Raw genomic sequence first — 115,343 nt, 5'->3', positions numbered from 1 at the left:
GAAAATATAACTTTCACCGCTAGGAACAGTGAATCGCTCCACATATCTTCCGTTCATTCCTTTATACAATTGTTCGCGGCTTGTTATATATTGAACATTCAGCATTCCTTCGGGCGTCACCCAGCTGTATGCATCCAACTCTTCGTTCACGCTACCCACCATCCATTTCGTTCTCCCTGCTACTCCGATTATGATTTCTATTCATCATACGTTGCCGCTCACAAGCCTGCAAGCTTTGGTCGTAAGCGCTTATTCAGTGTCTCAATTCAGAGTTTCAAAATTGCTTGTTGCATTTTGGTTAGTAATCACTTACTATACAATCATGAAGAACAAATCTCATGTGGATAGCAAAAAGAAAGATATCCTACAAGCGGCGATGCGCTTGTTCGCAACCAAAGGCGTTGACGGCATATCCGTCAAAGAGATCGGTGACGCCGCCGGAGTAACCGATGCGGCGATCTACAAACATTTTAAAAACAAAGATGCCGTTGCCCTGGAAGCCTTCACCCAATACTGTGTCGACTATACTGCACTGATTGACGGGTATGTTCGACAGGAAGGTCCGGTGTTGGAACGCTTCAAGCAACTGGTTACCGAGGTTCTCCATCTGCATGATGAAGATCCCTACGGACTGCTGCTGATTTCACAGAATCATGAAATATTCATTGAAGCCGGAAGCAGCGAGGATTACCGTCAGCCATTGGATGCGTTAATGGATCTGATCGATCAGGGAATGATGCGGGGCGAACTGCCTCAGCAGGATTCACGGCTCACAGCCGTGCTGGTGATCGGTGCAATTACACGCATGGCGGTCTCCAGTATGCAAGGTGAGCTACCGGAGCTGTTGGTACCTTATACGGGGGAAACGGTTCACCGACTTGCATCAATGTTGGGGCAGGTACCCCAAGAGTAGCGAGGGAGAGTGGTAGCCATTTGACCTCGCAGAACACCAAGTAAGGTTTGGGGCTACACATTATAAAAAGAGAATCGTCAACATACCATCAGGATATACCAGATGGATTATCGGGTCATACGTGACCTTTTCTTTTTGCACATGAGGTTAGTGTTCATTAACTAAAATAGTCAGGACGTGTCATCTTCCATGAAAAAAATATTAATTATTCAAGGCAATCCCGTCTCACCCAGTTACAACGGTGCAATCGCCGAGGCTTACCGTAAAGGCGCTGTGCAGGCGGGTGCCGAGGTTCGCATAATCACCCTAAACGAGTTGGAATTTAACATGAATTTAGCAGGTGGATACCGAAATAAACTTCCACTCGAACCAGATTTGCTACAAGCCCAAGAAGCGATCAAGTGGGGCGAGCATCTCGTATGGGTATTCCCAATCTGGTGGGGAGGACCACCTGCCCTGCTGAAAGGTTTCGTTGACCGAATCTTTATGCCAGGTTACGCCTTCAAGTATCAAAAAGGAAAACCTTTCCCGGATCAACTGCTCAAAGGCCGCACCGCCCGCATGATCACCACGATGGATGGTCCGAGCTGGTACTTCAAATGGTTCCAAGGTGAGCCTGCACATAAAATGATGAAAATCTCCACATTTGCACTGACTGGCATCAAACCTGTGCGGATAACACCTGTAGATCAAGTTGGTAAAAAGTCAGATGAACAGAGAAAGAATTGGCTTGATAAGATTGAGCAGCTTGGGCGGAAGATGGGGTAAAGATTTCTGCAAGAAAGCCTCATGGGAAGTATATACTTCTCTCCAGATTTTCACGTTTTAAGTTAAATCAAAAATCTGTGGATACGCGCAATTTGAAGGTAGTCCTGTAATCCACGAGTGGTGCAATTGTAATTATAGTCTGACTTATAACAGAAAGCAGAAACGTGCCTATTCCCAGTTACAAAAAAAGGGTTGTCCCCTACGTCTTGAACAAGACGTAGGGGACAACCCTTTTAGTATTCATTATGATCTAACGAACCGTAAACACGCTATTAGCGCCATTTCCGATAAGTCTGAGGTTTAACGAATCGTAGACGCATTATTTCCTCGATCTGTGTATCATTTGGAGGTTTTAAACTAGTTTGCACCGGAATAACTTCACTGAGGTTCGTTACATTTTGCATTCCACGCTAAATCGCCATTTAACACTCACTCGGTTCGTTAGCGACCTGCACTTAGAGAGACAAGTCCACACTACAGGTCAGCTTGATACGCCAATCGCCCGCCTTTGGAAAGTCGACTTCGCATCAGTAATGCAATGGAAACGACCATGGTTAGCGCCCCAATGAACAGCCATCTACAAATACAAACAACGCATTACCTAAACGAAATACGACCTGATGGATGCTCAGGCAAAATAGCTGTAACCAACTGCTGTACAGCCGGATGATCCGACTGCATTACCGAATCCCCGGCATCACCGCTATATACCAGCTTTCCCTGATCCATCACGGCAATGCGGTCACAGATCGTCATGGCAGCTCGAATGTCATGTGTGATAAAAAGGTAAGACAACCCGTAGGATGCTCTTAACTCTCCCAATAAGGATAGAATTTGCGTCTGGTGCACCATGTCCAGGCTGCTGATCGATTCGTCCAGTACGATTAACTTTGGCTTGAGCGCAATGGCTCGTGCGATGTTAACTCGCTGTAATTGCCCACCGCTGAACTGGTGCGGAAGCTTGCTCCCATCCTCAGGTGTAAGCCCAACCTGCTCAAGCAGTTGTCCGACCATACGAAGTTGTTCTTTTGCCGAAAATCGCTCGTAATTATCCAGTGGCTCACCGATGATCTGCGCGGCAGTCATGAGTGGATTCACAGCCGAATAACAGTCCTGGAACACGACCTGCAGATCGCGCCGTAATCCCTTAAGCACGGGTTTGCTGGATCGATAGATATCCTGACCCTGAAATAAAACCTGACCCTGGCTGGGCTTCTCCAGACCAAGTATGATTTTACCCAAGGTACTTTTACCTGCCCCGCTCGTACCCAGGAGCCCCAGACACACACCCTTTTCTATCGTAAGTGAGATATCTGCCAGCACAGGAGGTCGTGCTCCCGAACGATCCAGCCAATTACGTTTGCCATAGCTATGGCTTACTCCACGTACCTGAAGCATCAGGTCATCCTCCTCTCTTGTACTTGGCAGAAACAATCTCTGAAGAAGCCGAAATTACACATTACCATGTTCATTCCACCCCTACGCCTACCCACTCAAAACACAGTGTATTCCCGCTCTACACATACACTCACTGAACAATTCAACTCATCTGTCATTCACTATCGTCCCAAAGACATACTGGGTCTGGCATTTAACAACATCCGGGTATACTCATGCTGCGGGTGATCGAACAGTTGGTACACATCTGCCTGCTCCACAATTCGCCCCTTCTGCATGACCGCGACTTCATCCGCCATTTGCGAGATCACGCCCAGATCGTGGGAGATGAGCAAGATGGATGTGCCATACTCCGTACGTAGCCGATCCAATTCCTGAAGCACCTTGAACTGATTCACGACATCCAGTGCCGTCGTTGGTTCATCAGCAATAACCAAAGCCGGTCGCAGGCACATCGATATGGCGATCATCACACGCTGCAACATACCGCCACTCAGTTGGAAGGGATATCGCTTCATCAGTTTAGCTGGTTCGGGTAAGTTCATATCTGCCAAGGCAGCAATGGCCCGCTCTCGGGCAGCTGCTTTGGACATTCCCGTATGCGTACGCAAGGTTTCAATGAATTGAGATCCAATCGTATATACGGGTGTAAAAGCATTCATCGGATTCTGCATAATAAATCCGATTTCCTTGCCGCGGATGCGCCGCATCTCCTCACCTGACAACGAGCCAAGCTCCCGTCCATTCAGGTGGATGCTACCCGACACTTCCATCCTGCGCGGATCAAGCAGATGGAGCAATGCGTTACATGTAACGGTCTTACCACTGCCACTCTCACCGACGAGACCGAAGACACGACCTTTTTTTAATTCAAAATCAATGGGCTCCAGTAACGGGACTGAACCCTCCGCTGTTCTTAGATTCACTTGCAGACCACGAACTTCGAGTACCTTCGCTGCATCATCCATCGTTACGTTCACCCCTCATATGCCTTCGATTCCGAACCACTACCTTTTTGCAATGCCATAACGCTCGGATAACGCTTCTCCCAAAATGTTGAACGTAATGACTACGAGCAGAATCAATGCCCCCGGGTAGATCATCAACTCCGGATGACTGCGAATATAACCTGTCCCCTCATGTATCATAGCGCCCCATTCTGCATTCGGTGGTTGAATACCGAGTCCCAGGAAAGACAGAGCAGATATATCCATAATCGCCCACCCCATCTCCAGAGTACCCAACACAACGATCGGACGCTGCACGTTGGGGATGATATGTTTCCGAATAATCGTCCACGAAGAGGAGCCACTAATCCGCGCCGCTGCGATGAAGTTCCGTTCTTTCAGACTAACGACCATGTTCCGGCAGATACGTGCATAATACACCCACTGTACCATCATGAGTGCTAGAAGCACCTGCATCAAACCTGGACCAAAGATCCCTACAATACCGAGCACCAGCACCAGATTCGGAAACGCCATAATGCCTTCACACAAGCGCATCAAGAGACTGTCCACCCAACCACCAAGGTAACCGGAGATTGAACCTACAATGACACCTATGAGCAAAGATGACAGGAAGATCAGGGTAGCAAATCCAAGCGACACTCTCGCTCCATACATCAGCCTAGTGAGATTGTCGCGTCCCAGATGATCCGTTCCGAGCCAATGCTCAAGCGATGGACTCGCCAGCTTCTGCAACAGATTCACCTTCACCGGGTCATGAGGAGCAATCCATGGGGCTAATAACGCGATCACGAAGAAAAGCAATATGATCACCGAGCAGATCTGGATGGCTCTCTGCCCTTTAAATACCGCACGCCATTTGTTTATCAATGTTCTGCCCGTCCTTTCGCTGAAATCCGTGGGTCCATAACGAGCTGCACCAGATCAACGAGCAGATTGCATACGATGAACAGGCAGGCCGCCAGGAAGACATAACATTGAATAACGGGAATATCCCGATTAAATATCGCATCGACAAAATAACGTCCGAACCCAGGCCAGGAAAACACCTGCTCTACAATAATGGTGCCTGTGAGCAGCTTGCCCATACTCATCCCCATTCCTGTAATAAGGGGCGATATGGCGATTTTCAGGACATGCTTGAGCATAATCACTCTTTCGCGAATCCCGCGTGTTCTCGCATACTGTACATATGTCTCCTGCAATTGCTCCAGTACACTGGAACGTAACAATCGGGTGTAGACCGCAATAAGAATCAAGGAGAGAGTAATCGTAGGCAGAACCAGATTCTCCCACGATCCACGCCCCTCCACAGGTAGCCAGTCCAGCTTCACCGAGAAAAAGAAGATCAGCAAGTAACCGAGCCAGAATTGCGGAATAGATGCTCCAAAATAGGAAATCGCACGACTGACCATGTCAATCCAGCTATTCTTATACACCGCCGCCAGTATTCCCAATGGAATACTCACCAAAGCGGATAACAATATACTCCAGAAGGCTAGTTCAGCCGTAGCGGGAATCCTTAGTTTCACTTCATCCCATACGGGTTTGTTGGTGAGATATGAGGTGCCAAAGTCGAGCTTGGCAATCTTCTGAATCGTATGCACATACTGGGTTAATAAAGGCTGATCCAGACCGAACTCATGCCGCTTTTGCGCAAGCAGCTCCGGTGTTGGATAGATATGAGCGGCTGTCAGATAAGCCTCGGCCGGATCAACTGGTGAAATATGAATAAGCGCAAAGGTAACGAGTGTAGCGATAAAAACGATAGGAATGATCGCGATCATTCGTTTCCCGATATAACTGATCAACAAACTTCCTCCCTTTTATCAAGCTACATGACCTTGCCAAGGCTTTACCACTCCGAGATTAAAGTAAATACAACTTATTGGTTGCCCAATTCAATGCCTACAAACGGATTCTCATCACGGTTCGCCGGGAAAATAAAGTTGGAAATTTTCTTCTGATATACCGCCGTTTTCTTAACATACGAGATGGGGACAATCGCCGATTGTTCCTGAAGTGTTGTCAGGATAGAGCCATACAGCTCCTGACGTTTCATCTCATCTGTTGATGATAGTGCGGCATGTACCTGCTCGTCCAGTTCCTTTTTCATCGGCAAGGCACTGAGCGTCTCAGAGATACCAAATCCGGGGCTCGCTACAACGTTAATGAAGGAATGTGGATCATACGGAGCACCATAGTTGTACCAGAAATACAGGTCAAAATCATTGGCTTTCAAACGTTTGATCTGTACCGTCAGTTCCAGCCCAGTGAGGTTTACCTTAACCCCAAGCTCGCTCCATTCCGCCTGAATGGTCTCAGCCATCGCTTTCTGAATCGGGTCCGTCTTGTCAAAAATCATTTCGAATTCAAGCTGTTGTCCGTCTTTCTCACGAACGCTACCATTCGCAGGCATCTTCCAACCCGCTTCATCCAATAAAGCTTTGGATTGTTCCACGTTATATTCGATCGGTTTCAGGTCAACATTGGTGTATGGGTAGTTTTTGGATAGTGCCGTATCTGCCGGTTCTTCCAGACCCAGAGTGATACCTTCCACCATCGCTTTTTTGTTAAATCCTTGCTGGAGCGCCATCCGTACTCTGAGATCAGACAGCTTCGGATTGGAGGAATTCAGCAGCAGATCTCGCGTACCTACCGGATCAGACAGCTGACTCACATATTTATCGTTGTCACGAAGCTGTTGGAACGCATCCAGACTGATCATACCTTCACCATAGATCAGGTCGAGATCACCTTTTTCAAAAGCAAGCACGCGGGTTTCTGCATCAGGGATGATCTTAACCGTAATCTGATCCACCTTCGGTGCGGTTCCCCAATAATTCGGGTTGCGTTTGAAAACAGCATATTCGTCCTGCTTGTAATCAGCCAGCATCCACGGGCCCGTTCCAACTGGCTCTTTGATGCCTTGGGATGTATCTCCGTCATCCGGGAATCCGGCTTCACCCAGGAAGCGGAAAGGACGAACCACAGACAAATCCTGAAGAACAGGATAGTACGGCTCTGTGAGTGTCATACGGAACGTATGGTCGTCCACAACCTCTGTCTTGTCGAGCACACCTACAATGCCCAGCCAGCTATGTGTAGCTTTATTTTTCATCACAGCGTCAAAATTCTTTTTCACAATCTCAGCATTAAATGGCGTACCATCTGAGAATTTCACACCTTGGCGAAGCTTAAATGTATATACTTTGCCGTCATCGGAGATGGTCCATGATTCTGCCAGAGCAGGTTCCAGTTTTCCGTCCTTCTGGTAACTGATCAGTGGCTCATAGAGCATCGATTGGGCAAATAATTGCGAAGGATTGTACGTGTGCGGATTCATTGTACCGATATCACGTGGCCATGACATCGTAATCGACTTCGTAGACGTTTGATCCGAAGCAGCAGATGAGGATTCATCTCCACTTCCTGTATTGCTGCAACCCACAATAACGAATAACAACAAGAACATAGTTGCCAACGTGAGGGCCGAAGATTTGCGATGTTGTACAGACATGAATGTTGAACCCCTTTTCTCTATTTTATGATAATGATTATCATATTCATCCATTAAGAATAGGCAGGAGCCCTCCTTTTGTCAACAAAATTCGACATGGTATGTGTTGTTACTAAAATAGCCAAAAAACCTTTCCTATGGGAGGAAAGGCTTCTTGACATGAATGTGAATTACGACTAAAAAAATAAACTCCACCATAATCTGCTATTCCTTGCTCACAGCATGGAAATCACGAAAGTACATATGCAGGTATATCACTGAGATTCATCATCACATACGCCTTCTTGTTTCTCGTTTAAACTTCTACAGCGATGCCCCATAGAACCGACGAATCACCTGCTCCGCTGGCTTGCCGTACACTCCATATCCGTCATCGGTCAGCGCCTCCTTCTCCGCATGCAGATGTGCGCTCCAATCCCATAGACCGAATCCGCGTACCCAGTCACGCTGACTAACATGCCGGAACATGGTCTCATAGAAATGCTCTTGTTCCTCCGCGCTCACTTCGCCTTCCAGTCCCCAATCGTTCGGTACCTGGGCCGATCCACTGCGGCTGGGACAACCTGCTTCCGCAAAGAAAAAGGGTTTGCCATAGGGAGCAATCACCTGTTCAATACGATCCAGTTGCGCCTCCCAATCTCCGATGGGATAATAACCACTGGAAGAGATGACGTCAACGGCATCCCACCATTTCACATGACCTTCCTGATATTTATCCGTGTTGTACGACACCAGTCCTGTGTACACTTCACGCACACCGGCGATCACCTCGCGCCACTCTTCATCCCGACGCTCGGATTGCACCATCTCACAGCCTACGATGAACATCTCACACTTTTCCTGCTCTGCAATCACTGCATAATGCTTCTGAAATGCCGTATAGCTGCGGAACCAATCCTTCCACTTCGGCTCACAAGGCACATCGATATCAAAAAAGTTAATATGTGCACGCCATGTGCCATCGATGCAGTTGACGGTGGGTTTCAGAATGACACGCAGCCCGAGTGTACGGGCATAACGAATCATGTCCACCAGTTCATCATCCTCCACCAGATGTGTGCCCCGATACTTGACCTCTACCGCCTGCGGATGATCCTGATGTGCCGCCAGTGCAAAAATAACATGAGAACTGCCTGTACGCTCAGCCATCAGGCGCAAGGATTCTTTGGCTTCCGGCTTGCGGAAGTCTCCCCTGCCACTCATCCAGCCAAATGTAAATCCCTTGATATAATCCATATGCATTACAGCTTGCCCTCTTCATGGTCTCCGGCGATGACTTCGTCCGTCTCGATTACATAGTTCACGATCTCATCAATGGTCGTGTAAGCCACGCCAACATACGTGTCGGCAGCACCGTAATAGATAGCGATACGCCCAGTTTCTGCATCATGCAACGTTGCGCATGGGAAGATGACGTTATCGACAAATCCTTGTTCTTCATACCATTTTTCCGGTGTCAGTACGAAGTTAGAAGAACGATATTTTACTTTGGACGGCTCATCCAGATCCAGAATGACTGCTCCCATGCTATATACCAAGCCGTTACAGGTTCCAGTTACGCCGTGGTAGAACATCAGCCAGCCTTCAGACGTTTCGATCGGAGCGGGCCCGCCGCCAATTTTGACCGATTGCCACCAGCCTTGGCCGCCTTTACTCATCACATGACGGTGCTTGCCCCAGTACACGAGATCCGGGCTTTCACTCAGGAAAATGTCTCCGAATGGGGTATGTCCACTGTCACTCGGTCTGGACAACATCACATAGTTGTCGTTGATTTTGCGTGGGAACAACACGCCATTCCGGTTGAACGGCAGCATTGGATTTTCGAGGCGGACAAATGTTTTGAAGTCATCCGTTTTGGCCAGACCCAGTGCTGCGCCGTAGAAGTCTGTACACCAGATGATGTAATACGTGTCCTCGACTTTGACCAAACGTGGATCGTACGCATAGTTCGGCATAAACGGATCGCCATTTTCATCTACAAATGCAATGCGTTCCTCTTCAATTGTCCACTCCAGACCATCTTCGCTTGCGCCCATGTGAAGGTGTGGACGTCCATTAACGGTTTCGGCGCGGAATACCCCAATGAATTTTCCTTCATACGGTACAACGGCACTGTTAAAAATGCGGGCAACACCTTTGACCGGGTTACGCGGAACCACCGGGTTGGCCGAATGTCTCCATACAGGGCCTTCCGTTCCCTCCGGTTTGTTCTCCCAAGGCATATTCGGCAAAGCATCCCCAACAACGTGTACGTTTTTCGTTTCAGCAACTGACATTTTTCATTTCTCCCTTCGGATTTTATTTAACGGAGCCTTGCGCGAAGCCGTTGTAGATGTACTTCTGTAACAGCAGGAAGATGATCATCGTTGGAATAATGGCGATCATGATGCCGGCGCTGATGACCTCCCACTGCGATCCGAACGGTCCCTTGAATTTGAACAAGGCGGTGGATATGACCTGTAGATCGGTCTTTGGCATGTAGAGGAACGGTGTGTAGAAGTCATTATAGATGTTCACACCCTTCACGATAATGACCGTTACAATGGCCGGTTTCAGCAGTGGCAGAATGATTTTCCAGTAGATCGTGAAGTACGACGCGCCGTCCAGCATGGCGGATTCATCCAGTGCACTTGAGATGGAGCCCAGGAATTGCAGGAAGATATAAACCGCGATGATATCTGTACCCAGGTACATCACGATGGCCGCCCAGCGCGTGTTGAACAGGTCGAGCGCGTTGATGATCTGGAATGTGGCGACCTGCGTTGTAACACTTGGAATCAGGGTAGCGAGCAGGAATGCCGCGACCATAATCTTCTTACCTTTGAATTTGAAACGATCCAGTACATACGCGATCATGGAGCCCGTTAAGGTCGCTCCTATAATAGAGATGATCAGAATAATAATTGTATTTTTGAAACCAACCAGCATGTTGCCATCCACAAAAGCCTTTGCATAGTTCGCGAAGTTCAGCCAGTTGGCTGGCGGGGCAAGCGGGCTGCTGGTAGCGTATTCCGCATTCGTTTTGAGAGATGCAAATAGGATGACCACGATGGGCAAAAGCGCGATAAACGCCGCAATAACCAGGGAAGCATATTTAACCACGCTCGCAAGGGTGTATTTGAGTTGTGTCACGTTTATTCCTCCCCTTTCATGGTGACGCGTTGCACAAGCGTAACGAGAATAACGATCAAGAGCAGCACCACAGCCATGGCGGATGCCAGTCCCAGCTTGCCATATTTAAACGCCAAATGAACCGTCTGGATTACAAATGTCATACTGCCGTTGGAACCATCGGTCATGATATATGGAATATCGAACGCACTAATTGCGCCGCTAATCGCCAAGATCAGGTTGAGCTGCAGGATGCGTGTAATGCTTGGCAGGATGATGTGGCGGAATTGCTGCCAGCGATTGGCACCATCAATATCGGATGCTTCATACACATCCTTTGGAATGGAGGAGATTGCACCCAGGAAAATGATAAAGTTGAAGCCCATGTATCTCCATACTGATGCACCTGCGAGTGACACGTTGATAATATTCGGATTACCGAGCCAGAGCTGCGTGTATTGTCCCAGCCCTACAGCATGCATGAGCATATCGAGTGTACCGTCCGGTTTGAAGAAAAAGAGGAAGATAAAACCGATGGCTACCCCATTCAGCAAATAAGGGAAAAACAATATGCCTTTGAAGAAGTTTTTGCCTCGGACTTTGAAACTCAAAATCGTGGCAAAGTAAAGCGCCAAGCCCATCTGTAAGAACGTGGCCACGAAGTAGTACAAGCTGACAATAAATACTTTGAAATATTCGGGATCACTGAATATACGCGTATAGTTCTCAAAGCCAACATAATCGAACCTTTTACTGTATCCGTTCCAATCGGTGAAACTGTATTTGAACATGTTGATGACAGGTAAGTATGCAAATGTAAACAGCAACGCCAGCGGAATAATTGAGAAGGCACAGATGATAAATATGCGTTGCGCTGAGTAGCCCCAATTCGAAAGTTTTAAGTACTTCATGCTCTCCACACCTCCAAGCGGTTTTCCCGCCTATATATCGAAAGACTCCAATGGAATTCCTGCGGAATAACTGCCGGAGAAGAGTATGGGTATCATGCTTTCAAATACCACATACTCCATGCTCCATTCATATATGGATTCCTATATCCCCGCAGTCCATTCATCACCTGATCCACTTACGTTAATCCAATTATTTCGTGAGTTCTGCTCTTGCTTTGACCCATTTGTCGTTCAGATCTTTCATGATGTCGTCATACGATTCCTTGCGGTTCCCAATACCTGCTTCGATAATGCGTTTCTTGAAGTCAGGCTGCCAGAGACCGATTTCGCCTTCATTATCAATCTTGTCGACCAGACCTTCCTGACCTTCTTTGGCAGGTGTAAGCGTGGAGAATTTAACGTCTTTATATTGATCCAAAATTGGTGGTAATTCAGCATTCTTGTCTGCATCCATACCGCCGCCTTGTTCAACTGCATAGTTCGATTTCGCCAGGAACCAGTCAATCCAGGCTTTGGCAGCAGGTTTGTTCTCACTGTTCACGTTCATGCCGATGTTATAGTCGGCGGAGAGCGGAACCACAACCTCGCTTGCATTCGTAGGAAAAGGAAGGAATCCAATGTCGTCTGGAGTATCTGTCATGCCTTGGATCTGTGTGATCGCCCAAGAGCCCAGTGCCATTGTGGCAATTTTGCCTTTGGCAAGATCTGCTTTGGAGCTTTCCCAGTCGGTTGTTGTTGGATCTTTCTCGATTAGACCGTTCTTGGCTGCATCATAGAGCACCTTATATAGTTCATAATGCGGCTGACCAGGCACAAAGTTCTCATCTGTGTTCGGTTGGTCCACGTTAACGTAATCCACACTGCCTGCAACGGTTGGCAGATCCGATTCCCATTGGGTGAGAGCCCAGCCGGATGCATAGTTGGTGTAAAGTGGAACCGCGTCTGTATTGTCTTTGACCAGTTGAAGCGCAGCCTGGAATTGCTCCGGTGTTTTTGGAACTTCCATAATGCCTGCGTCTTTGAAGACCTGTTTGTTATAAATGATTCCAGAGAACGTAATTACGGTAGGAATACCGTAGACCTGACCATCCACCATGCGTTCTTCAATAGCCGTGTATTTGTCTTTCAGTTCATCGTACGTGCCAAGCGGCTCGAAGAAGTCCGGGATATCTGCGATCGGAACACTGGTCGGGATCATCAGTACATCACCGTAATCCTTGGTGCTCATACGGATCTTCACTTGTCCTTCGTAGTCGGCCAGTGCCTGGAAATTTACTTTCACATCGGGATATTCCTTGTTGAACTCAGCCGCATAGTCTTTGAACACGGTATCCACAATATCTGTACGTTGTGTAAGGACGGTAATTTCACCCTTGATATCTGCCGGATCTGTGCTGATCTCCTCCCCTGCCTGCGAAGATCCACCTCCGGATGAACATGCAGCAAGTAGCGAAGTGATGAGCAACATCGTCAGCAACATCATCCAAACTTTGTTTTTTTTCAATTGTTTCGACCCCTCTCTTAAGTTAATTAAGTTATCGTTAAGGTTACAAAATGAATTCTATTATGGTAACGCTTACCTGTCAATTAAATTATTTATAACTTAACAAGAAAAATTGCGATGCATTTCGTTGACATCTGTTTTTCGGAGCACTAATATTGATTAATAAAGTTACCGTTAACTTAATTTAATTAGATTGATGCACTATTTTGAAGGAGCGCTCACTTATGAATACAAAAACAACCGAACTTCAATCTGAGATTAAGGAGCATTGGGAGAAGCAGATTTTACCCTTCTGGTCCAACCTTAAGGATACAACCCACGGTGGATTCTACGGTTGGGTTGGCAATGATCTTCAAGTGATTCAACAGGCGCCCAAAGGCGGGATCGCCACGGCACGGCAACTTTGGTCTTTTGCAGCAGCCTATCGGGTTACCGGAAACGAAAGATGGCGCGATCACGCTCAGCACGCCTATCGGTTTCTCGCTGATCATGTGATGGACACCGAATATGGCGGTATGTACTGGATGGTAGATTACACAGGGGAAGCGCTGGACACAAGCAAACATGTGTATACGCAATCATTCGGCGTGTATTCACTCAGTGAGTACTATCGAGCTACCGGGGATGCTTCTGCATTGGAACTTGCGAAAACGCTTTTTGCTCTAATCGAGGACAAAGGTCTGGATGCCGAACTACCTGCGTACAAGGAACAATTTGATCGCACATGGAAGGAACAGCCTAATGAAATGCTGAGCGAAAATGGGGTGATTGCGGATTACACAATGAATACGCATATCCATGTGCTGGAGGCCTACACCACGCTCTATCGCGTGTGGCCGGATCAACAAGTGAAGGCGGCGCTGGAACGCCTACTCGGGATTCTGTATGAACGGGTGTATGACCAAGACACCAAGTTTCTCGGGGTATTTTTCAACAAACAGTGGGAATCCATCATCGATCTGCGCTCGTTCGGACATGACATTGAAGCCAGCTGGCTGATCGACGAAGCACTGAAAGTTCTGGAGATAGAACAACATCCGCAGTATGCAGCGATGGTAACGGATATCGCCTATAACATCTCCAATGTGGCCGTGAATGCGGATGGTTCCCTGCTCAATGAACAAGAAGGTGAACATATCGATGATAAGCGAATCTGGTGGGTTCAGGCGGAGGCTATGGTCGGGTTCTATAACGCGTATCAGCGTACAGGTGATCCACTATTTCTGGAGAGAGTGGAGCGCTTATGGACCTATACCAAAGAAAACATCATTGATCAGCGGGCTGGTGGGGAATGGTACTGGTCGGTTGACGGCAACGGTACACCGGATCAGAGCGAAATTGCCGGACCGTGGAAATGCCCGTATCACAATAGCAGATTCTGTATTGAACTAATCGAGAGGATGGGATCAGAATGATACACCCGAAATACAAGGAGTTACTGGAGAAACAGGAGCAGTTGCTTAGTCGCCCTAATGAGATCAATTCTTCCTTCTACAACGGCATATACGATCGGTACCAATATCCGGTTATCACTCGTCATCATGTACCGCTGCATTGGAGATTCGATCTGGATGAGACGACGAACCCGCATTTTATGGAGCGTCTCGGTATCAACGCTACACTGAATCCGGGAGCCATCTATTTCAATGGCAAATACGTCATGGTCATTCGTACCGAAGGATTGGACCGCAAATCGATCTTTGCGCTCGCGGAGAGTGACAATGGTATCGACGGATTCCGTTTCACGGGTAAACCATTGGTCTGGGAAGATATCGATGCGGATGAAACCAATCAGTATGATATGCGCCTCGTTCAACATGAAGACGGCTGGATCTATGGCATCTATTGCTCGGAACGCAAAGACCCGGAGGCTCCTGCATTTGATACCTCCAGCGCAGTGGCACAGGCAGGACTGGTTCGGACACGCGATCTTACAAGCTGGGAACGGTTACCCAACATCTCAACCAATTCCCCTCAACAGCGTAATGTCGTATTGCACCCGGAATTCGTGGATGGAAAATATGCCTTCTACACCCGTCCACAGGACGGATTCATCTTAACAGGCAGCGGCGGCGGAATCGCCTTTGGTCTGTGTGAGGATATCTTGAACCCTGTCATTCATGAAGAGACGATTATCGACGAACGGCAATATCATACGGTATATGAGGTCAAAAATGGTCAAGGCCCTGCTCCCCTCAAAACGGATCGTGGCTGGATTCACATTGCTCACGGAGTTCGGAACACTGCGGCAGGCCTACGTTATGTGTTATACACCTTTGCCACCGATCTGAATGATCCGGCACGTATTATTGCCAAGCCGGGCGGCCACTTCATTGCTCCTTATGACGACGAGCGGGTAGGCGATGTATCCAATGTTATTTTCTGCAATGGAGCTGTGGTCAACGAAAATGACGAGGTCTTTATCTATTACGCATCCAGTGATACCCGCTGTCATGTGGCAACAACCACGTTGGAAAAACTAGTTGATTATACGTTCAATACACCGGCTGATCCATATCGTTCCTTGGACTGTGCTATCCAACGGGGTCAGCTGATTGAACAGAATGAGAAGCTTCTACAGAAACAATTGACATAACATCGGTAGAGCGTCCTCTCAGGGAAACCTGCAATGTGCTGAAAATTAGCGAAACAACAGCCAGAATGGCTTTATTCCAAGTGGGTAACGATGTATACTGATATGGATTGTTATTATGTTGGAGGAAAGCGCTCATCATAATGACAGCACATTGTGCCTATACCGGCTTGAAGGAGGCGACCATACTGAAGAACAATATCACCATGCGGGATATCGCCGACAGGCTCGGGGTCAGCAGTGTGACCGTCTCGAAAGCATTGAATGATAAAGATGGCGTGAGTGGCGAATTAAAGGAAAAAATTAAAGTGCTTGCTGTTGAAATGGGCTATCGGTATAATGCCGCTGCCCGTTCGATGAAGGAAGGCTTAACCCATAATATTGGCGTAATTATCCCGGAGCGTTTTACCGGGCCTACGCAGTCGTTCTATGTACGCGTGTTCCAGCGCATCACCAAACATCTGGAGGAACAGGGCTACTACGGCATTCTGCACATTCTGAATGTGGAGGACGAGGAAGAACTAACACTGCCCAAGCTGTACAGCGATAACAAAGTCGATGGTTTCATCGTGCTCGGACAGATCAGCAAAGAGTATATTGAACTGGTGCGATCGATGGAAGTTCCCAAAATGTTTCTCGACTTCTACGATGAACATTCGGACATCGATTCCGTCGTTACCGATAACTTCTACGCTGCCTATGAGCTGACGAACTATCTGGTTCAGCAAGGCCACCGTAACATTGCTTATGTAGGGAACTTGTATTCCACGAGCAGCATCCAGGACCGATTCCTCGGGTACTACAAATCCTTGCTGGAACATCGGTTGCCGATGAATCCAGATCTGGTTCTGAATGATCGGGATGAACGGGGTACGTTTATTGAGATTGATCTGCCGGAACAGCTGCCAACCGCCTTTGTATGCAACTGTGATCAGGTCGCTCATCTGCTCGTTCAGAAACTGACTTCCATGGATATTCAGGTGCCTGGCCAATGCTCTGTTGTTGGTTTTGATAATGATATCTATGCCACGCTCTCCGATCCCAAGCTCACAACCGTCGAAGTGGATGTGGAACAGATGGCACGCACGGCAGTTCAGTCCATGCTCAAAAAGGTCGACAACCCAAACCGCAGTTTCGGCCGTGTACATGTGAAAGGCAACATCATCTATCGTGAATCGGTAAGTGCTGCGTCTGCCTCATCAGATACTATGGATACTTGAACAAAAAAATGAAATAAACGAACACAGATGACTGGCCTTTATCTTACTGGCCAGTCTTTTCTGATGCATCGGAGCTTAACGAGGGCGACGATCTGTTGAATTCTTCAAAAATGTAGTCGTTCTCCAAATCGAGAGGATGAGGATTAACTCATACACATTGGTTAAAGTTCCGGTTTCCAATGGTAGGGAGATTAACTGCCCTACAAACAACAAGGCAGTTCCAACAAACAGCCATACCCATTTATGTCTGAAAAGAACGATCAGGCTAACAAATAAGAGTACAAGCCCCACGATGATCACCATCATCGGCGGACCTCCATGACCTTCTGCCATATATCTCAGTACTCCATACTCTTCTGTAACTTTGAGATTTTCAACCTCCGATAAAGTAAAGCCTACAACCTGATAGATAACCAGACCTAAAGTTATCAGCCATGCTACCACACTCGTTATACTTCTATTGGCAAACTTGGCACCTGAGCTGCGCAAGATATGGTAGCCAACAAGAATAAGGGTAGGGGTAGCAAAGGCATGTAGCCAAAATCGAAGGCTACTGAGAACCATTAACACTTCCCCTTCCCCTATCAAATTACCTACAGCAATAATTCCATTATCATATGCCAAGCTGAACGCTACAAATAGCTGAAAACTGGAATACCCTAACCATTGCTTCCTCTGGGTTAAATCGAAGGCCATCCAAACAACAAGTATCAAATAAACAAGAGTAAGTGCGGAGTATATCCATACATCCAAACTGCTTCACCATCCTTATGGGTCAATTCTAATAAATTATATTTACCGGTAAGTAAAATTACAAGATGAATTTTTAAAAATGGATAATTTGTCATAAATTACTCACTGATGTAATGAAGATGAATATCGATATATAACGTTTACCTGGGAGACCAACACATGCTGTAGCTGGAGATGTTCCACCCTAACAAGGAGTCACTTTTCAAGCGGCCCGCCGAACTGTATCTGGAGCTAAATTATATAAAAAGAGCACCCCCGGCTATCGTAGCTGCAGGAGCACTCTTTTCCTTATTTGAAGAACGTAAAAGCAACAGGTTACTCTGATATCAATAACTTGTCTTCAACCAATTATCCTTGGACCAGGTCAATTTACCCGAACCCGCGCCATTGGAAGCCGTGAGGCGTGCATTCAGCGTGGATGGATCATCCGTGGTATAGCTGTAAGGAAGTGTCGAGAAGCCGTTCCAGGAGAACGATTTTATCACCGCCGGGATTGGCGCCAGTGGACTGCCAGACGTATCACTGCTTCCACGGAATGAGCTGCCATCCAAAGAATACATGGTATCGGTCACTCTGATTTTGCCGGTATAGGTTGGGTCTGCCGGATCGGTCTGATTGTTGCGAACAGGATACAGCACGTCCTTGATGACTGATTTCTCAACTAATACGGCTCCGCTCTCTGTCGAGATTGCCCCATTGCCAATGATATCGAATTTATAACCTTTGGACGCAATCGCTGTTGCCATCGCCGTTGTAATTTTGGCTTTAGCGGCACGTGCCCCTGTCGAATCCATCACGATGTTGTATGCATGTGCGTTGCCGCCACGCAGGCGTGGCATCCGGTCCTGAATATCTTTGTAGAGATTATGGTGCAGTGTCATGGACAGGTTGGCGTTAGCTGATTCCAGGCTGGTCGAACCGACCAGATGTCCTTTCTTTTGTGGTCCCGAGATGGCGATAATATCGGCTTTGCTAAGACCTACAGCACTGCTGCGCAGGTAGTTATACATGGGATAGGAAGCCTTGTTTGCTTCCAATTCGTTAATCTGCTGGGTGACCCAGCTGTTCGAGCTGCCGTCATCCCCTTTGAAGAGGGACCAGGAGATGGTCACACCGCTGGTTCCTTTTTTCGAATCGACGAGTCCGTCATAGGCTTTATTAAATGTGCAGTGATCAATCCACACGTTGCTGTTCTCCTCCAGGGTGATGTAATCCCAATCGTTCTTGTCGTAATCACCTTTGGTGGATTCATCCCATTCCCATAACTCATCAAATTCCAGGTTGCGGATGATGACATTTGAGCTTCGTTTCACGCTGATCGCAGCGTGTTTGATCTTGGAACCATTGGCGGAGAAAATCGTGAGTCCATTGAAACCATCAATCGTGAGCTTGCTAACACCGGTCTGTTTTAATACGGGATGCGTCAGCGCATCATTATGCTTGGCAAAAGGAGAAGTCTGCGCTGCGCTCGGAATTTCATTCCATCCCAGATTCAGATCGTTCATGATCTCAACGACTTTGACACCGGAGTTCTTTTTCAGCGCCAATGCTAGATCGGTCGCATTATACACTTTCTTATACGTGGCTGTGTTTGATTCGCTAATGATGCCGCCGCCCGCGTTCCCTTGGGAGAAGCCTGTAAGATTGTAGTCTGCGTTACCAGCTGCCTGCACACTTGCCGGGCCGGACAATAAAGTTAACCCCAACGTTAGAGCCAGGGCTGTGCTGCAAAAACTTCGAAATTTAGTTTTCATCGATTCCATTCCTCCCAATATATGATGATGACATTCGTCCATCGTTGCCATGCCGTGTTACGAAGGACATGTTCTCAATGTAAATGTTGAAAGCGATTACAACAATAATCCCTATCTCACATGTGGTTAGGAAAGGCTGGTATGGTAAGGGTTTGTACTGTAAGCAACCTTGAATCGTACAGAGTTAACTTGGGGAGTAAGGTTTCAGGGATACATCGTGGTAACATGAAGGTGTCGGATAAAATGAAACCAAAAAAGCAGGACTGCATCTGCTGCAGACCTGCTCAATTTTACTTTTTGATGGAACGTGTCCAGAAGCCGCCATGGAACTGTTTGGGTTCCACTGTAATGACAAATGCTTTGGGGTCCAGATCGAGAATCGTCTGGTAGAGCAATTTCTGGTTTTTACGTTTTGCCAGAATCTCCATCACGAGCCGATCCCCGTCACGTCCACTACCCACCCATGCAGTAACACCGAACCCTTTATCCCGGAGGGCATTCGCGACATTGCTACCCATCTGGTTACAGATGACTTTAACGGTAACGTAACCGAGTGCAATCTTTTCTTCAATCCAGGCTCCGAGCAACACACCAAGTCCGTAACCCACCGCGTAGACGATTAAAGCAGAAGGCTGGGTCAGATACTTGAGTACCAGATTCAGACCGAGCACATAGATCACAATCTCACCCATGCTAATCAGTGCGGCGATGTATTTCTGTCCTTTGAGTGTCAGAATCATCCGGAGTGTATAAGCGGATACGTACACAATCTGGATCAAAAAGATAAATACCAATATTTTAAACAATCACAATCCCTCTTTCCTGGCCTTCGCAACGGAATTAGCCCTTTGCTGCATATCCTCGACGATTTCGTTTCATCTATGCTTCCTGTATGTTCGCTCTATCTCCATCATTGGACGTTATACCCTCATTCTAAACGGTTGGATGTAAATCCGTAGGCATTTTCTGCTCTCTGGCATGCCGGAACTGCCATTATAGAACCGTTTGTACCGATTATCAACCCGGCGGAGGTCCCAGGGTCGAAAACGGGGGTCTTTGAATATGCTGTATCATCATAAAGCCAAGCACGCTGGCACAGGATATCAGGTCAATACCAGGATGGATGGGTCAAAACAAAAAGGGGGTGCCGTCATGCAGCTATGGCAGGAGATGGAGCGGGAAGGCATGGAGGAACTCATTTTTTGCCATGATGCAGATAGTGGATTGAGGGCGGTCATTGCCATTCATAACACGGTCCTTGGACCTGCGCTCGGCGGATGTCGCTACTGGACGTATGCGTCCGAGGAAGAAGCTGTTCGGGATGCTGTGAAACTTGCCAAAGGCATGACGTACAAAAATGCAATCTCCGGACTGCCGTATGGTGGCGGAAAAGTGGTCATATGGGATGTACCTTTAGCGAAGAATACAAAACCGGATGAGGATGGTTGCGGGTCTCAAAGTGGTAAGCAGGTCGCTGGAGATCTAGGGGTAGAGCAACAAAAGGCCGCTGCCACGGAACGGGAAGTCGTCGCCGATCAGGGTGCTGATCGTATAGATAAAAGCCTGGATACGGACGTATCCAAGCGGGCGCAGCGCTTTCGAGCACTGGGTCGTTGTCTAGAGCGGCTAAATGGACGGTACGTGACCGGTCTTGATCTGGGTACCACGGCGACAGACATGGACCAGATCCGACTGGAGACCGCACATGTGACGGACACCACGGGTTCACTTGGGGCGCAGGATGACTTCACTGCCGAGATGACCGCCTACGGCGTACACATCGGCATTGTGACCTCGCTGCGCCAGCAAGGCATTGCATCTTTGCAGGGCATTCCCGTTGCCGTCCAGGGACTGGGCAAGGTCGGGTATGCCCTGTGCCGTTACCTGCATGCAGCCGGGGCACGGCTCATTGTGGCAGACGTTGTACCGGAGCGTGTACAACGTGCCCTTGTGCAGTTCAGCGGCGCCATCTCGGCCGATCCGGCCCATGTCCACGCCGCTGACTGCAAGGTCTTCGCCCCCTGTGCCCTGGGGGGCGTACTGACCCCGGCAACGGTGGAGGAGCTGCGCTGCTCCATCGTTGCCGGGGCGGCCAACAACCAGCTGAGTGAACGACAGCTGGTTGCAGGCCGCATGCAGGCGCGCGGCATCCTGTACGCGCCTGATTATGTGCTCAACGCAGGCGGAATCATCTCCACCGCCTACGAGCTGGAAGGCGCCGGGCCTGACCTGATCCGCCAAAAGGTGGCGGGGATTGCAGGCACGCTGAGCAAGGTATACGCAGAGGCTACGCAATCTGTGATCTCCACAGCCGATGCAGCCGATCGGCTAGCCGAATCCTTCCTCCAATCAGGCCATAAAAAATAAGGTGTCCCACCCTGCATCTAAGTATAATCATACAACCAACACATTCTCCGCCACTCTATAGGTTCTAAGTTTGAATGTACCAGGAACTCATTATGGGCTTCATTGGATTCCGACTTACCTCTGCAAGAGAGCCTCCACTGCTTTACCTCATTCTAACGAACCTGATACACGTTATTAGCCCCTTTTAGCATGAATCTAATATCTAACGAATCTTAGGCACGTTATTGTGCCTAGTTTGGTTCTTTTTCAAGCTAAATAGCTACTTTTCCGAAGGATAGCGTTCCTGAGGTTCGTTAGAATTTATATTTCAGATTTTCACCCTGAATAGGTTGTCTCAGGTTCGTTAGCGCTGCGGCGAAGGTTTCCTTGGGGTAGTATCACCTATCAAAAAGAGCTAACCTAGACGTAAGTGTCCCGGTTAGCTCTTTTTAGCTCTTTTTAGCTCTTTTTAGCCCTTCTTAGTTCTTCTTAGCACTCTTAACTCTTCTAGGCTCTTATCACTTCGTCCTTCTACTTTCTAATCCCTTATCGCTTTTGCTCTTGCTCTTGCTCTTGATTCCTTGATTCTTTGGCTCATTTTTTTCCAATCGCTCTCTGTACGGATTACATTAAGTTTTCTTGTAAACCGTCCCTCTCAACGTAATCCACCCTCTTTTCTTTCCTTCTTTTACTACTTTACTTCAGTCCTTCTTTTACTCTTTTATTCTGCTGTTCTGCTGCAACTTCTCAAACTGCAACCGACCTCTTCTTCGCTGTCTTCTTCTCCTGAAACAGTAGCGTCCACAGCAACACATTCGCCACGATCAGTAGCGCACCATAGATCCACACGCCCCCCGACACTGATCGGAAAAAGACATGGACTCCCCATAACATAGCAAGCACAGGAAGGGCGGCGAATACATACCAGCCATCACTTTGCTGTGCCATACTGAAGGATTGGGAGAACGGTGGCTTACGCAGCAACAACTTGCCTGCCAGTGGTACAAGCGCTGTAGCTGTCAGCATAATTACTGCAATATCCGGCAGTATCCGTGATCCAAATGTCCAGATGAACAAAATGGCATTTGCCAGAAATATAGGCAGGAACATGTTGCACAAGAATGCCTTCAGAGCGCCTTTATATAACGCGCTATCATTCGCCATCGGTGCAGCACGAAAAGTCCAGAACGCCTTGTATTGTCCCGAAAATTTCAGCATGACCACCACCGTTACAACCAACATCAGCACGATGTAAAAGGTGTATACAAACGAACTTTGTCTAAACTCCGCCCAACTAGAAGATTGCAATTCAGTAAACCAAAATATATAAGGTAAAACAAATGATAAACCAAGCGATGGATACACCTTCAGCTTGAATTCCCGTTCATTACGCATCATGCTGGCTGACAGACGGAAGCAAGCCTGCTCCTCTCTCGAACGACTGACCACCTTGGAGATCAACCGATCCCATCTTCCACGTCTGCGTCCGGAGGACTGACCCGAATGTGCCATTTTTTCCAAATACAATTCAAAGGAAGGCATAAGCTTCACATATACGAGCATACTCACCACAGGAACCAAGACTGCCAGTGCTGTGAACGTATAGATCCACACATTCCCGCCCCCTGCAAATAACCATTCATATGCAGCCGCATACCATAACGGAGGTAACAGCAACTGCCACCAAGCCGGGGTAAATACCATACCAAAGTCAATAATGCTGAACGAACGAATGACCAGCTGATAACCGATCGCAATCCCTACCGAAAGCAGAATCTGTACCATATTGATCATATCCTTCAGCTTCTCACCATCCAGAAACTTCATCATGAACAGATAGATCAGAGACGTTGTCACCAGAATCAGCATATTGATCAGAATCAGTTCCACGAGGAAAATCAGAAAGAATCCGATTCCATGCGTCACCAACGCGGCAATTAGCGGTATACCGGTTAATGAACCTGTCAGTAATAGCAGATAAACGCCTGCATGGATGGCTCGGGCCATCCCCACCGTTCGCCCATTAACGGGCTTCGTCATAATGATATTACGATCCCGAATATCCAGCAGCACAGAGGAAAAATCCGAGATCATGGACGTCATGATCATAAACATTAATATGCCAAACACAAGTCCCATCTGAAGCATGAAATGCCCCGTATCCCAGACGATGAAGGGAACCATCATCAGTCCCATTAATCCATACAACCATAAGGATCGAAGAAACTGATTACCTTCCTTGCGCTCCTTTTTTCCTGAATTGTTGGACAAGATGGTAGGTACTCTGCGTTGATCCATCTGGAACTTCACTCGCAAAATCAGGCGCAGCACATCATAATCCGCCCCTGTTTTGGCGATAAGCGGACGAAAGCGATCCAGAATCTTGAGCGTGCGGAAGTCAGAGGATTCCTCCATATCAGTACACCTCCTGCACAATCGATACAAATCGCTCAGCAATGGCTTTATGTTCATTGAAGCCTGTCAATTGATTGAATACTTCCTCCAGCGTACCTTCCATGGATTGCTGTTGGAGCTGCTTGAACGTACCGTCTGCCACTACGCGTCCTTCAGCAATCAGTACAATTCGACTGCTGATCTTCTCCACCACATCCATGATGTGTGACGAATAGAAGATCGTTGTGCCTTTGGCTGACAATTGTGACAAAATCTCTTTGACCACCATCACACTATTGGCATCCAATCCGCTGAGTGGTTCATCCAGGAACAACAGATCCGGGTCATGCAGCAGCGCAGAGATCAACAGCACTTTCTGACGCATACCTTTGGAAAAAGAGGCAATGCGGGAATGATATGATTTTTCCATTCCAAAACAATCCATCAATAGCTTGGCTTTGTAATCCGCATCCTCATAGGACATACCGTATAACTCTCCCGTAAAAGTCAGATACTCCGCAGGCGTTAATTGTTCGTACAATTCCGCCACCTCCGGAACATAGCCGATTCTGCGTTTATACTCTACATCGCCATCCGCAATATCTTTACCAAAGATTCGCACCGTGCCTACATACCCTTCAACCAGCCCGAGTAAAATCTTAACCGTCGTACTTTTGCCAGCCCCGTTTGGACCAATATATCCAATCATCTCACCGCGATTTACTTCCAGATCGATGCCGTTCAGCACATAACGTCCGTTGTATCTCATACGCAAGCTTTCAATTGATAGCACTTGTTGTTCACTCACTTCGTTATCCAGCTCCTGTCTCTATCTTTTTCTACAATTCTACTAGTTTACCACAGATTGGGATGGTAATGATCGGAAATAGGTCACGATATGAGCCATCAACTGGATATCCCTTTCGAGTAAGAGCATCACGTAACAAGCGCGAACACATCACAAAGCCCCTGTCCCACCTTATGGTAAGAGACAAGGGCTTCCACTTTATAGTGAACCTTATTTCTAATATCTAAAAAGTCTTATTGCACCTTAACAATCTGAAAATGTTGATTCGTGCCGCCATTATCCGTCCACTGGATGGCCGCAGCCCCATCTGCCAGGGATTGACTGGAGATATCCAATACTTTGCCTGTACTGCGATTCTTCAGTTTATAATAACCACCACCTACATGGACGAGCTGCCATTGCTGGCTGGCCCAGCCACCATCATTCCACTGTTCAATGACAGCCCCGTCGTTCGTGGCACCATTCTCCACACCAATTAGCTTGCCACTGGAACGGTTGATGATTTTGACATAACCGCCACCCGCATCGGTAATCTGCCACTGTTGACTTGTCGTCCCCCCATCTGCTCGCTGCTCCAGATCCGCACCGTTGGCGGAAGAACCCCCGATGACATTCAGTAATTTATTGCTTTTACGGCTAATCAGCTGATATGAAGCATTCGGGTCCCAGACATCCGGTGTACTCACTCCGGTCACAGTCCCTGTTACTGTATCAATCGTAATACTGCTGGCCCAGTTCATCGCCAGACTAGTTGCGCTAGGGAACGATAGGGGCAGCCAAACATACTTGGAATCCTGCACAGGTCCGCTCCATGCACCAGCCCAGCGATCACCCATGTAGAGATAGGATGTGGTCTGTGAACCTTCTACAGGAACGACATAGGTGGATTGGGAACCATACGTTGTGCTGTCTCCAAAATTGCTAAGCCCGCTCCATGTGCCTGTAATGCTGGAGGCTGTCGCATATTTGGCCTGATTTGGATTCCAGCCGGTCGCACCTGAGGTAATCAGGAAGTAGACGCCGTCTTTTTTGAATAGGGCTGGTGCTTCACGATATTGTCCAGGCCACAGCGTTGTGACTAGGGATTCCACACCCAGGAAATCCGGGGTCAGCTTATATATATTCAGATCCGCATTCACTCGGGTCGCAGAGATCAGATAAGCGGTTCCGTTATCGTTGTATACCGTCATGTCTCTGGAATCATACCCAAGTGGACGATAACTGCCCACATACGTGTAGTTGCCATCCACCGTATTCGAAGTAGCTACCGCCACTCGGGCCTCGCCATAATCCAGACCATTCTCCTTGTGCATCCACAGCACATATTTGCCGGTAGCACTGTTGTAGATGACCTTTGGGCGTTCAATGTTAGAGATATTTAGCTCGGCTGCCGAGCTGCTGGTCAGCACATCATTGCGATACTCCCAGCTCTTCAGATCCGATGAACGATACACCGATACCGCCTTGAACGTTCCATTCGTATTGCGGTTCTCTCCAAACCAGTAATAATACCCATTTGCCTTAATCATCCCGCCACCATGAGCATGAACGACATTGCCATTGGTATCCTTGAACTGTATCCCGTTCGTTACACTAAGTGGAGCAGCTGAAGCATTCGGTCCGGGTGCAAGCAGCATACCTATGGATTGCAGCGCCAAAACCAAAGCAAGCAGATAACTTAAGCGGCGGGTAAAGCGACGTGAATGTGTATTCTTTTTCAACCATCCATCGTTCATAGCCATATCGTAATGCACCTCCATGTTTTTTATGAAGCGCTTACATAAAATTAAAATCGATATGTCTCATCTGCCTCCGATCGATGATGCATTTCAGCATTAGAATTCCTGGCAATACTGGCTGGGCGTTCACCTCCCTGATTCCGATTGTATCCGCCACGTTCCTGCTCGAATAGTGAACAATCCGGCGGAAGATGTACAATTTTATACTCCGCTCTCTCGATCAACAACAAAAAGACGCTTCCCCCGAAGCGTCCTCTGCTATACCTGCCCTGCCCCTCCATGATGTAACGATCTCTAGCTGTGTGCGGCTGTTCATAGGCAGGTTTTTATATGATGTTTTATCGGCGTATACTCGCCCTTATTGCTTAATCTTGGTCGTCAAAATCCTGGTCAAACGATAACACTTTACCTGTGTTGGCATCGATATCTACATCTGCTTCACCTTGAGCAGTTCTCAGCTCGATCTCATACACATAGCGACCATCATCATGATCCAGCTCGACTTTGGTTACTTTACCACCCGTAACTTGTTTCAACGCAATGTTTGAAGCTTGGGATGCCGTCAATTTGACCTGCTTGGAAGTAGAGTTATTAGATGTGTTGCCTGTTACAGTACCTTTATAATCGTCGTCATCATCGTAGTCTTCATCATTCACGACCGCAAGAATTTTGCCTGTATAAGCATCCAGACGAACGACAACATCATTGGTTCCTTTTCTGTCGATCTCAACTTCATAGAACGTTTGGCCGTTTCTACGCTCCAGATCCACGTCATCCACTTTACCATCGGCTGCTTTTAACGCCAACGCTTTCGCTTGAGATGCATTCAGCATTTTACCTGTGCTGTTCTGATTCTGTGTTGCAGATTGTGTTGTTGACGTTGGTGTAGTTTGCACCGATTGTCCGTTCACATTCCCGCTAGCCGCTACGGCCGATCCACCAAGTAATACTGCTGCTGACAAGCTACCAATCCAAAGTTTATGTTTGTTCATCATCATCATTCATCTCCTCGTTGTTGTTGTTTCGTTCTCGTCTACATTTATAGAATAACCTGCAGGAATGAGAGATCAGCGAGAGTTAGATTAGAATTTGATGAGAAAATGAAGAGAATGCTCATTTAATGAGTGTTCATTATGTATGTAATCTAAAAGAAATGAAAAAGATGACCCCAACATTAGGAATCATCTATCCAACAAGGTGTAACTCTATATTCAATGGATTCCTGTACAAATGTTAATCATCGTCCTCATCCCAAGTCACCGAACGAATTGCTCCTGAGATGGCATTCACTTGCACAATAGCCTCCCGGCCATCCTCCAAATCAATTTCAACCAGATAATATGGATTCCCGCTGTTGGTTCCACGCAGTTCGATGTCGTCCACTTCCCCCGGAACCTCCGCAAGCGCCTTCTGCTTGGCTTGTTTCTCGCTCAGAAACTGAGGTTTGGGATCATCCTTGGTTGGTTCAGTTGTCGGGGCTGCTATTGTTTTGGAAGCTATCGTCTCTCCCGTGTATGGATCAATCGTGAGTTCTTCACGGCTGTTATCCTTTGCCTTCACTACCGCGGTGTATACCGGACTGCCTTGCTGCTCCACAAGTTCAAGCGAGACCAATTGGTTATCTGTTTGTTGTTTTAACAACGCCGTCTTGATCTGCTCGCGGCTCCATAACGTCTTCTCTTCCGCTTGCGGGTTCGACTCCAGCCGTTTAATGGAATTCACAGCAGCTGTAACGGCATCCACTTGCACATCATATAGGCCGGTCTCCGAACGGAGCTGCATGATATACGTCCCGTCCTTCAACGTCGAATTTACAATCTCTCCTGGATATTGATCAAGCACCGATTGTGCTGCCGCATCTGCCGTAAGTACCGCACCAGTCGATTGCCAAGGCTTCCACCACACCACAACTGCCACAATCAGCACAACGAGAAGCCCTGCACCCCACCAGAGTGACCTTCGCGATTTCGCCCATCCAATGTTCCCTTGTTCATGCCGTTTCATCTCCGGTGGTCGCTGCTCATGCTCTGTCATCACGTTTCCCCCTATGCACTCTCTTATCATCCCCAGTTGATCTGATGCTTATCAGTATATAAGAGAAGAATGAGAATTTCATGAGAGCGGCCCGTTCTGAACCGATAAAGGCAAAATAATCGAAGCCTCGGTGCCTTCACCCTCGGTGCTGGTCAGTTCGATCCGTGCTCCAACTGCTCCTGCAAGCTCTTTGGCAAGTGACAATCCCAGACCTGAACCACTTGCACCTAAGCTACGTGTTCTGGCCGGATCAACCCGGTAGAATCGGTCAAATACCTTCTCCAGTTCGTCCTCCCGCATACCAATCCCGGTATCCACGATTCGAATACGGCACTCTTGTCCCTTGGCTTCCAGCCTGACTTCAATGGCATCTTCACTATACTTCCGGGCATTATCCAGCAAAATAAACAAAAGCTGCTTCAGCTTGCTCTCATCGCTGATCGCCCAGATTGAACCTGGATCTTCACAACGGACTTCACGGTGATAGGCTTCGCGAAACGCACGTGTGGAGTCTGTAGCCAGTCTCGTGATATCCACACGCTCCAACTGTACATTCCACTGCTCTGGCTGCTTCGCGAGCAGTAACAGTTGCTCGGTCATCTCTCGCATGCGAACCGATTCGGACAGAATCGCTTCTACCGCTTCATCAAATACCTCGGGCCGCTCTTTTCCTCGTCGCTGTAGCAGACTGGCATAACTCTCAATAATAGTCAGTGGTGTTTTGAGCTCATGAGATGCATCGGATACAAATCGCTCCTGTCGTTCAAAGTTGGATTCGAGCAGATCCATCATCCGGTTGAACGTCTGTCCCATCGTTTTCAGTTCATCCTTAGACCCTTCCTCCAGTGGAAGACGCTTGAATTGGCCGCTGGACTGAATGTCACTCATTGTACGTGTCATCTGCTGAATCGGTCTGGTCATCCGATTCGCCAGAATCCGGCTGGAGATAATGGCTGGAATGAGAGCAATAATCGTGACCGCCACAAGCACAGTTCGAAGTACAGACAGACGATTCTCCGTCTCTGCAATGCTCTCGGTGACCTGTACATTCACCACCTCGCCATCAGGCCAGATGACCGGGACTGATACCCACACATAACCAATCTGCTCAACTTGGGTATACTCCGATTTCTTCTCACTTTCGTACTTATAGGGCAGCTTGCTCAGCTGCTCGGAAGCTGCTGTTGTTGTCACTGGGGAACTGGTGCCGTCTTCATTAACGATCCGAAGCATGCCGTTCACAGGTGCGTACGCCCGTAACAAGTCATCCGGCGGAATGGAGCCGGCAGACTGACGCACTCCTTTGACAATAGACTCCGCTTCCGCTTCCACCCGATTAACTTCGTTATCAATCGACATCCGTTCAAACACGATGTAGACCGACAGGTTCACCGCGATTAACAGCACAGCAAATAATACAGACGAATATCCGTAGATTTTACTGCGCAGGCTCATAACTGTTCCTTCAGGACGTATCCTACGCCCCGTACGGTATGTATTAAGGGTGGTGTGAATCCGTTATCCACCTTTTTGCGCACATAACGGATGTACACATCCACCACATTAGTATCTCCATAATAATCGTATCCCCACACGGCCTGCACAATCTGATCACGACTGAGCACCTGACGTTGATTCTGAAGCAGATACACGAGCAGATCGAACTCACGTGGAGTAAGCTCAATGGCCACACCATCTCGGGATACCTCTCGCGTTCCTTCATTTAGTTTCAACCCGGCAGCCGTCAACCAGCCCGCCTCAGCTTCATCCTGATGCCCAGAAGAGTCATTCCCCATATCAGCAGGTGTAGAAGAAGAAGCGGAAGAAACAACAGACGCCACTGCACTAAGCCGCAATGCAGCCCGAACTCGGGCAAGCAGCTCTTCAATCTGGAAGGGCTTGGTGATGTAGTCATTGGCTCCTAGATCCAGGCCGGATACTTTGTCTTCTACAGAATCTTTGGCAGTGAGCATAATGATCGGAACCGTAGCATCTTTGGCCCGAACTCGCCGCAACACTTCAATTCCACTCAGACCAGGCAACATCACATCCAGCAGAATCAGATCCCACTGTCCTTCAGCATACTTCTCCAGTCCTTCTGTTCCACTACCAGCCTTGCCCACCTGATATCCCTCATACTGTAGTTCCAGTTCCAGCAGACGTGCTATTTTGGGCTCATCCTCTATGACCAGCACGGCTTCGTTCATGCAGCGCTCCCCCTCATCCCCATCATTTCATTCTCCCGTTATCTTACAATAACATCTACAATTTGCCCAAGGCATCTTCAACCGGATGCTCCCCGGCAACCAGATCAAAGGCCATTCGGTACGTCTTCTCTTCCTGCAAAGAAGCCACAATGACACGGGCCACATCTTCACGCGGGATGCTTCCCGGCTCCAGATCGGTTCCAACTGCAATCTTGCCCGTGCCCGGTTCATTCTTCAGACCACCTGGACGTATAATCGTGTAATTGAGATCACTTGCAAACAACACACGATCCGCGTAATGTTTCGCCACGTAATAAGGCTTGATGGACTCTGACCATTTCTCCCGTTGATCTGCGCCATACGCACTGACCAGAATATATCTGGAGATTCCTTGCTGCTCTGCGGCTTCCATCGTTTTCACCGCACCGTCAAGATCAATAAGCAGTGTTTTGTCCTGACCGGTAGATCCGCCAGAACCCGCCGTAAACACAATGGCATTATGATCCTTCATTGCCTCAGCCAAGTCCTCCACACTACCCTCCAGGTCACCAATTACCACTTCGGCACCGAGTTCCTTCAGTGCATCCGCCTGCTCCGGTTTGCGGATCATAGCCGTTACTTTATGTTTGCCTTCCTGTGCCAGCTGCTCCACCACAAACTTACCGATTTGTCCATTTGCTCCTATAACTAAAACGTTCATACGTCATTCTCCTCTCAGTTGAACGGATGGCTTGTTGTTGCTCCCCGTTCCTTTTATTTAAAGATGCTCATCCTATAATTTAAACGAAAGCCGGCGCTTCTAAGCGCCGGCTTCATGTCCATGCCCGTTCAGTACCTCTATGAAATGTGAAGGATTCCATCGTTCCATTAATATGCCATATCCCCTAGGTACTTTATACGCGACCTCACATCGACCACTTCTGCCGCACCTTTTTTCATCAGAATATCTGTTATTCTTTGTAATGGTAACAACCAAAAAGGACGCCCAAAGGGCGCCCTTGAATGGCATTAAGATTAGTAAGCCAGTGCGAACAAACCGTGAATATGAGCCAGGTAACGGATGTTACTTGCTTCTTTCATCATGGTTGCAGGCAGACCTTTCAGACGAGTCTGGTTGCCACCGATCATGCCGACAGCATCTTTACGACCCAGACTTCCCAGCGTACCGGAGAATACTGGTGTGAAGGATTCCATTGCGCCACCTTTGAACATAACGCCCAAGTTGTGACCAATAGTCTCACCCATTTGCCAAGCCAATTGTGCTGTTGGAGGGTAAGGGCGAGCGCCTTCGCTAGGGAAGACCACTGCGCTGTCACCAGCAACAAACACGTCTTTGTGAGAAGTAGATTGCAGAACTTCCGTAACTTTCGCACGGCCACGATCCACTTCAATTCCGCTGTTAGCAACAACAGCGTTGCCTTGTACGCCACCTGTCCATACGAGTGTGTTCGTAGGGATGGAGCTGCCGTCTTTCAGCAGAACTTCGTTTTCTTTCATCTCGGTAATCGCTACGCCAACGATGAAGTTAACGCCACGTTTCTCAAGACTTGATTTAGCACGTTCAACCAGCTCTGGCGGGAATCCTGCCAGGATGGAAGGACCTGCTTCAACTGTGTACAGGGATACTTCTTTGAAGTCGATGCCTTTTTCTTGACATACAGCAGGAAGCAGGTCAGCGAATTCGCCAACAAGCTCAATACCTGTCAAGCCGCCGCCACCAATAACAAACGTAGCGTCTGCTTTGTTGCCGGACTGTTTGTAAGCATCAAGACGCGCTTCAACGTGTGCACGAATACGGTTTGCATCGCTAACCGATTTGAGCGTGAAGCTGTACTCTTGCAATCCCGGAATTCCGAAGAATGCCGTTTCGCTGCCCAAGGCAACAACAAGTGCATCGTAAGAGTATGTGGAGCCGCTGGTCATCAGAACTTTTTTCTCGTCCGGCTTGATTGTATCCACCGTATCGATTTTCAAGTTCACGTTTTTGCCACGCAGCAATTTTTCAAGTGGAAGAGCAACTGCTTGTTCAGCAATGCTTCCCGCTGCAAGACGGTGCAGTTCCGTGATAATTTGGTGTGTAGGGTAACGGTTCACGACAGTAATTGTCGCTTCTTCCGGAGACAAGTATTGACGCGCAGTCAATGCAGTCAACAGACCGCCGTATCCTCCACCCAAGATCAAAATTTGCTTCGACATATCCATCCTCCGTTCTTCTAAGTCTTAACGTTTCGGTTGTTGACGCTCGTTCAAGATGCTCAAGAAAGATTGAGCAAAACGAAGCGATTGTTGTACGTTTGGATCTTTAAGCATTTTCAGCATAGCGAACAAGCCAACTGAAGTTTGCTCTGTTTGCGCACGGTCATTGGCTTCGATGGCAGCAGAAGCTACACCTTTAGCTTTGTCTACAACAGGCTTAGCGAACTCGCCCATTGCGCTCATTGTGTCGCTGATCAGAACTTTGTCTGTTGCTACACTTTGTGCAAAGTCATAAGCTTTTGTCATAGCAGTAACCATTTCAGCCAATTTAGGCAGGTTCTCCACCAGAACGGTTAAAGACTCCTGTACCTCAGGCTTCATCAGTTGATCCAGAACGTCCAAGGACTGGCGCTCGGAAACGTTGGCACCTTCTGTAACTGGCACCTCTTGTTGAGTAGGCGATTGTGACATAAGAGAAAGTCCTCCTTTACTTTGGGATAGAAGTCCGCGACTTTCATGATGCCTGTCAAGCAGAGCCGAACCACAAAATACATCGAATACATTTAAATGTACCAAATTTCACACAATAGGATGAGCGTAGCTCAGGGCCACTCCCATATCATGCATTGTATCTTGGATCTATTGCGGACAACATGTGTTGACGCACAAAACGACAAGCAGGCCGAAACCGAACTCTATACCCTTATATTACACCTCTTACACATGAACATGAAAAAGAAATTTTTTACACTTGTGAAGATATTGTGAACATTGTAACAAAATCGATTTTTTTGTCAACCCATTCAGGCAAGCTAACGCCGCCGATCCTCCTGTCCAAGATCCGTATTCCTACCACATGTGGTATTAAGACAAGATCACATATGACCAGATGTGCGATATGTACACAAGGAAGGATTTGTTTATCCAAACATTCAGGAATTGTTTTCCAGTATCACGATAATCATGCAACGAAATTGGTCACTGTCGTTATTATGCAGCGTTGGGCTCAGCCTTATTCCATCATTGAGACATCTTTTCTATTTCAAGTATGAACCTCTTGCGTCACGAATGCAAAAAAGACAGAAAGAAGGCCTGACGGATCGTCCTGCCTCCTGATATTTATTTTCACTGTTTGCCCAATCTGATCGGTACAATTAGGTCAAACCATAACTATTTCTGGGGAATACTGATCCATTTCTTCAAGCAATGCTTTTATTGCAACGATGCCGGCTCGCTCCAATTCCTCCACTTCCAGCAGTATCGAGATAGCCTGATCGGCATGAAGCTTCTCATTAGGCAGTCCTCCATCTGGAAAAGGAAATAATTCTGCGAGTGTATTTAACTTTTGAGACATGTTTCGATATAACTCTTCTGCCTGAAGACAGAATGGAATCAAGTTGGAATAGCAGGCAGTCGAAGCCCACTTTAGAGAAAGTTCTTTGAAAAACTTACTTGCATAACGTCTTGCATCCCACAAAACCGCAATGTTATAAGCGTGACCGTTCGGTTCTACCCGTCTGTATTCTAGGGCTTCTCTCCAGACTGCATAGGCAGCCACACCACTGACTGTGTTCGGCAAGGTATACGGGTCCTCTCCACGATAATGAGCCAACGCAGCTGTCAGTGCCGCGTGCAAGTTCATTTCTCGTATCATGCCATCTGATTCGGCTGCCAGTACAAATACTTCCTGATTCACACCCCGGCCTACATGATCATAGGGAATTGTTCCTGATTTAGTGAAATCGGTACCGTATAGGGTCCGGGCTGCATCATCATAGCCATAGATCAACCCGAATTCAGGAATATTCAGGTCCCACACGACGGCCGGAACTCCACGATGAATGGCGTAACGTATCAGGGAGAGGGCCTGGACAAGTCTTGGATTAAGCAACCTTTTCCCTTTGGCTTTCTCCTCTAGCATCGAAGGATCGACCAGATTGGCATTGAGTCCCGCTTCGCTCGCCAAAGCCTCAACCGCATGGGAACGGTAACCCATATGTTGCAATCCTCTTGTAAGCACCTCTTTGAAGTTATAGGCGGTAGGTCCAGCAATATGTATGTCCTGAGGCAGGATGGTCAAACGAAAAGAAAGTCCACTCATCCCCATAACCATGGGGAGAGACGGAGATGGACCGATATAACCTAACATCTCGTGAATGGATGCTGCTGCCGAGTTCCAGGTGTGGGGAGCCCGAAACGAAAGGGGTTCCTCCAGAGACACTCGATTTTGCCCGAGTGAATTCCACTCTGCCAGCATTTCTTCTACAGATAAATGAATATGAAGCTGAGACACTTTTTTACGTGAACGAGACAGAATTTGATACACATTGGCACTTGTCAGATTGAATTTGCAGGCCATTTCTTGCGGTGACAGCTGCTCCATCCAATATGATGTGAAGACTTGTTGTTCTCTTTCATTCAGACAACCCAACAGCCTGTGGAGATTGTTCCTCATTTCCTGCTGAGCAACAGCTTGATACGGATCATAGCCTGTATCCTGCGATCTCCGATCTGTGTCATTCAAAAGTTGATTCAGCGTCATGTCGAGCGAGTCTTGATCGCTCCATGAGGCATCATCGGCTCCAAATCCAAATGCAAAGAACGAAGAAAAATGTTGTTCCCGCTGCTGCTTTTGGCGCTGCATATGTGAGTATGCCTGATTACGCACAATGCGCTGCATCCAGGCCATAAAACGCTCAGCATTCTGAAGCTGTCCCATATGAATGAACGCACGAATAAGCCCATCCTGTAAAATGTCTTCTGCGAGATAAGAATCATACGTAAGTGCTCGCACATAACGAAACAATTGCCCACGGTAACGGTGAATCAACTCTCCAAAGGCCTCTGTATCCCCCGTTTGGGCTCGTTGGATAAGCGTGATATCCGGCTCCTTTTGCCGATCCTCTAATATCTCATCTTCCCCTGACCTGATATGGCGATTGTTAGTTAATCCATCCATTTATATCTCCCTTTCTTATAGCGCCGCTTCACTTTCATTACTCCATCTTCAAAATAGAAGCTTCGATCATGGCTTCCGTCTCCGCGAGTGCCACCATGATTGTCGCAGCAGCCTCCCAGTTCCGAGAGACAAGACGGGATTGGCATTCCCCGAATTGGCGGGAATGTGCGTATTTCAAAGCAGAAAGGTCAGGATGGATTGTGTTAAAAAACAAACCATAATCATGGGCACGACGCGCGCCTACTGGCAGAGCAAAATACACATAATGAGCCCACTCATTACCATCGATTGCTCCAGCACGAACCTGTTCCGCCTTATGCAGAATGGCTGAAGCTCCGGTTCGTCCTTCCTGTGCAGCAATATCATGGGTCTGTTCTGTAAGGGTTGATTTGAACCAAGTGAAAGCCCGGCGGTTAATCTCCTCCAGATCAGGATGTTCAATGCGTTCAGGACTCCACCATCGTCGATACACACCGCTACTCCATGGGAATTCAGACTTCCATGCTTCCTCAAGTTTATCCAGTGTCAGGAAGACATTCGGAAATCCAGCCGGGTCATGCAGACATATTTCATCGCCCCTCATATTGAGCGCCACTACATAATGATCGCAACCACCCAGGTTGGGAGAGTTGGGATTGTAGACGAGTTTGCCCATATCCAGCGGCCCCATCATCACAGGGCCCTGCTTCAAAGCCTCTCTTAGCTCATCTACAGGTATCTCTGTACCCCGTGCTTGCACACTTTCGCGCACACTAAATCCCAGAATGCTCATCGCCTTGCTGATGGCCAGATCAGGACTGGAGGTACAGTTATCAAAAAAAAGCATATCTTCCTGCGTTCGAAAGGCCCCTAGTGAAAAGCCACCGATGGTTTCAAGCAGACCGGGATCTATCTTTTCTCCAATGGACGACAGCAACATTGAAGCTGAATTGGCGTAACAATACGCACCATTTCCAATATAATTGCTCATATCATAACATCCTCTCATTCCTTTAATGAAGCACGCAATTATGCAATGCCTATACTTATACTGACTCTTCGTACAGATCATTTCTGACAAAATATCCAGAACAAATTTCTGACCGCCATGAAATAGTGAACGTTTAGAATGCGGACATCCCGGTTAATAAGGACTACACCAGAAACGAAGGAGATGTTCGATATGAGTAATTCAACTGGCGATAAAATCAAAGCAGGCGTAAACAAGGCCAAAGGCGAAGTGAAGGATCAGATCGGTAATGCAACCAATAACAGATCCCTTCAGGCTGAGGGTAAAAAAGACAAAGCCAAAGGTGCTGTACAGGATAAAATTGCCGACATTATAAAAGATCATCACTAGATCCTTTTAATGTGAGGTCCAACAGCACGAAGATTTCGTGCAATAGATTATTTTAAAATAGCCTGACCGTCCGTGTTCGGAAGCTATCCGAAAATGAGACGGAGGCGCAAAAAAGCCAAGGAAGGTGTTACTCAATACACCCTTCCCTGGCTTTTTTTGTTCATTTTATACTGCTGGAACTGCGTATCTTGCCATATCGATAATGAAACTGCGCGTTTCCCTTGTTGTATGGTATTCACGGCTGAACTGTCTGACCCATTCGGGATGTTCCTGATACCAACGGAAGGTTTTTTCCAATCCCTTTTCCAACGTGGTTTGTGGTAACCAACCCAATTCCGCTCGCAATCTGCCTGAATGTACGACCAGACTCGACCCTCTGGACTGGGTTGGTTCTTGCTCCCGGATCTCTACAGCAGCTACGGATCGATCCATTGGTTTCAATATCTCCCCTATTTCCTGCATGGTTGTTCCAAGCCCTGTCGATATGTTGTAGACCTGTCCGTCTTTGCCTTTCAGCATGATCTGTTCAATGGCCCGGAGGGCATCATCTACATACAAGAAATCACGCACTGCCGATCCCTGGATATCCAGAGGCAGTCCGTCCAACATCCGACCAAAATTTCGGGGAATAATACGGTCTGGCAACTGCCATGGACCATAGAGGTTGGTCAAACGAAAGATTTTGACTGGAAGCTGGTAACATTGAGCATAGGAGTGAGCCAGCATTTCACACGCGACTTTGGACGCGGAATAAGGAGAGACGGGTGCATACGGATCTGATTCATGATAGACTCTGCCCCAATCGCCGCCATACACTTCAACGGATGAAGCCAGCAAGACTGGAATGTGATGTTCTGTAGCATATTGCAGGATAGACTGTGTGCTGAGTGTATTATTGCGGAAAACTTCCCCTGGCTGATGATACGAATAATCCACGTGTGGCATGGCCGCCAGATGGATTATGTAATCTGTTCCTGGAGGTAGATGAATCCGGTCCGATGCAAGGTCACAACAGATGAACGGCATCTCGTGCAGAGGAGAGATATGAACCAGCCTCTGACAATAATCATCCCGATCCAGAAGGGTAATTCGATGCCCTTTTTGCGCCAAATACTGTGAAAGATTAAATCCCACAAATCCAGAAGCCCCTGTAATCACAATGTTCACACACGATTCCCCCTTGCGATTTATACAACGAGTGCATTGAAGAGAGTTTATGTACTGAGTATACCCTTAAAATGATACACTTTGTATTATTTTACAATTGTTTTTTGTTCGTCCTTGAGGTTATCGGGTAATTTATAGTGAGGTGATGTGAGATGAATGAACGGAAAAAGGACATAGAGACGTTATTCCTTCAGGATGACGGTGTAATTCCCAATCATCCGACCCTGCCTGTGCTTTTGTATAAGAATGTATGGGCTGAAGAGGCCCTTCACGCAGAATCGTTGCTGAACCGTAATGGATGGGGAAATAGCTGGTTGAATGGTGTGTTCAATTATCATCATTATCATAGTAATGCTCATGAGGCTCTTGCTGTGGTGAGTGGATTCGTGAAACTGATTTTAGGCGGAGAAAATGGTCAGAAAGTTTACCTTCAAACAGGCGACGTTGTCGTGCTTCCCGCTGGAACAGGGCATAAACGTCTGGAGTCCAGCACTGATTTTCGTATTGCCGGTGCTTATCCGGGCGGCATGAGTTACAACACACGCACAGGTGAGGAAGACGATCGTGCCAAGGCTCTTCAGGAAATTCGAAAGGTTCCGATCCCGGTTACCGATCCGGTCTATGGACAGCACGGACCGCTACTAGAAATCTGGAATGGGAAGAAGTCATAACAGATAGGAGATAATCAAGAAGCATGTTATTGGACAATGCACAGGAGAAGTCGTTCCAGTAATCAAGCATGAAAAATAGACTGTTCCCCGGACAAGTAGGAGTCATGCCGGAGTACAGTCTATATGTTTTTTCTAATTTCTAATCTATCGCACGCCAGCAAATTTTAGTTCCGCTCCATACTCGCAAGTCGGATACTGTAGTACCTCATCGCATGTGGCCTACCTTCCATCTCAGGTAATTTATAAATACCAAACAGATATACCACTGTACCCCGAAACTAGGAGGAGATCGATTTTCCAGAGGGTTGATTCAGATTATTCAGCTCTTCACCATCTGACGATGACCGGGTAAAGTGTCGCTCCAGTTTGCGGCTTGCCCACAGGGATACCGCAATAAACAGCAATACACCTACCCAGCGTATTGGGTGCTCCAGAAATTGTTCCACATTGGAACCGATATACGTAACAGAGAAGATCATGATCGCTTTACCACAGCCCACCGCAAGCAGGAAAGATAATAATCGCATTCGCGCGATACCTGCCGCCACATTAATAATGACAAACGGACCTACCGGGAAGATACTCAGCAGAAAAACATAACTGAATGCATTCCTTCGAATCCATACCATGCTGCGTTGCACACGAGGTTTGCGTGCCCATCGTTCCACAAAAGCGGATTTCCCAATCTCCCGTACGATCAGGAATGTAACAGTGCAACCGAGCACCATGCCGATCCATGAATATAAAAACCCTGCCCACAGACCGTATACCGCACCGTTCACGCCCACAATCAACAGCGTTGGAAGTGGTGGTACAAATGATTTCATAAACGTAAGCAAAATTCCCGGTAACGGGCCCAGGGAGCGAAACTTCTCCAGCCAGAAACGAATATTTTCTTCCGTAATATATGACATAATGTCCAATGCTGCCGGGGTCATCTGCATCCATCCAATCTATACAGTCTAAGTTCTCAGGTTTGATGTTCACTATACATTTCATCATTCATATGGATGATGAAGCTTCTTTAGTAACTCCCTCCCAGTATAACGTACATCTTCGATGAACACCGTTGTCAATTTGAAGAAATTATTGCACAGCGAACTGACTTCCCACCCAAATCAGAATTAAATCAAAAAAGCACACCTCGACCTCTGTGGTCTTGGTGTGCTCTTCATATCGAAACCCCGATCCATCTTCGGGGGCATATTATCCTTCTTCCAGCTGCGCTTCCTGCATGGCCAGTTCAATCAATTCTGCCTGATGGGCAGCATTCCATTCGGGAATACCGGAACGCATGAACTCTTCGGCATCCATCGCTGCTTTGGACTGGTTGCACAGATTACAGGCGCAGACACAGTTGAGCGGAGTGGTATGTCCACCTTTAGCACGCGGCAGCAGATGGTCAATCGTATCTCCGTACGATCCACAGAAGTAACAGGTGTAGTGATCCCGGGTCAAAATATACCGTTTGAAATCCTTGTTGCTGAACAATCGGCGAATCGTATACCGATTGACCACCACAGCGGCTTTTTCCTTCACCAGCGTGACCGCAAGCTCCATGTCCACTTCCTGATGCCAGCGTCTGCCTTTGTCCGTCTTACCTCTCATCCGTACCATGCCTTGCCGGTTGGTCCGGAGCGAAGCCGGATCTTCCGGGTCGATGGCTACCGGGGCCGACGGGGTCTGGCGGCGGGGACGGCCATCCGTGCCAGCCCCGTGACTACGGCTGGCGTGCGCGGGTCGCTGCCCGGATGCAACGCGGGCAGCGTCTTCGCCGCTCGCCTTGGGCGCACGCTCCTTGCGCGTCTGGCGCGGCTTGGACCCTGGCGAGCCAGGCTGGCGCACGGGCGCAGGAGGCCCTGCCTCCGCAGCGGCCCCCGGCGCTTGCCCGGGCTCGCGCCCGGTGGCGGCAGGCTGTGCCTCCGCCGCCGAAGGTGCAGCGACCGTGGTGGCATCGCCACGGTCGCTCAGTGCCGGCGCATGGGCCTCAGCAGCTACGCTGCGGGCCTGCCCTGCGCCGGGCGCGAGCGCGGCAACACGCTTGCGGCGCCGCTTGCGCTTGCGTTTGGCTGCGGTCGGTTGATCCGCAGCCATGGGCTCTGCTGCCGGGCCTTGCGGCTCAGCCTGCAGCAGAGCCTGGTGGGCCGCCGCAGTCTGCTCGACGGCCTGCACTGCAGCGGCTGCTCGCGCGCCAGCCCGCTGTGCACTGCCTTTTTCATTCGCAACAGCATGCCCGTGCGAATGCCCTTCTTCCCCACGCCAGCGCTCGCCTGGCTGTGGCTCATCTCCTACCTCACCCGCCAAACCATCATGCTCCAGACTCGTCTCTCTCAGCTCATTGCCCGTTATGCTCTCTGATCGCTTGCTCTTCCTCCGTCTTCTCCTCTTCTTCCGAATACCCGAAGAAGAGGGTGAGGAAGTCACCAAGTCAGCATGTTCATCGTCATTCGAAGATGACGAGTCTACTGACGGTTGAGACAACAGACTTCTGTCAGACTCAGACACCGTAGCTGATCCCTGCTCCATACCATGGGAGATACGACCTGCCTCATTTCTTGCAGATGCAAAGGGTCTGGCAGTAACAGCACGTGTCTCCAAGCCATCCCGTTGATGCTCGATCCGTTCATTCGTTCGTCCGCTCACGCTTGAACCTGACTCGTGGTCAGCCTGTCCACCAAGCTGGCGACAGCTGCGGCAGGCTCCACGCCTGGCTCCGGGACCTGCCCGCTTTCCGGTTCTGCGCCGGAATTCGGACATCGGCCGCTGTTGTCCGCAATACATACACGTTTTGCTCAGTCGCGCTTCTTGTTCCGTCTTTCCTTGCCGGAAAGGGGCTGGACCCGTCTCCATGTTGTCACCTCGGTTCCGTATGAATCCGGTTTCTTTCTATTGTATCACATCTGCTCGTGAACACCCTCATGGCCATAGGCCTGATAATCTTTTGAGTTGTACTCCTGTGTCTGTTCACTGCATTCGTGAAGAATGTGTTCCACATATTCCAATATATCCTGCATCGGTCTCCCGCATTTTTCGCATGTTGTCATTATATTCACCTTAATCCTGTTATCCATAATGTATTATCGTTCCGCCTTATGATTACCCCTCTTACATGAAAAAGAAACACTCGTTCCCCATATTACACATATCTGCATACATCAAAAAAACCGCTTCCTGCTCTTCCCTAAGGTCGACCAAGAAACGGTTTATTATTCCTGTGTTGGAAATGTATCTTAACGAACGTCCAATTGCCCCGAGTTCTGTTGTGGGACGAGACGTGGTTTGGGTTTTGGCAGATTGCCAAAGATGACCCATGCATATGGAACAAACCTTGCCGTCAATCCAACGACGATCCACGAAGCGATTAGAGCTACACCGAATCCTCCGGCATACCATAGATGCACTAACCACGATACTCCTGTTTGAGGTGGATAATTCCGATACACCAACAGGAAGAATGGATGAATCAGATAGATGCCAAAGGACAATGCCCCAAGCCGATTCAGCGGCTTGACGATGAGTGACGGCCCTTTGCGATAGAGCAGATAGGCAATCTGGATAAGCACCAGCGCACAAGCAAAGGTATGCACATTCCAGAAGAATTCATACCACAGTGTGTTATACGTTGCGATCTTCAGACGCAGCAGGTAATAGATATACACATGGCCAAGTCCGGCAATGATCCATACCGCCCAGAGCAGAATCCATGAAGCTACGCGTCCTTTGGTTGCATTGGCTCGACTGATGACAAACCATTGCTTGATTTTAGGGAAATATACCCCGATAAAAGCACCCAGCATGAAATAGGAGAAGTACGAGAACGCCCAGCTTCCCTTGTTGGGTACCTGGAATCCATATTTATTACTTACGATGAATGCCCATTGAATCAATAGTCCAATCGGAACAGACCATTTCACCACAGAAGGATATTTCTTAAGCAACCATAACACCAATGGGAATAACAGATAAAATTGCATGTTAATAAACACAAAGTACAGATGTGTATAGGCCTTACCTGTAAACAATTTCGTGATAAAACTTACTGCCGATTCGCCGAAAGGTCGGCCCTGATAATGCGTGAAATGCAGCAACACAAAATACATTAATGAAAAAAGGAAATACGGAAGCAAAATATACACAAATCTTTTCTTGTAGAAGTTACTCACGAGTTTCTTATCCAGTGGACGGGAATAATAGTTATAGAACAGTACGAAACTGCTCATAAAAATAAAGGTTGGCGTACCATATTTCATAAAGATATTAATAAAGTTGTACAGCCAGTAGTAGCCTGAGCCCGTCATGTCCACCGTCGCGTAGGACGTAGAATGCACGCTGAGTACGCCGATAATTGCCAGGGCACGCACCAGATTCAGCTCTGGAATTCGCTCTCTTTTCAGTGTTTCACTCATGTTTACGTTTCTCCTTAATGTGTTCGTCAATATGTCAGATATGACTTAATACAATAAAGCTCTCTATCTATTAAAAGCCATAATGCTTAAGATGGATAGTCCATTTTCTTAACAATTCCTAAATTTCCAACACATTTCACACTATTTTCATGTCTATATATGTAAAAAAGACCGCGAGTACGCGGTCTGTGGAACATCCTGCTCTCAACCAAATGAATATTGGATCAACCGGATGAGAATGGTAAATTTGGGTTTGGGCATGCATCCCGCCCTGACTGAGTCTACTTCGCACGACTCGCCAGAATCTGTTTATACACGTCAATCGCTGCGTGTCTCGATGCCTTCAGATCAACAATGGCATCTTTGCGTGGCTGATGGATGTCCTTGCTATGCAGATCCTTCAATTCAGGCAACCACTTGCGAATATAATCACCTTGCGGATCATACTTCTCGGATTGTGTTACCGGATTGTTCACGCGAAAATACGGAGCCGCATTCTCCCCAAGCGAGGCACACCATAACCAGTTACCTCGGTTTTGAATGTTATCATAGTCACGCAGCTTACGCCTGAAATAAGCTTCGCCCAAGGTGAATGGGCATTGCAGGTTTTTGGTGAGAAACATCGCCGTGAGAATCCGCAGCCGGTTTGGCATATGTCCAGTTTCATTCAGTTCCGTCATCGCTGCATCAATAATCGGAATGCCTGTCTCCGCCTTGCACCACCGTTCAAAGTAATCATCATGGAGAGCCGAGATATCGTACACCTTTTCATATGTAAAATAGTGACTCTCATAGACCGCCCGATACAGATAGAAGTCGCGGAAGCACAACTGCCTGATCCATTCCCCAGCCTCAGCCGTGCGACTCGCCGCATCATACATTTTGCGAATGGATACAGCTCCCACAGCTACGTAAGAACTGAGATGACTCGGCTCGTACGCCTCATATTCATCCCGATGATCCCCGTATTCAGCAATTCGATCCGACAAAAATTGATCCAACAGCAGATGCGGGTCCTCGTCATTCGAACCACTGCCCTCCAGCAACTCCGGAGGTACCTGCACTGCATCCGGCCATTCAATCTGACGATCACTCACCTTCAACGCTGCAACCGTTGTTGCCGAAGGAGGGTTGGGATGTTCATTCATGAATTCCACCCACCGCCGATGGAAAGCCGCAAATACCTTATATGGCTCCGACTTGCCTGTAAAATTGGCAAATCCATTCAGATCCATTAACAGATGATCCGTCAGTTGTGTGAACGAAACCTCGTGCGCCTCACTAACTTTGCGTATGGCCCTATCCCGCTCGATTGCATATGGCGTCATGTCCCGATGGACCACAATCTCGTTAATCTCACCTTTGAATTCGTTCAGGATGAATTCAACCACTTCAGCCGGTTTGCCAAAAGCAACATGCAGTTTTCGATTGGCTTCAAGATACTGTCTGCCTAATTCCGCTGCGTGCTGCCTGAAATTCACACCGCTGTGTTCCTTCTCTCGGCCTTGCCGCAGGAGGAATGAATCATAGATGAGAACATGCACGCTCTCTTCTTGGTGTTCCCGCAAATAATCGAATGCGGCCAGATCATCCGTACGCAAATCTTTGCGGTGTATGAATAGCTTCATGCTCACCCTCCTGTCTGAACTTACATTACATACGTTTATTTATCCGTCAGGTTTTGATATAACCTGCTTGTTTCGGGCTCCGGCTGATACCCCAGATCCTCATTTAATGTCAATGTAAATGAATGATACAAACGAAGTATGCCTTGCTGATCATCCATAGATGCATACACTTCCATCATGAGTCGGCAGATCTCTTCCGAATAAGGCTCCCGTTCCTGTAATATCGTTAATTGCTCAATCGCTTCCTTGCCACGACCATGCTCCATGTCCCATCTCGCGATATCCATAACCAGCGCTGTATACTTGCGTCTGAGTTCCCTCGCTTTGGCCTGTGCCCAATGATAATCATGCTCTTCCAGATAATCGCCACGATAAAGCGGAATCATATGCCTCAAGTCATCGACATTGTCGGATGTGATGACGTGGTAAACCATGGATTTTTCAAATTGATCCACATCACTTACCAGATTGCCTGATAACAGACGATAACGGTTCATATTGTACTCCAGCTTGCCTGTCATGTTCCATTCCTTAAGCAGCTTTCGAATCTGGTATACGGAAGTATGTAGATGGGTTAATCCCTTTTCCTGGGAAACATCACCCCATAGCTTATCCAGCAGAATCTCTTTGCTTACCCATTCTTCCCTGTGATGAAACAAAAAAGCAAACAATTCCTGTGATTTGGTTGTGCGCCACTTATGTTTCTTGGCACCCTGATCCAAGCTTCTGTAGATATCCAGATGTTTGAACGTAAGCAGCCCCGGAACTTCAATATCCAACTCCACAGGTACAGGTTCCGATCCCTGTACCTCGGCGGTGGCTGCAACTTGAGAATTATGCGACATTATGCCCGCGATTCGATCAACGGTTTTGGCCAATCGGGCGGAGCTTACCGGTTTCAGTACATAATCCAGTGCATGCAGCTCAAATGCTTCCACTGCATGGTCCGCATAAGCCGTAACAAAGATAATACGAATACTCTGATCCAATTGCTGTATATATTCAGCCGCTTCCAGGCCATTCATCTCGGGCATTCCAATGTCCAAAAATACAACATCTACACGTTCCTTTGCCAGAAAATGAAGACCATCACGAGCTGTTGAAAAACATTGCACGGGTGTAATTCGTCCGTCCGTTCGTAGTAGTCGCTCCAGATGAAGCTGCGCTGGCTTCTCATCATCGATCACAATGGCTCTCACCGTTCTTTCAGCCTCCTGCCATGAAAGATTCAATAGGAATACCGATTTTATCGGCACCCCCTAGTCTGTTAACCATAATTGCTTCACTTGGCACACTAATTGGAATAATCCACCTTTTGCACAGGGATACGGAATCGGATCTGCGTGCCTTTGCCCACATGGCTATGAATCTCCAGTCCCTGACCATAGAGAGACATCAGGCGACGGTTTATATTTTGCAGCCCCACACCTCCCGGACCTTCGGTACGCCCAGACTTGACCTGAGCCATACGCTCAGGGGGAATACCTACACCATCATCCTGGACCTGGACGACTACATGCTCGCTCTCTTGGAAAATCCTAAGATGAACTGTCCCGCCGGCTGCCCGCTCCATCACGCCGTGGCGAATGGCATTCTCCACAAGCGGCTGAATACTGAGAGGTGGCAGATACAGAAGTACGTCCGATTCCACCTCATACTCAACCACCAGTCTTTCCTCAAATCTCGCCTGTTCCAGATGCACATAAGACTCCACCAATTCCAGCTCTTTGGTCAAAGGAACAAGCTGCTCCCTGTTCTGGAAGTCAAAACTTCCGCGCAGGTAATGACTCAATTCAATCAGCAGATCGGTTGCTTTGTCCGGATTCACTGCACAGGTTGCGATAATAACATTGAGTGCATTATATAGAAAATGTGGCTTGATCTGGGCCTGCAAAAAGGCCATTTCGGTCCGAATAGCCTCCTGCACAGAACTCCGCATCTCAATTAACGTCCGAACTCTGGCGCGCAATTCACCGGCATCCACCGGTTTGCTCAGAAAGTCATTGGCTCCCGCTTGGAATCCGTGTTTGATATCCTCAGGCAACCCACGGGCGGTCAGCATCAGAATCGGTAACTCCGACAAGGAACTGTGCTCGCGCAGTTTGCGACATAACTCAAGCCCGGACATCTTAGGCATCATCCAGTCCGTAATAACAAGATCAATGGACGGGAACTCCTCACGGAGTTTCAATGCAGTGGACCCGCTGTCCGCTGCAATCACACGATACCGCTCCGTCGACAATAGGTTAAGCAATACCTGTCGATTGACGGGATCATCGTCTACAATCAGAATCGTATGCTCCGCTTCCGTAAGATCATCCTGCTCATCTGACTCTCTTGTCACAAGCTCCTTCGCCCCTGCCCCCTGTGCAGCAACATATCGGGCGGCAGCTGGTTTCGAATGAGTTTGCAAAAGCGGCATTTTCATAACAGGCAGGGTGAAATGAAAAGTCGAACCTTGCCCCGGCTTCGATTCAACCCAGATCTCACCACCGCCAAGCTCAACGAGTTTTCGCGTAATACTCAGACCCAGTCCGGTTCCATTATTCAATCGCTCAATCGTGCCGTTACTCTGCTCATACGCCTGGAAGATATCCTCCTGTTTGTCCAAGGCAATGCCTACCCCTGTATCAGCGACCGATACCTTCACCCAATCCCCTTCAACACTGGCGTACAATCGAATCTCACCCTGCTCAGTGTACTTATAGGCATTACCCAGCAAGTTATACAGAACTTGCCTTAGGCGATCTTCGTCTGCCTCAACAAGTGGCAAGGACTGGGGCCATTGTTGAATCAATATAACCGGCTTGTCCTCAAACGTGAAACCCGAGACTTCAACCACAGTACGAGCAACGGATTCCAGATCGACAGCTACCCGTTTTAACTCGATCTCACTATTTTTTAATTTGGCAAAATCCAAAATATCGTTAACCAGCAGTGAAAGGCGCTTGCCGGTTGAAGTAATCATGGAGAGATTTTTCGCTTGCTTGGGCGTGACTGCTCCAGCCGCCCCTTCCAGCATGGATTGCGCAATATTAATGATGCCATGCAGGGGCGTTCGTAGCTCATGAGACGTATTCGCCATGAACTCGTCCTTCAGGCTGTCGATGGCCAGCAAACGCTCCGACAGAGCTTCCACGTCTCGGAATGATTGTGCAAAGCGGATTGCGGTCACAATCATCTGGGCAAATACAAATAATAAAAGTTCAATCAGCGCAAAGAACGCTGTGTCTAGGGTAGTGAACGCACCAAGCGTATATAACACAACAACCATGAGTATGCTCATCATACTCACCAGTGCAAAGTGGCTATCATTCGGTCGTCCTTTCAACCAATAGAACATGGCTCGCAGCGTATAGAACATGACAACAAGCGAGATCAGCAACATGGGAAGCTCAAGAGACGAGAAAAGCGTCGGAGGGAGCGTAATACCCACAATGGTCTGGGTAATGATTAGTACTACAGCCAGACGAACAAACCACTGATGAACTGCTCCTGGCACACGGGCATCCATATACCGAAGCAAAAAGTAATAGGCAAAGGCTGAACTAAGGAGCTGAATCCGAAGTATCTCATTATTGGTCAGGAACGGTACAAACGTACCCAGTAACTTCTCCCCATGTGTCAGAGCGTATACCGCACCAGAAAGGCTGAATAACCCGAGAAAACGAAGCTCCTTCTCCGTACGTCGTAATCTGAACAGAAGTAGAAAAAAGGCGGCTGGCAAGATAAAACCGAATAAGGCCATCAGATCCTTGAGCCAACCTTGTTGCTGGCTTTTCAGAATACTATGCTCGTCTCCAAACAAAATAGGCGCTACAATACCCCCAGACGAGTAACTATAATTTGATACTTGAATGATAATGTCAGCCGTATTGCCCTCAATGGACGTGAATCCTGTAAAGGGCAGATTTAATTGTATATCTGTTGCCTTGGTCTTTCCTGGCAGGCCTTTGCCACCAATCTCTTTACCATCGATAAATACCCGGTGGGCCATGCGTATATTCTGCGTGCGTATACCATAATCGTTTTTCATCGTTCGGGGTGTAAGCTGGACTTGCAAATGATAGGTTCCATACCCATGCGCCTGCCCCAAAGATTTGTTCCATCGGGCAGGAACTTGAGTGCCAGACGAAGCTGGCAAAGGCTTGCGACCGGATACACTTGCTTCAATATCTGCCGGGCTCAGCAACTGCCCAGGGTAGAAATCCCAGACACCCTTTAGAGACGCTGCACCCTTGCGATCAAAGTCCCATTGGGTCAGGTCAATTTTCCCCTCTGAAGCTTGAGGGTTAATCCGCTCGCTAATTAACGTCTGGGCGATCCAACCCAGTGGAACAACGACAATACATATGAAGCTTATGGTCAGCATAATCCAGTGTTTTCTCATCTATGTATTCCTTCCATCCACAATGGCGAGAGACGTCTAATTTTGTCGATTTATCACTATAATTCATGTTACACGTTTCTGGTGCTCACGGAAATAGTTTCCGTATCATAATCGGTCAAATTCGTTATAATTTGAAGGATTTCTATCTTTTCCGCCAGCTCTTGGTACACCAAGGAACCCCAGGCCGAATTTCACCGGAATGAACGGGCGAAATGGCCTGGGGTTGATTGAATGAAGATTTATTTAACAACTTGGGCAAGCTTCTGAACGATTCCGGCCCATCCCTGTTCCATACGTTCGCGTACGATAGCGTGGGCCTGTCCAAACTCGGTCAGTTTATCCGCATCCCAACCGCTGTGAATCAGTGTGAAATCCGTACCTTCGGGCTGTTCATTCAGTTGGAACGTCAACGTCCAGTCCTTCCCCCAGCGGAATGACAGCTTGTGCAGCGGAAGAACTTCCGTCACCTGACACGGTGATTGACCGAAGGGGCCTGCTTCCAATATAAACTCGTGACCTTCCACGGGTTCCAGATTGCTTGGCATGAACCAGGTTCTCAGTCCCTGCTCGGTCGAGACCATCTCCCACACTTTCTCTACAGGTGCATGGAGCATAATTTCCTGCCGAATATCTGGCAGTGCACTTGATGAACTTGATGATGAATCCATTCGAATCACCTCCTTATACATATCATTTCGTATAACTACCCGAATAGAAGTTGACCTCCGCTTTATCCACACCCTATAATTGGAACATATTACATAAAAGGTGCGTGATTCCTATGATAGTCTGCTCTGAAAAATCCAATTCCAACCGTTGCCGGAAGGGATAATCCTGCTCATTCCCCTTCCACGTTTTTATTTTAATACATTTACATGTGGGGGATACCTATACCATGTCATTCAGTTATTACGGTCCATTATGCACCGCCGTTTATGATCTCACGAAACCTGTGGGACACTCCTTGGGAGGAGACATTGAATTCTATCGCCATTATCTTCAGCGCTGCAATGGACGTATCCTTGAAGCCATGTCAGGATCAGGCCGAGTGCTCATTCCTTTGCTTGAAGCAGGCTTGAAGGTGGATGGAATTGATTATTCGACCGATATGATCAACTCTTGCCGTTCTCGTTGTATGGAGCGGGCATTACCCATGCCTGAGCTATTCGTTGCCGATCTGGAGAAGCTTGACCTTCCATATCGATACGAGGCAATTATCATTCCCGGAGGTTCTCTGCTCCTCATCCAAGACAGACAGGCGTCGATTAACGCATTGCGTAGTCTATTTCAGCATTTAGAACCTGGCGGCAGGCTCGTGTTTGATCTGTTTCTGCCCGATCTGACACAACCCTCTTCTGTAGAAACATCAACCGTTTCATTACCCGATGGTGATACGATCACGGTAGAAGTGAAAACCATTGAAGTGAACCTTCTACACCAATATAAAGTAAGTCTGATTCGCTACGAACAATGGCATCAGGGTGCTCTTGTTGCTACGGAGCTGCAACAACTTACCTTGCATTGGTACGGCATAGAAGAGTTACGCCTAATTCTCGAACACATTGGTTTCTCTGACATTAAAGTGTACGCCGACTTTAACCCGGATCAACCACCCACGCAGTCGAATCAAAAATTCGTCTATGAAGCAACTAGAAGAGCGTAGTCATCCGTAATTGAGTCTACATGCTTCTCATCATACAAAATCAGGCCACAGCATGAGGTTAAACCCATGCTGTGGCCTTTTTTACTATATAAAATTTGCACTAACATTTACACGAAAACGAAGAGGACAGAAATAACTTGAAGAAGCGGAGCGTTCGCCTAAAAGCTTTCTGAAAGAAAGCTACATCGGAAGCTTACGCTATCATCAGATTTTCACCTTTGAAAAAGTGAATCAAAAAATCTGAGGATAACAGCGATCGGAAGGTTATTCTGTCATCGGAGTGGCAAGTGTAAGTATAATTTGGAGCAGATTAGTATCCACGAGAATATTGCTCTGCAATGGCAGCTTGATCCTTGCTGACACCCAGTTCCAGAGCCGCATGGTTCGCCCAGTACGGATCACGCAACATGCCTCTACCAACCGCGACCAGATCCGCATCGCCGTTGCCAATCACCGCCTGAGCCAACGCTGCATCCTCCAGCATACCCACTGCGATTACAGGAACGTTCAGTTCTTCACGGAAACGACGGGCAAACGGTACCTGATACCCCGGATAGTTCCCCGGTTTCCGCTGTCCGGAAGGACCTTCGCCACCTGAACTGATATGGAACATGTCCACGCCTGCATCTTGGTAGGCACGAGCGATATTGATGGTGTGGTCGATATCGTATCCACCATCCGCGTATTCTACAGCCGAAATCCGCAAAATCAGCGGCATATCTGCTGGCATTTCTTTTTTCACTGCACGAATGACCTCAACGCCAAAACGGGACAGATCCTGCCCATATACATCCTCACGATGGTTCATCAGCGGGGAATGGAACTGGTGGATCAGGTATCCATGTGCACCGTGCAGCTCAATGGTATCTACTCCAGCCTGCACTGCGCGGCGAACACCGTCTGCGAACTTTTGCACCATAGCTTCTACTTCTTCCGTACTTAACGCACGTGGTTCCTTGTACTTTTCTCCCGGGAATGTAACTACCGATGGGGCAACCGGCTGTGGAGCATCCTCTGCTTTTCGTCCCGCATGTGCGATCTGAATAGCTACTTTGGAGCCGTAGGCATGAATTCCATCTACAAGTTTGGTGAAGGCCGGCACATGCTCATCTGACCATATCCCCAAGTCATTATCCGTAATACGTCCATCCGGATCTACATCGGTCATCTCGATTACAATCAGTCCTGTTCCTCCAACCGCACGGCTCACATAGTGAACCTGATGCCAATCGTTCGGAATGCCATCCTTCGCTGTGACAGAATATTGGCACATCGGTGCCATAACGACACGGTTATTTAATTGCAGACTCTTGAATTGATAAGGCGAAAATAATTGTTCAGTCATTAATGTTGCATCTCCTGTTCCATGATCATGATATATATGAAGCCTAACTTATTTGTCTAAGTCCGAAAACAGTTTTCCGTTCTTGCCGTAATTGTCCTTCTCCAAATCCTCAATGAAGATAAAGACTTTGCTCGGATCAACATCCAATGTCTCACAAGCCACCTGAGTCATACGTTCAATCAACTGACGTTTCTGCTCGACCGACTTGCCTTCCAGTACCTTAACCGTGATAAACGGCATGTCTTGAACACATCCTTTCTTCATCATTTATTATGAACCTCAGTTATAGAAATACAAGTACGTACATTTTTGTGACCTAGTACCCTTTTTGATACCTAGAAATCCTCATATTTCGGATCTGCCCCATTCTGGAAATGACTGCAAAACATGATATGATAACCGTAGAGAACCACAATAATTACTATACCCAATTTACATAAGTTGTGACTAACGGTTACACGATAACGGAGAGGGCAGAAATAACCTGTAGAAGCGGAGCTAAAAGCTTTCTGCAAGAAAGCTGCATCGAAAGCATACGCTATCCTCAGATTTTCACCTTTGTAAAAGTGGATCAAAAAAAATCTGGGGATAACAGCGATCAGAAGGTTATTCTGGCCTCGTAGTGGATCAGTGTAAAACAAGTAGTTCAACTTATATACTACTCAAGCTAGGGAGAGGTTATATATGAAAGATATATTAATTCAAAGACTGAGTACTTATGTTCAGATGGATACCCAATCCGATGAAAATAGCGAGACATGCCCTTCCACACCCGGCCAACTGGCCTTGGGCAAACTGCTCGTTGAAGAATGTACATCCATTGGTCTGCAAGATGTAACGATGGATGAGAACGGTTATGTCATGGCTACACTGCCATCCAATACCGACAAGGATATTCCTGTAATTGGTTTCCTGGCTCACCTCGATACAGCGACCGACTTTACTGGCAAAAATGTCAAACCACAGGTTATCGATAACTATGATGGTGCTGACATTGTGCTGAACTCGGAACTGGATGTAGTACTGTCCAACAAGGATTTCCCAGAACTGCACGAGTATAAGGGCCACACGCTGATCACAACCGACGGTACAACATTGCTTGGTGCAGACAATAAGGCAGGCATTGCTGAGATCATGACGGCGATGGCCTATCTGATTGAGCACCCGGAAGTGAAACACGGTAAGATTCGGGTTGCTTTTACCCCGGATGAAGAGATTGGCCGTGGACCGCACAAGTTTGACGTAGCTGCTTTTGGAGCCAAATATGCTTACACAGTTGATGGCGGACCGCTTGGCGAGCTGGAATACGAGAGCTTTAACGCAGCCGCCGCCAAAATTACCGTACGAGGCACCAATGTGCATCCCGGAACAGCGAAGGATAAGATGGTGAACTCCCTGAAAATTGCGATGGAATTGAATCGACGCCTGCCTGTGGAGGAAGCTCCTGAATTCACAGACGGTTATGATGGCTTCTACCATCTGTTGTCTCTGGAGGGTGACGTTGAGCTGACAAAGATGAGTTACATCATCCGTGATTTCGACCGGGAGAAGTTTGAAGAGCGCAAAACAAATCTATTGAATATCGCGAACGAACTGAAGACCAAGTACGGAGAGAAAAGCATCACGGTTGAATTGAATGACCAGTACTATAACATGCGCGAGAAAATTGAACCCGTACGCCAGATCGTCGACATTGCTCATGAAGCCATGACCCGACTGGACATCGAACCTGTTATTCGCCCCATTCGGGGAGGAACAGATGGTTCCCAGCTATCCTATATGGGCATGCCAACACCAAATATCTTCACTGGTGGTGAGAACTACCACGGCAAATTCGAGTATGTATCGGTAGACAATATGGTGAAGGCCACCCGTGTTATTGTAGAGATCGCTCAATTGTTCGAACAACGCGGAGATATCTAATCCACTTGAAGTGCAGAGCAAAAAGAGCACCCCTCGGTATATTCGGGAGGGTGCTCTTTGTTGTGCCGTATTGTATTTTATTGTGTCGCGTCATGTCGCTTAGATATGCAGGCTTGGTCTTTATTTTAAAATACATCACTCATATATATTGCCTCCTGCGATGACACGCAACTGTTCCAGATCACAGATCACTAGCTTTCGCTGCACTTTGCGAATAATATCTCGATTACACAGATCTTGAACGACTCTATTAAGATGTCTATAGCTAGTGCCCAGCATATCGGCCAGTTCGGTGAGCTTGGAGGTCTGGATCTCTTCCGAAGAAGACTCGTCCTGGCCCATTGTGGACAACAGATAGCTGGCAAATCGGCTCTCGACCGGATATAACATATTCAGACTCGACAGGTTGGAAAAGGTATACAATTTGTGCGTAACTTGACTCAACATAAAGTGGAGAAACTTAGGGTTCTCTGCATACGTATTCTGGAGAGCGCGATAGCTGATACCCAGCAGCAGGCTTTTGCTCACAGACTCTACCGTATTCATAGCCTCCTTGCCATTTACCAGTTCCAAATCTCCCACAAGCGCAAGGGGTGTACTGAAACGAAGTAACAGAGACTTGCCGTTAGGCAGGGTGGTATAGATCTTGAGCTTGCCCTGCACGAGAAAATATAACCGCTCGGGTCGTTCACCTTTGGCACATATCATCTCGCCCTTCGCAGCCTCAAGTAGTCGCAACTCAGCGAGCGCAGGCTCGTCCAGCACCTGATCCAACCCATGCTCACGGGCAAGTTGCCGCACAAGCCCAAAGTCCATAACTTCTTTCATTCCGACTTCCCCTCCGTTGTCGTATATAACGTATGTAAAAGGACATATGTCCCATAATTGATATACACTCGTACAAATATCTTGATATAAAAATAGTTACAACTAACACTTATATCCAATAAATCATTTTAGATGGGAAATATTTTAAAATTTAATCATAAAATGTTCATTCTTTCATGCAAAATGCCGTTCACGAAAAGTCATTTCCGTCCGATGAAAGATAGAGCATTCCATAGATCGTTAAAAATAATACATTCAAATATTGAAAGGATGGTCCTCTTCCATGAACGTTGTAGATGCCCTGCTTAAAGTAATGCCTTATATCAGCCTGATCCTCAGAGAACCAGCTAGTTTAACTCTTTACGATCACGAAAAAGTATTAGATGTCATTATGACAGATAAATTTGATCTTGGTTTTGAAAAAGGAATGTCACTCTTGGAATCGTATCAAAACTTTGCCATCTTAAAAAACGGAAGAGAAGCTACTCTCGCTACACTCTCCAAGGAAGTTTATGGTATTGAACTGGATATTTTGAACATTCCGATCTTTGATGATCACCAGAAAGTTGTTGCTGTTTTCTGTGTGTCTTACGACCAATCTAACCAGAACCAACTTGAAGACATTATACAAGAAAATCAAACCATCAATGGTAACCTCGTTGATATGGTGCAACATGTCGCCGCTCATGCCGAAGAACTGCAAGCAACCAGTGAGCAGATCTTGCAGAACACCAGACTTGCTGTTCAGAACTCTTCCCAAATCAACAAAGTAGCCGGGTTCATTCGTGAAATCTCTGAGCAAACCAACCTGCTTGGCCTGAATGCCGCTATTGAAGCCGCTCGCGTTGGTGAAGCTGGTGCCGGCTTCGGTGTGGTTGCTTCCGAAGTACGCAAACTCTCTGTGGATGCCAAACAAGCTACAAGTGACATCGATACTAGTCTGAGAGATGTACAACAGGTCATCAAACAGATGGAAGTTGAAGTCTCCCAGATTGCAGCCTCTTCACAGGAACAAGCAACGCTTGTATCCTCCTTTACGGATGTGATTGAGCAGCTTAATGAAACAGGGGAGCGAATGAAAGCTCTGTCTGAACAACTGATCAGCTATTCCGTTAAAAATTAATCAAAATATATCTTTGATGAACTTTGGCTAGTGCAAAGATACATTTTATATGCAACAAACAGGACTCGGGTTGCCCATGATGGATAATCCAAGTCCTGTTGTTTGTTGTGCCCATTTTATATAACCAACTACGTTCAGATAAAATCTTAATTGGTTACATGTATTGATTTATCTCCAATAACTTCTTCTTCCGACTTCCAGCATTCCACTACACCCGGAATATAAATCCGGTCCCGGGTAAAGACGGGATCACGTCCTTCAGCCTTCTGTTTTTTGTAGTCCTTCAACGCTTCGAAAGTCACCTTGGACAGCATCAGAATTGCAATCAGGTTCACCACCACCATGAGCCCCATGAACAGGTCCGCCAAATCCCATACCAGCTGTACTTTGGCTACCGCACCAAACACCACCATCGCGATAACGCAAATGCGGTATACCCACAGCCAAACTTTGTTGGATTTGATAAACTCAATGTTGGTTTCTCCATAGTAATAATTTCCGATTAGTGTACTGAAGGCAAACAGGAACACCATAACCGCCAGGAATCCCGATGCCCATGAACCAATATGTACACTTAATGCAGCCTGAGTTAATTCAATGCCTCCCAGATTGGAACCTTTGTATACCCCGGATAACAAAATAATCATGGCTGTGCTTGTACATATCACTAACGTATCTGTAAGCACGCCAAACGCCTGAATAAGTCCCTGTTTCACCGGATGTGTTGTATCCGCCGTTGCAGCAGCATTCGGGGCGCTACCCATGCCCGCCTCATTGGAGAATAATCCGCGTTTCACACCATTCATCAGTGCAGCGCCCAACGTTCCGCCAGCCACCTGTTCGATGCCAAAGGCATTTTTGACAATCAACGCAATCATGGCCGGAAGCTGGGTAATATTCGCCAGCACCACAAAAGCCGCTACCCCAATGTACAATACGGCCAGTACAACAACGATGTATTCCGATGCTTTTGCAATCCGTTTGACACCGCCCATAATAATTCCTGCAAATATCACAGCCATAATGATACCCACGGTTAACCGATCCGTGCCAAATGAGTTCTCAAATGCAACAGTAATCGTGTTAGACTGCACCGCATTAAAGACCAAACCAAATGAAAGGGTAATGAGAATGGCAAATAAAATCCCCATCCAGCGTTTGCCCAACCCACGCTCCATATAATATGCAGGACCGCCGCGGAATCCGCCCTTATCCTTCACTTTATAGATCTGAGCCAGCGTACTCTCCACAAAACTGGAGGCTGACCCAATAATTGCAATGATCCACATCCAGAATATAGCCCCAGGTCCCCCCAGTGCGATCGCCAGTGCAATACCGGTAATATTCCCTGTACCTACACGGGCCGCCATACTAATACAGAACGCCTGAAAAGGTGAAATTTTGCCTGGTTCCTTGCTTTTTGGCTCTCGAAGCACCTTTACCATATCTCCAATCATGCGGAATTGCATGAATCGGGTCTTGGTGGTGAAGTATATACCACATACTACCAATAATATAATTAACACTTTGGACCATAGAAAATCATTGAAAATGACGACAATATCTTGTATTGTTTGCTCCATCGGTATGCCCCTTTTTATGGTGTATTTCAAGCACAGAGATGGTTACGCGAAAAGTTTGTACCATTCTGCACAACACTAGCCCCAGACTTCGGGATGTTACTTATACTACAAGGGCATCTACGGAAATCGACAAATACCTACATGCATTTTCTAGATTTATTTTAAAAATGGGCTTTGATCGCCCAATCATTGTCATTTAACCTAACATGTCAGGTTCTATGCAAGAAGGAAAGGAACGATTACACTGGAACGAGAGTTCATCGCGGCGTTAACCGCCTTTACCATAGATTTATCAATCACACCATTCGCAGAGAAAGGGAATGACTGACATGCGTTATTTTATCGTGGATGATGATCCTGGCGTTCGTTCCATGTTGATGGATATTATTGAGGATGAAGGCCTTGGCGATATTGCCGGGGAAGCTGAGGACGGAGCACATATTCACGCGGAACTATTGGAACTGCATAAGGTGGATGTACTGCTGATTGATCTGCTGATGCCCCAACGAGACGGGATTCAGACTGTGCGAGCGCTTGAAGGAAGGTTCGAGGGCAAGATCGTCATGATCTCCCAGATCGAGTCGAAAAATATGATCGGAGAAGCCTATTCACTAGGCATTGAATATTATATTACGAAGCCGATTAACCGGTTGGAGATTCTATCTGTTCTGCGGCTGGTGAGCGAAAGGCTTCGGATGCAGCAATCCATCGCAGATATCCAACGGACATTGCAGGGATTGTCCGGTTTGAATTCTACCGAACGTGCTGGGGCTCCGGTTCCGGACAAAACAATCACGACAGCAGGACATTTCCTGCTGTCCGAGATGGGCATGATCGGCGAAGCGGGCAGCAGGGATCTGCTGGACATGCTGGAATATCTGGAACAGGTAGAGACAGATGAACATAAGCTGTCCCCCTATACGTTCCCATCCCTCAAAGACATCTTCCAGAATGTAGCGATACGTAAACTGGGAGAAGACGCCTCTCTCGCAGAGGTGAACAAGGAGATCAAGGCATCAGAACAACGTGTTCGCAGGGCCATCTTCCAGACTCTGAGCCATGTAGTTTCTCTGGGATTAACAGATTATACACATCCCAAGTTCGAGAACTATGCATCCAAATTTTTCGATTTCACCGAAATTCGCAAGAAAATGCTGGAGCTGCAAAACAACGTGGAGCCTTCCTTGTCCCAGACACGCATTAATACGAAAAAATTCGTACAGGTCCTTTATTTGGAAGCCAAACGATTACTGCATTAAACAGATGCATAATGGATAAGATGCAAAAACAAACGGGCATGAATATTACACCGGTAGGATACCGCCTCTTCAACTGAGGCTGTCCATACCGGCTATATTCATGCCCGTCTGTAAGATCAAGCGTTACAATCTATGTGATTTGTTCCGTGTATAAAATTAAAATCGCTTTGGGTTTAGGCCCGTGAATGGTTTCGGCTAATTCGGTTATACTCATTAATCAATTCGTCCAATGCCATAGACTGCCGAATCACATCGGGATGCCCAAGACCACCCTTGTTATGCTCTACCAGCATATGAAGGTTATGTCTGGCCTTCTCTATTTTATTTTTCAAATCCAAACTCATAACCATGACCCCTGATACCTCCTTATTCTGTGAACCATTTTAGTTTTTCCTGTCAATCTATAGTTGGATTAACATATGGCATAGGAGACAAGGATGTTTTGTATTCTTCTCCAAATTTTGATAAAGATTATTTTATCACACTAGAGCTTATCCGAAAATGGCTGATATGACGCAATTTTAGTGGTAACACCGAGGGTTGGATTCTAACGTCTGGCCTCATCATTCACGGCCAGAACGGATTGTGTCGTAAATGTGTATATTGAAAAAACAAAAAGTCTATTGGTTCAAAAGGTAATAAAATCCCTTTCCATAATGGGGTCATTCAGGTACAATAGGGCGATGTGTGTGTCCGGACCCGGCGGATACAAATGATGTAATGTAGAGGACGGCCAACGACGGCCATTGATCCTGATTTGATATTATTGGAGGCTTATCATCACCATGCAGACCGATTCACAGACTAAAGTCAAAATTGTTAACGCCGATCCCAGCGCAATGGGATTATTTGGGTTGGCTATCGTAACCCTGGTCGCTTCTTCCCAAAAGCTTGGCATTACAGAAGGACTTAGCTACGCTATTCCTTGGGCGATCTTCCTGGGTGCTTTTGCCCAGTTATTCGCATGTATTCAAGATTCCAAACGCAACAATACCTTTGGCACAACAGCTTTTGGCGCGTACGCATTCTTCTGGTTTGCCATGGCTGCCAACTGGATGATCAAAATGGGCGTATTTGGATCCACTCTCGCTGAACAGGCCGATGGCAAGCAACTCGGATTTGCTTTTGCCGGATACCTCGTATTCACCCTGTTCATGACGATTGGTGCTATTGAAGCGAATAAAGTATTGCTTATCATCTTCATTCTGATTGACTTCCTGTTCCTTGGCTTGACCTTTGACGCTTTCGGCGTAGCTCCTCACATTTTCCACACCATTGCAGCATACGCTGAACTGGCGATCGGAATTGTGTCCCTGTATGGTACAGGTGCTTCGGTACTGAACGCTCACTTCGGTTATGCGTTCTTGCCGATCGGCAAACCGTCCGGCATTTTCAAACCCAAGGCTTAATATACAGCAGTAAACCGCCAGCGCGCCGGTCCGCGCCTGGCGGTTTTTTTGCAGTCCAACTTCATTTGAATATGTATCTGACCGACACCTATACTAGGGATAACAGATTATAAACAGACCCTGCAACACCTGAAATGAAATGTCACAGCAGCCATACTGTCAGGAGGAAAAAACATGAGAGAGATACCGAAACCAACGGAGATGGATCAGGTGGAGAAAAAATATGTACGCGAAACACGTTGTTTCAAGACGGCACGGGTGTTCCCAACCGATGTCAACAATCATAATACGTTATTCGGCGGCAAGTTGATGTCCTACATCGATGATATTGCATCCATTGCCGCTTCCAAGCTATGCCGGGTCAATACTGTAACGGCTTCAACCGACTCTGTCGATTTCCTGTACCCGATTAATCCAACGGATTCGGTTACACTTGAATCGTTCGCGTCCTGGACAGGACGAAGTTCCATGGAGATTTTTGTGAAAGTGATTCGAGAGGATCTGAAGACCGGAGAGAAGAAAATTGCGGCGACTGCATTTCTGACCTTTGTGGCCTTGGACGAAAATAATCGCAAACTGATCGTACCCCGCATTATCCCGGAGACGGAAGAAGAGAAGAAACTATACGAGACCGCTCCGGATCGGGCGGCCATGCGGAAACAACGGCGGGAAGAGAGCAAGAAATTCGCTGACTTCCTGACCGTTACTTATCCTTGGGAATAAAAACACGCTAAACAATAACAAGATTGAACACCAGCATTACATTATCTGGTCGATGCCGGATAGATGGACACCGCTCTGCTATCCGGCAGTTCACCACCCATGGAGACACACCACTGCTGATAGATGCGATACGCTGCACCACTCTCCAGTAATCCCTGACACGTGTATATGCCCTCTTCGATGGAATTGACACGCCCCGCCGCATACAAGCGGAAACCTCCATTTAACAAGACCTGATTCACAAAAGCAATATGACCCTCACCGCTTAACACGCTTTCCGCCACTTCAAGCTGCTTCGCAGCCGTCCAGACCAGCTCCGGCACGGGCATATCCAGTTCATAGGCTGCAGGATCAACCAGTTCCAGCTTCATATCACCGTCTTCCACGGCGTATACGCGGGTTGGCCGATCAATATACAGATCCTCAGAACCTTCCATCCCCTGTACAACATAAGCACGCCGATAGTTAAACCGGGTGAGCAACTTCGCAATCCGATCCAGAAAGGTATTATGAAACACACCAAACACCAAATACGGTGAATGGTTATAATCAATCAGTTTCTCCGCTGTGTTAAACACCGTTCTAAAACCCAACTCTTCCCGTAACGGACGAAGCTTACGAAGAGGTTCGCACCAATCCTCGGAGGACACGTACATGACACCCGAACTCAATGCAGCGCTCCGTGCATCTTCCCGATCCATTTTACGTGTATCAATTCCTGCTTCCTTTAACAGAACCGACAGCGTAACTCCCCATTTGGGTGGTAAAGGGTCACTCCCATGCAAAGTCACCGGCAACCCGGCCGCCGCGAGTACAAACGCAACCGGAAACGTGGCCATGAACGACTTTGTTCTTCCATCATAGGGACCCGCACAGTCCAATCCATCCTGAAATATGGAGAAACGTTCCGCACTGTTACGACAAGCATGAACAAAAGCTTCCAGTTCCTCGACGTTTTCCATTTTCATACGTTCAGCCATTAGGAACGCAGCCGTCTGGGCAGGGGAAACCTCCTGTTTCAGGATTTTCTCTGCTACGGTCAGTGCTTCTGCATAATTCAGATCACGTGAGCCTCGTTTCCCACGTCCGACCTCTCGGAGTATCTGAGACATATCCATGGAGAATCCTCCTTCCAATTAAGACTGGAGCAGTTGATGGGCCTTCACAATCGCTGTGGCTACATCGACCATTCGTTTTCGTTCATCCATCGCTTTCTTGCGTAACAGGTCATAGGCTTCGGCCTCTGAAATCTGCTTCAGATCACTAAGAATAGCCTTCGCCATATCAATCCACTTCCGATCCTCCAGCCTGGATTGCAACTGCTTCCGTTCCTGCTCCCACTGTTTGCGTTCCATGTAGCGTCGGGCTGCAAAGTGAAGAGTCCAGTGAATCTCGGACCCAGTCATGGATGGTGTAAGTATTCCATCAAATGATGTTTCGACCTCGCAGGATTCTGCGGAGGAAGAGGCTGTATCTGGCGCGCACCACCAAAGCAGCGGTGAATCCGACTTCCCCTTTCCCAGGCAGTTCACCCAGTACTCCACATCAGCCAGCGACAGATGCAAAATGGACGCTTCGGCCGCACGAGCTAGCTTCACCGCTTCCGCTTCACTGCCCACCACCTGTACATGGTACCCGTTTGCTCCCAGCAGCCTCTCCGGTGTCAGAGGGATTGCATCGGATGAGGCAGCTATCGTTGGTTGAACACGGATGACCAATAAAGATCGCATGATGGATCAATCCCTCCCCTATTGCTATAATCAGAGTCCACATCATTTAAGACGTTAATACATGAAAGCAATAAACATGTTACATTACCTAACAAAAATAAAGTAGTGACGATTATGCGTCTTATTTTTAACATTAGAATGATCTTTTCATGCCTCATCATATTGCAATTAAAAAGGGTGAAACACTATACATGGCACCTTTTCTACAGTATTTATCGTATCCAGCGTGCTAACGTTATCTAGAAGCCTTTAAACTAAGAAGATATACTCGTAAAACTTCGTCGTCCATTCGATATTCCAATAAACTCATGTAAACATAATTAACTTTAAATTTCAAATACTTTTTTATGTTAACTATCTTGACATGATTAGATCGATCTTTTATAGTTAAGCCATAACAACTCCATATTTGAATCGATCACAGTTACAACGGCGTAGCTGGTTGAAACGGCAATGAAGCCTGTTTTGCAATCTCGGAGCAAGGGATGCGTATGTATATGCGCAGTCCTCCGAGGCATAACAGGCTTTTTCGATTTTAGAGACAAGGTTTTGAGGCATTTTGCAGAATGGACCTAAGGGGGCTAATCATAATGAGTACAACGAAAAAACTGGTGCTGGTTGGCAATGGCATGGCGGGAATCCGCACAATCGAACATATCCTTAAGCTTGCTCCACACGCTTATGAAATTACAGTCTTCGGCGCAGAGCCGCATCCCAACTACAACCGGATCATGTTATCTTCCGTACTGGCTGGCGGAACATCCATCGAGGATATCGTAATCAATGAGTGGAGCTGGTACGAAGATAACGGCATTCGGGTGTACCCGGGTGACCCGGTCGTTCAGATCGATACCAAGCACAAGGAAGTTGTATCTCAAAATGGTGTACGCGCAGCCTATGATGAGCTGATTATGGCAACCGGTTCACAAGCGTTCATCCTCCCTCTTCCCGGAGCTAACAAGGAAGGCGTGATCGGTTTCCGCGATATTAAAGACTGCGAGACCATGATGGCAGCATCACAAAAGTATCGCAAAGCTGCCGTCATTGGAGGTGGATTGCTAGGACTGGAAGCAGCGCGGGGGCTGCTCAATCTGGGCATGGACGTCACAGTCATCCATATTAACGGTCATCTGATGGACCGGAACCTAGATTTGCCGGCAGGTCTGATGCTCCAGCGTGAGCTTGAAGAACAGGGCATGAAGTTCCTTTTGAACAAACATACCGAAGAAATCACAGGCAAACAACGAGTAAAAGCCATTCGTTTTACTGATCAAACGGTGCTTGAAGCGGATCTGGTTGTCATGGCTGTCGGGATTCGCCCTCAGATTGAACTGGCTCGCAATACCGGCCTCGATGTGAATCGTGGAGTCATTGTAGATGATTATATGCATACCAGCATCCCTAGTATATCTGCCGTCGGCGAATGTGCAGAACACCGCGGTATTGCCTACGGACTGGTTGCTCCATTATATGAACAAGGTATGGTGCTCGCAAAACGCCTGGCTGGTGCGGCAACCGAAGGATACGAAGGTTCAGTCACTTCTACCAAACTGAAAGTATCCGGTGTGGACGTATTCTCTGCCGGACAATTCAAAGACGCTGCGGACACTCGCAGCATTCGTATTCAGGATGACGTTGATGGTGTGTACAAAAAGATGGTGATTAAGGATGGGCAGCTCATTGGAGCTGTATTGTTCGGGGATACCACGGATGGCGCATCGCTGTTTTCCCTCATTAAGAGTGGTGAGAACATCAGTGGTCGGGAGAAAGAAATTTTGCTCGGTGTACCTTCCGGTGGTTCAGGCTCGGGCCCATCTGTCGCAGAACGAATGGCGAGTATGCCGGATGACGAGATCGTCTGTGGTTGTAACGGTGTGACCAAAGCTTCTATCGGAGACGCTGTTCTGGATAGAGGCTGTAATACACTCGGTGCAATCAAATCCTGTACCAAAGCCTCCGCTTCTTGCGGTGGGTGCAAACCTATTATCGAAAACCTGCTCACATATTATGCCGGTGATAATGTAGGTGAACAGACCAAAGAAGGCATCTGTGGCTGTACATCCTATGATCGGGATGAGATTGTTGCACAGATCAAGGAGATGGGACTCAAAAGCGTCAAGGAAGTTATGAACGTTCTCGGTTGGAATGAACCGGAAGGCTGCTCCAAGTGCCGTCCTTCCCTCAACTATTATCTCGGTATGATCTGGCCAGCAGAATACACAGATGAGCGTGTATCCAAATTCACCAATGAACGTTATCACGCTAATATCCAGAAGGACGGTACTTACTCCGTTATTCCACGGATCTATGGTGGTGTCACTTCCCCGGCGGAATTGATCAAGATTGCTACTGTCGCAGAGAAATATGATGTGCCGTTGGTGAAATTCACGGGTGGACAACGACTCGATCTGCTCGGTGTACAGAAGGAGAACCTGCCGAAGATCTGGGAGGAACTCGATATGCCTTCCGGTTTTGGTTATGGCAAGGCGCTGCGTACGGTGAAGACTTGTGTAGGTAATACGTTCTGCCGATTCGGCACACAGGATTCCATTGAGATGGGTATTCGTCTGGAGAAAAAACTCGACAAGATGGTAGCTCCAGCCAAAGTGAAACTCGCTGTCTCGGGATGTCCGCGGAACTGTGCTGAAGCGACCATCAAGGATCTGGGTGTTGTTGCCATTGATGGCGCTTGGGAGATTCATGTTGGCGGTAACGCGGGAGTTAAGGTTCGTGCAGCCGAGTTGCTGTGTACAGTGAAGACCGATGCGGAAGTGGAAGAGTGGACTTACTCTTACCTGCAATATTATAGAGAGAACGCAAAATGGAATGAGAGAACAGCGGCTTGGATTGAACGGGTTGGTCTGGATCATGTGAAGGAAGCATTGGCGGATCGGGATGTACGTCTCGCTCTGGTTGAACGTCTGGAAGTTACACTGGGTCACACGGTTGATCCTTGGAAAGAAATCATAGAAGACGAGAAATTGCGTAAAAACTTCACCCCACTGTCCGGTGCCGAGCCGGTAACCCACTAGAAGAGGAGGAACAGCGATGAACAAATTCCGGATTGGACACCTTGCAGATATTGATGAAAAGGGAGCACGGACCTTCCTGATACAGGATACCGAAATTGCAGTCTTCAAACTGAGCGACGGAAGTCTGCACGCCGTCGAGAATCGTTGCCCTCACAAGGGCGGCAAGCTGTCGGAAGGCATGGTGTGCGGGACAGCAGTTCATTGTCCTTTGCATGATTGGAAGATTGATCTGCGTAACGGTAAGGTACACGAGCCGGATGAAGGCTGCTTGAATACCTACAAAACAGAAGTGGACGGCAACAGCGGAGAAATCTTCATCACAATTGCGGGTTAAAGGCTAGAGATACCCTGACATCAAGGAGGCGTGCGCTATGGATTTTGTTAAACCTGCAGAAGTACTGCAATCGATCGTCGAAGCTGGTGAGAGCAAAGCCAGAATGAATCGGGTACAGATGCTGATCCGCGGTTTTCTGGCGGGGGCTATCCTTGCCTTTGCAACCACACTGGCATATACCGCTGTATCTCAAACTTCCGTTGGTTTGGCAGGTGCACTGATATTCCCGGCGGGATTTGTCATCATTATTCTGCTGGGTCTCGAATTGGTGACAGGAAACTTTGCGATGCTTCCACTCGCAGTGTTGAAACGCAGAATTACATGGATGGATATGCTCCGAAATTATTTCTGGGTGATCACAGGACATCTAATCGGATGTGCATTCTATGCTCTCTTATACGGCCTGACCATTACCAAGATGGGTACGGATATGAGCAACCCTCTAATTCAAACGCTGATCCAGACCAGTGAAACCAAAACATTGGGATATCAGCACTTGGGCGGGGCTGGCATTGTACTGGTCATCATCAAAGCCATTCTATGTAACTGGATGGTCACACTCGGGGCAGTGATGGCAATGACGTCCACTTCTACACTGGGCAAAATCGTAGCGATGTGGCTGCCCATTACCATATTTTTCGCTCAGGGATTTGAGCATGCTGTGGTAAATATGTTCGTCATTCCGGCAGGCATGGTGCTTGGTGCACAGGTCAGTGTCGCTGACTGGTGGCTGTGGAATCAGATCCCGGTGTTGGTGGGTAACCTCATTGGCGGAGCTGTATTTACAGGCCTCGGTCTATATGCTGCACACCACTGGGAGAATCCAGTGAAACTATCGACCAAACTGGCAACCATTCAGGGTGGTCGTTCAGGATTGGCAAGTTCCGATGCTGCATCCAAATTGGGGACACGATCATGAGCCGGGGCCTGGTTAGTATTGTTGGCGCTGGTCCTGGAGATCCGGATCTGATTACGGTAAAAGCCCTGAAACGTATTCAGTCCGCAGATGTCATTATGTATGATCGGCTTGTGAATGATCAATTGCTTGCTGAAGCTCGTGAAGGAGCACTCCGCATCTACTGCGGCAAGGCTCCAGGCCTTCACTCCATGAGTCAGGAGATGATTGGACGGATGCTGGCTGCCCATGCAGCGGAAGGCAAACAAGTCGTAAGACTCAAGGGTGGTGATCCGTTCATCTTTGGCCGTGGTGGTGAAGAAGCGCTTGTGCTAGCGGAAGCAGGGATTGCATTTGAGATTATTCCTGGCATCACTTCGGCTGTAGGGACATCCGCTTCATCCCTTATTCCGTTAACTCATCGCGGGATTGCTTCATCCTTCGCATGTGTCACTGGAACCGGCAGCGACGGAAGTGTATCTTCGGTTCGCTGGGACCTGCTCGCCCATAGCGTGGATACACTGGTCATCTACATGGGCATTAGCCAACTGGCCCAGATTCAACATGAATTGCTTCACCACGGTAAAAGCGGACACACCCCTGCGGCTCTAATCGAACGGGGAACCACTTCGGAGGAACGGATCATTACCGGCACACTTGCCGAACTCCATTCCCTCGCCAAGTCGCATCAAGTGAATAATCCGGCATTAATCATGATCGGCGAGTCCGTCCTGATCCGCGAACAACTGCTTCAGATGCAACAGGCCGCGAACACCTCCATGACAGGATAATCGAATTGGATTTCTTCATCTATATCAATTGAACTAAACATTTACACAAAACGGAGAGGACAGAAACGACCTGAAGAAGCGGAGCGTTCGCCTTTATCCCCGGATTTACCCTTTATAAAAGGAATCAAAAAAATCTGGGGATAACAGCGATCGGAAGGTTGTTCTGTCATCGGAGTGTGCAGTGTAAATATTCTTTAGTTCAATTGATATAGAACAAAACTCTCATTCGACCTTTAATCCAACAGCATACGCTCGTGAATAGTCCGACCCTTCTGCCCTGGTTCAATCAACAGACGGGTCGGTTTGATGTTAATCAGCGCCGTAAGCTGCTCTCCCATATAATGCGCAGAATATTTGAATCCAATCTCCGCCCAATGCATGATTACCCCTACCGTTGCAGATACCAGATAACTTAGCATGATGTCGTAATTAATCGTCCATTCACTATCCTCGGTCACCAATACAAAATCTTCGGTTAGATACGTTCTAAACATATTGCACAGCCGGGAGCTCATATCTGAATGCATGGTTATTAATGCACGAAAGATATCCTGATGGGCTTCAATATATTCGAATACAGGCATCGTGGATGGTAGCAATGCAGTCATGTCCACTTCTGTAAGCTGTGCGTATGGTTCTGCATAAGCTCGCCCCACTCCCTGCATGAAATCATCCAGAATGAACTGCAACAACTCCGGTTTGCCGGGAAAATGTAAATAGAAGGTTCCACGGTTGTAATCCGCCCGTTCCGTAATATCCCGGATTGTGAGGGCATCCGCTCCCTTCTCTAATATCAAAGAAACCGCCGCAGCGATGATCGCATCCTGCGTTCTTCGTGCTCTCCGGTCCTGAGGATGTTCAATGATCAACATTTTCGCCTCCTTTGTTCATTATTGTAATATAAATGAACACCGCTTACACCTCTGTCCGATAGCTGACATATGCGCTGTCAATGATTATTGTCACATTGCTATGTATATCTTAACATTGAGACAGGAAAGATAGACGACAGGTTGAAACTTTTTTTGAGAAATACCTGCCAATAATGAATAAGGAGCGGATAGTTCATGAGTACATCTTATACACATACAGCCGTTATTACAGGAGCAGCTGGAGGCATTGGTAAAGAATTGGCACGCCGCCTGGCTGAGCGCAAAATCAACTTGGTTCTAGTGGACCTGAATGAAGAAGCCATCCAGCAGACAATTACTGATCTGAACCTCGACAAAGAGCACGTCATCGCCGTAAAAGCGAACGTATCCCAAGAAGCAGACGTGAAAAACTATGTGCAAAAAGCATTGGATGCTTTTGGCCGAATCGATTATTTTGCCAACAATGCCGGAATTGAAGGTCCAACAGGGCTGATCGAAGACCTGAGTGTTGAAGCACTCGACACCGTATATAACGTCAACATTCGTGGGGTATTCCTGGGTCTGCAAAATGTCATTCCAGTGATGAAAAAACAAAAATCCGGTGCGATTCTTAATACCTCTTCCCTCGCGGGTCTGATGGGTGCACCTGCTGTGTCTCCATATATTATGTCCAAACATGCCGTAGTTGGTCTCACGCGTACCGCTGCAAATGAATTGGCACCTTATAATATCCGGGTTAACGCTGTATTGCCAGGTACAATCAATACACGCATGATGCGTCAGATCGAAGCTAATTCCGGTAACGTGGAAGATTATCAATCAGCAACCGTGTCCAGCATTCCAATGGGCCGTTATGGCGAACCGGAAGAAGTCGCTGCGGTGATGAACTTCCTGTTGTCCGAAGAAGCATCTTATGTAACAGCTTCCCTTTACACCGTAGATGGCGGTATGGTGGGTCAATAAGAAGCTATAAACGGTGGGATTGATAGGGATTGGGTCGATAGAACTTCAAGTCCATCCTTAAAAAAGTTATACCGACAGGTGTTCCCGAAGGAATGCCTGGTCACTACAATCTAAAAAAGGCCTCAACACCACAGTATTGTGGAGTTAAGGTCTTTTTTATAGTACAACGCTTGCCATGCATTAGGCTGCATCTGTGAGATTTCACTTTTGAAACGCCATTTAACGCCTCGTTGCACCATGTGATCACTCTAAGTTACTCTAACGAACCTAGGGCACCTTAGTTCGGCAAAAAGCGCTTATTTCCCGAACTAACGAATCTCAGACACGCTAATTCCGCGGAAATGCTTTAACTTCATGGGAAAGTCCTAAAATCCAGAGAATAACGTGTCTGAGATTCGTTACATTCCCAAACGAGCGAGAAATACCCGAATAGCGCGTGTGAGATTCGTTAGATTTTGCCTACACTTAACTTAATCCACGTATCCCGCGTGACCCTTGTCCATCAAGTAGTCCATCTCAGCATCCAGGATGCTTTCCACTGTCAACTCATCCAGCTTCACATCTTTACGACTAAGAATGTAGTCAGCCAGATCATCGCCGTCAATATCAACATCATTGCCTTTGGAATTCTCATGCGCCTTGTTGATGTACGCTTGCTCATGCTTCAGCACAAGGGCGATATTCGCCTGGCTTGCCTTCGTTTTATCTGCAATATATTGCATCATTTCTTGTTCATTAATTGCGTTTGCTTCTGCCACGTTCAGTCATCTCCTTGATTCATACATACTGTTGCCATTGTAGCATAGGTTAACCCATTACAGGCAGAACTTATGCCTGAAGAACGATTATATAGCGGTAGCGAAGGTTAGTGTGGAGCCGGCTCATCACTCTGCCCCTACGACAACCGCACGTAAAATGTAGCACCCTCTCCGACTACACTTCGAGCGTATAGCTCTCCTTTGTGCTGATCCACAATGGAACGAGCAATCGCCAGACCCAGACCATGCCCACCATGCTTGCGGGCTCTTGAAGAATCCGTACGATAGAATCGATCGAAGATCCGATCCAGATGTTCGGGTGCAATGCCTTCACCTGTATTGGACACGGCCAGCATGACATCATTATTCTGTTTCTGGAGCGTGACGTTTACGGCGCCTTTTGGACCGGAATACTTCACAGCATTATCGAGCAGGATCAGAATGACCTGTTTGATCTGCTCACTGTTCCCATGAACCGTAAGATTCGGCTCAATGTTGTAATCGAGGGAGATGTTTTTCTCAAAAATAACGGCCTCCATCGGCAAAATAATACTCTCTACCGCATCGCTTATATTAAACTTCGCATGAATCATCGTGGAGCGTGAATCATCCATCTGGGTCAGATAGAGCAGATCATTCGTAAGTCCGGTCATGCGCTCGGTTTCCGACTTGATATAATGAAGCCACTTCGCCTGGTTTGCTATGGTATCCTCCTGATTCGCGAGCAGTACATCAGCATTGGTATTGATGATCGCCAGCGGCGTCTTCAACTCATGCGAAGCATCACCGATGAATTGTTTTTGCTTCTCAAACGCTTCTCTGACTGGTGCAATGGAACGATTGGCAAAATAACGGCTCAGGAAGTAGATCACAATCAACATGACCAGTCCAACAATAGCAAATGTATAGATCAGATTCGTCAGAATGCCTTGTTGTGCCGTCACATCAATAAATACGATCATATGCCCGTCACCGCTCGGATCAACCACATATGCCCAGTCCGTTCCATCCAGCGTAAATTGCCCTGTCTGCCGTTCCGAATCACCAACTTTATTCTGGTCAACCTTTTGTAACACCTCGGTGTAGAACGTATCTTCCATATCAAATCGGGAATGTGTATCCGTAATCTTCCACTGGTCATCCGTCTTAATCATGAACGACACGGAACGTGCCGGAGGTGAGTTGGGATCCCCCCCCGGTCCTCCATTATCACCACCCATGGCATCGGAGGGAAACGAATCTGAACTTGAACTTGAGACTGTATTACCCCCTGTACCGGAACCCTGCCCTTGCCCGCGCGGCATCTTGGATGAATTATAAGGACTGTGATAGAAATCAGACACCTTGTACAACTCCATATTGGTCTCACGTTGCACATTCTGATACGTAATTGTATAGATCGTCGCAAATGCCACCAGCATCATAATGGAGATGGACACCAGATTCACGATCAAGAATCGATTTCGAAGTTTCTTGAACATCAGGACGTCACCTCAAGCACATACCCCACACCCCGAATCGTGTTAATGCGGACAGCAGAGTTCAGGAAGGTTAATTTTTTGCGTAAAAAAGAGATATATACTTCCACATTGTTATACTCCACTTCCGAATCAAATCCCCATAACTTCTCAATAATTTGCTCTTTGGAAGTTATCGCCTGTTTGCGAGCAATCAACAGCTCCAGCAGTTCATTCTCCTTCAGATTCAGCTTAATCTCCTTACCCTGTACGCTCAGCTTCAGTTGAGTTGTATTCAGCTCAATGTCGCCAAACTTCAGTCCATCCTCGGGAACCACTTCTCCCTTCCGTCTTAAGGCTGCTCGAATTCGGGCCAGCAATTCCTCTGTGGCGAAGGGCTTGGCGATATAATCATCGGCACCATAATCGAGGCCTGTGACTTTGTCCGATAATTCACCTTTCGCCGTAAGCAGAATGACAGGTGTATGATTCCCTTCACTGCGGAGTTTCCTCAGGACGGTGATCCCGTCCATCTCCGGCATCATGATGTCGAGTAGTAACAGGTCGTAGATGCCGCTCTGCGCATAATCGAGTCCTGATCTGCCGTCGTGGACCATATCCACGGAGTAGTTGTTTTTTTTCAAAATCTGCGATACAGCCTCTGCCAAATGAACCTCATCTTCCGCAATTAATATTCTCATGCTCTATTCATTCCTCTGCTTGAATTATTTCTCTCAATGGGCTTGTTTTATATGTTCTTATTCTATCAATCAAACCTTGAATCAATCTTAATTCATTTTGTGTATGCGCACTATTATAGGAAGGTAAAAAAATGTTAACGCAATGTAAAACCATTTAAGATTCATTCAAGGTTGGGGCTCTAAGATACAGACATGGAAGCAATACACGATGAAACAAAACATACAACCCACAGACGAAAGGACTGAGTCCCACATGGCTATTGAAGTATTCAACCGATATGAGAGCAAGTATCTTCTGACGGATGAGCAGTACGCACATTTCTACAACGACCTGCTGAAATACATGGAGCTGGATTCCTACAACAAGAAACATGAGTACTACACCATCAGCAACCTGTACTTCGACACTCCACAGGATTCGCTGATCCGCGCCAGTCTCTCCAAACCGAAATACAAGGAGAAGCTGAGACTGCGGGCTTATGGAGTACCTGAAGAGAATGCCAAAGTGTATCTGGAGATCAAAAAGAAAGTCTTTGGCCTGGTGAACAAACGCAGAACAGCCTTGAAACTGGATGAAGCATATGAATTCGTCCGTTCGGGACAGGCGCCAGAGCTCGCGGATTACATGAACAAACAAGTTGTCGAAGAGATCAAATATTTCCTTCGGGTATACGATCTGGAACCAAAAGTGTATCTGGCGTATGAACGCAAAGCACTCTTCGACAAGAACAGCCGCGATCTCCGCATTACCTTTGACACCAACATTCGTAGCCGCAGATATGATCTGAAGCTCGAACAGGGAGATTACGGTGAACCGCTGGTGAAGGACGGTCGATGGCTGATGGAAGTGAAGGCCGAGAAAACCGTTCCGATGTGGCTGTCGCAACTGCTATCTGAACATGGGCTGTATCGTACCGGATTCTCCAAATACGGCAACGAGTTCAGACATCTCGCGAGAACAACCAACCTGAATTACCAGACCGAGCGTATTCTTGTACCAGGTACCGATTTCAACCCATCCATAGAACAAGATAAAACGATTATAGAAAGAGAGCGTGTCCTATATGCTTGATTCACTGTTCAGTTCAGCCCTAACCGATACTAACCTGACGTTTAACAACGCAGTCATTACCATTGGTCTTGCCATCATTCTGGGATTGGTCATCAGCCTTACCTACATGAAGACTAACCAAAGCACATACTCCCAGAGCTTCACCTTAACGATGGTTGTCCTGCCCGTCATTGTCGCCATCATCATCCTGCTCATCGGCAGCAACATCGCACGAGCTTTCAGCTTGGCAGGTGCCTTCTCGATCATCCGATTCCGAAGTGCCCCTGGTGATCCAAAGGACATTGCTTACGTATTGTTCACGATGGCTTCCGGTCTTGCCTGCGGTGTAGGCGCTTTTGGATACGCGGTGCTGTTCACCATTATCCTGTGTGTACTCATGTTTGTTCTGAGTCGCTTCAACTTTGGTGGCAAGAAAAGTCAGCTGAAAACGCTGAAAGTCACCATTCCCGAAAACTTGAGTTATGAAGAAGCTCTTAATGAAGTGTTCCATACATTCAACGTACCTTTTGATCTGAAAAAAATCAGAACGACCGAACTCGGCAGTCTGTATGAGCTGGTCTACAGTGTAACCATTCACGAAAGTGTTAGCCAAAAGGAATTCCTCGATGCGATCCGCACACGGAACGGCAACCTGGATATCTCATTAACCATGAGTCCAACAACGGAATATTAATTTATAATTCGAAGGGAACGATCTAATATGAAGAAAAACATGATAACAGGCAGCAAACTTTGGTCCATCGCCATGATTACCAGCCTACTCGCCGCATGCAGTTCACCAGCAACGACAAGCACAACCGCCAATGCCGCAACGTCAACGACAGGAACAACCAAAACGGTATCCGTCAGCGAGCAAACTTCAGTAAAATATGCAGATCTGGTCTCTCTGGATGCTGACGATACCAACATTAGCTGGAGTGAGGCGGATTCCACAGCGATTAAGCTGAACGGAACAACTGCAACGGTGACCGGTTCGGGTGCTAAAGCCGCGAATGGTTCGGTAACCATCTCGGAAGCAGGCACTTATGTACTTAGCGGTGAGCTAACGGATGGCCAGATCGTGGTTAACGTTGCCGATAAGGGTACTGTGCATCTCGTATTAAACGGAGCAACCATTCATGATAACGACAGTGCCGCAATCTACATTCAGAAGGCTGGTAAAGCGGTAATTACGCTCGAAAAAGGAACCAAAAACACCGTTTCCGATGGTAAAACGTATGTGTACGCTGACGCTACGACAGACGAGCCGGATGCTGCAATCTTCAGCAAAGCAGATCTTACATTCAATGGTGCAGGTCAATTGACCGTCACAGGTAACTATAATGAAGGTATTACGAGCAAGGATGATCTGAAGATCATCAGCGGTAACATCAGCGTCAAAGCAGCCGATGACGGCATCAAAGGTAAAGATATGGTCGCCATCCAAGCGGGTACGATTACCATTGAAGCCGAAGGCGACGGCATTAAATCAACCAATGACACAGATACCACCAAAGGTTACGTTGCTATCGCAGGAGGTACCTTCGATATCCAAAGTGGTAACGACGGTATTCAAGCCGAAACCGCACTCGTGGCGGATGGCGGCACATACAACATTGTAACGGGCGGCGGTAGCACCAATGCACCAGCCAAAGTAGAAGAAGGTCCATTTGGCGGCGGCGGTGGATGGGGTGGCGGCACACCTCCAACGGATATGGGCACACCACCGGATGGCGAACCTCCTGCAGATATGCCAGAGATGCCTAATAACAGCGGTACGAATGCAGGTGCTAATACGAACGGCGCAGCAGCATCCAACTCTGCCAACACAACAACAACAACAACGGATAACAATGCCGATGCTGACACAGCTACAACAGCAACGGAGTCCACAAGTGCCAAAGCGCTCAAAGCAGGTACAGATCTTACGGTTAATGGCGGTACGTATACCATTGATTCCATGGATGATTCCCTGCACAGCAACAATAACGTGACAGTCAACGATGGAACATTCAGCATTGAATCCGGTGATGACGGCATCCATGCCGATCAGGCCCTGACGATTAACGGCGGAACCATCACGATTGCGAAGAGCTATGAAGGACTTGAAGGTGCAATGATCACCCTGAACGATGGGGATGTAGATGTAACGGCATCCGATGATGGCGTAAACGCTGCAGGTGGCGAGACGGAAACAGCTGCGAATACAGCGGCAAGTACAGATAGCGCGACTACAGCAACCGATGCAGCCACAACATCCAACATCTCTGTAACCGAAACGACAGGTACAACATCAACTACCGATCAGGCATCCCAAGGTACAGCTGTTAATCAGCAAGGACGTGGACCGGGCGGTATGGGTGGTGCAGCAGCAAGCAATAACGAGTTCCACATTAACGGCGGTACACTCACGGTGAACGCAGGTGGTGACGGACTGGATTCCAATGGTTCCATTAACATGACTGGCGGAACGGTTATTGTGAACGGACCGACGAATAGCGGCAACGGAGCATTGGATTATGACGGCACATTTGAAATCAGTGGTGGATACTTGGTAGCTGCTGGCAGCTCGGGTATGGCACAAGGAACATCCGATGCGTCTACGCAAAATACCATTGTGATGACATTCCCTGCAACGCAAAAAGCTGGAACACTTGTACATGTACAAGATAGCGAAGGCAACAACATTCTGACGTTTGCACCAGCAAAAGATTATCAAACCGTGGTTGTCAGCTCCCCGGATCTTGCGAAAGATGGTTCATACGTGATTTACTCCGGTGGTACGTCTACAGGTAAAGCGGTGGATGGACTCTATACAGACGGTACCTATAGTGGTGGAACTCAAGTGGTTGCCTTCCAATCGACTAGTAATGTGACTTGGGTGAATGAATCTGGTGTAACCACTGCCAATACAGGTATGGGCGGTCCTGGTGGCGGTGGACAAGGCGGATTTGGAGGCGGCAGAAACAGATCGCAATCCGGTACAACATCCGACAGCACAGTTACTACTGATTCTGCAAAGTAATACGTGCGGTAAGCAATAATCAAGCAATCTCTTGCCCCAACTCAAAGGCGAGACAAAAAGGCCCCGAATCACTTCATAGTGAGTTCGGGGCCTTTTTCGCATCCGCGTTCTTACGTGGTATCTGCATTACTATGATATGGAGCACACTCTTTCATCCATTAACGTTATGGCAGAAGATTTACAGCACTCCAGCTGAGCAAAAAACTGGTGATCACTTTCCTGTTCTTTTCTTTAAAAGGAATACACATACACCTTGGTGCGCAAGGCATCCCGGCATGTAATGGTGCGTAGCGGTTCTTTTCCTGGCAACGCAAAACAGACACTAATCACCTTGGCACCCGGCGGAAGCTCTCGACTGAACTTGTCCAGAAGCCGGGTCATGGCTCCCGGGAACAGATAACAAATTACACAATCTGCATGTTCATAGGAACTGGTGTAGATGTCTCCACGCACGAAGCGCAGCCTGCCCTTGAGAGAGTGCTTGTTTCCCTTGGCTCGACGTAAGCGAACACTTAGATAGGCAATCAGTTGGGAAGACCATAAGGGGATAATAGAATTCTCAATCCCGGTCAGCCTTTTGCCAGGGCAGTGTCTTACAACATCCAATCCCAATGTGCCCCATCCAGAGCCCACTTCGAGCACATCCCCGTACCCCGGAATACGGTTTACCTCTTGAATGACCACCTGCCTGACACGGCCAGATGTGGGCATCGGCGAAATCCCGTTTTTCCAACTGACAAGTACGATGGATATGACACCTATCAATGTCACCACGGCAATCAGCCATGGAATCAGGTAAATGATGAACATGAACTCATCCCTTTGTTATCACTCATTCATTCCGGCACATGAGACTTCATATATACACCCTTTTTATAAACGGACTTGATGGTAAAATGTACACCCAGCTTGCGATTCGTCCGATAGATTAGCGAATTAATCTCGTCGATCCCTACCGCTTCACTCTCCAGCATACTACGCTCTGGCCACACCTGAGCCACAATCTGTTCCCTTGTCACAAAGTGGTCCAGTTGACTATACAGCAACTTGAACAGCTGGTACTCCTTCTTGGACAGCGGAATCTCCACTTCGCCGATCTGTACGGTTTGCAGGTGATCCAGTAAACGTACGCCCTCACCCAGCAGATCCGACACACGATATTCCCTCGTCTCTCCAAGATCGCCTTCCGTGCGAAGTTGGATCAAGCCGTTGACCAACGTCAGGCTGTCTCCTTCGCTAAACGGATATTTCTCATAGGGAACGAGGCGCTGCCCGTTCAGTTCGGTTCCATTTTTGCTATCCAGATCCTCGATCCATAACTGTTGCTGTACATCATAATGAATGCGGCAATGCCGCTTCGATATCATCTGATTATAAACAGACAAGTCCAATTCACTTCCGCCTGTGTAACGTCCCACCGTAATGGAGCGACCTTGGCTTACATAAGCGAATGAGCCGTCACTTTCCTGTCCTGGCGTACGAATGACGATTTTTGCCGTCTCCCGCATGTTATTCTCCCACCTTCAATGATCACTCACTCGATCTCTATAAACATTTCATAACAATAATGATAAATTCATCAGATTTGTTCCATTGTTTGCACCGCTATAGTTCAATATAGTGGTATACAGGAACGATTTATGTTCGGTTCTACTTACTCTACTATACCAGACGTTGTGCTTTTTTTCTCATGGCGGCCGGATGTCTACTTTAGCTCATTCAACAAGAGAGGTACCTTCCTATGAACAAAAAAAATATTTTCATATACGTGTTGCTCGCCTTTGCCCTGTCCATGACATTAACCGTGCTCTCCCGTATGAATGATGATGGCGGAGAATCACTGAAAGGCACATCGGCTTCCGAAACCTCATGGTTACAAATGAAGATCCAACCCTAGTCTACTCTATTATAACGTGATCTCCGCGCAAAACGTTTCACGAATGTCATATTAGGCTAAGCCATAGACTCACATCAATAAGGCCCCAGATTGCTGGTAACAGCAGCCCGGAGCCTCATTTTAATCCAAAAAATCTATATTACACGACTTATTTCCCAAATCGAAGTTAAGTGGACAGTGAACACTCCCACCATCCGCACTCACGTCATTGCCGCTTCTTTCTCGCGCCGAATTTCCTCCACGCATACACGATAAGAGCTACAGGGCCAGCAAGCCATAACAGTTGCCAAAGCATGATTTTCAGGTCAAATCCCACTTCGAATCCCTCCCCATATAATCGCAAATGCCACTTCTATCGTTCAAAAACCAAATCAATCTTGGTCTTCCTCCGGCACAGTCGGCTCGTCGTCAGGCTTCGCTGTCTCTCTGGACTGTACTTCCTCCATCCGGCTGGACACCTTCTGATACAGGTAAGAGATCCCAAGCAATAGTACGCCGAAGCTGAAGTAGGCAAAGATTTTGCTGCCCGAGGTGAGCATCCCCACATCATAGAACACCATTTTCCCCGTAGCGAACAACGTTAGGCCAAGGCCGAGGCGCCGAATCATGACATATTTTCTACGGAATCCATAGGCAATATAGAGAATCGCCAGCAGCAGATAGATCAGGCTGAACATCAGCCCCACATCACCCCACTGGAACTGAATCGTCAGGAATACGGTGATGACACCCAGCAGATACACCCCTGCGATAACCGGGTACCATTCAATGCTCTTGAACTGCCCGCGGATGCCTGCAATTAGCAGATCCCTTCCTGCAAAGAATACCCCTACGTTAAAAATAATCAACACCAGCAAACCAACAATCTCTGCCGCCGTATGCTGCTGAACTTCCGGCTGAAGCGCTGGCATGGTTAAGGTTACGGCCAGTGCAATACAGCAGCCAATAGCATGCAAGAAGGTGGTATACACCTGCACGTATCGATCACGCAGCAGCTTCACCTTGTTCAGTCCATAGGCCAATGCAATGGTGAGCGCTGCGAACATGAGCAACTTGTAGAACATGTATAACAGGAACGTCCCATCGACAGCTCTGGTATACAATTCATTCGACTCATACAGCACGTATAACCACAGATTCGCAAGTGTCACATACTTGAATCCGTTCAGGAAACCCAGCTCCAGCGCGCTGTATTGGAATCTCTCTCTGGAAGATGAACTGCTGCCAATTGCCCAGGAATAATATAGTGTAATAAGCAAGGTTCCCAGCGTGATACTGGAGTACTTTAACATGAAGTAAGAACGTTCCCCGATGAAGAATAGCGCCAGCAGATCGTAGTACACAAAAGTGATTAGACATAGAAGAACGATACCCCATCCGGCACGTTCCACCGACTTGAGCCGTTTCAGATGTCCAAGCGTAACCAACAGAACCCCTTCGATTAACCAACCCATCGATAACCACTTGGCCCCGAATTGGAACGGAATAATCAGAATGGCAAAGGTCAGGGAAGTGACATAGAAGAGTAATATCGTCTGTTTCTCCTGTGCCATATGGCGCTGGACGAATCGTGCGAGGCCCAGATACACCATGCAGAAGATCAACGCCAGCAAGCCCTGAGCATCATTCCAATCCGCCACATCAAATAACACGTATAACATCAGACAACTAATGCTCGTATTCATGGCGAGTAGAGCGAAATCCCACCAGGTTAACTTCATCCGGTGTTTGAATGGATATGCCAGCGTAATGCCCAGATATAATGCAAACGTCACAATGGAATACAACATGCCAATTTTCTCACTTGGCGACAGCCATAAGAGGATGAGCATGGATGGTGTGTTGAACAGGAAACTGATATAGTGCACCACCGGCCACCGTTTGCCGAATGATATAAACACAATAATGCCGTTTAAGAGCAGCAGATAGATCATGGCTACATAGACAGCAGGGCCCTCAAGCCCGAACGAGAACATGTAGGAGAATAGCGGAAGATATCCGCCTACCAAACCTAGTGAACAGATGGTCTTCGACTGGTATCTCAAGGACAACAATACGGAGATTGCCGATACCAATACAGACAGGGCAAGTCCCGTATATAACCCGATAATATGCAGTAAAAAGTAACTATAGAAGACGGAGCCGAACAACACGGATATCCCACCGCCGAGCAACCCCATCGCAAACGTCTGCCTTTTCCGGCGGAACAGCCACTCTCCTCCGGCGAGCATCAGAGCACCGAGCAGGAAAAAGGCTCCGCTCTTCATCTCGTCATTAAACCAAGTGGAGTACGAGTAACGGAACGCTGCTCCAACCCCCAGAATGAGGAGCAAGATGGCTACCTTGTTAATCCAGCTGAGTCCAATCTTCATCTCCATGCGATTCTGCTTGATCCGGCGTTGAATAGTCTCTTCGCTCAACCCTTCCTCCGCCATATGCTCATATCCACGTTCCATGTGCCCACGCAGAGCCTCTTCTCTATCCCGTACGGCTCGTCTGTGCGATTCAATACGCTCATTCACCTCTGCCGCAAAGTAAGCAATCCTCTCCTTTACCTCATCGGAATCCTCTTGCAACTCCTGTGCTACCTGGTTGTACAGCGCGTTTAGATTGGATTTGGTTCGATGCTCATGGAATGCAATTCGATCATTATGTACTGCTGTTTTCCCTTGAAAATAGGTCTCCATCTTCTCTCGCGATACCCGAATTAGATTCAGCTTCTCATCCAGCATCTGTTCGGATAACGCCATGCGAAGACGTGCATTCTCTTCTTCCATCTTGCGCGAGCGAATTTCGAGCTGTTGCAGCTTGAATTTGTGAGCTTCATACTGTTCCTGTAACTGTTCATTCTGAACGATCAGGTCATCGGACTGGTATTCCTGGAGCAGGGCGTGATACTCCTTCGCCAGTTGCTTTTGTTGCTCCTGAACCTGTTGAAGCCGATCCTTAAACTCCTTCATGAGCTTCCTCCGTTGGTTGATGTTTAATCTTTTCCCTATATTTTACTATATGTATGCCATAAAAAGAGTTTTAAACATTAGATATATCTGTGCAATATTTCATCCGCAGGATCTCAAACGCAAAAAAGCCGGGAAGCAACTGCTTCGCCGGACTTATATTCATATGAGCATTTGCACAAGAATGGATGCTTATGCCGCATCACTCGTCTCCGATTGGTCCGCTGACTCGGGCTCAATTATCTCGGTCGCATCTGGGTCCAGCCAACTGGCGATCATGCCACGCACATACTGCAGATCGTCCTCCGATAGATCGTAGTACCATGTGCCACTGCGCGTTGCACCCTCACCCTTCAGCATGTAATTGCTGATCGTTGGTATGCTATCTTTCATATATAAGGACTCGGCAAATTTCACGATAAAGTCCGAGGTCATGTTGGTTGTAAAATTCGATCCGGCAATTTGGATTACGTCCGGGATCTTGGTCAGATTTTTGACTTCCAGCGCACGATTCATGAAGGCACTTAAGAAAATCCGGTGACGCATCGTCCGATTGAAATCGGAATCTTCCCGGTAACGCACATATCCAAGCGCTTCTTCACCGCTATAGATCGGTTTATTCGCTTCAACAAACAGCTTCTCATGAATTTTGAGCTTGTTCTCAATATTTTTCTTGATCGGCAGTTCAACACCGCCCACCGCATCAACAATATCCTTGAGCCCGTTAAAATTAATCGCGGCATAGAAATCCACTTTGTTCCCCAGCAAATTCTCCACCGTATCCATCGCCATCTTGGCTTCACCGTGGGCATATGCTGAGTTGATCTTCGACTTCACATCCCGGCCGACAATCTCGGTATAGGAATCACGTGGAATGGACAGCAGCAGCACTTTATTGTCTTCTGGACGCACAACGGAATAGATGATGGTATCCGAACGGCTTGGTTCGTTATCGCGTTGGTCAATCCCTAGCAACAAGAGCGAGAACGGGTCCGTATGTTCCACAACAGGGGCATCCTTATCGCCCGCTGGTACAAAGGAGTCATCCAAGGCTTCCTTCACCGTAGCTGAAGCGAACAAATTAAAGGCAAACACGACGAGTTGCTTTTGATAGATAAATCCGAGTCCTCCCAACACAAGCAGCACACTTAGGGTGATGATTAATGGCTTTTTCCATTTCTTATTCGGTTTCTTCGGCTTCCGTCTTGTTAAATGTGCGGCACTGTTTTCCATCATATCTCCTTTAATAACGGGTTCTTAGAATCATTTAACTATATTAATAACACGTTTTCAATAGATTACGTTATAATCTGCTATACAAATACGTGTTCAAGAAGTTTGGTTTTCAGTACCAAGAAGATGGAATGAAGCTAGAAATGGAGTAGCGGAGCGTAGGGAAAACTACGTGAGCAACTAAAATGTTTCCGAAGGAAACATACTTCGTAAGCATATGCTTATTCGGCTGAATTTCATATTCGATGCTGATGATGCCGCCAGGCATCATTCGTAATCAAAAGTGGACTTTTTGAACTACCTCTACAAAACGAATAGAGAAGGAGCGATGAATGATGGAGTATCGACGTTTGGGCAATAGTGGTTTGCGTGTGTCGGCACTGGGGCTCGGCACCAATGCGTTTGGCAAACGCGCGGATGAAGCAGCTTCTACCCGCATTATTCATGCAGCGATGGATCAGGGCATCAACTTTATCGATACCGCCAATATCTACGCAGGCACGGAATCGGAACGCATCATTGGACAGGCTCTCACAGGTCGACGTGAAAACGCGGTGCTTGCTACCAAGGCCGGATTACCCCGGCATGATGGTCCTCATGGGCGGGGTTCCTCCCGCTACCATCTGCAACAAGAGCTGGAACATAGCCTGCGGCGTCTGCAAACGGATTATGTCGATCTGTACCAGATCCACACTTTTGATCCGCATACACCGCTGGATGAGACACTGCGCACACTGGATGATATGGTCACTTCCGGCAAAGTCCGTTACATCGGAGCCTCCAACTACGCAGCTTGGGAGCTGATGAAAGCTCTGGGCATCAGTGAACAGAAAGGTTATGTGCGCTACATCTCCACCCAAACCAGCTACTCCCTGGCAGACCGTACACCCGAGCTTGAACTAGTGCCGATGTGTCTCGATCAGGGTGTAGGCATTATCCCGTACTTCCCGCTGGCAGGTGGTATTCTGACCGGTAAATATAACGGACAGACCCGTGTGCCTTCTGGTTCCAGAGCAGACACCGATCCGTCCTTCAACCGTTTCCTGCTGGAGCATAATATCCAACTGAGTGAACAAGTGAGTGCTAAAGCTGCCTCATATGGCTGCTCCCCGAGTGTGCTGTCACTCGCATGGCTACTGACACGTCCAGCTGTATGCACAGTGATTGTGGGCGCTACACGCACCGAACAGCTGGAACATAATCTGGCTAGTCTGGACATGTCACTGCCCGATGAGCTGTTGGCCGATCTGGACCAGATTAGTGACTCTTTCCGTCGCCGCGAGCCGTTTGCGTCCTATCGAATCGATTGAGCAACCCAAATAGACCTCCCGACAAGATGAAGTCAGGAGGTCTATTTGTATTTTACAGAGGTGTTACAAATATTAATAATCAGAAAATTTTCCAGTTCCACTACATTCTGTAGTTTAATACATTAAAAAAAGATATATTACGGATCAACTCTCTGTTTTTTGGCGAAGAAACTCCTGCATGATCTCCAAATACTCTCCCTTACGTTCATCCAAAGTTTCGAAAAATGCCTTGTCCGATTCCTCGACCAGATGGATTCCCTCCACAGCCAATCGGGTTCCTTCTTCCGTTGTTGTGATAATATTGGCACGCGTATCTGTCTGATGACGAGCGCGGGTAATTAATCCCCTTTTTTCAAGCGCACGTAGAACCTGAGAAGTCACGTTAACATCCACCTTGGCAAACTGAGCAATTTGAACCTGAGTCACTCCCTTGCCTTCCTCATCGTGTTCATTGAGCCATAAACAGGCGTGCAATAATACAAATTGAGGTTGTGTCAGTTCGAGGGGCTCCAGCACCCTGCGTACTTCCTTTTGCCACATGGCTGTAACCTGCCATAACAGATATCCCGGACTTTCTTGTGCGTTTTTATACCGTGAGCTTGTCATCTCATACCTCCATGATGTGCGACCTTATGCAACAGAATATATACCCGTCAGTCAATGAAGTAAATCCATTATTCATATAACGATGATGGAAACATATCCGTTGCAACTCTGTGTGTTCTTTCTTAAAAAAAATTAGCGCGCAGGGATAAACTGCTTCACCCATTGTCCGAATCCTTGCGGATTGCGGCTCTGTATAAGAATAGTTCCTTCTCCCCGGAACCTACATACCAGTCCTTCTCCACTTGTTACACTGGATAACCAGCCCTGTGAAGCTTTCTCAATACGGTAATCTACATAATGAGGCCATGCCACCAAATGGGCGTTATCCACGATCATTTCTTCACCTGCTGCCAGATTAATCGCATGGATGGCACCATAGGAAGACAGAAATACAGTTCCACGTCCGCTGATCTCAATAATGAAGAAACCTTCTCCCGAAAAGAGACCTTTTTTCAGGTTTTGCATTTTGGTATTCACCTGAATGCCCTCGGTTCCTGCCAGAAATCCGTCTTTCTGCACATAGAGTGAATAGGAACCGTCCAATTCAACAGCTTCTACATCGCCCATGCTTGAAGGTGAGAGCAGAATCTCTGCCGATCCGCCCGCAGCCGTCAGTTCCTGAAAGAAAAACTTCTCCCCGCTCAGCATCCGACCGAACCCGGCAAACATCCCGCCTTCTGCTGAACCCTTCAGTTCAACCGTAGGAGTCATAGATACCATCGCACCACTTTCGGCCTTGAACCGCTCTCCCCGCTGCAAATGTACCTTGAGCATCGCAAAAGCACCATCATATAAAATCTCATAGTTCACGGTTGCACCAGCTCCCTATTGTCAGAGTTAAAATCATTGAGTCCATTATCTTCCAGAACTGCTGATTTGTCTCCGTATTCCTTCACAATATGTTGATCTCCCCAATTACAGAGCGCATTGAGAATCGGTTCAAGACTTCTCCCGTAATCACTCAATTCGTATTCTACTTTGGGAGGGACCTGATTATATACGATGCGGTTTACGATTCCGTCGTTTTCAAGCTCTCTCAGTTGCTGTGTTAACATTTTTTGTGTAATTGCGGGCATAATACGCTTGAGATCACTGGTTCGTCTTTTCCCATGTGTCAGATGACAGAGAATGACGCATTTCCACTTGCCACCGATCACCTCTAGGGTAGCTTCAACCGAGATGTTATATTTTTTTCTAACCATAACTTCCTTCCTCCCTGATGAATTGAATTACATCCGTCGCATGCTGTATAGGCACCAAAAAGTACGTAGGGTACTAAAAAGTACGTACTATTCAATCTATACCGAATAACTCATAATAGCATTTGCCGGTACGTAAATCTACATTCTGGGGAGTTGAGCAAGAAATGTTACAAGATTCAAAACGCAGCACATGGGCATTGCTTGCGCTGGCCATTAGTGCATTCGCGATCGGTACCACAGAGTTTATCAGCGTTGGGCTACTGCCCCTCATTGCAGATGACCTGGGCATTTCCGTAACTACAGCGGGACTGACCGTTACTTTATATGCATTAGGCGTTACCTTTGGGGCTCCTGTTCTGACCTCACTGACGTCTACCATATCACGCAAAACGCTATTGCTTGCCATCATGATTGTCTTCATTGCGGGTAACACGATGGCTGCACTATCGACGGGCATCACCATGTTACTCATTGCACGAGTAGTGTCCGCTCTGGCACACGGGGTGTTCATGTCCATTGGCTCCACGATTGCAGCCGATCTGGTGCCTGCCAACCGTAGGGCGAGTGCTATTGCCATCATGTTCTCTGGTCTTACCATTGCCACAGTAACCGGTGTACCTCTCGGTACACTCATCGGCCAACATTGGGGCTGGCGCGCTGCCTTTATCCTGATTGTTGTGGTTGGCATCGTTGCAATGATCGGGAACCTGATACTCGTGCCATCCACGTTGAAGCGAGGAACACGGACGGCATTTCGGGATCAGCTGAAGCTCGTTACAGGTGGACGCTTGCTGATTGCTTTTGCCATCACTGCTGTTGGGTACGGAGGAACATTTGTTGTCTTTACGTATCTGTCCCCGTTGTTGCATGATATTAGCGGTTATTCCGAGAAAACAGTAGCGTTCATTCTGTTGTTGTACGGAATAGCCATCGCTATTGGCAACATCATCGGTGGCAGAGCAGCCAATCGCAACCCGCTCAAGGCGCTCTTCTACATGTTCATCATTCAGACCATCATTCTCGGCGTGATGTACTTCACCGTCCCGTTTAAGTTGGCAGCACTGCTCACCATTATGGGTATGGGCCTGCTCGCTTTCATGAATGTGCCTGGTCTTCAGATGTACGTTGTAACCTTGGCTGAACGATATGCACCACAGGCCAAGGATGTAGCCTCAGCCTTTAACATCGCCGCATTTAATGCAGGGATCGCTATAGGTGCCTATTTGGGTGGAGTGATCAATGATTCCATCGGTTTGATTCACACGACATGGGTCGGAGCCTTGATGGTTCTCGTAGCTGTAATCCTGACCGCATGGGCTAAAATGCTGGAAAGCAAAGATCAACATGCATCAGTCGAAATGGAGAAAGCTTCGTTCTAATTTCCATTCCGACCATGGGTCTCACTCTTATATATATCAGTTCCAGCCTTCGAGGGGAACCGGTTTCATATGGTATTTTATTATACTATAATACGTTGAACCCAATTTGATCTACTATGATTTAATTTTGTATGATAAAACAACAAAAATTCAGCTTAATATGACTGATTTTTACACACTTTAAGGAGGAAATCTCATGACAACAGCTCAAACCGCACAACATTTACAATCCACAGTAACTCTGCATAATGGTGTTTCTATGCCTTGGTTCGGACTTGGGGTATTTAAGGTAGAAGAAGGATCTGAACTGATTGAAGCCGTGAAAAGTGCGATTAAACATGGATACCGCAGCATTGATACTGCTGCAATATACGGCAATGAAGCCGGTGTTGGTCAAGCGATTGCAGAAGCTTTGCAAGAAAACAACCTGAAACGCGAAGAACTGTTTGTTACATCTAAAGTATGGAATGCAGACCTCGGATATGAAGAGACACTTGCGGCTTTTGATACAACCTTGAACAAACTGGGACTGGAATACCTGGACCTGTATCTGATTCACTGGCCTAAGGCAGGCAAATACAAAGCAGCCTGGAAAGCAATCGAGGAACTGTACGCGGCTGGTCGCATTAAAGCTATTGGTGTAAGCAACTTCCAGATTCATCATCTCGAAGACCTGATGCAGGATGCCAAAGTGAAACCGATGGTCAATCAGGTGGAATACCACCCTCGCCTGACTCAGGTTGAGCTTAAGGCTTTCTGTGAGAAGCATGGTATCCAGCTTGAAGCTTGGTCGCCTCTGATGCAAGGTCAGCTGTTGGACAACCCAGTGCTCACGGCGATTGCTTCAGACAAAGGCAAATCGGTTGCACAAGTAATCCTGCGTTGGGATCTGCAAAATGGAGTCATTACTATTCCGAAGTCCACCAAGGAAAACCGGATTATCGAGAATTCCTCCATCTTCGACTTTGAACTTTCAAATGAAGAGATGGATCTGATCAGTGCTCTGAACGAAGATGTACGCGTTGGACCTGATCCGGACAACTTCGATTTCTAATGAATAACCTTTTTGGAGCCTGATTGGTTTGACATAACATAACGAAAAAACACCGGACCAGTATCCGGTGTTTTTTCGTTATGTTCTCTTCCCTATAACCAAGCCTCGCTAACACTGCACGTTTCAATTCAAAATGTTGTAATCCATTTTTTAACTATTGAACCTGCCACAATGCAGGGACATTGGATGGTTCCCACCCAGACAAGGATGTGTGGGATTGCAAACATTTATACGTCTTACCGCTATAGGTGACCAGCTGTCCTACAGTATAGGCTGTATTCGCCTGCCAGGCGGAAACGCCCGGATTTGTCGTTCCTGCTGCCGTTTTCACAGTCACCGCATTGCTCGCAGCAGAACCATTCCCCGCCGCATCCTTTGCTTTTACCGTAAATGTATACGAGGTATCCGCTGCAAGCCCGCTGATCGTTGCTGTCGTTCCGGTCACGGATGTCGCCAGAGCCGCTCCATTGTACACATCATAACCCGTTACACCCACGTTATCCGTGGATGCCGCCCAGCTCAGCGTTATACTGGATGTTGTTTGCGCGGTTGATGCGAGGTTCGTTGGCGCAGTTGGCGCCTGCGTATCTCCACCCGGCTGAGCTGTCGTGCTTACAGTTACAGCATTACTGGCTGCAGACAGATTACCTGCCGCATCCTTTGCTTTTACCGTAAAGCTATAGGATGTACCCGCTGACAGTCCGCTGATTGTTGCGGTCGTCCCGTTGACGGAGGTCACAAGATTGGCACCATTGTAGACGTTATAACCGGTAACACCCACATTATCTGTTGAAGCATTCCAAGCCAGTGTAACCGAGTTTGCCGTCAAGCCTGTCGAACGGGCATTACCGGGTACGCTTGGCGCCGTCGTATCTGCTGGAGGCACTGTACCTCCGGTAGGCAGATCGGCTTTCAGTTTATTTTGAAGTGTTTTGTTCCGGTCACCGCTAAGTTCCCAGAACATCGCTCCGCCGAGTCCTTTGCTTTTGATATAAGCCGTTTTATATCCAATAGACTCCGCATCGTCATAACTAATAAATCGCTTATTGGTCGCATTATAGAGATATGGCACCTTGGCCGTGTCATTCCAGTAACGCGTGTACCCGTTTTTGTTAATGTAGTTGGTCTCCAGATCATAAAAATCAAAGGAGCCTGCTTCCCATGTTCCAACGGAAGAACCTCCCGCACAGGTCTGATACTGGCCATTTCCCGTCTGTGCGCATCCATCCCAGCCGCGGCCATAGAACGGAACACCAAGCACAAGTTTAGCGGCTGGTACGCCTGCATTCAAATGCCCTTGTGCTCCAGCAGCCACATTAAATGTATTGGCATCCGGCACCCCAGCAGCCGAAGCCGCAGGGTCATAGTTCAACGGCGCGTTATGCGCGCTGACTTTTTGCCAGGCCCCGTTAAAATCGTATGTCATAATATTAATCCAGTCGACGATGGCAGCTATATTGGCAAGCTCAGTATTCGCAGCATAGGTCGTCGATGCACCGCTTGCAATCGTAAGCAGATACTTCTTGCCGTCCACAGCTCCGGCAGCATCCAGCTTCTCACGGATTTTGCTCAGAAGCAGCGTGTAATTTTGCTTATCCTCAGGACGTTTGCTGTTACCATCAAGTCCGCCTGATACCGGGTACTCCCAGTCCAGATCTACCCCGTCAAAATTGTATTTCCGCAGGAAGTCGACGGCAGAGTTTGCAAATACCTCTCGCGTTGCAGCAGTCGCAGCTACATCAGAGAAGCGGTTGGACCATGTCCATCCTCCCACGGAGATGATTGTCTTAAGATTAGGATTGATCTGTTTCAGCTTGTTAAGCTGATTGATATTGCCTGCAATGGGCTGATCCCACGTATCCCCTGCAAATGTCTTTCCGGTATCGATCCATGGATCGCCAAGCACAATCGTTCCATTCGGTACATTGATTGTCTGGCTCTTCTCATTCTGACACGTCCAGGTCACCGGGTTAGGGCCCGAAGGGTCCGGATTTCCATGAATACCGTTCCAGCAAATATCGGCAAACGCATAGTTGATATGCGTGACTTTGGTTGGGTCGATGTCCGTTACATTATAGTTTCTCCCATACGCAGCCCAGGACGGGTAGTAACCAACAATTTTATAAGAATCTGCAGCTGCTGCCGTAGCGGGTTGGAGCACAAAAGAAGGAATAATGACGGATAAGAGCAGGGATAGACCCAGGAGAAACTTTGCGGTTTTCTTGAAAGCAGTGTGTTTATTTAAATGTATCATCTTAATACACAACCTCCTTTGTCGTTTGCGTACTCAGCCCGTTCAGGAACGGACGATGTGCGCTCGAAAACTGGTTATTTGTATATGCGTCCCAGTTGATTGACCAGGTCATAATCCCTTTTATCCCCGCATAGCCCGCAGGCTGGAGCAAGGTATAGGAACCGCCGTATGACACACCTTTGATTAGGTAATTCAGTGCCTTTTGCAGCTCGGCTGGCGTTGTATAACCACCTCCCGCAGCCTGCTGGGAAGCCGGTACACCGATGGCAATCTGGTCCGGTCGCAAGGGGCTAAAGAAAGGGCCTGTGCTACCGCCTACATGAAAGCCTTGAAGCAACATCTCCGCCATAGCCACATGGAAATCAGCTGTTCCTTGAGCGTAAGAGCGCCCATCCAGCCCCACCATGGAACCCGTGTTATAGTGCTGCACATGAAGCAGGGTCAGGTCATTACGCAAGGCATGGATGACTGGCAGGTAAGCTCCCCAAGGGCCGCCGTAGCTCAGATATCCACCCTGTACATAGGCCGTCTCCGGCGCAGCCGTCAGGATGAAATTGGCGCCGAATTGTGACTTAACCGCTTTCACACCTTGGATGAGGTTAACAATTTTCGGTGTAGTTGGACTACGGAAATCGGTATCCCCTGCATTCAGAGACAGGGAACTTCCTTCCAGATCGATATCCAGACCATTGAAACCATACGTGGAAATGATTGATTTTAACGAATCTTCGAACTGCTGTCTCTTGGTCGCATCGGTGAGCTCAATGGTACCGTTGGCTCCCCCCATGGAAAGAAGTACTTTTTTCCCCTGGCTTTGCAGATAGGCAATATCGGATTTGAATTCGGCTACCGTTGCATTGTATGGAGTAAAAGCAAGTGTTCCGCTGCCATGTGAAATCGGTTCGGCAAAGGAGACATTAATAACGTCATAGGCTGTTGATACGTTACGAAGTCTGATATTGGTTGAACCATTGTCGAAGTTATGCCAGTAGCCAATCAGCCATTTGCCGCCGGTTGGCCCCGGATTGGATGTTCCATTGGAAGTTGTCACACTGAGGGAGGTACTCGCAGCGGATATATTGCCTGCGGCATCTTTGGCTTTTACCATAAAAGCATAAGTCGTGCTGGCTGTCAGTCCCGTGACTACAGCCGTTGTAGTTGAAGTACTTGTCACAAGAACGCCGTTCCGGTACACCTCATACCCCGCTACGCCCACATTATCCGTGGATGCATTCCAGGAAAGACTCACGGAGGTGTTCGTGATGGAGGATGAAGTCAGACCCGCTGGAACAGAAGGTGGTGCCGTATCTGGCGTCGGCGTTTCCCCTCCCGAACCTTCCCCGACGTATTTCCACAACGCGGGCACAACAGAGGGCTCCCATCCGGTCAAAGCTGTGTGTGCCTGAATACACTCATAATCTTTATTTTGATATGTTACGAGGTCTCCTTTCTTGTATGCGGTGCCTGCCTGCCACTGGGCGGCGGCATCGGCTCTCGGTGAAAACCACGAAATAAGAAGAAGAAATGCCAAAGCAAATGTAATGACCGGGCGGAATCGAACAGCTTGATTCAAGCAAAATCCCTCCTGTACTAAGGATACGTTCACCTTGCAAACAAAACTTCAATTGTCCACCTGCATCTGATCTGTGATCGATTAGAGCCAGCCCCATTCAGCCATCTGATGTTGCGTGTCACTTCACTCCCTTCCCTTACCAAAATGGACCTTCCCTCTCGTGTTCTTTTTTTGCAGACACCATCCAAATTTTACAGGGAATTTACAGATCCTCACCCTGTATTTAATCAGTAAAATGCAAAAGAGATAAGGGATAAAATAGTTCTATGGGGGGCGAAAAATGTAATATAGCGCACAAAAAAGGTTTTCTTTCAACTCCTTAGGAGACTTGAAAGAAAACCTGTGTTAGATATTGCGCAGAGAAGAGGGCGTATCTTACTGCCGCTGCTCCCCTCTCCCTTCAAAAGGCTGCCATCCATCCACGCCGGACAGAATCAGAGGTACAGTGTACTCGGCCGCTTCCTGTTCGGTCAGTATTTTGGCCCAAGGCACACGATCAGCAGCACATCCGGCACCGGGCCCGGCGCTGTTGTATTCCGCATACTGAACGGTCTGCTCTGCATCTGTCTTGTTCCAGTTGTGCCATCCCTCCCGCTTCACATGAGCGCCGATCCAGCAATTCAGAAAACAGACTTTGGCATGATGACGCCACGGTCTACCCAGATACACCGACTGCGGCGGAGCATTGCTGGTCAGATCACAGTCCAGAAACACATAGCCGTAACGCACATCCTCCGGCGTAGAGGCTGCGGTAATCCAACCGTTCACTTGTCCATCTGCAGCCTCCGCTTCAGTCAAGCGATTCTTCGTAAAGATCTCGCAGCCTTTAAACACCACCGTAGCCGAACCAAAAATAAAATCGATATCACCTTCGATGTAACAGTCCTCGAAATACTGCCGCAGTTTGCGCCGCTCGGCACCATCGCGTGGCCCACCAAAATAACTGCGATCCATGGGCTGCTCCGGCAGCGGGCCGGTGAAGATCGTATCCTGGTGACCGATCAAACGACAGCGGCGAAAGACCGCCCGGTCTCCATCCACATAAACGGCCAGGGCCTGACCAACCTGCTTGCCCGGCCCGGCAGCATTTACGAAGGAAATCCCCTCTGCCGTGAAATCATCGGCACCAATGAAAGCCGTATAGGAATGAAACGTATGATATGGCGACCCGTCCGGAAACTTCTTGAGTGCATGATCATCATACGTAATGATCGTCTGCTCCGCCCCCTCACCAATCAGGTGGATGCCCGGCTTCTCCATATGCAGCTTCTCATGATAGACACCAGCCTTCACTCGAATTGGAACGATTCCGATGCCATTCTCCGGCAGCGCATCAACTGCGGCCTGAATCGTCACATAATCCCCTGTCCCATCTGAAGCAACAGTCAGACAGGGAGCTGATGATTCCAATGCTGTATTTGGCAATCTCTGCTGCGTCATGGCAGTCGCTCCATTTCCAGTGCTGCCAGCAGAAGCGGAGCCACACCCATAAAGGAATCGCTTACAACCGCTTCGGTTACATAGTAGTTGTACGAGCCATCCCGATCCAGGCTTAGTCCTGCGCCATGACAGATCCCGTTTAACCGAACGCCGTCAGCCGTCTCCTCCACCAATCTGGAGGACAGTCCCTGCCATCCCTTCTCCGCCGCAGCTCTGAAATGCGGCTCCAGATACCTTAGTCGCACACCCTTCGCAAGTGCATATACAAACATGCTTGATCCGGAAGCTTCCAAATAGTTGCCTTTGCGGAAGCCCTGATCCAGCACCTGAAACCATAACCCGCTTTCCTGCTCCTGCACGCGTACCAAAGCATGACACATCCGTTCGAAGATGCCGATGATGGTTCCGCGCTTTGGATGATTCACGGGGAAATGCTCCACGCTGTCTACAATCGCCATGGCATACCAGCCCATCGCCCGGCTCCAGAAGTGTGGTGAGCACCCTGTCGATGAATCTGCCCAGACCTGCTCCTTCGATTCATCCCAGCCATGATAGAGCAGCCCGGTCCGCGGATCACGGGTCTGGCGTTCGATCAGCAGAATCTGATGTGCAACTTCATCCCATAACTCGGGACGATGAAATGTCTTCGCATACTCGGACAAAAAGGGAGAGGACATATACAGGCCGTCCAGCCACATCTGGAATGGATAGATTTTTTTGTGCCAGAAGCCGCCCTCCGACGTGCGGGGTTGCCCTGCGAGCTGTGCTGCCAGGAGATGAGCTGCTTCTGCGTAACGCTGATCTTCAGCACCATCCAGTAATTCAAACAGGTTTTTCCCTTGATTAATCTGATCCAGATTATATTCTTCCAAAGTATAGGTGCCAATAGAGCCATCCGGCTGGATATACAGGTCCATATGTTTTTTCATAAAATCAACATACTCTTGTTTGCCATAATACTGCCCGGTTAGTGCCATTGCCATCAAGGTCATGCCTTCCACGTACGCCCATCGTCCCGAAGGGAACGCATGATAACCGTCCCCGTCACATTGCTGGATGATCGTTGCTGCAATTCGCTCAGACCAGGATAACTGTGTCTGTACCTGCATAAGCAATTCCTCCTTGAATGTTGTACTCACCTAATACATGTATGACTAACGGCTGTTGAATTGCGAAGGTTCAGCTTAGGCTGAATGACTACCGGAACATCGACCTGTTCATCACGGATTAACGATACAATCAGCTCTGCTGCCTGCACGGCCAGTTCATCCAGAGGCGGGCCAATTGTAGTCAAGGCCACTTCCGCATATTGCATATCCGGCAGATCATCATACCCAATTAACGAGATATCGCGTGGAACACTGTAACCTGCCTCAAGTAAAGCCCGGAGTGCCCCTCGGGTGACCAAGTTGTTCAGTCCAATAAATGCTGTCGGCGAATCCGCCCCAAACGCATGATTACGTATGGCAAAATACCCGTCTTCCCAGGAGGAATACGCTGGCAGCACATGGTCTTCGTTAAAATCCAGACCCGTACGCTGCAACGCTTCCCGGTATCCCTCCAGTTTAATATTCTGGGAGTTGCCGATGAATCCGATTCGGCTGTGGCCCAGCGATTTCAGATGCTCCACTGCTTTGAACAGCCCTTCTTTGCGATCAATCTTGATGTAAGGAGAGTTCGGCGCTTCATCAGTACCCAGCACAAAACATGGCATGTTGAGTGTTGCGAACTTTTTCCAGAACATCTCCCGATTGTCCAATGCATAGTCCCACAGAATGCAGCCGTCCACACGCAGCTGGCTGAAGACATCCACGCCATCATCCGCCACAACCAGGATCATCTGATATCCCCGTTTCTTCAGCTCGGTGTGCAGACGGCCGGAGATGTTAGAGAATAACGGATTGCTTAGCTCATCCAACACAAAACCGATGATATTGCTTCTGCCCGTGGAAAGCTGCCGAGCCAGCATGTTTTTCCGATATTGATGTTTCTCTGCGACTGCAAGCACCTTCTGCTTTGTTGCCGGTTTGATTCGGGGATCATCATTCAGCGCCTTTGATACCGTGCTATAGCTCACCCCCGCCAGTTTAGCAATGTCTTTAATGGTTATCAAAATCAATCAACACCTCTCATACGCCTGAAGCCCTATTTCTTATTTCTGTGCAGATTTATAACGATCATATTGTGCCTGTCTGCCCGCAATAACCTGCTCTATATTCATCTTCTTCAACGTCTCAATATAACTGTCAAACTGGTCCAGACTGGCGTCCCCGCTAATAAACTTAAAGTTCATCTCTTCCACATATGTCGTGATGTCAGGCATCGCCATGCTTTCCACACTCGCTTCATCCGGCAGGGCATAGACAAACGGGAACGGTTCGCGCACATACGGCTCCAGTTCTTTATCCATCTTCGCATGCCAAGGGGCTACGACGGAATCAGCAGAATCGGTGGATTGGATGTTCGGCAGATTCACCGGACCAATGCCAAGCTTCTGGATGTATTCATTGTCCTTGCCTTTATCCGTAAATGTCTTTACACCGTTCTCTTCTGTATACGTGTCATCCTTGATGCCCCACGTATAATACGTCTGTGCTTCCTCACTTACGGCATAGTCCAGGAAACGGAAAGCAAGTTCGGGATTTTTACTATCACGTGTAATGCCAAAGATGCCACTCACTGGTGTACGTCCTACATAGAACTGATCCCCGTGCGGTCCTTTCAGTGGTAAAATGCCTTTGATGATTGGCTCTTCCGGATTGTAATCCTTGAACAACGGACTGTAGACCATCGACATATACCAGCTAAAATTAAACGTTGCTCCCGTCACATCCTGAGAGATGCGCGACGTGACCTGATCACTCGTGGTACTCGCATAATCCACCCCAAGCAGACCTTCCTTGTACAGTCCGTTCAGATAGGTCAAGTACTCCTTATAGGTAGGCTCATAATAGCTGAAATGTACTTTGCCCTGATCGTCTGCATAGAACTGGTTGGACAGATCAAGTCCAAATGCCGGGCCAAATGCCATGGACACAAATTTTGCTTCCATGGACAGCGGAATCTCATCGGCTTTTCCGTTGCCGTTCGGGTCGTCTGTCTTGAACTTACGCAGCATCGCCGTGAATTCATCCAGCGTGGTCGGCTCGCTTAATCCCAGCTTATCAAGCCAGCGCACATTGACCATAAATACTGGCATGTAGTTGCGGGTTAACGTCTGCTGCGGGATATAATACATTTTACCATCTGGCGCTGTTAAACTGGCTTTGACCGAAGGCGACTTTTCATATATTTTTTTGAGATTCACGCCGTACTTCTCTACCAGTTCATTAATCGGAATGAATAGACCGCTGTTAATGTACTTCATCAGCTGATCCTGATCCGGCAGGTACACGATATCGGGCAAGCCGGTACCAGCAGCTAGCCTCGGATTTACGGCATCCGCATAGTTCTGCGGCGGAATCAGATCCCAATCCACCGTCACACCGGCGTTGCTCTCAATTTTCTTAACGATGGCTGCGGTGGACAAGTCCACATTGGTCGTCCAAGCGTTGGTGCCGAGAATAGACAACTTGGCATCCGGTTGATCCGTCACCGGCCCTGCTCCGGTATAATTGAAGGCTGGCTCCGAACTGGACGGGGTGCTCCCCGCATCCGTTCCCGCCCCTGTTCCGCCGCTACATCCCGCCAGGCTGATTGCCAGTATCGCTGCGATTACACTTTTTCTTCCTGCCCCTTTAAATCTCATCCATCATTCCTCCTTGGTATGAACCATTTTGAACTCCCTTGAATGACATGACACTTAAGTAAGTAAAGCTATCCTTTCACGGCTCCGAGGGTGATCCCCTTAACGAAGTACCGTTGGATAAACGGGTAGATCGTAACAATAGGCAGAATGCTGACCACAATGGATACATAACGAACCTGAAGGGAGGAGACCGCCAGCGCACCAGATGTCATCGTACCGCCCATCTTCTGCATCACTTCCGGCGAAGCCATGATCAGCACTCTTCGCAGGAACATCTGTAAGGGCTGCATATCCTGTTTGCCCAGATATAATAGGGCCGTGAAAAAGTTGTTCCAGTGGAATACCGCATAGTACAGCGTGAGCACAGCCAGTGTTGGCTTGATGATCGGAACTGCCAGACGATACAGCATCGTCATCTCGTTGGCTCCGTCTATACTGGCACTTTCGAAAATTTCATTCGGGATGCCTTCGAACGCCGAGCGGCAGATCATGACGTTAAACGTAATCACCAGCACAGGCAGCACCATAACCCAGCGGGTATTGTACAGCCCGAGCGAGGTAATCAGCATATAGACCGGAATAAGTCCACCCGAGAAATACATGGTGAAGGCGATGAAGAAATTCAGCTTGCGACGTAAGAAAAACTGCTGTCTGGATAATGGAAACGCGGCAAGACATGTTGCCACGATGTTCAACAGTGTGCCTACCACCGTGTACCAGAGGGTGTTGTAGAACGAAACCCACAACTCCTTGTATTGCAGGACCATTTGGTAACCTGACAGGGTAAATCCAACGGGCCACAATACAACTTTTTGTTTGTCGATGGCATCCACCGAGCTGAATGAAATACTAATGACGTACAGAAAGGGATACAACGTGACAACAACCGCCAGTATAGTCATTAGGTAGACACATCCGTAGAACAAACGGTCACTTCTCGATTTTTGCATACAGGTCTCCTTTGGTCCGGGTTATAGTCTTACCAGAGTGACATCTTGGTCAGGCGGCGGGTCATGGAATTGGCAGCAAACACAAGGACAAAGGTGATAATGGAGTTGAACAGGCCAACCGCTGTGGCGAAGCCGTAGTTCTGTCCCTCAATCCCCATCCGGTATACATAGGTGGACAAGACATCAGCCGTTTCGTAGGTGGCTCCGTTGTAGAGCAGATATACCTTCTCGAAACCTACACTCATAATGCCGCCAAGCGACAGAAGCAGAAGAATGACGATGGTTGGTTTGATACTGGGAAGGGTCAGGTGCCATAGCTCCTGGAATTTGTTGACGCCGTCGATTTTGCCGGAATCATACATCTCGGGGTCGATCCCCATAATGGCTGCAATGTAGATGATGGAGCTGAAGCCAAAGCTCTGCCAGATGTCGGAACTCGTGAAGATGGTGCGGAACCAGCTGGCATCCATCATGAAGTTCACTTTTTCCATGCCAAGACTCGCGATGAGGGTGTTCACGATACCGTCTGTTGGTGACAGGAAGTTAATAATCATGCCGGCTACAACAACAGTGGAGATGAAGTGAGGAAGGTACGTAACCGTCTGAGCAAATCGCTTGAATGTCCGGTTCTTGATCTCCACGATGCAGACAGCGAATAAAATCGGAATGGAGAAACCAAACAGAAGTGGCAGGAAGGCGAGCAAAAATGTGTTACGCAGCAGTCGCCAGAAGTAAATGGAATTCACAAACTGTTCGAACCAGCGCAGTCCCACCCACTCCCCGCTGAGCATACCCTGCCCCGGCAAGAAATTACGAAATGCCAATAACACGCCAGGCATCGGAAGGTACATGAAGATGAGGTAATACAGAAAGATAGGCGAAAACATCAGTAGCAAATATTTATCCCGTCTGATCAGGCTGAACAGCGTGGACATGCGTTTTTTCAACGTGAAACACTCCCCTTCGCTACATAATTACAACGTTTGAATTTTTGAATAAAAAGGAACCGTCATTTCACTGACGTATTTGTTATTTATCTCATTCACATTTTGTATTAACCTATACTAATCTGCATAAAACGAGATATTTGCTTGGAATAGTCCTCCTCGCACCGTATTTCTGTCTTTTCAATACTTGCCATAACCATAATTACAACGTTGTAATTTTAATCTAAATGTATACGCTTACATAAACTTTTTCCCATCTTAGCAAAGTCTTCAATGTTTGGCAACAACAAAAATCAGTGACATGCTGTAACGTACTAAATACAGTCTCGCATACGCGAGACTGCCCGTTAAAATCTACACATGATTCCGATATTCCATCGGTGTCATAACATACACTCGCTGAAAGGCTCTGTAAAACTGACTGACGCTGGAAAATCCCAGTTCATAACTGATTGTGGTTACTGAATCCGTTGTATGGCGAAGCCTCTTGGACGCTTCTTCTACGCGCAAATTCAGCAGATATTGATACGGTGTTGTTCCCGTAAGAGCCTTGAAAGAACGCATAAAATGATATCGGCTCTGATGTGCAACCATCGCCATCGAATCAATATCCATTGGGCCTGTATAGGCACTGTGAATGTAATCCAGCACTCGTTGGAGATGAGGATCAATGAATGTACCGGGATTTACAGTCCTTTTTCCATTTTCCTGCCCCGTCAACATACGTCTTAGATACGTCTCGATCGCCATTTCTGTTTCCTGCACTTGCAGCATTTCGGGCACATCATCTAACAAAATGGAATTCCAGCCTCGAAACAGACTGCTGATCTCAGCAGGATCAAATGTCTGGGTAGGTCGAAACTCAGCTCGCCCCCCACTTAACTCCGCACCTTCGAAACTGCCTAATGGCGGTTTACGGAACTTGATCACAATGACAGCCGAATCCAACCCTATCTCAAAATAATGCTCAGTCTGGGGATGAGCAATAATCCCTATGCCTGCTCTTAGCGGGTATGCATGCCGTTCCTGTACCAGATGACATTGACCCCTGACCGGCAGCGTTAGCTGATACCAGTCGTCGTGTACATGCGGCTCATTCGCAAACCCTCCGGTAGCTTTCCATAATTCCAACCCATTTAGCGTCATGTTTAATTCCATCGTTTGCTCACCTGCAGACATTATAGCAAATCGTGCTCACTTTCCAAGCACTTTTCACAAAGACATGATCTGCCCCCATCTTTTATCATTGAAAAAAATAATTCGAGGTGATCTCCCATGGCTCAGGCCACTTTAAGCAAAATGCAAATCAACTCCTCCGCCAATTGGGCACTTGCCGGAGTCAGCTTCGCCCATTTGCTGAATGATGCGATGCAGACAGTTGTTCCGTCTGCATTCCCACTATTCCAGCAGACCATGCAACTCAGTTTCGCCCAGATGGGCTGGATTGCCTTCACCCTGAATATTACCGCATCCGTCCTTCAGCCACTGGTCGGTTATATGTCAGACCGCAAGCCCATGCCGATCCTGCTTCCCGGAGGTATGTTATTCTCCCTGATCGGTGTTCTCGGCTTAGCCTTGTCATCCGAGTTATGGATGTTGCTTGTTGCGGCAGCATTGATTGGCATAGGCTCGTCCATCCTCCACCCCGAATCCTCACGCGTGGCTCATATGGCAGCCGGCCGTGGACGCGGAATGGCGCAGTCAATCTTCCAGGTGGGAGGCAACACAGGGCAGGCCATTGCTCCATTACTGGTCGCCTTCATCCTGCTGCCACATGGGCAGGATAGTTTTCTATGGCTGATGGGCTTTGCCCTGATCGGCATCTTCATTCAGTCTATGGTCAGTCGTTGGTACAGAGACAAGCTTGCCGAGACTCGCATTCGTCAGCAACTCCCTCTAAAATCAAGCGGCGCAGGGCCAGCAGCTCGGCCTGTGAGCAGGGGATTCATCGCTTTTACAATGGGAATTCTCATCCTGCTGTTATTCTCCAAATTCGTATATATTGCAGGCATGACCGGATACTACGCCTTCTATTATGCCGATGCATATGACTTGCCGCTCTCCCAGGCACAGATCTGTCTGTTTATATTGCAATTTGCAGGCATGGTCGGAACCTTGCTCGGTGGCCCACTCGCTGATCGCTATGGACGTAAACCGATGATCTGGTTCTCCATAGCAGGCACTGCACCGTTTTCCCTACTACTACCTTATGCGGGGCCCGTCCTGTCGATGGTGTTGTGCGGAATGATTGGACTAATCCTGATGTCCGGCTTCAGCGTCATCATTGTTTATGCACAGGAATTGCTTCCTCGTCATATTGGAACGGTATCCGGATTGTTTTTTGGCCTGTCGTTCGGAATGGCTGGACTTGGCTCGGTTGTGTTAGGTTCCTTAATTGACGTAACCAGCATTGCGTTTGTTATCAAGTTATGTTCGTTTTTGCCACTGCTTGGTGTGTGTGCTGTATTTCTGCGCAAGGACCAACCAAGAACAGCGTGATAACCGTTGAAACCTCACTGATTTTGTGACTACAATACATCTAGGACACTCGAGGATAACAGGAGGGAGGAATAACGCATGATTATTGATGTACAGCATGTCACTTGGAAAAGGGGACCACTTACCCTGCTGAACGATGTGAGCTGGCAGGTGAATGACGGTGAACACTGGGCGTTGCTTGGCCTGAATGGCTCCGGAAAAACAACACTCCTGAACATGATCACCGGATATCTCTGGCCGACCGAAGGCAAGATATCCGTGTTAGGCCATGAATATGGTGATGTGGATCTGAGACAGCTTCGCAAATCCATTGGCTGGGTCAGTTCATCTCTGCAAGAGAAATTGCATGGCACAGATCGCACGCAGTATGTCGTGATCAGCGGCAAACACGCCACCATTGGCCTGTATGACAAGCTGTCAGATGATGATCTGGATCAGGCACAGGAATTGATGCAAACGCTGGGCTGTCAGCACCTGTGGGATCGCGAATATCGCACCTGTTCTCAAGGGGAGAAACAGAAACTTCTCATTGCCCGAGCACTCATGGCCAATCCACGCGTACTCATTCTGGACGAGCCTTGCAATGGACTGGATCTGTTCTCAAGAGAGCGATTGCTGGATAGCATCCGTGAATTGTCCCAGCGACCGGATACCCCGTCACTCATCTATGTCACCCATCATACCGAGGAAATATTGCCTGTCTTTAGTCACAGCCTCCTGCTTCGCCGGGGTGAAATAGTCCATAGCGGATTAACTAACAATCTGATGAACACCGAAGTGCTGAGTAACTTCTTCGAGGCACCTGTGGAAGTTGATCGGCACGGAGAACGTGTCTATGTCAGAGCAGCGGCGGATTCATAATTGCGGGGTTATACACAGCAAACGTAACATAGGTGAAGAAACTTAACAGTAAAAGCCCAATATCTTATCCACATGTGGATAGATTTCGGGCTTTTTACTCCTATATCTAGTGTTATCCACCGTTTTCTGTGTAGAACTTTCTAATTTATGAGTATAACTTTACGGTTTCATCTATTTATCTATACGTTTACCAATATCCTATTTCCGCACACCTAGAAACAGAAATAGTGGAATGCGTTGCCTGCGCAGATAGGTTTCCTCGTTTACAAAATAGGCACGTTGTGGTGCCGACTCGCGTAAATGCTCTACACGGAACCCTGCACGCTGCAATGCCATAAAGTATGATTCAATGGAACGATGCATCTTTTTCACACAACCGCCCAGCCACTGCTGCTCCCGATATCCTTCTACAAAATACTGATCAACCACCCAATCCGTTCGAGTCCCGGAGGGTTGCAGTGTGGACGTGATCACAGGATGTTCTACAGAGAATACAAATGTCCCGTTCTCTTTCAAAGTATTGTATATGTTGCGGAACAGGCTCTCCACATCTTCAATATAGTGAACAGCCAGTCTTGATATAACCAGATCGTATGCTCCGGCCGGGTAGGTCCAGTCTTCCATGAACGCTTGCTCAATCCGGGCATTTAATCCTTTTACCGATTCGTTAGCTGCCTGAATCATATTCACAGAACCCTCAATCCCCGTATACGTCGCACCTTCGCGCTCCCTACTCAGCAATTCTGCGGCGAACCTTGCATCTCCACAACCAAGGTCCAGTATGTTCTTGCCGGCAACATCTCCAATCAACTCCAGCATCACCGGCTTCTCCAACGTATCATTGGCATTCTCCTGCCACTGGCGACGTTCCATGTACTTCTCAAAGTTCGCCTCATCATCGTAAAAGTCCGATCCTCTGTCCTTCATTCCGCGACCCTCCATTTTGGATAAGCATGCTTCCTATATACAGCCTGTAAGAGTATACAGAATATGGATGTGTCTGGCTATAACAAAAAAGGCTGTTGTCTGGAGTTATCCAGCAAACAGCCTTTCTGCCTTACACTTATAAAATTTCGCCGCTTAGCCAAAACGTTCTGTTTTGTACCATTTGCTTTCGCGTTTCCGAATCTTGTCCATAATCAAGGAGTAGAATGCCTTGATCGAGATCAGGATGAACAGCTGTGCATACGTGAAATAGGACACGCAGGCATAGATGAAATTACGAGTATTGCTCTGTCCAATATCTGCGGCAAGTGCCAGATTGATCTGTAACACGTAAATAAAGTACATGAGAGCCCAACCAATGACCAGGAACACATACGCATCGCCGGCAAACTGGAACGGTGAACTTACCTCTGGTTTAAATATGGCAATGACCTGATAGACCAGATTCACGAGAAATATAATATCCGATACAATGATCGCAAGCATAAACCAGAAATAACTGACGGCATAATAGATGACCAGCAACTTATTACGCCAACTGGAACGGTTAAACAGGTTATGGATATTATCCAGTACCACCTGGTAGTTCCCCTTGGCCCAGCGTTCGCGCTGCTTCATGTATACACTAAGCTGTTCCGGCTCCTGCTGATAGGCTTCCGCTTGCGGCGCAAGTGCCACAAACTGTCCGCGATTCAAAATCTCGAATGATAGTGCCGTATCTTCTGTAATGGCTGTCACATCCCAGCCGCCAATCTCCCGGATCAACTCGGTTTTGATAATGTAATTCGTCCCCGGGATGGAACCAAGCTGGAACAATTCCCACAGACCCGTGTGATACACACGTTGCGAAGTAATGATCTCCAGATTGATGCATTTGGAGAGGAAATTCTGACCTCTGTTGCGTGCTTTGTTTCTGCCAAAAACCACGCCATATTGTTCAGGATTCTCAAGCGATTTTTGGGTCAAAAACATTAATGAATTCCGTTCAGGTGCGGCATCTGCATCGAAGATACAGATCCAATCACCTGTGGCTATGTCCAGTCCGTCATTTAATGCCCCGGACTTGCCACCTGTTCCTTTACGCTCCATTACTGTTACATTGCGATGCATATAACTGGTCTGACTGAGGAATGATCTCAGCTTCTCTGCGGTATCATCTGTACAGTTATCCGCGATCACGATGACCTGAACTTTATCCTCCGGATAATTCAGGCACAGAATATGCTCTACTGTCGCAACAATGACCAGACCCTCGTTATGCGCAGGTACCATGACCGTGACTGTTGGATAATGATCCATATCTTCAGGGATCTGAATGCCTTTTTTGTCCTGTTTATTAATAAAACGAATCGCACCTGCCATAATAACAATCGACTCGAATACGGCAATCCAGATGCTGAATATCGATAACAGCAGAATAAAATCAGTCAATTAATTTCCTCCGATCGTACTTGCGATTGACTTTTGACCGAAAACGAAGGGTAGCAATCGTTAGTAAAACGGTACAAACGGCAAACATACAACTGACAGCGATACAGACAGGGATGAACCAGGACATATAATCCACAGCAAATCTCTCCTTCCTGTCGTTAGATATATTCACCAATGAGATCCGTCTCTGTGTTCCGTTCCAGCGCCGCAATAACTGCATCGATATCCTTATACTTACTGAATTGTTCCTTGTGGAATACCAGCGCACCAGTTCGAATAACCGTCTGCAATTCATTTCCCCTTTTATCGATGATCTGCAGATCCATCATGGCTTTTTTGATCCGTTGTTTCAGAATGGGCATGTACTCCGCATTGGTCATCGGGCAGATAATGACAAACCTTCCCCGATCCACAAAAAATTTATAATCCTCAAACCGAATCTGCTTCTGTATGGTAGTGGATAGTTCAATAAGGAACTGTGCATAACGCACGGAACCGAGTGATTCCAATACCAAAGGCAAAAACTCGATCTTGAACATCGCCATGCTGAATCCATATTGCTCCGAATAACGTCTGGCCAGATTACTTTGCTTAACAAGTGTGTCCGCAAGAGCACCCTTATTACCCAGGGAGGTGTCCAGATCAATCTCTGGATTACGCCCCTTAAGCTCCTGCAGACGCTCTATGACACGCGCTCTACGCACAAGATTTGCCTTGATAAAGGCTGCCACAACCGCATTAGCCGGAATGAGCAACCACCATGAGAACGTAAGCACATTAACATCCGCGTAAGTAACAAGCCATACAAAATAAGCGACCAGATATATAAATCCGAGGACGACAGACACTCCGACAGGTATCACAAAACCCAGAATCAGCGCTCCAAGCGACACGATGCTAAACACAAAATCCTGTGTGGTATAGCTCTGATTCATATAAATTTTAAGATAGACAGCGAGCTGCTGAATCACGGCTAATCCGATCAAACTGGCATATCCCCATGCAATACGACGGATGGGTGCTTTATTCCTCATCATAGGTTTATTCTCTCCAGTAGATTATTTCTTAAATGAATTTTGTAATGCAGTCTCTCCAAGCAGAGGAAAAAGATTATCAAACAGATGTGTGTTACCGTCAAATACATATCCACCTGGATAACGAGAGTCCTGACCACGCAACGTAGTCATATGGTTATACAACTGTTTGGCCCATTTTGGATCACCTGAACGAACAGCGAGTAAAATGGCGAGGCCATATACCGAGGAAGATTCATAAGATACCGCAGGTGTGCGTGATTCTCGCTTATACTGTCCGGGCAGCTGATGCTGGGTGTTGAACTCTTTTTTCAAAAAAGAAATGAGCTTGTCCGGTTTGCGGTTGGTCACCGTTAGATGATTCGCCACGATCAACTGGTCAATCAGATTCACCGTATCATCATACGTATATTTTTTACGGACTACATCGAAGGTCTTCGGATAGAACAATCCATCGTCAGGCATCTTCTTCAGCAAAGCTTCGTACTTGGCATAAGTTCCCGGTTCCACCATCTGATGTTTTTCCATCAATTGAAGAGACGGGAGATCAACATAAACCAGGCTTAATGTATCTGTGGAGTGACCACTCGCAAAATCGTGAAAATCAACATAATATCCTTTATTCTGAACCGATTGCGAAAGTGTACGGGATATTTCCGAAGCTGTTTCCAGTTTGGCTTCTCTTCCTTGTTTCCATTGATCTGCTGCCTTTAATAACGCACCAACAATTCGAAAATCATCGCCAAGCGCGTTGGTTGTCACTTGAGATTCACCTTTGGCATCCAGCTTCCAGGCAATATATTTTTGCGGCATGAGGAAATAGGTGGTCAACAGTTCATAGCTTTCCTCGAATAACGCCTGATCATTCTTGGCTACAGCATATTGCATCCAAAGACCAAGTGATTCAGATAAAGCCTCTCTGCCTGCTACGATGTCCGCTCTCTCTGAGGTAGCATCTTGCAAATAGGTCGCAATTGTACCATTAGGATTAGTCATATGATCTTGAACAAAGGATACCGTAGGAGATGATTCATTCATCACAAACTGCTCCTTCACAAAAATAGTTAACGCTGCCGTGATACTGACTGCCAATATGATCCACCACGTTAGCCTTTTCCGGTTTACCCGTCTCATGACTCCCTCCTGTACTGATGCTTCTCTGGCATAATGGCTCTTCTCCTTTGGATAGGTTCGGCTAGAGTCTGGGATGCAGGGGTCAAGGATCGTTCCTCTGTTCATTCCGAAATATCCATGTAGGGTCGCCGTCCACCCTTTTTGACAAATTTCCAGTCCACCTCGATATTATGTCGCATTCGGCGGAGAAGCATGACCGCGGTCTCGATCTCTTCCTCCGTCAGACCATCCAGAGTCACCTGATCCGAATGCACGCCCTCTTTACGAATGAATTCCCATGCTTCAAGCCCAGCTTTGGTGGGATACAACACCTTATTCTTTTTATTACCCATTGCTGGCTGTTTAATAATGAACCCATCGGATTCGAGTTTGCTAATAGCTCTGGCCGCCGTCGTGCGATCCACTTTGATCAGTTCAGCAAGCTGATTCGGAATAATGCCCGGATTCTCACAGATTCGATACAGATATAGATATTGTCCACGGGACAGGTTCAGATGCTGAAACTCGACATTACTGATTGAATCCAGACAGCGGGCAATCATACCAATTTCACGCAGCACTTCTTTTTTCTCAGTCAACACACTCACGCCCCTATAAAATTGTTGCATTCGCAACATAATTGATGGTATAACTACAGTTGAATTGGTTTCAATTTTAAACATATAGCTCAAACCGTATACATGGAACGAAAATCGTTCCATATTCCTGTTATGTACCAGTTTATCACGTCAGGATAACATTACGATCACCCAAAGGAGAAACATTCATGAATACAACGATTGTTGAAGTTAATAATCAGGAATTGCTCGATGCCTGCATCGCCATTCGTACGGCTATTTTCGTCGAAGAACAAGGCGTACCCGCAGCGGATGAATTCGATGCTTATGATACATTAGACGCGGAGGCGCGCCACATTCTGCTCTACGTAGACGGTGTACCTGCTGCCTCCTCCAGACTGCGCATTGTGGAACAAGTTGCCAAATTGGAACGGATCTGTGTCATGCTTGATTACCGCAAACACGGCCTGGGCCGTGTGCTGATCGACAAACTGGAGCAGATGGCTGTTGCTGATGGTCTTGAGAAAGCCAAGCTGCACGCACAGGTACAAGCTTCCGGGTTCTACGAACGTCTCGGATATGCACCCGCGTCGGAAGTATTTATGGAAGATGGCATTCCCCATCTGCTGATGACCAAAAAACTGAAATAATGACATTCCAAAAAAACGCCTCCGTTATCACTTCTCAGTGATATACAGAGGCGTTTTGCATTCAGGCAACGCATTCGCGAATCCAACAACGATAAATGGCACGTACATACAAAGTCCAGGCACTGATTATAACAACCAAGTATCCTAACTTAATTGCCAGATCCGCGTTGTATCTTATCCCAGTGCCAGACGGTCTGGCTCGGATTCGGCAGCGTTGTTCTTCATTTGTTTACTACGCAACTGTCCGCAGGCAGCATCGATATCCGTACCATGTTCCATACGTACAGTGGAGTTGATGTTGTTCTTTTTGAGCGTATCATAGAAGCCCAGAATCGACTCTTCTGTACTCCGTTGATACTGACTGTGCTCATCCACCGGGTTGTATGGGATCAGATTCACACTGACCATACTTCTGCGACTGGACAACAGTTCAGCGAGCTCCGCGGCATGCTCACGTTGATCGTTAACATCACGTAGCAAGATGTACTCAAACATGATGCGTTTGTTGGTTTTAGCCAGATAATAATCCACCGCATCCATCAATTGCTCAATCGGGAAAGCCCGGTTGATCTTCATGATGTGTGTACGCAGTTCATTATTAGGTGCATGCAGAGAGATCGCTAAGTTAACCTGCAGACTGCTGTCTGCAAATTCCTTGATCTTGTCCGGAAGGCCACTCGTGGACACAGTAATCCGTTTGGCAGCAAGTGCCAGTCCTTTGCGATCCTTAATGACTTCGATGAAATCACTCATGTGCTGGAAGTTGTCGAATGGTTCACCAATCCCCATCACAACCACGTTAGTTACCCGCTCGTCTTGACCCGCTGCATCCAGATGTCGCTGCACATGCATAATCTGTTCCACAATCTCTCCAGCAGTCAGGTCACGGCTCTTCTTGATCAGACCGCTCGCACAGAAGCTACAGCCGATATTACAGCCCACTTGTGTGGTCACACAGACGGTAAGTCCATATTTTTGCCGCATCAATACGGTCTCAATCAGGTTGCCGTCCTGCATCCGAAGCAGAAACTTCACGGTACCATCTGCCGATTCCTGCTTCACATGTTCGCTCAGCGAGTTCATTGTGAAATGCTCGGAGAGAACGTCCAGACATTCCTGACGGACATCGGACATCGCGGGGAAATCGTGTACACGCTCTTGATATAACCATTCCCAGATCCGGGATGCACGGGATTTTTTCTGCCCATGCTCCGGTAGCCAGGAACGTAATTGCTCTAATGTTAATCCATATATGGATGATTTGTTCATTGTATAATCCTCTTTTCGCAAAAAAGCATATGGCTTATCGGTCCTACCCAAAAAACCTCTACTCCGTATTGTCCCAAAATTGACGAGGGAAAACAAGGGCTTTTGCATTTCTTCCAAGAGGTTTTATCCATGGTAAATCTGCACAACAGACCATATTTCACCCTATCGGGTCTTCACCATTAGAAGTGAATGATACCGGATGTGTGCAGTAGAACCAGCAGAACCAGGATCGGAGCTACGTAACGCAGCATGAACAGCCACACCCGGAACCATCCGGAACGCAGGCCGGAAGCTTCCGCAGCCGTTTTCCAGAAGTATCCGGCAAAAATCGTTACAAGCAGTCCACCGACAGGCAACAGGATGTTGGATGCTACAAAGTCCATCCAGTCGAACACACTCTTCGATCCAATCGTCCATTCAGGCAGCAAGCCGAGCGACAATACCGAAGGAAGTCCCACGATGAAGACCGCTAGTGATATAACCCATACCGCACGACTTCGGCTCCAGGACAAACGTTCCATGAAATATTTCACCGGAACTTCCAGCAAGGATACTGCTGACGTTAATGCCGCAATAGCCAGCAGGATGAAGAACAGTCCACCAAACAAGAAACCAAGTGGCATTGCCGAGAAGGCCGCCGGAAGTGCCACAAAGATCAGTGACGGTCCTTGGTCCGGTGCAATACCAAACGAGAATGTTGTTGGGAAGATGATCAGACCCGCAATGAATGCATAGATCAGGTCACCTGCACCAACGGCGACGGTTGCCGCACCGAGGGATTGATTTTTATCCACATACGAACCGTAGGTTACAAGAATACCCATCCCCAGTGACAGGGAGAAGAAGGCATGTCCAAGCGCCACCAGTGCGGATTCCGTTGTAAGCTGCGAGAAGTCCGGATTCAGGAAGAAGGAGACACCTGCGCCTGCACCCGGTAATGTAACCGCACGGATCATCAGGATAATAAGCAGTACAAGCATAGCTGGAATCAGAACTTTGTTGAATTTCTCGATTCCGTTGGATACCCCTTTGGCTACAATCCAGCCTGTAATGAGGACCGCGACCAGTTGCCATACAATCGGCATATAACCACCTATGAAGGAATCGAACTGTCCGGCATAATCCGGATTGTTGAACAGTGTTCCACTGAATGACGTAATTGCATATTGGAGGGTCCACCCTGCAATAATGACATAAAAAGAGAGGATGATAAAAGGCGTCAGTACTTGCAGCAAACCGGCTGCGAGCCAACCTTTATGTCCACCTGCTTTGATAAAAGCCGTAGCTGCACTACCTCTGCCACTGCGACCAATCGCAAGTTCAGCCAGGAGCACTGGCAGACCAATCAGCAGCAAACAAACGATGAAGAGCAGGAAAAACGCAGCCCCTCCGTTCTCACCCGTAATGTACGGGAATTTCCACATGTTGCCCAGACCAACCGAACTACCAATGGCCGCCAGGATAAATCCAGCTTGAGAGAAACGTTCTCCTTTGCCAGCGTTGTCTTGATCTAGATTAGGCTTACTAAAATTCATCGTATCTACTCCATCACTTTAAAGTTTTCCCGTAATTATATACTACTCACCTTGTCAGGTCATTCGAAATTCGAAATTTGTCGAAATGTTATTTTTTTACATAAAAAACACACGGAAATCTCCATCTCATAAGTTCCTTAAACACAGTATGTGATAAAGTCCGTTAGTCCAACCGTATGAAATTTCAACAAATCCGTATTCCCAACTGTTCAAAGCCCAATAGAATCAAAAAGAGGTGTCCCCTCAGCCATTTGAATGACTGCGGAGCACCTCTCTTTTTGAATTACACTTTAATTTGAAGTAACTCGTACTTGATAACGCCCATCGGAGCATTGACATGAATGACGCTGCCTACTTCTTTGCCCATTATCTCCTTGCCCAGCGGGCTCTCGTACGAAATTTTATTATCCGCAACATCGGCCTCGGCAGGACCAACCACTTTATATTCAATCTTCTCGGCGAACTCAATGTCATTAAGCAACACCGTGGATCCAATGCTCACTTTGTTGGAGTCTATATTGTCTGAAGAGATGACTCTTGCTTTTGTCAGCATCTTCTCCAGAATCAAAATTCGGGTCTCCATAAAGGCCTGATCATCTTTGGCTGAATGATACTCACTATTTTCCTTCAGGTCACCGTAACTGATCGCGAGTTTCAGACGAGCTGCCAATTCCTTACGCTTCACCGTCTTCAAATCCTTCAGTTCGTCCTCCAGCTTTTCCAAGCCTTCCTGTGTCAAAATCACTTCATCATTAGCCATTTTTCCATCTCCTAATCCTGCTATCTATCTATATTCTAACCTATATCCACTCCAAAGGGTTAGCATACCCCGGAAAAAGAAATAGCTCATCCATATATTGTATTTCAATGAAATCAGAACCATGTCCATCTCTTGAGATGAATTTCAAGACTTTGTTCAATAATTGTACCGTTACAATCTGCACAACTGATGATGTTGTTTTCATCCGTTCGCTTTTACAATGAACACAGGGCAGCAGAAGTTTATAAAAATTTGGGCTGCAGCCCACTATATGACGTGAGGTGATCTGAATGACTGAACTATTGAATACAGCTGAAATACAGGCCTATCTGAAACGGATCGGCATAGATGATATAAAGGAACCTACACTGGAATTCTTATTTGAACTCCAGCGAGCACATGTGCAATATTTATCCTGGCAAACGGTCGATATTTTTGCAGGTCGTCCTGCGGAAATCAGTCTTCAAGATTCAATTCAGCTTATATTACAGGGACGCAGCGGCTACTGCTTTCATCTAAATGGTGCATTTAGTGTTCTTCTCCGCTCGCTGGGTTATACGGTTGATTGGCATCGCGGGGGAGTACAGCCTCATGGGGAACAACCCCGTGTGAACTCATTCCATCTCGGTCTATCTGTGCTTCTGCCAGATGCTGACCCGACAGTTGAACGCTGGATTGTAGATGTAGGTCTCGGCGGAATGCCCTTTGAACCTCTGCCACTTCGTTATGGAACCTATGGTTCAGCTCCGTTTACGTACCAATTGATGCCATCATCTGTTGTGGCTGGGGGATGGCGGCTTGAGTACGAGCCGCATGGGCCAAGTGAAGGTGTGGACTATGCTCCTGAAGCAATTACCAGCCTGGAAGAGTTCATTCCCAAACATGAATTCTACAGTCGGGCAGTCGAATCACCTTGGCATAACGTATTTTTGCTTCGTCAGCGGGATGAGAATCGCAGTAATGAACTACGTGGATGTATGCTCCAAACAAATGATATCGAAGGAATCCGGAAAACGGAGATCCGGAATTATACCGAGTGGCGTGACGTATTAACTGAAATATTCCATGAACCCTTGGTGAATTACAGCGAACTGGAATGCCAAGATATGTGGGGGCGAGTGCAGTCTGCACACACGGAATGGAAACGAGTACAGGAAGTATGAGAGGAAGATGCAGACCTGAGGCCTTAACATGAAAAGCGAGACAACCGGCTTGCTTGTTAGGGGCATCCGTATAGTGATGATTTGGGAGGAAGAGTTGAGGGTCCATTCCATATAAAGGAAAGTTACTGATCCACGCCGAATATGTCCTCAGGTGATTAATGATGATAACTATTCGTGTACTCCAAGTTCCAGAAGTATTGCCCGAGGCGAACTGGAACCAATTGCTATCGCAAGTTTCTGCGGAGCGACGTGCTCAGGCTTCGCGTTTTCTGCGTCAGGCTGACACGTATCGCTCCGTGCTGGGAGAGATATTGACTCGTGTGACTTTGAGCAAGTTAACCGGACTGAGACCTGCGGAGCTTTCCTTTACCCGTAATTCCTACGGTAAACCTTCGCTCAGTCACCATTCGGATGTACAATTCAACGTCTCCCATTCTGGTGATTGGATTGCGCTGATCTCTGGCAGTACAGATGAACTGGGCGTGGATGTGGAAAAAATAGCTCCAATTGACATGCAGATTGCAGAGCGTTTCTTCTCTCCTAAGGAAAGCCAGTTCTTGGCCGCCGAGCCTGATGATCGTCGGCTGGAAACCTTCTACCGTCTATGGACGCTGAAGGAAAGTTATATCAAGGCAGTGGGTATGGGGTTGTCCATGCCACTGGACTCCTTCGCCATCCTTCCCAATGAGCGGGAAGATTGGCATTGCAAACAGGCCGGGACATATCTCTTTCTCAGTCAGCGACTGGATGATGGACATATGCTGGCAGCCTGTTCGGCTGGGGCACAGCTGCCGAGCAAGCCCGAGATCATCACCTTGGAGGATCTGTATACAGAGTTAGTATAGAGGGTGCTGGGCCTAAACGAATTGGAATCAGTTGAGTTTTGTAACAGACCTCCATCAAGAAAACCCTGGCTAATGTTAATCAAAAAAAGCTAACGACGTGAGTATCACGCGTTAGCTTTTTAGCTTTAAATTTACAATCCGTTTACGTCTCTGACGTATCGAATAGGACTAGTCTCGGCTCCGCAATTTGCCAAGCAGACGGATAATCTCAATGTACAACCATACCAGCGTCACCATCAATCCAAATGCACCGTACCACTCCATGTACTTGGGCGCACCACGTTCAGCACCACCCTCGATGAAGTCGAAATCCAGGACCAGATTGAGTGCAGCCACAATGACGATAACGACCGAAATACCGATGCCGATCAAGCTGTTATCATGCAGATAAGGAATCGAAATTCCGAAGAAACCAAGTACAAAGCTCAACAGATACATGATCATGATACCGCCAGTTGCAGCCACGACTCCTAACTTGAAATTCTCCGTAGCTTTGATCAATCTGGTTTTGTATGCCACCAGCAGAGCGATGAATACAGCCATGGTCAACAGGGCCGCCTGCAAGGTAATTCCGTTATACAGGGACTCATAGGTTGCGGAGAGTGCTCCAAGGAACAGGCCTTCTGCCACGGCATAGATAGGTACTAGATACGGTGCCGCTACGGGTTTGAACGAAATGACAAGTGCCAGAATGAAACCAACGATTAATCCGCCATAAGCGAGCGGCATCACTTGTTGTCCGTTAAAGAACATCATCCATGTTGCAAACGCACTGCCCAGCAGGATCACAAGCGTAATAAATGCTTTGTTCACCGTGCCGTTGATCGTCATGTAATTCTGATACCGATCTTCTCCATATCCTTTGTTTTCAAACGTGCTGTCTTTAAGTGTAGGGTTACCGCTACGACCGATCAACACAATCACCTCTTCATATGTATTTGATAT

101 protein-coding genes and 1 pseudogene (1 of these 102 running past the window's edge) are annotated in these 115,343 nt (G+C 47.6%); 31 read left to right on the top strand and 71 right to left on the bottom strand.

Annotation, left to right across the window (positions count from 1 at the left end; all coding sequences use genetic code 11):
- On the bottom strand, positions 1–162 hold the beginning of the coding sequence (locus MHB71_RS26720; RefSeq protein WP_340028130.1) for an aminoglycoside phosphotransferase family protein. Its footprint begins 822 nt before the window's first position; only the first 162 of its 984 coding nucleotides appear in the window; its start codon is at positions 160–162; the stop codon falls past the left edge of the window.
- A 160-nt stretch (positions 163–322) separates the two neighbouring features.
- Here MHB71_RS26720 and MHB71_RS26715 point away from each other — a divergent pair, with 160 nt between their 5' ends.
- The gene (locus MHB71_RS26715; RefSeq protein ID WP_036671691.1) at positions 323–913 is read left to right on the top strand and encodes a TetR/AcrR family transcriptional regulator; all 591 of its coding nucleotides are present in this window, start codon (positions 323–325) and stop codon (positions 911–913) included.
- Between the two features lie 189 nt (positions 914–1,102).
- The gene (locus tag MHB71_RS26710; protein WP_340028129.1) at positions 1,103–1,681 is read left to right on the top strand and encodes an NAD(P)H-dependent oxidoreductase; all 579 of its coding nucleotides are present in this window, start codon (positions 1,103–1,105) and stop codon (positions 1,679–1,681) included.
- 597 nt (positions 1,682–2,278) lie between these two features.
- Here the strand turns inward: MHB71_RS26710 and nikE are convergent.
- The 10 genes from nikE to MHB71_RS26660 all read right to left on the bottom strand — a co-directional run bounded on the left by nikE (position 2,279) and on the right by MHB71_RS26660 (position 13,096).
- Complete coding sequence (nikE, locus tag MHB71_RS26705) at positions 2,279–3,079, bottom strand: nickel import ATP-binding protein NikE (protein WP_340028128.1); 801 nt, start codon at positions 3,077–3,079, stop codon at positions 2,279–2,281.
- A 161-nt stretch (positions 3,080–3,240) separates the two neighbouring features.
- The gene (nikD, locus tag MHB71_RS26700) at positions 3,241–4,047 is read right to left on the bottom strand and encodes a nickel import ATP-binding protein NikD (RefSeq protein WP_340028127.1); all 807 of its coding nucleotides are present in this window, start codon (positions 4,045–4,047) and stop codon (positions 3,241–3,243) included.
- A 39-nt stretch (positions 4,048–4,086) separates the two neighbouring features.
- Positions 4,087–4,917: a nickel ABC transporter permease subunit NikC gene (gene nikC, locus MHB71_RS26695; protein WP_340028126.1), complete on the bottom strand. Its 831-nt coding sequence runs from the start codon at positions 4,915–4,917 to the stop codon at positions 4,087–4,089.
- Complete coding sequence (nikB, locus tag MHB71_RS26690) at positions 4,914–5,858, bottom strand: nickel ABC transporter permease subunit NikB (RefSeq protein ID WP_340028125.1); 945 nt, start codon at positions 5,856–5,858, stop codon at positions 4,914–4,916. Before nikB ends, nikC begins: the two co-directional genes overlap by 4 nt.
- 74 nt (positions 5,859–5,932) lie before the next feature.
- Positions 5,933–7,567 (bottom strand): nickel ABC transporter substrate-binding protein, encoded by a 1,635-nt coding sequence (gene nikA / locus MHB71_RS26685; RefSeq protein ID WP_340028124.1) that lies wholly within the window; start codon positions 7,565–7,567, stop codon positions 5,933–5,935.
- Positions 7,568–7,870: 303 nt separating this feature from the next.
- Entirely contained in the window at positions 7,871–8,803 is a 933-nt protein-coding gene (locus MHB71_RS26680) for a 1,4-beta-xylanase (protein WP_340030229.1), read from the bottom strand.
- 5 nt (positions 8,804–8,808) lie between these two features.
- The gene (locus MHB71_RS26675; protein ID WP_340028123.1) at positions 8,809–9,846 is read right to left on the bottom strand and encodes a glycoside hydrolase family 130 protein; all 1,038 of its coding nucleotides are present in this window, start codon (positions 9,844–9,846) and stop codon (positions 8,809–8,811) included.
- Between the two features lie 22 nt (positions 9,847–9,868).
- Positions 9,869–10,702 carry a carbohydrate ABC transporter permease gene (locus MHB71_RS26670; protein WP_036671615.1) on the bottom strand — a complete coding sequence of 278 codons (834 nt, stop codon included), beginning with the start codon at positions 10,700–10,702 and terminating at the stop codon, positions 9,869–9,871.
- 2 nt (positions 10,703–10,704) lie between these two features.
- Positions 10,705–11,592, bottom strand: a complete 888-nt coding sequence (locus MHB71_RS26665) for a sugar ABC transporter permease (protein ID WP_017691677.1) — start codon at positions 11,590–11,592, stop codon at positions 10,705–10,707.
- Between the two features lie 190 nt (positions 11,593–11,782).
- Complete coding sequence (locus tag MHB71_RS26660; protein WP_340028122.1) at positions 11,783–13,096, bottom strand: extracellular solute-binding protein; 1,314 nt, start codon at positions 13,094–13,096, stop codon at positions 11,783–11,785.
- A gap of 224 nt (positions 13,097–13,320) precedes the next feature.
- Between MHB71_RS26660 and MHB71_RS26655 the strand changes: the two genes are divergently transcribed.
- The 3 genes from MHB71_RS26655 to MHB71_RS26645 all read left to right on the top strand — a co-directional run bounded on the left by MHB71_RS26655 (position 13,321) and on the right by MHB71_RS26645 (position 16,909).
- Entirely contained in the window at positions 13,321–14,511 is a 1,191-nt protein-coding gene (locus tag MHB71_RS26655; RefSeq protein WP_340028121.1) for an AGE family epimerase/isomerase, read from the top strand.
- A complete protein-coding gene (locus MHB71_RS26650) occupies positions 14,508–15,692 on the top strand; it encodes a glycosidase (RefSeq protein ID WP_340028120.1) in 1,185 nt (394 codons plus the stop codon). Before MHB71_RS26655 ends, MHB71_RS26650 begins: the two co-directional genes overlap by 4 nt.
- A 140-nt stretch (positions 15,693–15,832) precedes the next feature.
- On the top strand, positions 15,833–16,909 hold the full coding sequence (locus tag MHB71_RS26645) for a substrate-binding domain-containing protein (protein WP_047840864.1): 1,077 nt from the start codon (positions 15,833–15,835) through the stop codon (positions 16,907–16,909).
- Positions 16,910–16,984: 75 nt separating this feature from the next.
- On the opposite strand, the gene MHB71_RS26640 is transcribed toward MHB71_RS26645, so the two are convergent.
- From MHB71_RS26640 to MHB71_RS26630, 3 genes are all read right to left on the bottom strand, one after another.
- A complete protein-coding gene (locus tag MHB71_RS26640; RefSeq protein WP_340028119.1) occupies positions 16,985–17,662 on the bottom strand; it encodes a hypothetical protein in 678 nt (225 codons plus the stop codon).
- A 326-nt stretch (positions 17,663–17,988) separates the two neighbouring features.
- Positions 17,989–19,416, bottom strand: coding sequence for a hypothetical protein (locus MHB71_RS26635; RefSeq protein WP_340028118.1), 1,428 nt, complete (start codon positions 19,414–19,416; stop codon positions 17,989–17,991).
- Between the two features lie 290 nt (positions 19,417–19,706).
- Positions 19,707–20,222: a DUF2179 domain-containing protein gene (locus MHB71_RS26630; RefSeq protein WP_017691670.1), complete on the bottom strand. Its 516-nt coding sequence runs from the start codon at positions 20,220–20,222 to the stop codon at positions 19,707–19,709.
- 256 nt (positions 20,223–20,478) lie between these two features.
- Here MHB71_RS26630 and MHB71_RS26625 point away from each other — a divergent pair, with 256 nt between their 5' ends.
- Positions 20,479–21,783, top strand: coding sequence for a Glu/Leu/Phe/Val dehydrogenase dimerization domain-containing protein (locus MHB71_RS26625; RefSeq protein ID WP_340028117.1), 1,305 nt, complete (start codon positions 20,479–20,481; stop codon positions 21,781–21,783).
- 726 nt (positions 21,784–22,509) lie between these two features.
- On the opposite strand, the gene MHB71_RS26620 is transcribed toward MHB71_RS26625, so the two are convergent.
- The 13 genes from MHB71_RS26620 to MHB71_RS26560 all read right to left on the bottom strand — a co-directional run bounded on the left by MHB71_RS26620 (position 22,510) and on the right by MHB71_RS26560 (position 37,069).
- A complete protein-coding gene (locus MHB71_RS26620) occupies positions 22,510–24,177 on the bottom strand; it encodes a hypothetical protein (protein ID WP_340028116.1) in 1,668 nt (555 codons plus the stop codon).
- 1 nt (position 24,178) lies between these two features.
- On the bottom strand, positions 24,179–24,964 hold the full coding sequence (locus MHB71_RS26615; RefSeq protein ID WP_036606587.1) for an ABC transporter ATP-binding protein: 786 nt from the start codon (positions 24,962–24,964) through the stop codon (positions 24,179–24,181).
- A gap of 233 nt (positions 24,965–25,197) precedes the next feature.
- A complete protein-coding gene (locus MHB71_RS26610) occupies positions 25,198–26,706 on the bottom strand; it encodes an RICIN domain-containing protein (RefSeq protein WP_340028115.1) in 1,509 nt (502 codons plus the stop codon).
- A 44-nt stretch (positions 26,707–26,750) separates the two neighbouring features.
- Positions 26,751–26,930 (bottom strand): hypothetical protein, encoded by a 180-nt coding sequence (locus tag MHB71_RS26605; protein WP_143781152.1) that lies wholly within the window; start codon positions 26,928–26,930, stop codon positions 26,751–26,753.
- Between the two features lie 138 nt (positions 26,931–27,068).
- Complete coding sequence (locus tag MHB71_RS26600; RefSeq protein ID WP_036671701.1) at positions 27,069–27,698, bottom strand: PepSY domain-containing protein; 630 nt, start codon at positions 27,696–27,698, stop codon at positions 27,069–27,071.
- A 238-nt stretch (positions 27,699–27,936) separates the two neighbouring features.
- On the bottom strand, positions 27,937–28,737 hold the full coding sequence (locus MHB71_RS26595; RefSeq protein ID WP_036671624.1) for a PepSY domain-containing protein: 801 nt from the start codon (positions 28,735–28,737) through the stop codon (positions 27,937–27,939).
- A 78-nt stretch (positions 28,738–28,815) separates the two neighbouring features.
- Positions 28,816–30,192 (bottom strand): ATP-binding protein, encoded by a 1,377-nt coding sequence (locus MHB71_RS26590; RefSeq protein ID WP_127550369.1) that lies wholly within the window; start codon positions 30,190–30,192, stop codon positions 28,816–28,818.
- Positions 30,189–30,944, bottom strand: a complete 756-nt coding sequence (locus MHB71_RS26585) for a response regulator transcription factor (RefSeq protein ID WP_100528216.1) — start codon at positions 30,942–30,944, stop codon at positions 30,189–30,191. Before MHB71_RS26585 ends, MHB71_RS26590 begins: the two co-directional genes overlap by 4 nt.
- 55 nt (positions 30,945–30,999) lie before the next feature.
- On the bottom strand, positions 31,000–31,644 hold the full coding sequence (locus tag MHB71_RS26580; protein WP_340028114.1) for an SDR family oxidoreductase: 645 nt from the start codon (positions 31,642–31,644) through the stop codon (positions 31,000–31,002).
- A gap of 314 nt (positions 31,645–31,958) precedes the next feature.
- On the bottom strand, positions 31,959–33,140 hold the full coding sequence (locus MHB71_RS26575) for an NAD(P)/FAD-dependent oxidoreductase (RefSeq protein WP_036606574.1): 1,182 nt from the start codon (positions 33,138–33,140) through the stop codon (positions 31,959–31,961).
- Between the two features lie 24 nt (positions 33,141–33,164).
- Complete coding sequence (locus MHB71_RS26570; RefSeq protein WP_017691658.1) at positions 33,165–33,611, bottom strand: DUF1641 domain-containing protein; 447 nt, start codon at positions 33,609–33,611, stop codon at positions 33,165–33,167.
- Between the two features lie 688 nt (positions 33,612–34,299).
- Positions 34,300–36,099, bottom strand: coding sequence for a sigma-70 family RNA polymerase sigma factor (locus tag MHB71_RS26565; protein ID WP_340028113.1), 1,800 nt, complete (start codon positions 36,097–36,099; stop codon positions 34,300–34,302).
- Positions 36,100–36,136: 37 nt separating this feature from the next.
- Entirely contained in the window at positions 36,137–37,069 is a 933-nt protein-coding gene (locus MHB71_RS26560) for a hypothetical protein (RefSeq protein ID WP_340028112.1), read from the bottom strand.
- Between the two features lie 192 nt (positions 37,070–37,261).
- Here MHB71_RS26560 and MHB71_RS26555 point away from each other — a divergent pair, with 192 nt between their 5' ends.
- A complete protein-coding gene (locus MHB71_RS26555) occupies positions 37,262–37,438 on the top strand; it encodes a CsbD family protein (protein ID WP_340028111.1) in 177 nt (58 codons plus the stop codon).
- Between the two features lie 165 nt (positions 37,439–37,603).
- Here MHB71_RS26555 and MHB71_RS26550 read toward each other — a convergent pair whose 3' ends face one another.
- Positions 37,604–38,605, bottom strand: a complete 1,002-nt coding sequence (locus MHB71_RS26550; protein ID WP_340028110.1) for an NAD-dependent epimerase/dehydratase family protein — start codon at positions 38,603–38,605, stop codon at positions 37,604–37,606.
- Between the two features lie 152 nt (positions 38,606–38,757).
- Between MHB71_RS26550 and MHB71_RS26545 the strand changes: the two genes are divergently transcribed.
- Entirely contained in the window at positions 38,758–39,276 is a 519-nt protein-coding gene (locus MHB71_RS26545) for a cupin domain-containing protein (protein ID WP_076320113.1), read from the top strand.
- 278 nt (positions 39,277–39,554) lie between these two features.
- On the opposite strand, the gene MHB71_RS26540 is transcribed toward MHB71_RS26545, so the two are convergent.
- The 7 genes and pseudogenes from MHB71_RS26540 to MHB71_RS26510 form a co-directional block, all read right to left on the bottom strand.
- Positions 39,555–40,214, bottom strand: a complete 660-nt coding sequence (locus tag MHB71_RS26540; protein ID WP_083684553.1) for a TVP38/TMEM64 family protein — start codon at positions 40,212–40,214, stop codon at positions 39,555–39,557.
- A gap of 268 nt (positions 40,215–40,482) precedes the next feature.
- Positions 40,483–40,917: pseudogene (locus MHB71_RS26535) on the bottom strand (HNH endonuclease); the annotation flags it as partial.
- A 1,589-nt stretch (positions 40,918–42,506) separates the two neighbouring features.
- Positions 42,507–43,682, bottom strand: coding sequence for an acyltransferase (locus MHB71_RS26530; RefSeq protein WP_047840877.1), 1,176 nt, complete (start codon positions 43,680–43,682; stop codon positions 42,507–42,509).
- A gap of 281 nt (positions 43,683–43,963) precedes the next feature.
- Positions 43,964–45,310 (bottom strand): deoxyribodipyrimidine photo-lyase, encoded by a 1,347-nt coding sequence (locus tag MHB71_RS26525; protein ID WP_340028109.1) that lies wholly within the window; start codon positions 45,308–45,310, stop codon positions 43,964–43,966.
- A gap of 35 nt (positions 45,311–45,345) precedes the next feature.
- Positions 45,346–46,509: a response regulator gene (locus tag MHB71_RS26520; protein ID WP_340028108.1), complete on the bottom strand. Its 1,164-nt coding sequence runs from the start codon at positions 46,507–46,509 to the stop codon at positions 45,346–45,348.
- 95 nt (positions 46,510–46,604) lie between these two features.
- Positions 46,605–49,700, bottom strand: coding sequence for an ATP-binding protein (locus MHB71_RS26515; protein WP_340028107.1), 3,096 nt, complete (start codon positions 49,698–49,700; stop codon positions 46,605–46,607).
- A 239-nt stretch (positions 49,701–49,939) separates the two neighbouring features.
- On the bottom strand, positions 49,940–50,368 hold the full coding sequence (locus MHB71_RS26510; protein ID WP_340028106.1) for an SRPBCC domain-containing protein: 429 nt from the start codon (positions 50,366–50,368) through the stop codon (positions 49,940–49,942).
- 227 nt (positions 50,369–50,595) lie between these two features.
- Here MHB71_RS26510 and MHB71_RS26505 point away from each other — a divergent pair, with 227 nt between their 5' ends.
- Positions 50,596–51,363: a class I SAM-dependent methyltransferase gene (locus MHB71_RS26505; protein WP_340028105.1), complete on the top strand. Its 768-nt coding sequence runs from the start codon at positions 50,596–50,598 to the stop codon at positions 51,361–51,363.
- Between the two features lie 310 nt (positions 51,364–51,673).
- Here the strand turns inward: MHB71_RS26505 and MHB71_RS26500 are convergent, their stop codons facing one another.
- Both MHB71_RS26500 and MHB71_RS26495 read right to left on the bottom strand, forming a co-directional pair.
- Complete coding sequence (locus MHB71_RS26500; RefSeq protein WP_017691643.1) at positions 51,674–52,708, bottom strand: NADH:flavin oxidoreductase/NADH oxidase; 1,035 nt, start codon at positions 52,706–52,708, stop codon at positions 51,674–51,676.
- Between the two features lie 48 nt (positions 52,709–52,756).
- Positions 52,757–52,948, bottom strand: a complete 192-nt coding sequence (locus MHB71_RS26495; RefSeq protein ID WP_017691642.1) for a 2-hydroxymuconate tautomerase family protein — start codon at positions 52,946–52,948, stop codon at positions 52,757–52,759.
- A 444-nt stretch (positions 52,949–53,392) separates the two neighbouring features.
- Between MHB71_RS26495 and pepT the strand changes: the two genes are divergently transcribed.
- On the top strand, positions 53,393–54,631 hold the full coding sequence (pepT, locus tag MHB71_RS26490) for a peptidase T (RefSeq protein ID WP_339190671.1): 1,239 nt from the start codon (positions 53,393–53,395) through the stop codon (positions 54,629–54,631).
- A 135-nt stretch (positions 54,632–54,766) separates the two neighbouring features.
- Here pepT and MHB71_RS26485 read toward each other — a convergent pair whose 3' ends face one another.
- On the bottom strand, positions 54,767–55,459 hold the full coding sequence (locus MHB71_RS26485; RefSeq protein ID WP_340028104.1) for a cyclic nucleotide-binding domain-containing protein: 693 nt from the start codon (positions 55,457–55,459) through the stop codon (positions 54,767–54,769).
- A 283-nt stretch (positions 55,460–55,742) separates the two neighbouring features.
- Between MHB71_RS26485 and MHB71_RS26480 the strand changes: the two genes are divergently transcribed.
- On the top strand, positions 55,743–56,582 hold the full coding sequence (locus tag MHB71_RS26480) for a methyl-accepting chemotaxis protein (protein WP_036612138.1): 840 nt from the start codon (positions 55,743–55,745) through the stop codon (positions 56,580–56,582).
- Positions 56,583–56,728: 146 nt separating this feature from the next.
- Here the strand turns inward: MHB71_RS26480 and MHB71_RS26475 are convergent, their stop codons facing one another.
- Positions 56,729–58,165 carry an alanine/glycine:cation symporter family protein gene (locus MHB71_RS26475; RefSeq protein WP_340028103.1) on the bottom strand — a complete coding sequence of 479 codons (1,437 nt, stop codon included), beginning with the start codon at positions 58,163–58,165 and terminating at the stop codon, positions 56,729–56,731.
- Positions 58,166–58,494: 329 nt separating this feature from the next.
- Between MHB71_RS26475 and MHB71_RS26470 the strand changes: the two genes are divergently transcribed.
- On the top strand, positions 58,495–59,424 hold the full coding sequence (locus MHB71_RS26470) for a response regulator (RefSeq protein WP_036612142.1): 930 nt from the start codon (positions 58,495–58,497) through the stop codon (positions 59,422–59,424).
- A gap of 173 nt (positions 59,425–59,597) precedes the next feature.
- Here MHB71_RS26470 and MHB71_RS26465 read toward each other — a convergent pair whose 3' ends face one another.
- Entirely contained in the window at positions 59,598–59,774 is a 177-nt protein-coding gene (locus tag MHB71_RS26465; RefSeq protein ID WP_017691636.1) for an aspartyl-phosphate phosphatase Spo0E family protein, read from the bottom strand.
- A 435-nt stretch (positions 59,775–60,209) separates the two neighbouring features.
- Here MHB71_RS26465 and MHB71_RS26460 point away from each other — a divergent pair, with 435 nt between their 5' ends.
- On the top strand, positions 60,210–60,833 hold the full coding sequence (locus MHB71_RS26460) for a GPR1/FUN34/YaaH family transporter (protein ID WP_036671640.1): 624 nt from the start codon (positions 60,210–60,212) through the stop codon (positions 60,831–60,833).
- Positions 60,834–61,043: 210 nt separating this feature from the next.
- Positions 61,044–61,556, top strand: coding sequence for an acyl-CoA thioesterase (locus MHB71_RS26455; protein ID WP_026081401.1), 513 nt, complete (start codon positions 61,044–61,046; stop codon positions 61,554–61,556).
- A gap of 41 nt (positions 61,557–61,597) precedes the next feature.
- On the opposite strand, the gene MHB71_RS26450 is transcribed toward MHB71_RS26455, so the two are convergent.
- Positions 61,598–62,674, bottom strand: coding sequence for an anthranilate phosphoribosyltransferase (locus MHB71_RS26450; RefSeq protein ID WP_340028102.1), 1,077 nt, complete (start codon positions 62,672–62,674; stop codon positions 61,598–61,600).
- A gap of 18 nt (positions 62,675–62,692) precedes the next feature.
- The gene (locus tag MHB71_RS26445; RefSeq protein ID WP_340028101.1) at positions 62,693–63,286 is read right to left on the bottom strand and encodes an ANTAR domain-containing protein; all 594 of its coding nucleotides are present in this window, start codon (positions 63,284–63,286) and stop codon (positions 62,693–62,695) included.
- A gap of 590 nt (positions 63,287–63,876) precedes the next feature.
- On the opposite strand from MHB71_RS26445, the gene nirB reads away from it, so the two are divergent.
- The 4 genes from nirB to cobA are packed head-to-tail and all read left to right on the top strand — an operon-like array spanning position 63,877 to position 68,338.
- A complete protein-coding gene (nirB, locus tag MHB71_RS26440; protein WP_340028100.1) occupies positions 63,877–66,318 on the top strand; it encodes a nitrite reductase large subunit NirB in 2,442 nt (813 codons plus the stop codon).
- Positions 66,319–66,334: 16 nt separating this feature from the next.
- Entirely contained in the window at positions 66,335–66,652 is a 318-nt protein-coding gene (nirD, locus tag MHB71_RS26435) for a nitrite reductase small subunit NirD (protein WP_036612155.1), read from the top strand.
- 37 nt (positions 66,653–66,689) lie between these two features.
- Positions 66,690–67,571 (top strand): formate/nitrite transporter family protein, encoded by an 882-nt coding sequence (locus MHB71_RS26430; protein WP_340028099.1) that lies wholly within the window; start codon positions 66,690–66,692, stop codon positions 67,569–67,571.
- The gene (gene cobA, locus MHB71_RS26425; RefSeq protein WP_340028098.1) at positions 67,568–68,338 is read left to right on the top strand and encodes a uroporphyrinogen-III C-methyltransferase; all 771 of its coding nucleotides are present in this window, start codon (positions 67,568–67,570) and stop codon (positions 68,336–68,338) included. The genes MHB71_RS26430 and cobA overlap by 4 nt, the downstream gene beginning before the upstream one ends.
- A 233-nt stretch (positions 68,339–68,571) precedes the next feature.
- Here the strand turns inward: cobA and MHB71_RS26420 are convergent, their stop codons facing one another.
- A complete protein-coding gene (locus tag MHB71_RS26420; protein ID WP_100528192.1) occupies positions 68,572–69,210 on the bottom strand; it encodes a TetR family transcriptional regulator in 639 nt (212 codons plus the stop codon).
- A gap of 195 nt (positions 69,211–69,405) precedes the next feature.
- On the opposite strand from MHB71_RS26420, the gene MHB71_RS26415 reads away from it, so the two are divergent.
- Positions 69,406–70,173, top strand: a complete 768-nt coding sequence (locus MHB71_RS26415; protein WP_036612166.1) for an SDR family oxidoreductase — start codon at positions 69,406–69,408, stop codon at positions 70,171–70,173.
- Positions 70,174–70,643: 470 nt separating this feature from the next.
- On the opposite strand, the gene MHB71_RS26410 is transcribed toward MHB71_RS26415, so the two are convergent.
- The 3 genes from MHB71_RS26410 to MHB71_RS26400 all read right to left on the bottom strand — a co-directional run bounded on the left by MHB71_RS26410 (position 70,644) and on the right by MHB71_RS26400 (position 73,089).
- Complete coding sequence (locus MHB71_RS26410) at positions 70,644–70,898, bottom strand: hypothetical protein (protein ID WP_047841084.1); 255 nt, start codon at positions 70,896–70,898, stop codon at positions 70,644–70,646.
- 170 nt (positions 70,899–71,068) lie between these two features.
- On the bottom strand, positions 71,069–72,412 hold the full coding sequence (locus tag MHB71_RS26405; protein ID WP_340028097.1) for a HAMP domain-containing sensor histidine kinase: 1,344 nt from the start codon (positions 72,410–72,412) through the stop codon (positions 71,069–71,071).
- Positions 72,412–73,089, bottom strand: a complete 678-nt coding sequence (locus MHB71_RS26400; RefSeq protein ID WP_339200076.1) for a response regulator transcription factor — start codon at positions 73,087–73,089, stop codon at positions 72,412–72,414. Before MHB71_RS26400 ends, MHB71_RS26405 begins: the two co-directional genes overlap by 1 nt.
- A gap of 253 nt (positions 73,090–73,342) precedes the next feature.
- Between MHB71_RS26400 and MHB71_RS26395 the strand changes: the two genes are divergently transcribed.
- Genes MHB71_RS26395 through MHB71_RS26385 form a run of 3 tightly spaced genes read left to right on the top strand, consistent with a single transcriptional unit; the run spans position 73,343 to position 77,165 of the window.
- Entirely contained in the window at positions 73,343–74,161 is an 819-nt protein-coding gene (locus MHB71_RS26395) for a polyphosphate polymerase domain-containing protein (RefSeq protein WP_340030227.1), read from the top strand.
- Positions 74,154–74,834: a DUF4956 domain-containing protein gene (locus tag MHB71_RS26390; RefSeq protein WP_036612177.1), complete on the top strand. Its 681-nt coding sequence runs from the start codon at positions 74,154–74,156 to the stop codon at positions 74,832–74,834. Before MHB71_RS26395 ends, MHB71_RS26390 begins: the two co-directional genes overlap by 8 nt.
- 27 nt (positions 74,835–74,861) lie before the next feature.
- Positions 74,862–77,165 (top strand): carbohydrate-binding domain-containing protein, encoded by a 2,304-nt coding sequence (locus tag MHB71_RS26385; RefSeq protein WP_340028096.1) that lies wholly within the window; start codon positions 74,862–74,864, stop codon positions 77,163–77,165.
- A 231-nt stretch (positions 77,166–77,396) separates the two neighbouring features.
- On the opposite strand, the gene MHB71_RS26380 is transcribed toward MHB71_RS26385, so the two are convergent.
- The gene (locus tag MHB71_RS26380; RefSeq protein ID WP_339190656.1) at positions 77,397–77,975 is read right to left on the bottom strand and encodes a class I SAM-dependent methyltransferase; all 579 of its coding nucleotides are present in this window, start codon (positions 77,973–77,975) and stop codon (positions 77,397–77,399) included.
- Between the two features lie 26 nt (positions 77,976–78,001).
- Positions 78,002–78,673 (bottom strand): FHA domain-containing protein, encoded by a 672-nt coding sequence (locus MHB71_RS26375; protein ID WP_047840896.1) that lies wholly within the window; start codon positions 78,671–78,673, stop codon positions 78,002–78,004.
- A 233-nt stretch (positions 78,674–78,906) separates the two neighbouring features.
- Between MHB71_RS26375 and MHB71_RS26370 the strand changes: the two genes are divergently transcribed.
- On the top strand, positions 78,907–79,062 hold the full coding sequence (locus tag MHB71_RS26370; protein ID WP_165980318.1) for a hypothetical protein: 156 nt from the start codon (positions 78,907–78,909) through the stop codon (positions 79,060–79,062).
- A 371-nt stretch (positions 79,063–79,433) separates the two neighbouring features.
- On the opposite strand, the gene MHB71_RS26365 is transcribed toward MHB71_RS26370, so the two are convergent.
- Positions 79,434–82,022 carry a DUF2339 domain-containing protein gene (locus MHB71_RS26365; RefSeq protein WP_340028095.1) on the bottom strand — a complete coding sequence of 863 codons (2,589 nt, stop codon included), beginning with the start codon at positions 82,020–82,022 and terminating at the stop codon, positions 79,434–79,436.
- 189 nt (positions 82,023–82,211) lie between these two features.
- Positions 82,212–83,255 (bottom strand): LCP family protein, encoded by a 1,044-nt coding sequence (locus MHB71_RS26360; RefSeq protein WP_340028094.1) that lies wholly within the window; start codon positions 83,253–83,255, stop codon positions 82,212–82,214.
- A 332-nt stretch (positions 83,256–83,587) separates the two neighbouring features.
- Between MHB71_RS26360 and MHB71_RS26355 the strand changes: the two genes are divergently transcribed.
- Positions 83,588–84,562 carry an aldo/keto reductase gene (locus tag MHB71_RS26355; protein WP_338709014.1) on the top strand — a complete coding sequence of 325 codons (975 nt, stop codon included), beginning with the start codon at positions 83,588–83,590 and terminating at the stop codon, positions 84,560–84,562.
- Positions 84,563–84,706: 144 nt separating this feature from the next.
- Here MHB71_RS26355 and MHB71_RS26350 read toward each other — a convergent pair whose 3' ends face one another.
- The 3 genes from MHB71_RS26350 to MHB71_RS26340 form a co-directional block, all read right to left on the bottom strand.
- Entirely contained in the window at positions 84,707–85,168 is a 462-nt protein-coding gene (locus MHB71_RS26350) for a MarR family transcriptional regulator (protein WP_036612197.1), read from the bottom strand.
- 132 nt (positions 85,169–85,300) lie between these two features.
- On the bottom strand, positions 85,301–85,978 hold the full coding sequence (locus MHB71_RS26345; RefSeq protein ID WP_017691614.1) for a TIGR00266 family protein: 678 nt from the start codon (positions 85,976–85,978) through the stop codon (positions 85,301–85,303).
- Entirely contained in the window at positions 85,975–86,370 is a 396-nt protein-coding gene (locus MHB71_RS26340; RefSeq protein WP_017691613.1) for a winged helix-turn-helix transcriptional regulator, read from the bottom strand. The genes MHB71_RS26345 and MHB71_RS26340 overlap by 4 nt, the downstream gene beginning before the upstream one ends.
- A gap of 164 nt (positions 86,371–86,534) precedes the next feature.
- Between MHB71_RS26340 and MHB71_RS26335 the strand changes: the two genes are divergently transcribed.
- The gene (locus tag MHB71_RS26335) at positions 86,535–87,749 is read left to right on the top strand and encodes an MFS transporter (protein WP_340028093.1); all 1,215 of its coding nucleotides are present in this window, start codon (positions 86,535–86,537) and stop codon (positions 87,747–87,749) included.
- Positions 87,750–87,945: 196 nt separating this feature from the next.
- A complete protein-coding gene (locus MHB71_RS26330) occupies positions 87,946–88,803 on the top strand; it encodes an aldo/keto reductase (RefSeq protein ID WP_340028092.1) in 858 nt (285 codons plus the stop codon).
- Positions 88,804–88,957: 154 nt separating this feature from the next.
- On the opposite strand, the gene MHB71_RS26325 is transcribed toward MHB71_RS26330, so the two are convergent.
- The 9 genes from MHB71_RS26325 to MHB71_RS26285 form a co-directional block, all read right to left on the bottom strand.
- Positions 88,958–91,057 (bottom strand): glycosyl hydrolase family 18 protein, encoded by a 2,100-nt coding sequence (locus MHB71_RS26325; RefSeq protein ID WP_340028091.1) that lies wholly within the window; start codon positions 91,055–91,057, stop codon positions 88,958–88,960.
- Between the two features lies 1 nt (position 91,058).
- A complete protein-coding gene (locus MHB71_RS26320; RefSeq protein WP_340030226.1) occupies positions 91,059–92,570 on the bottom strand; it encodes a glycosyl hydrolase family 18 protein in 1,512 nt (503 codons plus the stop codon).
- Between the two features lie 435 nt (positions 92,571–93,005).
- Positions 93,006–94,070: a pectinesterase family protein gene (locus MHB71_RS26315; RefSeq protein ID WP_340028090.1), complete on the bottom strand. Its 1,065-nt coding sequence runs from the start codon at positions 94,068–94,070 to the stop codon at positions 93,006–93,008.
- On the bottom strand, positions 94,067–95,179 hold the full coding sequence (locus tag MHB71_RS26310) for a glycoside hydrolase family 88 protein (RefSeq protein ID WP_340028089.1): 1,113 nt from the start codon (positions 95,177–95,179) through the stop codon (positions 94,067–94,069). The genes MHB71_RS26315 and MHB71_RS26310 overlap by 4 nt, the downstream gene beginning before the upstream one ends.
- Positions 95,180–95,205: 26 nt before the next feature.
- Positions 95,206–96,183, bottom strand: coding sequence for a LacI family DNA-binding transcriptional regulator (locus MHB71_RS26305; RefSeq protein ID WP_340028088.1), 978 nt, complete (start codon positions 96,181–96,183; stop codon positions 95,206–95,208).
- 39 nt (positions 96,184–96,222) lie between these two features.
- The gene (locus MHB71_RS26300) at positions 96,223–97,818 is read right to left on the bottom strand and encodes an extracellular solute-binding protein (RefSeq protein ID WP_340028087.1); all 1,596 of its coding nucleotides are present in this window, start codon (positions 97,816–97,818) and stop codon (positions 96,223–96,225) included.
- Positions 97,819–97,886: 68 nt separating this feature from the next.
- Positions 97,887–98,768: a carbohydrate ABC transporter permease gene (locus tag MHB71_RS26295; protein ID WP_340028086.1), complete on the bottom strand. Its 882-nt coding sequence runs from the start codon at positions 98,766–98,768 to the stop codon at positions 97,887–97,889.
- Positions 98,769–98,797: 29 nt separating this feature from the next.
- Complete coding sequence (locus MHB71_RS26290; RefSeq protein ID WP_036612224.1) at positions 98,798–99,715, bottom strand: ABC transporter permease subunit; 918 nt, start codon at positions 99,713–99,715, stop codon at positions 98,798–98,800.
- Positions 99,716–100,069: 354 nt separating this feature from the next.
- Positions 100,070–100,873 (bottom strand): AraC family transcriptional regulator, encoded by an 804-nt coding sequence (locus tag MHB71_RS26285; protein ID WP_340028085.1) that lies wholly within the window; start codon positions 100,871–100,873, stop codon positions 100,070–100,072.
- 117 nt (positions 100,874–100,990) lie between these two features.
- Between MHB71_RS26285 and MHB71_RS26280 the strand changes: the two genes are divergently transcribed.
- A complete protein-coding gene (locus tag MHB71_RS26280; protein ID WP_340028084.1) occupies positions 100,991–102,214 on the top strand; it encodes an MFS transporter in 1,224 nt (407 codons plus the stop codon).
- Positions 102,215–102,292: 78 nt separating this feature from the next.
- Positions 102,293–103,075, top strand: a complete 783-nt coding sequence (locus tag MHB71_RS26275) for an ABC transporter ATP-binding protein (RefSeq protein ID WP_074092755.1) — start codon at positions 102,293–102,295, stop codon at positions 103,073–103,075.
- Positions 103,076–103,273: 198 nt separating this feature from the next.
- On the opposite strand, the gene MHB71_RS26270 is transcribed toward MHB71_RS26275, so the two are convergent.
- From MHB71_RS26270 to MHB71_RS26250, 5 genes are all read right to left on the bottom strand, one after another.
- Positions 103,274–104,002 carry a class I SAM-dependent methyltransferase gene (locus tag MHB71_RS26270; protein WP_340028083.1) on the bottom strand — a complete coding sequence of 243 codons (729 nt, stop codon included), beginning with the start codon at positions 104,000–104,002 and terminating at the stop codon, positions 103,274–103,276.
- A 153-nt stretch (positions 104,003–104,155) separates the two neighbouring features.
- On the bottom strand, positions 104,156–105,451 hold the full coding sequence (locus MHB71_RS26265) for a glycosyltransferase (protein ID WP_340028082.1): 1,296 nt from the start codon (positions 105,449–105,451) through the stop codon (positions 104,156–104,158).
- 158 nt (positions 105,452–105,609) lie between these two features.
- Complete coding sequence (locus tag MHB71_RS26260) at positions 105,610–106,485, bottom strand: diguanylate cyclase (protein WP_127550375.1); 876 nt, start codon at positions 106,483–106,485, stop codon at positions 105,610–105,612.
- Positions 106,486–106,509: 24 nt separating this feature from the next.
- A complete protein-coding gene (locus tag MHB71_RS26255) occupies positions 106,510–107,619 on the bottom strand; it encodes a glycosyl hydrolase family 8 (RefSeq protein WP_340028081.1) in 1,110 nt (369 codons plus the stop codon).
- Between the two features lie 101 nt (positions 107,620–107,720).
- Positions 107,721–108,227: a MarR family transcriptional regulator gene (locus tag MHB71_RS26250; protein WP_076252229.1), complete on the bottom strand. Its 507-nt coding sequence runs from the start codon at positions 108,225–108,227 to the stop codon at positions 107,721–107,723.
- Between the two features lie 158 nt (positions 108,228–108,385).
- On the opposite strand from MHB71_RS26250, the gene MHB71_RS26245 reads away from it, so the two are divergent.
- Complete coding sequence (locus MHB71_RS26245; protein WP_339284788.1) at positions 108,386–108,826, top strand: GNAT family N-acetyltransferase; 441 nt, start codon at positions 108,386–108,388, stop codon at positions 108,824–108,826.
- A gap of 174 nt (positions 108,827–109,000) precedes the next feature.
- Here MHB71_RS26245 and rlmN read toward each other — a convergent pair whose 3' ends face one another.
- The 3 genes from rlmN to greA all read right to left on the bottom strand — a co-directional run bounded on the left by rlmN (position 109,001) and on the right by greA (position 112,390).
- A complete protein-coding gene (rlmN, locus tag MHB71_RS26240; RefSeq protein WP_340028080.1) occupies positions 109,001–110,095 on the bottom strand; it encodes a 23S rRNA (adenine(2503)-C(2))-methyltransferase RlmN in 1,095 nt (364 codons plus the stop codon).
- Positions 110,096–110,274: 179 nt separating this feature from the next.
- Positions 110,275–111,630 carry a sodium-dependent transporter gene (locus MHB71_RS26235; RefSeq protein WP_076329216.1) on the bottom strand — a complete coding sequence of 452 codons (1,356 nt, stop codon included), beginning with the start codon at positions 111,628–111,630 and terminating at the stop codon, positions 110,275–110,277.
- Between the two features lie 283 nt (positions 111,631–111,913).
- The gene (gene greA / locus MHB71_RS26230) at positions 111,914–112,390 is read right to left on the bottom strand and encodes a transcription elongation factor GreA (RefSeq protein WP_036612258.1); all 477 of its coding nucleotides are present in this window, start codon (positions 112,388–112,390) and stop codon (positions 111,914–111,916) included.
- A 290-nt stretch (positions 112,391–112,680) separates the two neighbouring features.
- Between greA and MHB71_RS26225 the strand changes: the two genes are divergently transcribed.
- On the top strand, positions 112,681–113,553 hold the full coding sequence (locus MHB71_RS26225) for an arylamine N-acetyltransferase (protein ID WP_340028079.1): 873 nt from the start codon (positions 112,681–112,683) through the stop codon (positions 113,551–113,553).
- Between the two features lie 158 nt (positions 113,554–113,711).
- Positions 113,712–114,398, top strand: coding sequence for a 4'-phosphopantetheinyl transferase superfamily protein (locus tag MHB71_RS26220; protein ID WP_340028078.1), 687 nt, complete (start codon positions 113,712–113,714; stop codon positions 114,396–114,398).
- A 168-nt stretch (positions 114,399–114,566) separates the two neighbouring features.
- On the opposite strand, the gene MHB71_RS26215 is transcribed toward MHB71_RS26220, so the two are convergent.
- Entirely contained in the window at positions 114,567–115,313 is a 747-nt protein-coding gene (locus MHB71_RS26215; protein WP_340030225.1) for a Bax inhibitor-1/YccA family protein, read from the bottom strand.
- Between the last annotated feature and the right edge of the window lie 30 nt (positions 115,314–115,343).

The sequence above is a fragment of the Paenibacillus sp. FSL H7-0940 genome (assembly GCF_037979415.1).
GTDB classification, from domain to species: Bacteria; Bacillota; Bacilli; order Paenibacillales; family Paenibacillaceae; genus Paenibacillus; species Paenibacillus amylolyticus.
This window is presented reverse-complemented; position numbering and strand designations above follow the sequence as displayed.

What these genes read in the sequence shown, in the direction of transcription:
- MHB71_RS26570 (WP_017691658.1), bottom strand. Translation starts at nt 33,611, where the DNA reads ATGTCACAATCGCCTACTCAACAAGAGGTGCCAGTTACAGAAGGTGCC.
- MHB71_RS26650 (WP_340028120.1), top strand. Translation starts at nt 14,508, where the DNA reads ATGATACACCCGAAATACAAGGAGTTACTGGAGAAACAGGAGCAGTTG.
- MHB71_RS26635 (WP_340028118.1), bottom strand. Translation starts at nt 19,416, where the DNA reads ATGAAAACTAAATTTCGAAGTTTTTGCAGCACAGCCCTGGCTCTAACG.
- MHB71_RS26225 (WP_340028079.1), top strand. Translation starts at nt 112,681, where the DNA reads ATGACTGAACTATTGAATACAGCTGAAATACAGGCCTATCTGAAACGG.
- MHB71_RS26680 (WP_340030229.1), bottom strand. Translation starts at nt 8,803, where the DNA reads ATGGATTATATCAAGGGATTTACATTTGGCTGGATGAGTGGCAGGGGA.
- rlmN (WP_340028080.1), bottom strand. Translation starts at nt 110,095, where the DNA reads ATGAACAAATCATCCATATATGGATTAACATTAGAGCAATTACGTTCC.
- MHB71_RS26415 (WP_036612166.1), top strand. Translation starts at nt 69,406, where the DNA reads ATGAGTACATCTTATACACATACAGCCGTTATTACAGGAGCAGCTGGA.
- MHB71_RS26585 (WP_100528216.1), bottom strand. Translation starts at nt 30,944, where the DNA reads ATGAACGAAGCCGTGCTGGTCATAGAGGATGAGCCCAAAATAGCACGT.
- MHB71_RS26655 (WP_340028121.1), top strand. Translation starts at nt 13,321, where the DNA reads ATGAATACAAAAACAACCGAACTTCAATCTGAGATTAAGGAGCATTGG.
- MHB71_RS26675 (WP_340028123.1), bottom strand. Translation starts at nt 9,846, where the DNA reads ATGTCAGTTGCTGAAACGAAAAACGTACACGTTGTTGGGGATGCTTTG.
- pepT (WP_339190671.1), top strand. Translation starts at nt 53,393, where the DNA reads ATGAAAGATATATTAATTCAAAGACTGAGTACTTATGTTCAGATGGAT.
- MHB71_RS26390 (WP_036612177.1), top strand. Translation starts at nt 74,154, where the DNA reads ATGCTTGATTCACTGTTCAGTTCAGCCCTAACCGATACTAACCTGACG.
- MHB71_RS26545 (WP_076320113.1), top strand. Translation starts at nt 38,758, where the DNA reads ATGAATGAACGGAAAAAGGACATAGAGACGTTATTCCTTCAGGATGAC.
- MHB71_RS26470 (WP_036612142.1), top strand. Translation starts at nt 58,495, where the DNA reads ATGCGTTATTTTATCGTGGATGATGATCCTGGCGTTCGTTCCATGTTG.
- MHB71_RS26475 (WP_340028103.1), bottom strand. Translation starts at nt 58,165, where the DNA reads ATGGAGCAAACAATACAAGATATTGTCGTCATTTTCAATGATTTTCTA.
- MHB71_RS26420 (WP_100528192.1), bottom strand. Translation starts at nt 69,210, where the DNA reads ATGTTGATCATTGAACATCCTCAGGACCGGAGAGCACGAAGAACGCAG.
- MHB71_RS26665 (WP_017691677.1), bottom strand. Translation starts at nt 11,592, where the DNA reads ATGAAGTACTTAAAACTTTCGAATTGGGGCTACTCAGCGCAACGCATA.
- MHB71_RS26580 (WP_340028114.1), bottom strand. Translation starts at nt 31,644, where the DNA reads ATGAACGTTTTAGTTATAGGAGCAAATGGACAAATCGGTAAGTTTGTG.
- MHB71_RS26370 (WP_165980318.1), top strand. Translation starts at nt 78,907, where the DNA reads ATGAACAAAAAAAATATTTTCATATACGTGTTGCTCGCCTTTGCCCTG.
- MHB71_RS26530 (WP_047840877.1), bottom strand. Translation starts at nt 43,682, where the DNA reads ATGAGTGAAACACTGAAAAGAGAGCGAATTCCAGAGCTGAATCTGGTG.
- MHB71_RS26625 (WP_340028117.1), top strand. Translation starts at nt 20,479, where the DNA reads ATGCTGTATCATCATAAAGCCAAGCACGCTGGCACAGGATATCAGGTC.
- MHB71_RS26620 (WP_340028116.1), bottom strand. Translation starts at nt 24,177, where the DNA reads ATGGAGGAATCCTCTGACTTCCGCACGCTCAAGATTCTGGATCGCTTT.
- MHB71_RS26600 (WP_036671701.1), bottom strand. Translation starts at nt 27,698, where the DNA reads ATGATGAACAAACATAAACTTTGGATTGGTAGCTTGTCAGCAGCAGTA.
- MHB71_RS26595 (WP_036671624.1), bottom strand. Translation starts at nt 28,737, where the DNA reads ATGACAGAGCATGAGCAGCGACCACCGGAGATGAAACGGCATGAACAA.
- MHB71_RS26260 (WP_127550375.1), bottom strand. Translation starts at nt 106,485, where the DNA reads ATGAGGAATAAAGCACCCATCCGTCGTATTGCATGGGGATATGCCAGT.
- MHB71_RS26500 (WP_017691643.1), bottom strand. Translation starts at nt 52,708, where the DNA reads ATGACTGAACAATTATTTTCGCCTTATCAATTCAAGAGTCTGCAATTA.
- MHB71_RS26300 (WP_340028087.1), bottom strand. Translation starts at nt 97,818, where the DNA reads ATGAGATTTAAAGGGGCAGGAAGAAAAAGTGTAATCGCAGCGATACTG.
- MHB71_RS26590 (WP_127550369.1), bottom strand. Translation starts at nt 30,192, where the DNA reads ATGAGCCTGCGCAGTAAAATCTACGGATATTCGTCTGTATTATTTGCT.
- MHB71_RS26280 (WP_340028084.1), top strand. Translation starts at nt 100,991, where the DNA reads ATGGCTCAGGCCACTTTAAGCAAAATGCAAATCAACTCCTCCGCCAAT.
- MHB71_RS26340 (WP_017691613.1), bottom strand. Translation starts at nt 86,370, where the DNA reads ATGGTTAGAAAAAAATATAACATCTCGGTTGAAGCTACCCTAGAGGTG.
- MHB71_RS26485 (WP_340028104.1), bottom strand. Translation starts at nt 55,459, where the DNA reads ATGAAAGAAGTTATGGACTTTGGGCTTGTGCGGCAACTTGCCCGTGAG.
- MHB71_RS26405 (WP_340028097.1), bottom strand. Translation starts at nt 72,412, where the DNA reads ATGTTCAAGAAACTTCGAAATCGATTCTTGATCGTGAATCTGGTGTCC.
- MHB71_RS26525 (WP_340028109.1), bottom strand. Translation starts at nt 45,310, where the DNA reads ATGAAGCTATTCATACACCGCAAAGATTTGCGTACGGATGATCTGGCC.
- MHB71_RS26360 (WP_340028094.1), bottom strand. Translation starts at nt 83,255, where the DNA reads ATGATGGAAAACAGTGCCGCACATTTAACAAGACGGAAGCCGAAGAAA.
- MHB71_RS26245 (WP_339284788.1), top strand. Translation starts at nt 108,386, where the DNA reads ATGAATACAACGATTGTTGAAGTTAATAATCAGGAATTGCTCGATGCC.
- MHB71_RS26540 (WP_083684553.1), bottom strand. Translation starts at nt 40,214, where the DNA reads ATGACCCCGGCAGCATTGGACATTATGTCATATATTACGGAAGAAAAT.
- MHB71_RS26445 (WP_340028101.1), bottom strand. Translation starts at nt 63,286, where the DNA reads ATGCGATCTTTATTGGTCATCCGTGTTCAACCAACGATAGCTGCCTCA.
- MHB71_RS26375 (WP_047840896.1), bottom strand. Translation starts at nt 78,673, where the DNA reads ATGCGGGAGACGGCAAAAATCGTCATTCGTACGCCAGGACAGGAAAGT.
- MHB71_RS26395 (WP_340030227.1), top strand. Translation starts at nt 73,343, where the DNA reads ATGGCTATTGAAGTATTCAACCGATATGAGAGCAAGTATCTTCTGACG.
- MHB71_RS26285 (WP_340028085.1), bottom strand. Translation starts at nt 100,873, where the DNA reads ATGGAATTAAACATGACGCTAAATGGGTTGGAATTATGGAAAGCTACC.
- MHB71_RS26385 (WP_340028096.1), top strand. Translation starts at nt 74,862, where the DNA reads ATGAAGAAAAACATGATAACAGGCAGCAAACTTTGGTCCATCGCCATG.
- MHB71_RS26430 (WP_340028099.1), top strand. Translation starts at nt 66,690, where the DNA reads ATGGATTTTGTTAAACCTGCAGAAGTACTGCAATCGATCGTCGAAGCT.
- MHB71_RS26715 (WP_036671691.1), top strand. Translation starts at nt 323, where the DNA reads ATGAAGAACAAATCTCATGTGGATAGCAAAAAGAAAGATATCCTACAA.
- MHB71_RS26465 (WP_017691636.1), bottom strand. Translation starts at nt 59,774, where the DNA reads ATGGTTATGAGTTTGGATTTGAAAAATAAAATAGAGAAGGCCAGACAT.
- MHB71_RS26275 (WP_074092755.1), top strand. Translation starts at nt 102,293, where the DNA reads ATGATTATTGATGTACAGCATGTCACTTGGAAAAGGGGACCACTTACC.
- nirD (WP_036612155.1), top strand. Translation starts at nt 66,335, where the DNA reads ATGAACAAATTCCGGATTGGACACCTTGCAGATATTGATGAAAAGGGA.
- MHB71_RS26565 (WP_340028113.1), bottom strand. Translation starts at nt 36,099, where the DNA reads ATGGATGGATTAACTAACAATCGCCATATCAGGTCAGGGGAAGATGAG.
- MHB71_RS26555 (WP_340028111.1), top strand. Translation starts at nt 37,262, where the DNA reads ATGAGTAATTCAACTGGCGATAAAATCAAAGCAGGCGTAAACAAGGCC.
- MHB71_RS26235 (WP_076329216.1), bottom strand. Translation starts at nt 111,630, where the DNA reads ATGAATTTTAGTAAGCCTAATCTAGATCAAGACAACGCTGGCAAAGGA.
- MHB71_RS26270 (WP_340028083.1), bottom strand. Translation starts at nt 104,002, where the DNA reads ATGAAGGACAGAGGATCGGACTTTTACGATGATGAGGCGAACTTTGAG.
- nirB (WP_340028100.1), top strand. Translation starts at nt 63,877, where the DNA reads ATGAGTACAACGAAAAAACTGGTGCTGGTTGGCAATGGCATGGCGGGA.
- MHB71_RS26515 (WP_340028107.1), bottom strand. Translation starts at nt 49,700, where the DNA reads ATGAGAAAACACTGGATTATGCTGACCATAAGCTTCATATGTATTGTC.
- MHB71_RS26510 (WP_340028106.1), bottom strand. Translation starts at nt 50,368, where the DNA reads ATGGATTCATCATCAAGTTCATCAAGTGCACTGCCAGATATTCGGCAG.
- MHB71_RS26645 (WP_047840864.1), top strand. Translation starts at nt 15,833, where the DNA reads ATGACAGCACATTGTGCCTATACCGGCTTGAAGGAGGCGACCATACTG.
- greA (WP_036612258.1), bottom strand. Translation starts at nt 112,390, where the DNA reads ATGGCTAATGATGAAGTGATTTTGACACAGGAAGGCTTGGAAAAGCTG.
- MHB71_RS26255 (WP_340028081.1), bottom strand. Translation starts at nt 107,619, where the DNA reads ATGAGACGGGTAAACCGGAAAAGGCTAACGTGGTGGATCATATTGGCA.
- MHB71_RS26710 (WP_340028129.1), top strand. Translation starts at nt 1,103, where the DNA reads ATGAAAAAAATATTAATTATTCAAGGCAATCCCGTCTCACCCAGTTAC.
- MHB71_RS26250 (WP_076252229.1), bottom strand. Translation starts at nt 108,227, where the DNA reads ATGCAACAATTTTATAGGGGCGTGAGTGTGTTGACTGAGAAAAAAGAA.
- MHB71_RS26310 (WP_340028089.1), bottom strand. Translation starts at nt 95,179, where the DNA reads ATGCAGGTACAGACACAGTTATCCTGGTCTGAGCGAATTGCAGCAACG.
- MHB71_RS26325 (WP_340028091.1), bottom strand. Translation starts at nt 91,057, where the DNA reads ATGATACATTTAAATAAACACACTGCTTTCAAGAAAACCGCAAAGTTT.
- MHB71_RS26505 (WP_340028105.1), top strand. Translation starts at nt 50,596, where the DNA reads ATGTCATTCAGTTATTACGGTCCATTATGCACCGCCGTTTATGATCTC.
- MHB71_RS26380 (WP_339190656.1), bottom strand. Translation starts at nt 77,975, where the DNA reads ATGTTCATCATTTACCTGATTCCATGGCTGATTGCCGTGGTGACATTG.
- MHB71_RS26350 (WP_036612197.1), bottom strand. Translation starts at nt 85,168, where the DNA reads ATGACAAGCTCACGGTATAAAAACGCACAAGAAAGTCCGGGATATCTG.
- MHB71_RS26450 (WP_340028102.1), bottom strand. Translation starts at nt 62,674, where the DNA reads ATGGATATGTCTCAGATACTCCGAGAGGTCGGACGTGGGAAACGAGGC.
- MHB71_RS26560 (WP_340028112.1), bottom strand. Translation starts at nt 37,069, where the DNA reads ATGAGCAATTATATTGGAAATGGTGCGTATTGTTACGCCAATTCAGCT.
- MHB71_RS26330 (WP_340028092.1), top strand. Translation starts at nt 87,946, where the DNA reads ATGACAACAGCTCAAACCGCACAACATTTACAATCCACAGTAACTCTG.
- MHB71_RS26480 (WP_036612138.1), top strand. Translation starts at nt 55,743, where the DNA reads ATGAACGTTGTAGATGCCCTGCTTAAAGTAATGCCTTATATCAGCCTG.
- MHB71_RS26575 (WP_036606574.1), bottom strand. Translation starts at nt 33,140, where the DNA reads ATGTCGAAGCAAATTTTGATCTTGGGTGGAGGATACGGCGGTCTGTTG.
- MHB71_RS26410 (WP_047841084.1), bottom strand. Translation starts at nt 70,898, where the DNA reads ATGATGCAATATATTGCAGATAAAACGAAGGCAAGCCAGGCGAATATC.
- nikA (WP_340028124.1), bottom strand. Translation starts at nt 7,567, where the DNA reads ATGTCTGTACAACATCGCAAATCTTCGGCCCTCACGTTGGCAACTATG.
- MHB71_RS26365 (WP_340028095.1), bottom strand. Translation starts at nt 82,022, where the DNA reads ATGAAGGAGTTTAAGGATCGGCTTCAACAGGTTCAGGAGCAACAAAAG.
- nikE (WP_340028128.1), bottom strand. Translation starts at nt 3,079, where the DNA reads ATGCTTCAGGTACGTGGAGTAAGCCATAGCTATGGCAAACGTAATTGG.
- MHB71_RS26335 (WP_340028093.1), top strand. Translation starts at nt 86,535, where the DNA reads ATGTTACAAGATTCAAAACGCAGCACATGGGCATTGCTTGCGCTGGCC.
- MHB71_RS26295 (WP_340028086.1), bottom strand. Translation starts at nt 98,768, where the DNA reads ATGCAAAAATCGAGAAGTGACCGTTTGTTCTACGGATGTGTCTACCTA.
- MHB71_RS26610 (WP_340028115.1), bottom strand. Translation starts at nt 26,706, where the DNA reads ATGGCTATGAACGATGGATGGTTGAAAAAGAATACACATTCACGTCGC.
- MHB71_RS26355 (WP_338709014.1), top strand. Translation starts at nt 83,588, where the DNA reads ATGGAGTATCGACGTTTGGGCAATAGTGGTTTGCGTGTGTCGGCACTG.
- MHB71_RS26400 (WP_339200076.1), bottom strand. Translation starts at nt 73,089, where the DNA reads ATGAGAATATTAATTGCGGAAGATGAGGTTCATTTGGCAGAGGCTGTA.
- MHB71_RS26460 (WP_036671640.1), top strand. Translation starts at nt 60,210, where the DNA reads ATGCAGACCGATTCACAGACTAAAGTCAAAATTGTTAACGCCGATCCC.
- MHB71_RS26315 (WP_340028090.1), bottom strand. Translation starts at nt 94,070, where the DNA reads ATGACGCAGCAGAGATTGCCAAATACAGCATTGGAATCATCAGCTCCC.
- MHB71_RS26220 (WP_340028078.1), top strand. Translation starts at nt 113,712, where the DNA reads ATGATGATAACTATTCGTGTACTCCAAGTTCCAGAAGTATTGCCCGAG.
- nikD (WP_340028127.1), bottom strand. Translation starts at nt 4,047, where the DNA reads ATGGATGATGCAGCGAAGGTACTCGAAGTTCGTGGTCTGCAAGTGAAT.
- MHB71_RS26495 (WP_017691642.1), bottom strand. Translation starts at nt 52,948, where the DNA reads ATGCCGTTTATCACGGTTAAGGTACTGGAAGGCAAGTCGGTCGAGCAG.
- cobA (WP_340028098.1), top strand. Translation starts at nt 67,568, where the DNA reads ATGAGCCGGGGCCTGGTTAGTATTGTTGGCGCTGGTCCTGGAGATCCG.